Annotated in this window: 114 protein-coding genes, 2 tRNA genes and 1 riboswitch (2 of these 117 only partly in view); of the genes, 57 read left to right on the top strand and 59 right to left on the bottom strand. The window is 65.1% G+C overall.

Going from position 1 to position 110,616, the window contains the following annotated elements; all coding sequences use genetic code 11:
* Positions 1-313 carry the start of a PAN domain-containing protein gene (locus ACLBKT_RS11180; protein WP_410182994.1) on the bottom strand. Its footprint begins 506 nt before the window's first position, so only the first 313 of its 819 coding nucleotides appear in the window; it begins with the start codon at positions 311-313; its stop codon lies beyond the left edge, outside the window.
* 459 nt (positions 314-772) lie between these two features.
* On the opposite strand from ACLBKT_RS11180, the gene ACLBKT_RS11175 reads away from it, so the two are divergent.
* From ACLBKT_RS11175 to ACLBKT_RS11140, 8 genes are all read left to right on the top strand, one after another.
* Entirely contained in the window at positions 773-1,753 is a 981-nt protein-coding gene (locus tag ACLBKT_RS11175; protein ID WP_410182993.1) for a hypothetical protein, read from the top strand.
* Entirely contained in the window at positions 1,750-2,607 is an 858-nt protein-coding gene (locus tag ACLBKT_RS11170; RefSeq protein WP_410182992.1) for a sugar phosphate isomerase/epimerase family protein, read from the top strand. Before ACLBKT_RS11175 ends, ACLBKT_RS11170 begins: the two co-directional genes overlap by 4 nt.
* Entirely contained in the window at positions 2,600-3,622 is a 1,023-nt protein-coding gene (locus tag ACLBKT_RS11165; protein WP_410182991.1) for a hypothetical protein, read from the top strand. The genes ACLBKT_RS11170 and ACLBKT_RS11165 overlap by 8 nt, the downstream gene beginning before the upstream one ends.
* Positions 3,622-4,779: an NAD(P)/FAD-dependent oxidoreductase gene (locus tag ACLBKT_RS11160; RefSeq protein ID WP_410182990.1), complete on the top strand. Its 1,158-nt coding sequence runs from the start codon at positions 3,622-3,624 to the stop codon at positions 4,777-4,779. The genes ACLBKT_RS11165 and ACLBKT_RS11160 overlap by 1 nt, the downstream gene beginning before the upstream one ends.
* A complete protein-coding gene (locus ACLBKT_RS11155) occupies positions 4,772-6,847 on the top strand; it encodes a hypothetical protein (RefSeq protein ID WP_410182989.1) in 2,076 nt (691 codons plus the stop codon). Before ACLBKT_RS11160 ends, ACLBKT_RS11155 begins: the two co-directional genes overlap by 8 nt.
* On the top strand, positions 6,844-7,236 hold the full coding sequence (locus ACLBKT_RS11150; RefSeq protein ID WP_410182988.1) for a GtrA family protein: 393 nt from the start codon (positions 6,844-6,846) through the stop codon (positions 7,234-7,236). The genes ACLBKT_RS11155 and ACLBKT_RS11150 overlap by 4 nt, the downstream gene beginning before the upstream one ends.
* Positions 7,233-9,587 (top strand): glycosyltransferase family 2 protein, encoded by a 2,355-nt coding sequence (locus ACLBKT_RS11145; RefSeq protein WP_410182987.1) that lies wholly within the window; start codon positions 7,233-7,235, stop codon positions 9,585-9,587. The genes ACLBKT_RS11150 and ACLBKT_RS11145 overlap by 4 nt, the downstream gene beginning before the upstream one ends.
* A gap of 208 nt (positions 9,588-9,795) precedes the next feature.
* Entirely contained in the window at positions 9,796-11,544 is a 1,749-nt protein-coding gene (locus ACLBKT_RS11140; protein ID WP_410182986.1) for a hypothetical protein, read from the top strand.
* 106 nt (positions 11,545-11,650) lie between these two features.
* Here ACLBKT_RS11140 and ACLBKT_RS11135 read toward each other — a convergent pair.
* A tRNA-Gly gene (locus tag ACLBKT_RS11135) sits at positions 11,651-11,724 on the bottom strand.
* A gap of 633 nt (positions 11,725-12,357) precedes the next feature.
* A complete protein-coding gene (locus tag ACLBKT_RS11130) occupies positions 12,358-13,314 on the bottom strand; it encodes an alpha/beta hydrolase (protein WP_410182985.1) in 957 nt (318 codons plus the stop codon).
* A 173-nt stretch (positions 13,315-13,487) separates the two neighbouring features.
* On the opposite strand from ACLBKT_RS11130, the gene ACLBKT_RS11125 reads away from it, so the two are divergent.
* Positions 13,488-14,921, top strand: coding sequence for an NAD-dependent succinate-semialdehyde dehydrogenase (locus ACLBKT_RS11125; RefSeq protein WP_410182984.1), 1,434 nt, complete (start codon positions 13,488-13,490; stop codon positions 14,919-14,921).
* 22 nt (positions 14,922-14,943) lie between these two features.
* On the opposite strand, the gene ACLBKT_RS11120 is transcribed toward ACLBKT_RS11125, so the two are convergent.
* Together ACLBKT_RS11120 and ACLBKT_RS11115 are read right to left on the bottom strand one after the other, a co-directional pair.
* Entirely contained in the window at positions 14,944-15,471 is a 528-nt protein-coding gene (locus ACLBKT_RS11120; RefSeq protein WP_410182983.1) for a nuclear transport factor 2 family protein, read from the bottom strand.
* Positions 15,472-15,528: 57 nt separating this feature from the next.
* Positions 15,529-17,895 (bottom strand): TonB-dependent receptor, encoded by a 2,367-nt coding sequence (locus tag ACLBKT_RS11115; protein ID WP_410182982.1) that lies wholly within the window; start codon positions 17,893-17,895, stop codon positions 15,529-15,531.
* Between the two features lie 281 nt (positions 17,896-18,176).
* Here ACLBKT_RS11115 and ACLBKT_RS11110 point away from each other — a divergent pair, with 281 nt between their 5' ends.
* A complete protein-coding gene (locus ACLBKT_RS11110; RefSeq protein WP_410182981.1) occupies positions 18,177-19,670 on the top strand; it encodes a carotenoid oxygenase family protein in 1,494 nt (497 codons plus the stop codon).
* Positions 19,671-19,741: 71 nt separating this feature from the next.
* Positions 19,742-21,187 carry a carotenoid oxygenase family protein gene (locus ACLBKT_RS11105; RefSeq protein WP_410182980.1) on the top strand — a complete coding sequence of 482 codons (1,446 nt, stop codon included), beginning with the start codon at positions 19,742-19,744 and terminating at the stop codon, positions 21,185-21,187.
* A 3-nt stretch (positions 21,188-21,190) separates the two neighbouring features.
* On the opposite strand, the gene arsH is transcribed toward ACLBKT_RS11105, so the two are convergent.
* The 10 genes from arsH to ACLBKT_RS11055 form a co-directional block, all read right to left on the bottom strand.
* Entirely contained in the window at positions 21,191-21,940 is a 750-nt protein-coding gene (arsH, locus tag ACLBKT_RS11100) for an arsenical resistance protein ArsH (protein WP_410182979.1), read from the bottom strand.
* Positions 21,937-22,992, bottom strand: a complete 1,056-nt coding sequence (arsB, locus tag ACLBKT_RS11095) for an ACR3 family arsenite efflux transporter (protein WP_410182978.1) — start codon at positions 22,990-22,992, stop codon at positions 21,937-21,939. The genes arsH and arsB overlap by 4 nt, the downstream gene beginning before the upstream one ends.
* Entirely contained in the window at positions 22,989-23,498 is a 510-nt protein-coding gene (locus tag ACLBKT_RS11090) for an arsenate reductase ArsC (protein WP_410182977.1), read from the bottom strand. The genes arsB and ACLBKT_RS11090 overlap by 4 nt, the downstream gene beginning before the upstream one ends.
* A gap of 7 nt (positions 23,499-23,505) precedes the next feature.
* Positions 23,506-23,856 carry an ArsR/SmtB family transcription factor gene (locus tag ACLBKT_RS11085; RefSeq protein WP_410182976.1) on the bottom strand — a complete coding sequence of 117 codons (351 nt, stop codon included), beginning with the start codon at positions 23,854-23,856 and terminating at the stop codon, positions 23,506-23,508.
* 85 nt (positions 23,857-23,941) lie between these two features.
* A complete protein-coding gene (locus tag ACLBKT_RS11080; protein ID WP_410182975.1) occupies positions 23,942-24,667 on the bottom strand; it encodes a haloacid dehalogenase type II in 726 nt (241 codons plus the stop codon).
* An 11-nt stretch (positions 24,668-24,678) separates the two neighbouring features.
* Entirely contained in the window at positions 24,679-26,958 is a 2,280-nt protein-coding gene (locus tag ACLBKT_RS11075) for a penicillin acylase family protein (protein ID WP_410182974.1), read from the bottom strand.
* A 122-nt stretch (positions 26,959-27,080) separates the two neighbouring features.
* On the bottom strand, positions 27,081-28,028 hold the full coding sequence (locus tag ACLBKT_RS11070; RefSeq protein WP_410182973.1) for a TorF family putative porin: 948 nt from the start codon (positions 28,026-28,028) through the stop codon (positions 27,081-27,083).
* A 310-nt stretch (positions 28,029-28,338) separates the two neighbouring features.
* A complete protein-coding gene (locus ACLBKT_RS11065) occupies positions 28,339-29,304 on the bottom strand; it encodes a DUF6733 family protein (RefSeq protein WP_410182972.1) in 966 nt (321 codons plus the stop codon).
* 258 nt (positions 29,305-29,562) lie between these two features.
* Positions 29,563-30,633 carry an NAD(P)-dependent alcohol dehydrogenase gene (locus ACLBKT_RS11060; RefSeq protein WP_410182971.1) on the bottom strand — a complete coding sequence of 357 codons (1,071 nt, stop codon included), beginning with the start codon at positions 30,631-30,633 and terminating at the stop codon, positions 29,563-29,565.
* Positions 30,634-30,749: 116 nt separating this feature from the next.
* Entirely contained in the window at positions 30,750-31,544 is a 795-nt protein-coding gene (locus ACLBKT_RS11055; protein WP_410182970.1) for an SDR family oxidoreductase, read from the bottom strand.
* A 221-nt stretch (positions 31,545-31,765) separates the two neighbouring features.
* Between ACLBKT_RS11055 and ACLBKT_RS11050 the strand changes: the two genes are divergently transcribed.
* The 7 genes from ACLBKT_RS11050 (at position 31,766) to ACLBKT_RS11020 (ending at position 38,909) form a co-directional block, all read left to right on the top strand.
* Complete coding sequence (locus ACLBKT_RS11050; protein WP_410182969.1) at positions 31,766-34,159, top strand: TonB-dependent receptor plug domain-containing protein; 2,394 nt, start codon at positions 31,766-31,768, stop codon at positions 34,157-34,159.
* Positions 34,159-35,196, top strand: coding sequence for a phytase (locus ACLBKT_RS11045; RefSeq protein WP_410182968.1), 1,038 nt, complete (start codon positions 34,159-34,161; stop codon positions 35,194-35,196). Before ACLBKT_RS11050 ends, ACLBKT_RS11045 begins: the two co-directional genes overlap by 1 nt.
* A gap of 10 nt (positions 35,197-35,206) precedes the next feature.
* Positions 35,207-36,583 (top strand): alkaline phosphatase PhoX, encoded by a 1,377-nt coding sequence (locus ACLBKT_RS11040; RefSeq protein WP_410182967.1) that lies wholly within the window; start codon positions 35,207-35,209, stop codon positions 36,581-36,583.
* An 18-nt stretch (positions 36,584-36,601) separates the two neighbouring features.
* On the top strand, positions 36,602-37,165 hold the full coding sequence (locus ACLBKT_RS11035) for a hypothetical protein (RefSeq protein ID WP_410182966.1): 564 nt from the start codon (positions 36,602-36,604) through the stop codon (positions 37,163-37,165).
* 120 nt (positions 37,166-37,285) lie between these two features.
* Positions 37,286-37,747 (top strand): Dps family protein, encoded by a 462-nt coding sequence (locus ACLBKT_RS11030; protein ID WP_410182965.1) that lies wholly within the window; start codon positions 37,286-37,288, stop codon positions 37,745-37,747.
* A 74-nt stretch (positions 37,748-37,821) separates the two neighbouring features.
* Complete coding sequence (locus tag ACLBKT_RS11025) at positions 37,822-38,436, top strand: 6-phosphogluconolactonase (RefSeq protein WP_410182964.1); 615 nt, start codon at positions 37,822-37,824, stop codon at positions 38,434-38,436.
* Entirely contained in the window at positions 38,436-38,909 is a 474-nt protein-coding gene (locus tag ACLBKT_RS11020) for an NUDIX hydrolase (protein ID WP_410182963.1), read from the top strand. Before ACLBKT_RS11025 ends, ACLBKT_RS11020 begins: the two co-directional genes overlap by 1 nt.
* On the opposite strand, the gene ACLBKT_RS11015 is transcribed toward ACLBKT_RS11020, so the two are convergent.
* Both ACLBKT_RS11015 and dinB read right to left on the bottom strand, forming a co-directional pair.
* Positions 38,906-39,334: a hypothetical protein gene (locus ACLBKT_RS11015; RefSeq protein WP_410182962.1), complete on the bottom strand. Its 429-nt coding sequence runs from the start codon at positions 39,332-39,334 to the stop codon at positions 38,906-38,908. The genes ACLBKT_RS11020 and ACLBKT_RS11015 overlap by 4 nt on opposite strands.
* Positions 39,335-39,366: 32 nt before the next feature.
* A complete protein-coding gene (gene dinB, locus ACLBKT_RS11010) occupies positions 39,367-40,488 on the bottom strand; it encodes a DNA polymerase IV (protein WP_410182961.1) in 1,122 nt (373 codons plus the stop codon).
* A 128-nt stretch (positions 40,489-40,616) separates the two neighbouring features.
* Here dinB and ACLBKT_RS11005 point away from each other — a divergent pair, with 128 nt between their 5' ends.
* Positions 40,617-41,861, top strand: coding sequence for a multidrug effflux MFS transporter (locus ACLBKT_RS11005; RefSeq protein WP_410182960.1), 1,245 nt, complete (start codon positions 40,617-40,619; stop codon positions 41,859-41,861).
* 141 nt (positions 41,862-42,002) lie between these two features.
* On the opposite strand, the gene ACLBKT_RS11000 is transcribed toward ACLBKT_RS11005, so the two are convergent.
* The 8 genes from ACLBKT_RS11000 to crtY form a co-directional block, all read right to left on the bottom strand.
* Positions 42,003-43,553 (bottom strand): acyl-CoA carboxylase subunit beta, encoded by a 1,551-nt coding sequence (locus ACLBKT_RS11000; RefSeq protein WP_410182959.1) that lies wholly within the window; start codon positions 43,551-43,553, stop codon positions 42,003-42,005.
* 201 nt (positions 43,554-43,754) lie between these two features.
* Complete coding sequence (locus ACLBKT_RS10995; RefSeq protein ID WP_410182958.1) at positions 43,755-45,725, bottom strand: acetyl/propionyl/methylcrotonyl-CoA carboxylase subunit alpha; 1,971 nt, start codon at positions 45,723-45,725, stop codon at positions 43,755-43,757.
* Positions 45,722-46,213, bottom strand: coding sequence for a hypothetical protein (locus ACLBKT_RS10990; protein WP_410182957.1), 492 nt, complete (start codon positions 46,211-46,213; stop codon positions 45,722-45,724). The genes ACLBKT_RS10995 and ACLBKT_RS10990 overlap by 4 nt, the downstream gene beginning before the upstream one ends.
* Positions 46,214-46,308: 95 nt before the next feature.
* Positions 46,309-47,259, bottom strand: a complete 951-nt coding sequence (locus ACLBKT_RS10985; RefSeq protein ID WP_410182956.1) for a phytoene/squalene synthase family protein — start codon at positions 47,257-47,259, stop codon at positions 46,309-46,311.
* An 8-nt stretch (positions 47,260-47,267) separates the two neighbouring features.
* Positions 47,268-47,849 (bottom strand): TIGR00730 family Rossman fold protein, encoded by a 582-nt coding sequence (locus ACLBKT_RS10980; protein ID WP_410182955.1) that lies wholly within the window; start codon positions 47,847-47,849, stop codon positions 47,268-47,270.
* Positions 47,846-48,271: an endonuclease domain-containing protein gene (locus ACLBKT_RS10975; RefSeq protein ID WP_410182954.1), complete on the bottom strand. Its 426-nt coding sequence runs from the start codon at positions 48,269-48,271 to the stop codon at positions 47,846-47,848. Before ACLBKT_RS10975 ends, ACLBKT_RS10980 begins: the two co-directional genes overlap by 4 nt.
* 58 nt (positions 48,272-48,329) lie before the next feature.
* Positions 48,330-49,892 (bottom strand): phytoene desaturase, encoded by a 1,563-nt coding sequence (locus ACLBKT_RS10970; protein WP_410182953.1) that lies wholly within the window; start codon positions 49,890-49,892, stop codon positions 48,330-48,332.
* On the bottom strand, positions 49,889-51,136 hold the full coding sequence (gene crtY / locus ACLBKT_RS10965) for a lycopene beta-cyclase CrtY (RefSeq protein WP_410182952.1): 1,248 nt from the start codon (positions 51,134-51,136) through the stop codon (positions 49,889-49,891). Before crtY ends, ACLBKT_RS10970 begins: the two co-directional genes overlap by 4 nt.
* Before the next feature lie 133 nt (positions 51,137-51,269).
* Here crtY and ACLBKT_RS10960 point away from each other — a divergent pair, with 133 nt between their 5' ends.
* A complete protein-coding gene (locus ACLBKT_RS10960) occupies positions 51,270-52,259 on the top strand; it encodes a MipA/OmpV family protein (protein WP_410182951.1) in 990 nt (329 codons plus the stop codon).
* Positions 52,260-52,286: 27 nt separating this feature from the next.
* Here the strand turns inward: ACLBKT_RS10960 and ACLBKT_RS10955 are convergent, their stop codons facing one another.
* Positions 52,287-53,063, bottom strand: a complete 777-nt coding sequence (locus tag ACLBKT_RS10955; protein WP_410182950.1) for a hypothetical protein — start codon at positions 53,061-53,063, stop codon at positions 52,287-52,289.
* A 168-nt stretch (positions 53,064-53,231) separates the two neighbouring features.
* On the opposite strand from ACLBKT_RS10955, the gene ACLBKT_RS10950 reads away from it, so the two are divergent.
* Both ACLBKT_RS10950 and ACLBKT_RS10945 read left to right on the top strand, forming a co-directional pair.
* The gene (locus ACLBKT_RS10950; RefSeq protein WP_410182949.1) at positions 53,232-54,512 is read left to right on the top strand and encodes an amidohydrolase family protein; all 1,281 of its coding nucleotides are present in this window, start codon (positions 53,232-53,234) and stop codon (positions 54,510-54,512) included.
* A gap of 16 nt (positions 54,513-54,528) precedes the next feature.
* On the top strand, positions 54,529-55,125 hold the full coding sequence (locus tag ACLBKT_RS10945) for a DUF2585 family protein (RefSeq protein WP_410182948.1): 597 nt from the start codon (positions 54,529-54,531) through the stop codon (positions 55,123-55,125).
* A gap of 7 nt (positions 55,126-55,132) precedes the next feature.
* On the opposite strand, the gene ACLBKT_RS10940 is transcribed toward ACLBKT_RS10945, so the two are convergent.
* Positions 55,133-55,384, bottom strand: a complete 252-nt coding sequence (locus ACLBKT_RS10940) for a hypothetical protein (RefSeq protein ID WP_410182947.1) — start codon at positions 55,382-55,384, stop codon at positions 55,133-55,135.
* On the bottom strand, positions 55,385-55,516 hold the full coding sequence (locus ACLBKT_RS10935; RefSeq protein ID WP_410182946.1) for a hypothetical protein: 132 nt from the start codon (positions 55,514-55,516) through the stop codon (positions 55,385-55,387).
* A 72-nt stretch (positions 55,517-55,588) separates the two neighbouring features.
* Positions 55,589-55,698, top strand: a riboswitch (TPP riboswitch).
* Positions 55,699-55,739: 41 nt separating this feature from the next.
* On the opposite strand from ACLBKT_RS10935, the gene thiC reads away from it, so the two are divergent.
* The gene (gene thiC, locus ACLBKT_RS10930; protein WP_410182945.1) at positions 55,740-57,644 is read left to right on the top strand and encodes a phosphomethylpyrimidine synthase ThiC; all 1,905 of its coding nucleotides are present in this window, start codon (positions 55,740-55,742) and stop codon (positions 57,642-57,644) included.
* A gap of 46 nt (positions 57,645-57,690) precedes the next feature.
* Here the strand turns inward: thiC and ACLBKT_RS10925 are convergent, their stop codons facing one another.
* Positions 57,691-58,095, bottom strand: coding sequence for a hypothetical protein (locus tag ACLBKT_RS10925; RefSeq protein WP_410182944.1), 405 nt, complete (start codon positions 58,093-58,095; stop codon positions 57,691-57,693).
* Between the two features lie 744 nt (positions 58,096-58,839).
* Between ACLBKT_RS10925 and ACLBKT_RS10920 the strand changes: the two genes are divergently transcribed.
* The 3 genes from ACLBKT_RS10920 to ACLBKT_RS10910 all read left to right on the top strand — a co-directional run bounded on the left by ACLBKT_RS10920 (position 58,840) and on the right by ACLBKT_RS10910 (position 59,790).
* Positions 58,840-59,049 carry a cold-shock protein gene (locus ACLBKT_RS10920; RefSeq protein WP_410182943.1) on the top strand — a complete coding sequence of 70 codons (210 nt, stop codon included), beginning with the start codon at positions 58,840-58,842 and terminating at the stop codon, positions 59,047-59,049.
* A gap of 85 nt (positions 59,050-59,134) precedes the next feature.
* The gene (locus ACLBKT_RS10915) at positions 59,135-59,347 is read left to right on the top strand and encodes a hypothetical protein (protein ID WP_410182942.1); all 213 of its coding nucleotides are present in this window, start codon (positions 59,135-59,137) and stop codon (positions 59,345-59,347) included.
* 89 nt (positions 59,348-59,436) lie between these two features.
* Positions 59,437-59,790, top strand: coding sequence for an HPF/RaiA family ribosome-associated protein (locus tag ACLBKT_RS10910; RefSeq protein ID WP_234032070.1), 354 nt, complete (start codon positions 59,437-59,439; stop codon positions 59,788-59,790).
* 30 nt (positions 59,791-59,820) lie between these two features.
* Here the strand turns inward: ACLBKT_RS10910 and ACLBKT_RS10905 are convergent, their stop codons facing one another.
* Positions 59,821-61,038: a hypothetical protein gene (locus ACLBKT_RS10905; protein ID WP_410182941.1), complete on the bottom strand. Its 1,218-nt coding sequence runs from the start codon at positions 61,036-61,038 to the stop codon at positions 59,821-59,823.
* 74 nt (positions 61,039-61,112) lie between these two features.
* A complete protein-coding gene (locus tag ACLBKT_RS10900) occupies positions 61,113-62,348 on the bottom strand; it encodes an FAD-binding domain-containing protein (protein WP_410182940.1) in 1,236 nt (411 codons plus the stop codon).
* A 199-nt stretch (positions 62,349-62,547) separates the two neighbouring features.
* Here ACLBKT_RS10900 and ACLBKT_RS10895 point away from each other — a divergent pair, with 199 nt between their 5' ends.
* The 3 genes from ACLBKT_RS10895 to ACLBKT_RS10885 all read left to right on the top strand — a co-directional run bounded on the left by ACLBKT_RS10895 (position 62,548) and on the right by ACLBKT_RS10885 (position 64,100).
* Complete coding sequence (locus ACLBKT_RS10895; protein WP_410182939.1) at positions 62,548-63,117, top strand: fasciclin domain-containing protein; 570 nt, start codon at positions 62,548-62,550, stop codon at positions 63,115-63,117.
* 111 nt (positions 63,118-63,228) lie between these two features.
* Positions 63,229-63,663, top strand: coding sequence for a COG3650 family protein (locus ACLBKT_RS10890; protein ID WP_410182938.1), 435 nt, complete (start codon positions 63,229-63,231; stop codon positions 63,661-63,663).
* Between the two features lie 29 nt (positions 63,664-63,692).
* A complete protein-coding gene (locus ACLBKT_RS10885; protein WP_410182937.1) occupies positions 63,693-64,100 on the top strand; it encodes a GFA family protein in 408 nt (135 codons plus the stop codon).
* A gap of 7 nt (positions 64,101-64,107) precedes the next feature.
* Here the strand turns inward: ACLBKT_RS10885 and ACLBKT_RS10880 are convergent, their stop codons facing one another.
* Positions 64,108-65,586 (bottom strand): S41 family peptidase, encoded by a 1,479-nt coding sequence (locus ACLBKT_RS10880; protein WP_410182936.1) that lies wholly within the window; start codon positions 65,584-65,586, stop codon positions 64,108-64,110.
* 240 nt (positions 65,587-65,826) lie between these two features.
* Between ACLBKT_RS10880 and ACLBKT_RS10875 the strand changes: the two genes are divergently transcribed.
* Together ACLBKT_RS10875 and ACLBKT_RS10870 are read left to right on the top strand one after the other, a co-directional pair.
* Positions 65,827-66,414, top strand: coding sequence for a YbhB/YbcL family Raf kinase inhibitor-like protein (locus tag ACLBKT_RS10875; protein WP_410182935.1), 588 nt, complete (start codon positions 65,827-65,829; stop codon positions 66,412-66,414).
* A 31-nt stretch (positions 66,415-66,445) separates the two neighbouring features.
* On the top strand, positions 66,446-66,697 hold the full coding sequence (locus ACLBKT_RS10870) for an SWIB/MDM2 domain-containing protein (RefSeq protein WP_166548186.1): 252 nt from the start codon (positions 66,446-66,448) through the stop codon (positions 66,695-66,697).
* 40 nt (positions 66,698-66,737) lie between these two features.
* On the opposite strand, the gene ACLBKT_RS10865 is transcribed toward ACLBKT_RS10870, so the two are convergent.
* From ACLBKT_RS10865 to ACLBKT_RS10855, 3 genes are read right to left on the bottom strand one after another with little or no spacing between them, the layout of a single operon-like run.
* Positions 66,738-66,971, bottom strand: a complete 234-nt coding sequence (locus ACLBKT_RS10865) for a DUF3253 domain-containing protein (protein ID WP_410182934.1) — start codon at positions 66,969-66,971, stop codon at positions 66,738-66,740.
* Positions 66,968-67,363: a DoxX family protein gene (locus ACLBKT_RS10860; protein WP_410182933.1), complete on the bottom strand. Its 396-nt coding sequence runs from the start codon at positions 67,361-67,363 to the stop codon at positions 66,968-66,970. Before ACLBKT_RS10860 ends, ACLBKT_RS10865 begins: the two co-directional genes overlap by 4 nt.
* Complete coding sequence (locus ACLBKT_RS10855) at positions 67,360-67,827, bottom strand: cupin domain-containing protein (protein WP_410182932.1); 468 nt, start codon at positions 67,825-67,827, stop codon at positions 67,360-67,362. Before ACLBKT_RS10855 ends, ACLBKT_RS10860 begins: the two co-directional genes overlap by 4 nt.
* 64 nt (positions 67,828-67,891) lie before the next feature.
* Here ACLBKT_RS10855 and ACLBKT_RS10850 point away from each other — a divergent pair, with 64 nt between their 5' ends.
* Positions 67,892-69,190, top strand: a complete 1,299-nt coding sequence (locus ACLBKT_RS10850) for a dipeptidase (RefSeq protein ID WP_410182931.1) — start codon at positions 67,892-67,894, stop codon at positions 69,188-69,190.
* Here ACLBKT_RS10850 and ACLBKT_RS10845 read toward each other — a convergent pair whose 3' ends face one another.
* The 7 genes from ACLBKT_RS10845 to ACLBKT_RS10815 form a co-directional block, all read right to left on the bottom strand.
* A complete protein-coding gene (locus tag ACLBKT_RS10845; RefSeq protein ID WP_410182930.1) occupies positions 69,191-69,352 on the bottom strand; it encodes a hypothetical protein in 162 nt (53 codons plus the stop codon).
* A gap of 84 nt (positions 69,353-69,436) precedes the next feature.
* Positions 69,437-69,760 carry a hypothetical protein gene (locus tag ACLBKT_RS10840; protein WP_410182929.1) on the bottom strand — a complete coding sequence of 108 codons (324 nt, stop codon included), beginning with the start codon at positions 69,758-69,760 and terminating at the stop codon, positions 69,437-69,439.
* A 126-nt stretch (positions 69,761-69,886) separates the two neighbouring features.
* Positions 69,887-70,723: a 2,3,4,5-tetrahydropyridine-2,6-dicarboxylate N-succinyltransferase gene (dapD, locus tag ACLBKT_RS10835; RefSeq protein WP_410182928.1), complete on the bottom strand. Its 837-nt coding sequence runs from the start codon at positions 70,721-70,723 to the stop codon at positions 69,887-69,889.
* Between the two features lie 269 nt (positions 70,724-70,992).
* Entirely contained in the window at positions 70,993-72,063 is a 1,071-nt protein-coding gene (locus tag ACLBKT_RS10830) for a phosphotransferase family protein (RefSeq protein WP_410182927.1), read from the bottom strand.
* The gene (locus ACLBKT_RS10825; protein ID WP_410182926.1) at positions 72,063-73,151 is read right to left on the bottom strand and encodes a Zn-dependent alcohol dehydrogenase; all 1,089 of its coding nucleotides are present in this window, start codon (positions 73,149-73,151) and stop codon (positions 72,063-72,065) included. Before ACLBKT_RS10825 ends, ACLBKT_RS10830 begins: the two co-directional genes overlap by 1 nt.
* Positions 73,152-73,320: 169 nt before the next feature.
* Positions 73,321-74,658 (bottom strand): acyl-CoA dehydrogenase family protein, encoded by a 1,338-nt coding sequence (locus tag ACLBKT_RS10820; protein ID WP_410182925.1) that lies wholly within the window; start codon positions 74,656-74,658, stop codon positions 73,321-73,323.
* 76 nt (positions 74,659-74,734) lie between these two features.
* Positions 74,735-76,162, bottom strand: a complete 1,428-nt coding sequence (locus ACLBKT_RS10815; RefSeq protein WP_410182924.1) for an MFS transporter — start codon at positions 76,160-76,162, stop codon at positions 74,735-74,737.
* Positions 76,163-76,383: 221 nt separating this feature from the next.
* On the opposite strand from ACLBKT_RS10815, the gene ACLBKT_RS10810 reads away from it, so the two are divergent.
* From ACLBKT_RS10810 to ACLBKT_RS10795, 4 genes are all read left to right on the top strand, one after another.
* Positions 76,384-77,577, top strand: a complete 1,194-nt coding sequence (locus ACLBKT_RS10810) for an acyl-CoA dehydrogenase family protein (protein WP_410182923.1) — start codon at positions 76,384-76,386, stop codon at positions 77,575-77,577.
* Positions 77,578-77,703: 126 nt separating this feature from the next.
* A complete protein-coding gene (locus tag ACLBKT_RS10805) occupies positions 77,704-78,843 on the top strand; it encodes an acyl-CoA dehydrogenase family protein (protein ID WP_410182922.1) in 1,140 nt (379 codons plus the stop codon).
* Between the two features lie 105 nt (positions 78,844-78,948).
* Positions 78,949-79,758 (top strand): SDR family oxidoreductase, encoded by an 810-nt coding sequence (locus tag ACLBKT_RS10800; RefSeq protein WP_410182921.1) that lies wholly within the window; start codon positions 78,949-78,951, stop codon positions 79,756-79,758.
* 164 nt (positions 79,759-79,922) lie between these two features.
* Complete coding sequence (locus ACLBKT_RS10795) at positions 79,923-80,120, top strand: hypothetical protein (RefSeq protein ID WP_410182920.1); 198 nt, start codon at positions 79,923-79,925, stop codon at positions 80,118-80,120.
* 6 nt (positions 80,121-80,126) lie between these two features.
* On the opposite strand, the gene ACLBKT_RS10790 is transcribed toward ACLBKT_RS10795, so the two are convergent.
* The 5 genes from ACLBKT_RS10790 to ACLBKT_RS10770 all read right to left on the bottom strand — a co-directional run bounded on the left by ACLBKT_RS10790 (position 80,127) and on the right by ACLBKT_RS10770 (position 84,135).
* Complete coding sequence (locus ACLBKT_RS10790; protein ID WP_410183680.1) at positions 80,127-81,521, bottom strand: porin; 1,395 nt, start codon at positions 81,519-81,521, stop codon at positions 80,127-80,129.
* Positions 81,522-81,736: 215 nt separating this feature from the next.
* Positions 81,737-82,387 (bottom strand): guanylate kinase, encoded by a 651-nt coding sequence (gmk, locus tag ACLBKT_RS10785; protein WP_410182919.1) that lies wholly within the window; start codon positions 82,385-82,387, stop codon positions 81,737-81,739.
* Positions 82,388-82,445: 58 nt separating this feature from the next.
* Positions 82,446-82,874 (bottom strand): hypothetical protein, encoded by a 429-nt coding sequence (locus ACLBKT_RS10780; RefSeq protein ID WP_410182918.1) that lies wholly within the window; start codon positions 82,872-82,874, stop codon positions 82,446-82,448.
* 5 nt (positions 82,875-82,879) lie between these two features.
* Entirely contained in the window at positions 82,880-83,359 is a 480-nt protein-coding gene (locus ACLBKT_RS10775) for an SspB family protein (RefSeq protein ID WP_410183679.1), read from the bottom strand.
* A gap of 56 nt (positions 83,360-83,415) precedes the next feature.
* Positions 83,416-84,135, bottom strand: coding sequence for a hypothetical protein (locus tag ACLBKT_RS10770; protein WP_410182917.1), 720 nt, complete (start codon positions 84,133-84,135; stop codon positions 83,416-83,418).
* 113 nt (positions 84,136-84,248) lie between these two features.
* On the opposite strand from ACLBKT_RS10770, the gene hisB reads away from it, so the two are divergent.
* From hisB to pal, 14 genes are all read left to right on the top strand, one after another.
* Positions 84,249-84,842 (top strand): imidazoleglycerol-phosphate dehydratase HisB, encoded by a 594-nt coding sequence (gene hisB, locus ACLBKT_RS10765; RefSeq protein ID WP_410182916.1) that lies wholly within the window; start codon positions 84,249-84,251, stop codon positions 84,840-84,842.
* Positions 84,835-85,131, top strand: coding sequence for a YciI family protein (locus ACLBKT_RS10760; protein ID WP_410182915.1), 297 nt, complete (start codon positions 84,835-84,837; stop codon positions 85,129-85,131). The genes hisB and ACLBKT_RS10760 overlap by 8 nt, the downstream gene beginning before the upstream one ends.
* Positions 85,124-85,750, top strand: a complete 627-nt coding sequence (hisH, locus tag ACLBKT_RS10755) for an imidazole glycerol phosphate synthase subunit HisH (protein WP_410182914.1) — start codon at positions 85,124-85,126, stop codon at positions 85,748-85,750. The genes ACLBKT_RS10760 and hisH overlap by 8 nt, the downstream gene beginning before the upstream one ends.
* Positions 85,747-86,475 (top strand): 1-(5-phosphoribosyl)-5-[(5-phosphoribosylamino)methylideneamino]imidazole-4-carboxamide isomerase, encoded by a 729-nt coding sequence (hisA, locus tag ACLBKT_RS10750; RefSeq protein WP_410182913.1) that lies wholly within the window; start codon positions 85,747-85,749, stop codon positions 86,473-86,475. Before hisH ends, hisA begins: the two co-directional genes overlap by 4 nt.
* A gap of 88 nt (positions 86,476-86,563) precedes the next feature.
* Positions 86,564-86,845 carry a hypothetical protein gene (locus tag ACLBKT_RS10745; protein WP_410182912.1) on the top strand — a complete coding sequence of 94 codons (282 nt, stop codon included), beginning with the start codon at positions 86,564-86,566 and terminating at the stop codon, positions 86,843-86,845.
* Positions 86,842-87,603: an imidazole glycerol phosphate synthase subunit HisF gene (gene hisF / locus ACLBKT_RS10740; protein ID WP_410182911.1), complete on the top strand. Its 762-nt coding sequence runs from the start codon at positions 86,842-86,844 to the stop codon at positions 87,601-87,603. The genes ACLBKT_RS10745 and hisF overlap by 4 nt, the downstream gene beginning before the upstream one ends.
* A gap of 85 nt (positions 87,604-87,688) precedes the next feature.
* Positions 87,689-88,027 (top strand): phosphoribosyl-ATP diphosphatase, encoded by a 339-nt coding sequence (locus ACLBKT_RS10735; protein ID WP_410182910.1) that lies wholly within the window; start codon positions 87,689-87,691, stop codon positions 88,025-88,027.
* Entirely contained in the window at positions 88,027-88,407 is a 381-nt protein-coding gene (locus ACLBKT_RS10730; RefSeq protein ID WP_410182909.1) for a histidine triad nucleotide-binding protein, read from the top strand. Before ACLBKT_RS10735 ends, ACLBKT_RS10730 begins: the two co-directional genes overlap by 1 nt.
* Before the next feature lie 89 nt (positions 88,408-88,496).
* The gene (locus ACLBKT_RS10725; protein WP_410182908.1) at positions 88,497-88,955 is read left to right on the top strand and encodes a YbgC/FadM family acyl-CoA thioesterase; all 459 of its coding nucleotides are present in this window, start codon (positions 88,497-88,499) and stop codon (positions 88,953-88,955) included.
* Positions 88,952-89,659, top strand: a complete 708-nt coding sequence (tolQ, locus tag ACLBKT_RS10720) for a protein TolQ (RefSeq protein WP_410182907.1) — start codon at positions 88,952-88,954, stop codon at positions 89,657-89,659. Before ACLBKT_RS10725 ends, tolQ begins: the two co-directional genes overlap by 4 nt.
* 95 nt (positions 89,660-89,754) lie before the next feature.
* The gene (locus tag ACLBKT_RS10715; RefSeq protein WP_410182906.1) at positions 89,755-90,192 is read left to right on the top strand and encodes an ExbD/TolR family protein; all 438 of its coding nucleotides are present in this window, start codon (positions 89,755-89,757) and stop codon (positions 90,190-90,192) included.
* Between the two features lie 12 nt (positions 90,193-90,204).
* Positions 90,205-91,020 (top strand): energy transducer TonB, encoded by an 816-nt coding sequence (locus ACLBKT_RS10710; RefSeq protein ID WP_410182905.1) that lies wholly within the window; start codon positions 90,205-90,207, stop codon positions 91,018-91,020.
* Positions 91,017-92,426, top strand: a complete 1,410-nt coding sequence (tolB, locus tag ACLBKT_RS10705; RefSeq protein WP_410182904.1) for a Tol-Pal system beta propeller repeat protein TolB — start codon at positions 91,017-91,019, stop codon at positions 92,424-92,426. The genes ACLBKT_RS10710 and tolB overlap by 4 nt, the downstream gene beginning before the upstream one ends.
* Before the next feature lie 26 nt (positions 92,427-92,452).
* Positions 92,453-92,971, top strand: coding sequence for a peptidoglycan-associated lipoprotein Pal (gene pal / locus ACLBKT_RS10700; RefSeq protein WP_410182903.1), 519 nt, complete (start codon positions 92,453-92,455; stop codon positions 92,969-92,971).
* 44 nt (positions 92,972-93,015) lie between these two features.
* On the opposite strand, the gene ACLBKT_RS10695 is transcribed toward pal, so the two are convergent.
* Positions 93,016-93,165 carry a hypothetical protein gene (locus ACLBKT_RS10695; protein ID WP_410182902.1) on the bottom strand — a complete coding sequence of 50 codons (150 nt, stop codon included), beginning with the start codon at positions 93,163-93,165 and terminating at the stop codon, positions 93,016-93,018.
* A gap of 179 nt (positions 93,166-93,344) precedes the next feature.
* Here ACLBKT_RS10695 and ACLBKT_RS10690 point away from each other — a divergent pair, with 179 nt between their 5' ends.
* Complete coding sequence (locus ACLBKT_RS10690) at positions 93,345-93,878, top strand: J domain-containing protein (protein ID WP_410182901.1); 534 nt, start codon at positions 93,345-93,347, stop codon at positions 93,876-93,878.
* A 136-nt stretch (positions 93,879-94,014) separates the two neighbouring features.
* Here the strand turns inward: ACLBKT_RS10690 and ACLBKT_RS10685 are convergent, their stop codons facing one another.
* From ACLBKT_RS10685 to infC, 5 genes are all read right to left on the bottom strand, one after another.
* Positions 94,015-94,851 carry an SDR family NAD(P)-dependent oxidoreductase gene (locus ACLBKT_RS10685; RefSeq protein ID WP_410182900.1) on the bottom strand — a complete coding sequence of 279 codons (837 nt, stop codon included), beginning with the start codon at positions 94,849-94,851 and terminating at the stop codon, positions 94,015-94,017.
* Between the two features lie 28 nt (positions 94,852-94,879).
* Complete coding sequence (locus ACLBKT_RS10680; RefSeq protein ID WP_410182899.1) at positions 94,880-96,301, bottom strand: SLC13 family permease; 1,422 nt, start codon at positions 96,299-96,301, stop codon at positions 94,880-94,882.
* A 78-nt stretch (positions 96,302-96,379) separates the two neighbouring features.
* Positions 96,380-97,594, bottom strand: a complete 1,215-nt coding sequence (locus tag ACLBKT_RS10675) for a DUF547 domain-containing protein (protein ID WP_410182898.1) — start codon at positions 97,592-97,594, stop codon at positions 96,380-96,382.
* A gap of 168 nt (positions 97,595-97,762) precedes the next feature.
* Positions 97,763-98,893 (bottom strand): DUF547 domain-containing protein, encoded by a 1,131-nt coding sequence (locus ACLBKT_RS10670; protein ID WP_410182897.1) that lies wholly within the window; start codon positions 98,891-98,893, stop codon positions 97,763-97,765.
* Positions 98,894-99,155: 262 nt separating this feature from the next.
* The gene (gene infC, locus ACLBKT_RS10665) at positions 99,156-99,674 is read right to left on the bottom strand and encodes a translation initiation factor IF-3 (RefSeq protein WP_410182896.1); all 519 of its coding nucleotides are present in this window, start codon (positions 99,672-99,674) and stop codon (positions 99,156-99,158) included.
* 289 nt (positions 99,675-99,963) lie between these two features.
* Between infC and ACLBKT_RS10660 the strand changes: the two genes are divergently transcribed.
* Positions 99,964-100,677, top strand: coding sequence for a hypothetical protein (locus tag ACLBKT_RS10660; protein ID WP_410182895.1), 714 nt, complete (start codon positions 99,964-99,966; stop codon positions 100,675-100,677).
* On the opposite strand, the gene pdeM is transcribed toward ACLBKT_RS10660, so the two are convergent.
* Positions 100,674-101,369, bottom strand: a complete 696-nt coding sequence (gene pdeM / locus ACLBKT_RS10655) for a ligase-associated DNA damage response endonuclease PdeM (protein ID WP_410182894.1) — start codon at positions 101,367-101,369, stop codon at positions 100,674-100,676. The two genes, ACLBKT_RS10660 and pdeM, sit on opposite strands and share 4 nt — an antisense overlap.
* A 165-nt stretch (positions 101,370-101,534) precedes the next feature.
* On the opposite strand from pdeM, the gene hemF reads away from it, so the two are divergent.
* Positions 101,535-102,389 (top strand): oxygen-dependent coproporphyrinogen oxidase, encoded by an 855-nt coding sequence (hemF, locus tag ACLBKT_RS10650; protein WP_410182893.1) that lies wholly within the window; start codon positions 101,535-101,537, stop codon positions 102,387-102,389.
* A 7-nt stretch (positions 102,390-102,396) separates the two neighbouring features.
* On the opposite strand, the gene ACLBKT_RS10645 is transcribed toward hemF, so the two are convergent.
* Positions 102,397-102,786, bottom strand: a complete 390-nt coding sequence (locus tag ACLBKT_RS10645; protein ID WP_410182892.1) for a type II toxin-antitoxin system death-on-curing family toxin — start codon at positions 102,784-102,786, stop codon at positions 102,397-102,399.
* Positions 102,787-102,790: 4 nt separating this feature from the next.
* Complete coding sequence (locus ACLBKT_RS10640; RefSeq protein ID WP_410182891.1) at positions 102,791-103,036, bottom strand: AbrB/MazE/SpoVT family DNA-binding domain-containing protein; 246 nt, start codon at positions 103,034-103,036, stop codon at positions 102,791-102,793.
* Between the two features lie 80 nt (positions 103,037-103,116).
* On the opposite strand from ACLBKT_RS10640, the gene ACLBKT_RS10635 reads away from it, so the two are divergent.
* A complete protein-coding gene (locus ACLBKT_RS10635; protein WP_410182890.1) occupies positions 103,117-105,207 on the top strand; it encodes a RelA/SpoT family protein in 2,091 nt (696 codons plus the stop codon).
* Between the two features lie 153 nt (positions 105,208-105,360).
* On the opposite strand, the gene ACLBKT_RS10630 is transcribed toward ACLBKT_RS10635, so the two are convergent.
* Positions 105,361-106,413 carry a peptidylprolyl isomerase gene (locus tag ACLBKT_RS10630; protein ID WP_410182889.1) on the bottom strand — a complete coding sequence of 351 codons (1,053 nt, stop codon included), beginning with the start codon at positions 106,411-106,413 and terminating at the stop codon, positions 105,361-105,363.
* An 81-nt stretch (positions 106,414-106,494) separates the two neighbouring features.
* Here ACLBKT_RS10630 and ACLBKT_RS10625 point away from each other — a divergent pair.
* The 3 genes from ACLBKT_RS10625 to ACLBKT_RS10615 all read left to right on the top strand — a co-directional run bounded on the left by ACLBKT_RS10625 (position 106,495) and on the right by ACLBKT_RS10615 (position 108,630).
* Positions 106,495-106,585 (top strand) — tRNA-Ser (locus tag ACLBKT_RS10625).
* 316 nt (positions 106,586-106,901) lie between these two features.
* On the top strand, positions 106,902-107,405 hold the full coding sequence (locus ACLBKT_RS10620; protein WP_410182888.1) for a PilZ domain-containing protein: 504 nt from the start codon (positions 106,902-106,904) through the stop codon (positions 107,403-107,405).
* A gap of 259 nt (positions 107,406-107,664) precedes the next feature.
* The gene (locus ACLBKT_RS10615; protein WP_410182887.1) at positions 107,665-108,630 is read left to right on the top strand and encodes an amidohydrolase family protein; all 966 of its coding nucleotides are present in this window, start codon (positions 107,665-107,667) and stop codon (positions 108,628-108,630) included.
* A 295-nt stretch (positions 108,631-108,925) separates the two neighbouring features.
* On the opposite strand, the gene ACLBKT_RS10610 is transcribed toward ACLBKT_RS10615, so the two are convergent.
* Together ACLBKT_RS10610 and ACLBKT_RS10605 are read right to left on the bottom strand one after the other, a co-directional pair.
* Positions 108,926-110,572 carry a PepSY domain-containing protein gene (locus ACLBKT_RS10610; protein WP_410182886.1) on the bottom strand — a complete coding sequence of 549 codons (1,647 nt, stop codon included), beginning with the start codon at positions 110,570-110,572 and terminating at the stop codon, positions 108,926-108,928.
* 11 nt (positions 110,573-110,583) lie between these two features.
* Positions 110,584-110,616 carry the 3' portion of a TonB-dependent receptor family protein gene (locus tag ACLBKT_RS10605; protein WP_410182885.1) on the bottom strand. The gene runs 2,088 nt beyond the window's last position, so 33 of the gene's 2,121 nt are visible here — the last part of the coding sequence; the start codon falls outside the window, past its right edge — the gene reads right to left on this strand; it ends in the stop codon at positions 110,584-110,586.

The raw sequence follows: 110,616 nt of genomic DNA, 5'->3' as shown, positions 1-110,616 counted from the left end.
CCAGCGAAGCGATCTCGCCATCGACGATCATGCAGTTGGTCTTGTATCCAGCATCCATGCACACCTGCCACTGGCCTTCGGTACGCAGCGAATAGGCATAGTCGTTGGCGGTGGAATCGAAGCCCTCCTCCGCCGAAACCTCTTGAAGGTTGCCTATATCCTGCGTGATTTTCACGCCCGTGCCGCCCATGTCCTCGGCATTGTAGAGCGTAATCGAGCGCGGCGGCTCGGCCTGCGCAGCGATGGCGGTGGCGAGGAAGGGTGAGGCGGCAAGTGCCCCCGCCGCCAGAGTCAAAGCGATCTTGCGAAACATTCGGTGGTCTCCCCAATCACAGGTCTCGCGGCGCAAGGGTGGCGCCGCCATGGGGTGAAAACAGCAAGCATCGGAAAAACCGGACAGCGCCCACCGCAGAAATTTTTCTGCGCGCGGGCGGTGCTGCCGCTGGCACCAGCACCTCGCCGGGCTTCGGGTCGCAGTGCACCACCAGCATTGGTTCTCTCCCACCATAAGGGGGAACTCTGTTTCCGCCCAAACCGGCCATGCAGATTTTGGGATCGGGCCCCGACCCCGCTGATGTCCGCTTCTGGGGGGACGGCGAAGTTCTGCTTGGCCGGGCGCATCCCGAGCTCACAGAAGTTTGGTTAACCTTCTGGATATCAATCTGAGTTATCAGCAAAGGCACGCGGCCGTGACGATAGCAGCCGCCTTGCCTCCGTGTGATCGAAAAGACCAATGCCGCAAGCCTATCAGCAGCTTCGGGAACAAGACGCGATGGAACGTTCTCGAAGTGGTCACCATGAAACCGGCCTGATAGGCTACACCGGCTTTGTCGGCGGCGCGCTGCTGCGGCAGGCCCGCTTTGATGCTTACTACAACAGCGCCAATATTGCCGATATCGGAGGGCAGGCATTTGGCACGCTGGTCTGCGCCGCCGCGCCGGGTTCGATGCTCGAAGCCAACCGTTCGCCAGAGCGTGACGCCGCGCAGATCGACGGATTGATCGCGCGCCTGACCACGATCCGGGCCGAACGGTTCGTGCTGATTTCCTCCATTGCCGTGCTGGCGGACTTTGCCGGCGGCAATGACGAAGGCACGCAGGCCTTCCAGCAGGACCTCGCCTATGGGCGCCATCGCCGCGCGCTGGAGGCCTTTGTCGAAGACCATTTCGCCAGCAGCCTGATAGTCCGCCTGCCCGCATTGTTCGGGCACGGCTTGCGCAAGAATTTCCTGTTCGATCTCATGAACCCGGTCCCATCGCTGCTGACCGAGGCAAAGCGCGATGCGCTGCTGACCGCGCTCGATCCCGCGCTGGCTGCGTGGGCGGCGTCGCTGTATGCGCCCGATGCGGTCACGGGGTTGCTGAAGCTTGACCGCGCGGCGCTCAATGCCGACCGGCGGCGTGCGGCGCTGGAGGATGCGGTGGAAGCGCTGGGCGCATCGGCCACCCAGTTCCATCATCCGGACACGACCTACCAGTATTATTCCATCGATAGGCTGTGGCAGGACATCGGCATCGCGCTGGATGCCGGGCTGTCGCACCTGCACCTGGTGGCAGAGCCGCTGACTGCCGCCGCGATCCATGCGCGACTGACCGGGCGGCCCATGCCGGACACGCCCGCACGCCTGCACCGGGAAGATATGCGCACCCGCCATTCCGCCCTGTGGGGGGCTGAAGGGCCGTATCAGTTCAGCGCCGCCGCGACACTTGATCGGCTCACCGCCTTCTTCGCCAGCGAAAGGGCAGCGGCGTGAGGCTGGCCGTGTCGAACATCGCGTGGCTCGTTGAGGAGCGGCTGGAGGCCTATGCGATCCTCGCCGAAGCGGGGATCACAGGTCTCGAAATCGCGCCGGGTATCTTCTTTCACGCGGCCGACGATCCCTTTGTGCCCGACAACGCAAGCGCCCGCGAGGCTTTGCGCGAAGCGGCGGATGCGGGGCTATCGGTGGTGTCGATGCAATCACTGCTGTTCGGCGTGACCGGCGCGGGCCTGTTCGACGGAGCCGAGGCGCGCGCCGTGTTCGAGGCCGGGATGCACCGCGCCATCGCGCTGGCGGGGCAGTTCGGCATTCCCAATCTGGTGTTCGGTTCCCCCGCCCAGCGCCGCGTGCCGGACGAAATGGCGATGGAGGCTGCCATGACGGAGGCCGCCGACGTGTTTCACCGCTTGGGCGATGCTGCTGCCGCCGCAGGGACCCGCATCACGATCGAAGCCAATCCGGCAGCCTATGGCACCAACTTCCTCACCACGCTGGAGCAGGCAGAGGCGTTTGTCGCTCTGGTCGATCACCCCGCCATTGCGCTGATCCTTGATCTGGGAGCGATGCACATGAACGCCAGCTTCGCCAGCGTGCCCGCGCGCCTGCCGGCCCTCGCGCCCCGGCTCAATCATGTCCATGTCAGCGAGCCTGATCTGGCTCCGGCCCCGGCCGATCCTGCGGCGCTCGTGCCGGTGCTCACAGGCTTGCGCGCAGCAGGTTATACCAAGGCGGTGTCGATCGAGATGAAGCGCCCGCCACAGGGCCTTGCCGACGTTCGCCGCGCCGTCTCGCGGTTGGTTGAGGCCTATCGGGGTGCCCATCAGGTTGAGGGGGCGCTCCATGCGTGAACCTGACGCCAGCCAGTTCCAGAAACCGCGCGAGGACATGGTCGTGTCGGTGTGCTTCTCGGAGCTGGCGGCGAGTCCCACCACCTTCGCAGCCTTGCGCGAGGTCGCCGCGACGCTCGACCGCGCGTTCCGTTTCCGCGAGATCATCCTGGTCGTCGACGATACCCAGCGCGAGGCCTTCCTCCCGCTGATTGCCGAGGTGCCCAATTGCCGCCTGTTCGTGGTGCGCCGGGGAACCGAATACTACGACCGCCGGGTGATCGGCGCCGAGGAAGCGATTGGCGATCTGGTGGTGATCGGCAATCTCGACGAGATCGTGCACATTGATCTGATTGCCTTCCTGGCCCATGCCGAGCGCGAGAATACCGTGACGATGGCGTTTCGCGCGGTCCGCCGTCCGGTGAAGCGGTTGCTGGCATGGCCATTCATCGCGCTGGGCAAGCTGGCGGGCTTCAATGTCGATCCGAGCGATTTTCAATCCATCGCCGTTCCGCGCACGCTGCTCAACCTGCTGCTTGCGCATGACGAGCCGCGCCTTGCGCTGCGCTTTCCCCCGCGCGATCCGCGGCTGGCGCTGGACTGGTTCCGCACGACGCGCAACGTGCCGGGGCGCACAGCCTTTATGGGACTGGCGCGCCGGGCGCAGCTGCTGCAGACGCTGCTGGTCTATCTGACGCCCACGATCCTTTCGGTGGTGGCGCTGTCATCGACCATCCTGACGCTGCTGGGCTTGGCCTATGCCGCTTACATCGTCGGCGCGCTGATCGTTGTGGACACGCTGGCACCCGGCTGGCTGACGACCAATGCGATGCTGGCGGTCAGCGCGGTGTTCATGGGGATGTCAACGCTAGGCCTCAGCCTTGGTCTGCAACACTTGCTGAAACAGCAGCGGCGGCTGAAGGGCGGGATCGTGCCAGAGGAGGTCAACCGCATCGATCTGTTCCAGCAGGTGGCCTTTGATCTCAATGTCGAAGTGGAAAGCGATGTCCGCGCTGGCCCGGCAGGAGCGGACTGATGCCGCAGGCCCCCGCCACCCAATATGACTATGTCGTGATCGGCGGCGGCTTTTATGGCTGCTGCCTCGCGCTCTATTTGCGCTCGATCTCGGCGCGGGTGCTGGTGGTGGAAGCGGGACCACGGCTGATGGACCGGGCCTCCAGGGTCAATCAGGCGCGGGTGCATACCGGGTTTCACTATCCCCGATCCGCCGCCACGGCGGTCAAATCCATGCTGCTGCACCGGCGGTTCCTCGCCGATTTCCCGGAAGCTGTGGTGGGCGATTTCCAGATGCTCTACGCCATCGCCCGGCGCCGCTCGAAGGTCACCGCCAAGAAGTTCCACCGCATGTTTCGCGACATGGGCGCCCCGATCGAACCGGCGATGCCGAGCCACCGGGCGTTGTTCAATCCCGACATGGTCGAAGACGTGTTCGCCTGTTTCGAAGTCGCTTTCGATCACGCGATCCTCGGCAAGCAGGTCGCCGCGCGCATGGCCGATGCCGGGATCGAGGTCCGCTTGGAAACCGAGCTGGTCGGCCTTGCTGACCATCGCAGCAGCGTGGTGGTCGCGTTGTCGGATGGCAGCGAAGTGACCGCGCGCTATGCCTTCAACATCACCTATGCCCAGATCAATGCGGTGCTGGCCAAGGCCGGTCTGCCCGGTGCGCGGCTGAAGCACGAAATCGCCGAACTGGCGCTGATCGAGCCCCCGCGCGAGCTGGACAAGATCGGCGTCACGGTGATGGATGGGCCGTTCTTCTCGACGATGCCCTACCCATCGGAGAGCCTCTATTCGCTCACCCATGTGCGCTATACCCCGCATGAAAGCTGGGCTGATGACCCGGTGCGGCGCGATCCCTATCGCCATCTTGCCAGTCTGGACCCCGAAACGCGCTTTGCCTTCATGCAGCGCGATGCCCAGCGCTATCTGCCCTGCCTCGCCGGGGCGACCTATCGCCGGTCGATCTATGAAGTGAAGACCATCCTGATCAAGAACGAGGCGGACGATGGCCGTCCGATCCTTTACCACCAGAAGCCGGATGATAGCCGGGTGATCTCGATCCTCGGTGGCAAGATCGACAATATTTATGACCTGTTTGAAGCGGTGAAGGATACAGCGCCCGAATTCGCATCCCTCAATTCGGGTTTCGTCTTCGGGCTGGCCTATGCCTGATCGGTTGCGGGCAAAGGCGGATGGGCGCGGATGGTGGGTGCTGGCGGGGCTGGCGGCGCTGATCTGCGCCTTGCGCGGCGGTGTGCTGCTGTATGACCACAGCCTCAATTCGATCGACGGGGCGCTGCAGACGTGGTTTGCGCTGGATCACTTTGCTGACGGGGATCAGCTGGGGACGGCGTTCCAGTCCTATCTCGGGATCACAATGGTGCTGGCCTTGCTGCCGGTGTTTGTTGCCTTCGGCCAGACGCTGTTCGCCTCGACGCTGGCGGCGCATGTCGCGGTTGTGGCGAGCGCCTTTGGCTCCGCTTATGCCACCATCTGGCTGATCCGGGCGGTGCCCCCGCGCGCGCGGTGGCAGGCGGCCGTGGTGCTGGTTTGCGTGTTCTACTACGCCGCACCGCTGGTGGCCGAGGCCATCGGCCTGCGCTGGCCTGCGACCTTCGATCCCGGTGTGTCGCTGCGGCCCTTGCGGGGCTTTTTGCCATTCATCGTCCTGCCGTTCTTTGTCGTGCTGGTGCGCCGGGTGCTGTTGCGGGGCCGGGCGCTGGAGGGTGGCCTGGCGCTGGGGCTGGTCGCAGGGGCGGGGCTGCTGTGGTCGAATGACGCGGGTATTCCGCTGGTCATTGCGCTGGCCTTGGGGCTGGTGACGGCGTTGTGTCGGCGGCTCGGATTGCTGATGCGGACGCTGGCGGCATTCGGGGTTGGTGTCACGGTGTCGGCAGGCGCCATTCTGATGGCGGTGACGCACGCTGCGCCGGGGCCTTGGCTGCAATACAATTTCCGCGATGTCGCGGGTGATCAGTTCTGGTTCTTCGCCCCGTGGGAGCGCAGCACGAGGATCCTTGGGCTTGGCGACCTCACCAATATCCTGCGCCATGGGGAGTTGCTCTCGACCGCCAGCCTTATTGTCCTGACTCTGTGTGTGCTGTGGGCCATGATCGAGCGCCTGCGTAACCGCAGCGCGCCGGTGCGGGGGAGCGCCTTCATTGTCGTCGGCGCAAGCGTGATCGGCACCGCGCTGATCCCGCAGATCGGCGGACACATCGGGGCCGAATACACCGCCATAACCTTCGTGCTGGGCCTCTGCGCCCCGCTGATCGTCGGCCAGCGCGTGTTGCTCGGGCTTGCCAAGCCAGTGTTGCGAAGCACCTCACCGGCTTTGGTCGGCGTGGCGATTGGTGTGGCGGCGCTGGCGATGGTCGGAACCGAAGCGGCGCGCTTTGCGACGATCCGTGCCAACACGGACCGCACCACGTATGACGCAGCGCTCGGTTTCCATGTGACGCCCGATTATGCCGCGGATCTGGCAGCGATGCGGCAACTGGCGCAGACCTGGGACGCACAAGGCATCGCGCAGGATCGGCGCTTGCTGTCGGTCTATACCTCGCCGCTGGATATCGCCGCCGGGGTGGAAAGCCCTGCGTCTGTCGGATCGCTGATCCACGCACTGGGCGCAGCCAACCGGGCAAACTTCACCGCTCTGGTGGGTGAGCGCAAGGTCGCCGCCGTCACCACCATCGCGCCGGATTACAGCGGATGGGAAGGGTGGATACGCCGCGCCAATTGGCCATTTTTTCGGGCGCTGCACGAAAACTACACGCCCATTGCCCGCAATGATCAGCAGGTCTTGTGGGTGCGCGCCGAGACGGCCATGCCGCCCACCGCCGCCGCGAACTGCCGGGTTTCCGCCCCGTCGCGCAGCACCCTTGTACTCGACATCTCAGCGCCCGACGCCGGGCTGGCCTCTGTCCGCGTTACCCGCCAACCGCCGTTTGCTTCCGGGCGCGGCGCGATGCTGACCGTGACCGAAGCTTCGCCCGATACCGCCGCCAAGACCGATCGCTGGGCCGATTTCCCCCGCTATGGCATCGGCAACACCGCACTTGTGTCGCTGGTGGCCCCTGTCACCGCGGGCGCCACAACCCGGCTGACGCTTGAGGTGCTGGACGGATCGGATATCGGCACCGCCACCTGCACCGCGCAGGTCTATGCTCCGGTCGATACGGCCGCCTTGCCCCGACTGCCCGCAGGCATCGCCCGCTATCTGGCACAAGGTGCACCATGACCGAACTGCTGCGCTTCCTCACCGTGACAGTGCTGGGGGTGGTGATCGACCTCGCCATCGCCTTTGGCCTGCACACCGGGCTTGGCGTGCCGCTGTGGCTGGCCGCTGCCATCGGCTTCACGCTGGCGGCGAGTGCGAATTACGTCATCCATCAGACCTGGAGCTTCCAGACCGGCCCGCGCACCCTTTCGGCCCGGCGTGCGGGGCTCTATGCATTGGTCGCGTTCGCCACGCTGGCGGTGCGGGTGGCGATTGTCGCGCTGCTCGACCGTGCGCTGGCCGGGGCCTATCCGCTGGCGATCCTGATGGCCGGTGCGGGCGGATCATTTTTCGTGAACTTCGCTCTGAGCAAATTCGTTGTCTTCGCCGCCGAACTGGAAACGCCATGACCCTGCGTCTCCCGCCAATTCTCGACGATAGCGATTGGGCGGTGCCCGCTCACGAAGCCGCGGTCTATGCCGAGCGGCAGCACCTCTATGCACTGGTCATTCCGGTCATCAACGAGGGGGACAGGATCCGCGGCCAATTGCTGCGCATTCAGGCGGCGCGTCTGCCGGTGGATGTGGTCATCGCCGATGGCGGGTCGACCGATGGTTCGCTTGATGCCGACTTCGTGACCGGTGCAGGCGTGCGCGCGGTGCTGACCAAGACCGGACCGGGCAAGCTCTCAGCGCAGCTGCGCATGGCCTATGCCTGGTGCCTGCGGCAGGGTTACGCCGGGATCGTCACCATCGACGGCAATGGCAAGGACGGGGTGGAGGCGGTGGCCGCAATGGTCGCCAAGCTGGAGGACGGCTGCGATTATGTTCAGGGATCACGCTATCTTCCTGGCGGTGCGGCGGAGAACACCCCGCTGGAACGCACCATCGCCAACCGACTGATCCACGCGCCGGTGCTCAGCCTTGCGGGGCGACATTGGTTTACCGACACCACCAATGGCTTCCGCGCCTATTCCGCGCACTATCTCACGCACCCCGATGTGCGCCCGTTCCGCGACGAATTTCAGGTCTATAACCTGTTGTTCTACCTGACCGTGCGCGCCGGACAGCTGGGGCTGAAGGTCGCCCATGTGCCGGTGGTGCGGCGCTATCCCGATGATGGCAAGGTGCCGACCAAGATCGGCGGCTTTGCATCCAAACTTGCGCTGCTGAAGGAAACCGTGATCGCCGCGACCGGCGGCTACACGCCCGACGATGCGGTACGCGGGCAGCCTGCGCTGGTTTGGCCGTTGCTGGCCCTGCTGCTTGTGCTGGCACCGCTGTTGGCGAGCATGATCGTCTTCCCGCCCTATTCCCCCGATTCCTGGGCGCTGTACGAATTGTCGCAGACGGTGTTCGGCGATTTCTACCGCTTCAACCACTGGCGCAGCTATGCCAGCGCGTCGGAGTATTCTGCCAGCTTCCCGCCACTCTATCCCGCCCTGCTCGCCCTTGCCGATGCGCTGTTTGGTACTGGTCCACGGACCGCGCTGTACCTGTCGTTTGCCTGTTTTGCCGGGTTTGCCCTGGTGTCGGAACGGATTGGGCGGTCTGTCAGCGGCGCGGCGTGGATCGGGCTGGGGGCGGCCCTGATCGGGCTGCTTGGGCCCAGCATGCTTCTCGCCGAACTGGGGGCGGGCCGCACAATTCCCCTCCAATTGCTGCTGTTTGCGTTGATCCTGAGCGGCCTGCTGCAAGGATCACGGATCAGTCTGGCTGGCGCGGCGCGGATCGGGTTCCTTGCTGGCCTTGCCGTGCTCAACCGGTTTGATGCGGTGCTGCTACCGCTGCTTGCCACGGCGATGATCCTGTGGCTGACGCGCAGTCCCAAACGTGCCTTGACAGCCATGGCAGCGGCGGCGGTCGCTGTGTCGCCGTGGGTGGCCTATTCACTCACGACCTTCGGCACGGTGTTTGCGACCGACAATAGCGCGATTGCGACCACTCTGGACCCGGCCGCCTTTGTGACCGATTGGTGGCCATCGCCGCAACCGGGGCTGGCCGATGATCCTGCGGCATGGGCTGCGAAGTTAGCGGCCAATGTGTGGGGGTATGTCTATACACTTGCGGCGTTGCTGGCGACAGTCATGGGGCTTACTGCCGCGGCGTTTCTGGCGCCCCCTACGGCACTTGCGGTCCTTGCGGGCGACCGACCGCGCGGGGATGATGGCCTTACAGTGCTCACCTTGTTTACGGTGATCACCGCGCTGCTGTTGGCGCCGCAGGTGCTGACGGGCTATCTCGAATACCGCTATTTCGCAGCGCTGATCTGGGCCGGGCTGCTGACAGCAGGATGCTGGGGCCTTGCGCAGGCGCGCTCGCTTTATCAGCGCATGCTTGTCGCGCGGTTGGCTTTTGGAAGCGTGGCTTTGGCGCTGGCCGCATTGATAACCATGGAAATCGTCCACGCCGTGGGCGCGGGTCAGATGGATAGCGCGGGATGGGCGGGCTTCGATGCAACCGACGATCTGCGCGCGCTGCAAGCCTGCGTGAAGGATACCCCGCGGGCGCGAATTTTGGTGCTGGGCGATGACGCCTTTGCCGCCCGCGCCGGGGCTCTCGGCGGATTTGCGACCATGATGGAACCGCGCAACATGGCAGACGGGCGGCTAGACCCATCCGGCAGCCGCGCGTTTGTTGCCGCGTGGCGCGTCAATTACGTGCTTCCAAGAGACCGCGCACGAGCGCAATGGGCCGAGGCGAACCTTCCCGTGGTCAAAGTGCCAAGCTGCCCGTTCCCGCTCTATCAGGTCGCAAGGTGATGCGATCGTGCTTCAGAGGCAGCCCGAACTTTGCGGTGACACGCCCCAGTCGGCGGCTGCCCAATGGCCAACAGGGCCGTCAGATTGAGTGCCATGCGAACCCTGTCCGTTTCTGGGTCAGATAGTCTGGTTCGGTAGCAAGACCATCAGCGGTGATGTAGCGTGCCGTATCGGAACGGAGCCGGGCGCTCTACGGGGGAAACCTAGCATGATGTCTCGCCGATTGATGATGGCCAGCGGAGCGGCAGCAGTGCTTGCACCCGGCCTTCTCTCGTCCGGCCCCGCGTCCCTGCCATTGCGCGCGCAAGTCCAGACCCGGGGCGGAGCCATCCCGCGTGATCCCGCCATCGCTGCTGGCGCGCCGCCCGTCCGCCTTGGCGACACAATCTTCACCGCCGATGATCCCGATGCCTTGTGGCAACAGGCGGGGCTGCACACCGTGCGGGTGTTCCTGCGCAAGGGGCCATGGGCGCTGATCTGGTATCTGCAACCGGCATCTCCGGTGGATGGCAAGCCCTTTGATGTGGTGGTGGTGGAGCGGCAACGCTGGACCAATCTGGCGGCCGAGACCCCGGCGGTCACCTATCCGGCGAGCGTGTTTGGCCGCAGCTTTCCGCTCTACGGCCATGGCGACTTCCAACGCTGGGTCGTCGCATCGCGCGCCTGGCCGGTATCCGATCGTGAATTGAACCGCTGGCAAGCCCAGGGTTTGTTGTTGCCGTGGGGCATCGGACCAAGGCTGCAAGCCCCATCGGAATGGTCCTATATGGACCCGGTCCCGGACTATACCCCGCTCGACAAGGGCGGGCTCACGCCGGCGATGGGAACCACAGGATTGCGCGACGAAGTGGGGCCGATTGTCCACCGGCAGGCGCGCTACCTCATTGAACGCAGCGCAGCGATGCGCCGCGTTACCATGAATTACGGGCTGACCGCGGCATCAATCCCTTGGCATGTGCGCGGGCCCGATGGCTTGCCGCTGCTGCTCGATAAGCCCAATTTGCCGCTGAAAGTTCAACAATATTATCAGAACTATCCCGAGGAAAGGATCATCAGCGTAAGCCCCGGGATGCGGTTCGAATGGGAGATCGACAACGCACACCGCCCGTGCCCGTCATTCATTCCGGCTTTGCTATCCGAATTGCACCCGTTTTTCATTGAGGAGCAGGTGTTTTCCGCGTGCACCGTGCTGAATACCGTGACCCCCGATTATCGCGGGCCCAGCGGCAAGCTGATAGATCAGGATCAGGGCCGCGACTGGGCGTGGTCCATGCGCGATCTGGTGCTGGCCTATGCCTTGCTCCGCTCCGTGCCGGGGCTCGACTGGTTGCCATCGGCAGACCGTTTCGACGCAATTCTATCTGCCAATCTCGACCGCGCGGTCAAGGCACTCGCGGTGCCGGGGATGGGGCAATTGGGGATGTTCTGGGAAGCCAATGCCTACGACAGCGAACCCAACCCGACATTCTGGCCATCGATCCGAACCGGGCAGCGACCCGGCGTCTACACGGGATCGATCGTCAATTACATTGCCTACACGCTGGATTGGGGGCGGCGATTGCATCCCGATCCGCGCTGGTCGCAGTTGCAAATCGCCTTTGCCGAACGGTTCCAGGCGCGGCGCTTTCTGGCAAGCGGTCCGTTCTGCTTCCTCAATCTGCCAGCGCGCCTTGAAGGGCGCTGGTTCAGTGATTGGCGGCAGATGGCGCAGGTTCTTGGCCTGCCCGCCGATATCGCGCGGCAACCATGGTATAGCTTCGATCTGCCGGTCAACGATCCCCGGGTCTATGAATATACGACCGAGTATCCCGCGACGTTCTATCATGGTCTGAAGTTGGCGCAGGCAACGGGGAACACCAACGCCGATGTGGATGCTGCGATTGCGCTGTTGGAAGCGCAGATCCGCCGCGGCGATGAAGACAGCTTCCCCGCCTTTGCCATGCGTCATGCGCGATAAGGTGGTGCTGGAGATCGACTGGCATCTCGGCCGCCCTTCGGGTCAGCACGGCATAGTCCAGCATCGTCTCGGCCAGCAGCTAAATCAGCTGGGGCGGTCAGGGCGATGGAGCGGGTAAGGGGAATCGAACCCCTCTAGCCAGCTTGGGAAGCTGGTGCATTACCACTATGCTATACCCGCAAATCGCCGATGCGGAATCGCTGCCCGGCGCTTTCTAACATCCCACAGCGCTCGTCAATACTCGGACCACCGCTTGAGCCCGCGTGCGGTAGGATTTGTCTCCTGCGCGCAAGAAACACGAGCCTGCCTTCTGATTTTCCTGTTCGCCGATCTGAGCTCTCTCAGACCGAATGACACAATCGAAAGTCGGCCGAGACGGAAAGGATACTGCAAAAAGCTCACCAAGAATTGTTGTGCTTCGGAAATCAAGCATATGATTTAATGCAGATACATATGCGACGGACTGGCGCGTGGGCCATGCCCGCCCGCTCGTCATAGAGGTGCAGGATACCGGCCCCGGCACCCCACCCCACCGGGTGCCCGATCGTTTCGACGCCTCCGGGCTGAGACCGGACGAGGTTGGCGCTCATCCGGTCTCCGACATCGGCCTTGACGGTCTGGGCGAGGGCCGCCAACGAAAGCCTCTGGGGAGGTAGCGGTCCAGAACCCAGGTGCTTAGGAAAGGCCAATAAGCTAGCATCGGAAGGACCCCCTTCGCTCGTGCTCGCTGTCAAGCGTTCAGATGGCGAAGGTAGCCTTTACCCGCGCCAGCGCTGCCGCTCCCCATTCTCCGAAATATTGCACCAAAGCCGGTCAGGCCACGTGCTGCCGCGCAAAGTCCATCTGCAAGGCGGTGAAGGCGCTCGCTAGCGGGTTGGCGTCCATGTCGAACGCGTGGATCCCGCCTGCGACTTCCTCGTATGACACCGCCACGCCGGATTCCGCGAGGCGCCGCGCATAGTCCCGCACCTCGTCGAGGAAGAGGTCGCAGCTGCCAACGCCCACCCACGCCGGGGGCAGGCCGGAGAGGTCCGCGCGCCGCGCGGCGGCGGCGTAAGGCAGGGCCTGCGCATCGCGCTCGCCGCCGAGATAGGCGGGCCAGGCGAAGCGGTTGTTGGCGTTGCTCCAGATGCTGTGGCGCGGGGTATCGAGTTCGCGGCGCTGCGTGGTGCGATCATCCAGCATCGGGTAGATCAGCAGTTGTGCAGCGGGCTGCGGGCCGCCCTCATCGTGCAATCGGTGCACCAGATTGGCCGCAAGGCCGCCGCCCGCGCTGTAGCCGCCGATCACGATCTTGGCCGGGTCGATCCCCAACGCCTCGGCGCGGGCGAGGACGCGGTGCCAGGCGGCGTGGCCATCATCGAGCGCGGCGGGGAAGGGGGCCTGGGGCGCGAGGCGGTAGGCGGGGCAGATCACCGGCACGCCGAGCGTCTTGGCGAACAGGGCCGCCTTGGGGAAAATGTCCTCCGGCCGCCCGAACACGAAGCCGCCGCCGTGAAACAGGATCAGCGCGCCATCGCCGCTGCGTGTTTCGGGCGTGATGATCGCGATGCGCTCACCCCCGGATCGGTCATATGCAAGGCTGACCCCGGCTGGATCGAACGGCGGGCGGATAAACCGTCCCACCAGCCGCAGCAGCCGGTAGGTGAAGCGGTTGACCACCAGTTTGCCGAGCTTCTTGTCGAGCGCTGCCAGCTCGGGCGCAATGGGCGGCGGATTGGCGGAGCTGTGCGACTGCGAGTTAGGGTCCGTCTGTGCGCTGACTGTCATCGGAAGCCCCTCTGCCACTGATGCCGCACCGTAGCCCCGCCGCCGCCGGGCGTGCAAGCTATCCTCTCTGACAGGTGCCCGCCGGATCGCCTGTGCAAAATGCACAGGTCTCCTGGCTCCGTTCATCGGCTAGGCCGAGGATGATCGCAGTGCCCCAACCAACAGGACCGGCCATGACCCAGGAATATGCTTCGGATCTTGCGCTCTTTATCAATGGCCACTGGCGCAGTGGGGAAGGGCGGGAGACCCTGCGCGTGCTCAACCCGGCGTTCGGGTCAGGCATTGCCGATCTGCCGGTCGCGACTGCGGCTGATCTTGAAGAGGCCCTCGCCGCCGCCGAGCAGGGCTTCAGCGCGTGGCGCATGGTCGATGTCGACACGCGAGCGGCGATCTTGCGCAAGGCGGCGACGCTTATCCGTGAACGTGCCGATACCATCGCGGTGCTGCTCACCACAGAACAGGGCAAGCCGAAGGCCGAAGCGCTGGGCGAGATCATGGGCGCGGCCTCGTTCTTCGACTTCTACGCCGAAGAGGCCAAGCGCGCCTATGGCCGGGTGCTGGTGCGTCCCACCGGTCAGCGGGCGATGGTGCTGAAGCAGCCGGTCGGCCCGGTGGCGGTGTTTACGCCGTGGAATTTCCCCGTTTACATGCTCGCCAAGAAGCTCGCACCCGCTCTGGCGGCGGGCTGTTCGGTGATTGCCAAGCCTGCGGAGGAATGCCCGGCCTCATCCTCGGCGCTGATGCGCTGCCTGCTGGACGCCGGGGTTCCGGCCGATGCGGCGCAGCTGGTGTTCGGCGTGCCCGACATGATCAGCCGTACGCTGATCGCTTCTCCCGTGATCCGCAAGGTCAGCTTCACCGGCTCGGCCGCGGTGGGCAAGCAGTTGATGCGGCTGGCGGCGGACGGGTTGAAACGGATCACGATGGAGCTGGGCGGCCACGCGCCGGTGCTGGTGTTCGACGATGTCGATCTTCCCAAGGTGCTCGATGTGCTGGTCGCGCAGAAGTTTCGCAACGCCGGGCAGGTCTGCGTCGCACCGACACGATTCTATGTGCAGGAGCGGATTTACGAGGCCTTCCTCACCGGCTTTGCCGAGCGGGCGGCGGGGCTCAAGGTCGGCAACGGGCTGGAGGAGGGGGTGCAGATGGGTCCGCTCGCCAACCCGCGCCGCCCGGCGGCGCTCACCAGCCTGATCGGCAATGCGACCGCGCATGGCAGCCGGTTGCTGACGGGCGGTGCGGCCTTTGGTGAGGGGTTCTTCTTCCAGCCGACCCTGCTCGCCGATGTGCCCAACGACGCTGCGATCATGAACACCGAGCCGTTTGGTCCGGTCGCCGTCACCCGGAGCTTTGCCACGCTCGACGCGGCGATTGCCGAAGCCAATCGCGGGCCGTTCGGGCTGGCCGCCTTCGCCTTCACCAATGATCTGCGCACCGCCAATCTGGTGGGTGACGCGCTGGAGGCAGGGATGGTCGGGATCAACAGCTTTGCGATCTCGGTCGCGGATGCGCCGTTTGGCGGGGTGAAGGAATCCGGCTTCGGCAGCGAGGGCGGGCCCGAAGGGCTCGACAGCTACATGGTGGTCAAGGCGATCCACCAGGCCTGACGGCCGACATGCGGCGCCGGGGCTAAGCTGCGCCGATGGCCTGAAAATAGGCGTAGGACAGGTCTTCGCCGTCGGCCCGGCCAAACGCCATCGGGCCGGGATCGGCGCGGTCGAAATTGTCGGTGGAGGGGCCGGTGCGGTTCCAGTCATAGACCGCGTGACGGCGCAGCACCTTCCACACGCCGTCGCGGCGCTCGAAGGTATCGAGGTACCGTCCGGCCGCGACCATGAACAGATCGCCATCCGGGCCGGCCAGCGTGTGGTGGGCGATGAAGTAGCTTTCCCCCACCGCGCGCTCGCCCTCGACCGCGATCAGGCTTTGGCCGATGACGTGCTGGGTCTGCTTCATCGTCGCGAGCAAGGGCATGACCCACGCGACAAATTCTGTCGCGGTGCCGCTGAACAGGCCGTGATCGTCGGTCGCGTCGGGGTGGAACAGGCTGGCCAGCAAGGCCGCATCGCGCCGGTCAATCGCCCGCGCCATGCGGGCCACCAGTTCGGCGCATTCGAGCTTGTCCGCCGCCAGCGCCATTCGGGATTGCGTGTCCATCTGCCGCCTTCCGGTGCGCAAGGCGGGCCCGGACGCGAACGTCCGGGCCGCGTTGCATTAGAACTCGATGCTCAACTCCACGCCGCCTTCGCGGTTGGCGCTGACCACGCCGAAGTAGAACACCCCGGCATCGAGCGTGTTGGTGATGCGGTTGCCCTTGTTGAGCAGATCGCGGCCATAGACGGCGATCCGCAGCCGCTTGAAGCTGTCGCCCGAGTGGATGAACGCGAGCGAGGCATCGAGCGTGGTATGCGCCGCGATGGTATCGCGGTTGCGCCCGGTCGGGTCACGCCGCGGCGAGGTGAAGAAGTCATCGAGGTAGGCAAGGTTGGTGTTGAAGTTGATGCTGTTGCGATCATCCAATGCCTTGTCGTAATCGAGACCGACATTGCCCGTCCATTTCGGCGCCCGCCGGAAATTCGCTACATTGGTGATGTCGACGAATTGGCCGGGGTTGGCGAGATCGGGGATCAGGAAGTCGTCATACTTGGCTGAGAGGTAAGCCCCTGCGGCCCGGAACGTCAGTTCAGGCGTGGCCCTGGCGATCAGTTCGAGCTCGACCCCCTTGGTCTCCGCGCTGGCAGCGTTATCGACGATGGTTTCGGTCCCGCCACCAGCGGCCGGACGGATGATTTCTTCCTGCTTGTCGTTGTACTTCACGATGAAAGCGGCGGCATTGAGCTGAATCTTGCCATCGGCAAATTCGGTCTTGGCGCCCACTTCGAAGCTGTCGACGGTTTCCGGCTCATAGGGTCCGATCGCAGCGGCGGTGGTGGCGCGGCCGTTCCAGCCGCCGGAGCGGAAGCCCCGTGACCAGCTGCCGTAGATCAGCGTATCGTCGGTCGGCTTCCAGTCGAGGATCACGCGCCAGGTCGGATCGCGCCAGGTCTTCTTGCCATCCGCGCTGAACGGCACCGCGAGGGTCTGATTGAGCTCGAACTCCTTGGTTTCGATCGTGTAGCGCCCGCCTGCGGTCAGGCGGATAGTGTCGCTCAGCTTGAAGATCGATTCCGCGAACACCGCGAAAGACCTGAGATCCTGCGCTGCCGTCGCGCTCTGGATCGGCACATTGATCAAGGTCGGTGCGGGTACCGCGGGCGGGAACAACGGCACGGCGAGATAGGCAAGCCCTCCGCGCGTTCCGTTGAACAGGTTCGGCTGGATCGAATAGCTGGTGTTGAGGTAATAGACCCCGGCCACGATATCCATCCAGTCGGTGAGATCGCCGGCGATACGGATTTCCTGGCTGAACTGCTTGTAGTCCTGATCGCGCGCGGCCACGAACAGCGGCACGCCCGCTCCCGGCACCCCGGTATAGGAGACGGGCGGTGTCCCGGTGTTTTCTTCGAGCAGCTGATCGTTGGATTTGCGGAAGCCGGTGATCGCCGTCAGATTGAAATTGCCGAGCTTGGCGTTCATTTCAAGGCTGGTGGCCCAGCCTTCGAAGAAGCTTTCGAACGGGATGCTGGTGTTGGCGAGGCGGAAGTTCTCCGTCGCTTGCCGGACCGCGCCTTGCGTGTCGCAGCCCAGATCGCCAAGGCCGATCGCATTGGTGTAATCGCAAATGTTCCCGCCAGCACCGAAGGGAAGACCGGAGGCGCGGGTCAGGTTGATCGCGGTCGGAAACCTTGAACGGTCCTTGTTATAGGCCACGCTCGCCAGAGCGGTGAAGTCGCCGAGTTCGAGCAGCGCCGTGGCGCTGAGGTTGTAGATGTCGCGACCGTCTTCCCGTTCGTTGGTGTAGCGATTGATCGTCGGCGAATCCGATGTGCGACGCAGGCCCGCCAGCTTGATCGACAGGGCATCGCCGATCTGGGGCAGGTTGAGCACGCCTTCGAGATCGAGCGCGTTGAAGCTGCCGTAGCGCGCTTTGAACTTGCCACCGAGCTCGCCCGTGGGGCGGGTGTGGCGCACGCTGATCGTGCCGCCGATGGTGTTGCGCCCGAACAAGGTGCCCTGCGGCCCGCGCAGTACTTCAATCGACTCCAGATCGTCGAAGTCGATATTGGCACCGGTGTTGGTGCCGAGGAACACGCCGTCGATCACCACGCCGATGGCGGGGTCGAAGGTCTTTTCCAGGTCGGCGAAGCTGATCCCGCGGATTGACGCGCCAAGCGCCTGACCGCTGAAGTTGATGCGGCTCAGCTGCACGTTGGGCAGCAGGCGTTGCAGGCTGTTGACGTCGGTGATGACGACCTGTTCGATCGACTGGGCCGAAACCGCGCTGATCGCAATCGGGGTGTCTTGCAGCGTTTCCGTGCGGAACCGCGCGGTAACGACGATTTCCTTGATCGAATCGTCATCCGGGGCTGCTTCCTGCGCGGCGGTATCCGCCGTCTGCGCAAAAGCCGTGGTCGCTGACAGCGCTGTGCTCAGCAGGGCCGCCCGAAGGAATGTCCGTCGCGCTCTGGTCGTCAATGTCATCCTACTCTCCCCAAGATGAAACTCTCTTGCGCCTTTGTCTTGCAGCGCAGAGCGCGCTGCCGCGGCTTTAATTGCAAGAATTGCATAGTATCACGCCGCCAGCGGCAACTGTCCAAATTGAGCGGGTCACCTTGCTATTCCGCTTGCCGCTACGTTTCGAAGGTTTTGGGCCGACTATTGGGGGCATGCACCTGATATTTCTGGGGGCAGAGGGCGCTGGCAATATTGCTATAACTGCAATGAAATCGACTTAGCGCGTCTTCGAAAAAGAGGCTCCAGCCATGAATGCACCCGGCACAATCCTCCCGCCCAACGGGGCCGATCCTTATGGGCATCCGGGGTTTGACCCGGTGCACACCGAGCTGCGCGGTGTGCCGCTGGCGATCGAGGGGGACTTGCCCCCGGAACTGGACGGCGTGTTCCTGCGCAACGGCACCAATGCGCGCTTTCCCCCGCGCCGCCGCCGCCACATGTTCGACGGCGAGGCGATGCTCCACATGATCGAATTGCGTGGCGGAGAGGCGCGCTATTCCAACACCTATGTCCGCACCCCGCGCTCGGCCTGGATCGAGCAGGCGGGGCGCAACCCCTTCATGGGGATCGCCGATCTGACCAGTGGCGGCAAGGGCGCGCTGGCCGGGCTGATGGTCGAGCGGCTCAAGGTCCGGTTCGGCCTGCTGCCGCGCCTCAGCGCGATCGAAGCGGGCAGCAATGGCACGGCGGTGCTGCACCATGACGACCGGCTGTATTGCTTGCAGGAGACGGCCCTTCCGTTCCGCCTCGATGTGGCGCGCGATGCGCAAGGCTGGCTGACGCTGGACGGGCGCGGCGCGAATGCAACCTTCGGCGGCGCGCTCACCTGTCCCTTCAGTGCCCACCCCAAGACCGATGCGGCGACCGGCACGGTCTATTCGATCGGGCAGGACTTCACGTCAGGCACGACCCATCTGACCCGTCTGGAACCCGGCGGAGCGATCCAGACAAGCACAGTGATGCAGGCCAAGCCCGCCGCCTTCTTCGTGCATGATTACATCCTGACAGAGACGCACATCATCTTCCCCGACAGCTCGCTGCGCTTCAATCCCGGCGGGCTCGCGGGGCCCAATGCCAGCGTGGCGCAGTTCGATGCCAAGCAGCCGCTGCGCTTCGGCGTGATCGCGCGCGATCACCGCGACGGCGATCCGGTGCGCTGGTTCGAGACCGCCTTGCCCGGTCATATCTGGCACATCGCCAATGGCTGGGAAGCGGACGGCGCGCTGCATGTCTACGCTCCGGTGTTCCGCGACTATCCGCCGTTCATGCCGATCCACACCCCGGCCGAGCCCCACACGCAATTCGTCCACTGGCGGCTTGATCTGGGGAGCGGCGACGTGACCGAGCGTGTGCTGCTCGATCACCATTACGAACGCCCCGGCATCGATTGGCGCCACCACGGCACGCCGGCGCGCTACACCTGGCTGCTCGATGAAGCGGGCGGCGTGATGGGGCAGGGCGTGCTCAAGTACGACCTCTTCGAGGAGCGCGAGGCCGGGTATCTCGATTACGACTGGCTGCTCGGCGGCGAGCCCGTCTTCGTGCCGCGCGGAGAGGGCAAGGGCGAGGATGAAGGCTGGCTGGTCGATCTCCTCGCCGATGGCACGCGCGCGGTGCTGATCGTCGCCGACGCCGCGACCATGACCGAGCAATGCCGCATCCCGCTGCCGCAGCCTGTGCCATTCGGGGTCCACGCCCTGTGGCTGGACCGCGCCGCGACCGATGCCCTCATCACGGGGTGAGTTGCCCCTCATAATGCTAGCAGAAGGCTGCCCCTCGCTGTGGCAGCTTCCCCCAAACCGGAGCAGGAACCATGACTCAGCCGTTCTTCAACCACCCCTATCTGTCGGGCCATCACGAGCCGGTGCGGTTTGAAGCGACCGCGCCCGATTTGATTGTCGATGGTGATCTCCCGGCGGATCTTGCCGGTGTGTTCTACCGCAACGGGCCGGAGCCGCTCTATCCCACGCGTGAAGGGGATTATCACTGGTTTGACGGCGACGGCATGGTTTACGCGATGCACTTTCAGGACGGGCGCGTCAGCTTGCGCAACCGCTGGGTGCGCACCGAGAAGTTCGAACTGGAGAAGGCCGCGGGTCGCCGGTTGTTCGGCATGTTCGGCAATCCGATGACCTCCGACCCCTCCGTGCAGGGCAAGCATTACAACACCGGCAACACCAACATCATTCTGCACGGCGGCAAGCTGCTCGCGTTGATGGAAGGTTCGCAGCCGGTGGCGCTGGACCCGTTCGAGCTGACCACGCTGGGCGTGCATGATTACGACGGCACTATCGCCTCAACCTTCTCGGCCCACCCCAAGATCGATTACGCCACCGGCGAGCTGGTCAATATCGGGGCGAACATCAATGGCTGGACGGGCGAAGCTGCGCTGCAATACACCATCACCACCGCCGAGGGGGTGGTGCGCCATGCGGTGACGATCCCGATCCCGCACTTCGCGCTGATCCACACCTTCTTCCTGACCGAAAACTGGGTGGTGATCCCGGTGGTGCCGCTCGACACGGATATCCAGCGCGGGATGCGCGGCGGGCCGATGACGGCGTGGAACACCGGCCGTCCGACCAAGCTCGCGATCCTTCCGCGCGAAGGCACCGCCCATGACGTGCGCTGGTTCGAATTCGACCCGCGCCACATGTTCCACGAATGCAATGCCTGGGAGGAAAACGGCCAGATCATCGCCGATGTCGCCGCCGCCAACGGCACGGCGCTGTTCCCCGATCAGGATGGCAACTGGCTGACCCATGCCGAAACCACGATGTCGCTGCGCCGCTGGACCATCGACATTGCCGGGGCGAGCATGAAGGAGGAAATCCTCAACGATCGCGACATCCAGTTCCCGCGTCCCGACGACCGGATGATGGCGCGCAAGACCCGCCATGCCTATGGCAATATGAACCTCTATTCGGTTGATGGCCGGGTCGACGGGATGGACGCCGTCCTGCATTTCGACACGGCGAGCGGCAAAGAGGATTTCTACCACTTCGGGCCCGGCTCGGCCGCAGGCGAGCTGGTCGTCGCCCCGCGCGTCGGCGCGACGCATGAGTCCGATGGCTATGCGATGACGCTGGTACACCGCGCCAATTCGCCGACCAGCGAACTCGCGATCTTCGCTGCCACCGATATTGCCGCCGGGCCGATTGCAACCGTGCGCATCCCGTTCCGGGTGCCGTCGGGCTTCCATTGCAATTACTATTCGGCGGACAATCCGTTTTACAAAGCCGTGGCGAACGCGGCGTAGCGGTCAGGCCGTGGCAATCCCGGCCGCATCGGCCGGGGTTGCGACCGGCGTGCCTTGATCCTTGCGCTCGGAATAGCGATCCACCAACTGCGCGGCATGGGGCCGCAGCAGGACGGTGAAGCGCACCAGTTCTTCCACCACGTCGACGATCCGGTCGTAATAGCTCGACGGTTTCATCCGCCCCGCCTCGTCAAATTCCAGATAGGCCTTGGCGACCGAGGACTGGTTGGGGATGGTGAACATCCGCATCCAGCGCCCGAGGATGCGCAGGGTGTTGACGCTGTTGAAGCTCTGCGATCCGGCGCAGACCTGCATCACCGCCAGCGTGCGCCCCTGTGTCGGGCGCAGGCCCTGATAGGCGAGCGGCAGGTGGTCGATCTGGGTCTTCATGATCCCGGTGATCTGGCCGTGGCGTTCGGGGCTGCACCAGACTTGCCCTTCGGACCACAGCGAATGTTCGCGCAATTCGCGCACCGCCGGATGATCGTCGCCCGCGATGGCATCCGGCATCGGTAGATCGCGCGGATCGAAGATACGGGTCTCGCACCCGTAGAATTGCAGCAGTCGCGCCGCCTCCTCCACCACGAGCCGCGAGAAGGAGCGTTCGCGCAGCGAGCCGTAGAGCAGCAGGATGCGCGGCGGCGGATCAAGCGGGCCAAGACCCAGCGCCGGGCGGCGATGCGCAAATTCCGGCTTCAGCGCCGGCAGATGCGCGGGATCGGGCAAGGGTCTGAGCCACTGATATTCGGTCATGCTGGGGTTCCCGGAAAGCGTGCACGGGTGCGGTTGGCGAAGGCGACCAGCGAGAGCATCACCGGCACTTCGACCAGCACGCCCACCACCGTCGCCAGCGCCGCGCCGCTCGAAAGGCCGAACAGCCCGATGGCGACCGCGACGGCGAGCTCGAAGAAATTGGACGTGCCGATCAAGGCGCAGGGCGCCGCGATATTGTGCGGCACCTTCCATACAAAGGCCCAGGCATAGGCGATTGCGAAGATGCCATAGGACTGGATCAGGATCGGGATCGCGATCAGCACGATCAACAGCGGATTGGCAACAATCGTGCCCGCCTGGAAGGCGAACAACAGCACCACGGTTGCCAGCAGGCCGATCACCGACCACGGCTTCAGTCTGGCCGTAAAGGCCTCAACCGCCGCTTCGTCGCCGCCATGCGCCGCAATAACGCGGCTGCGGGTCAAGGCGCCAGCGACGAGCGGGATCACCACATAGAGCGCCACCGACAGCAGCAGCGTCTCCCACGGCACGGCGATATCGGTCACCCCGAGCAGCAGCGCCACGATCGGCGCAAAGGCGATGATCATGACGAGATCGTTCACCGACACCTGCACCAGCGTATAGGCGGGATCGCCCCGCGTCATCTGCGCCCAAACGAAGACCATCGCGGTGCAGGGCGCAGCGCCCAGCAGGATCAGCCCGGCGATGTATTCCTGCGCATCGCCGCGCGGCAGGATCCCGGCATAGAGATAATCGAAGAACATCACTGCGAGCGCCGCCATGGTGAAGGGCTTGACCAGCCAATTGATCACCAGCGTGATGACCAGACCCTTGGGCTTGCGGCCAATATCGCGAATGCTGCCGAAATCGACCCCGACCATCATCGGGAAAATCATCGCCCAGATCAGCACCGCGACCACCAGATTGACCGAGGCATATTCGAGCCCGGCAAGGATGCCGACCGTGTCTGGCGCCACCATGCCCAAGCCAAGCCCCGCGAGAATGGCGAGCAGCACCCAGACCGAAAGGTAACGCTCGAACAGGCCGAGCGGGGCTGCGGTTTCAGTCACGCAGCGGCCCCTTCCAGCGCGCCAATTTCGGCAAGCGCAGCCTGCAACGCGGGTGTGCTGAGCGCAGCTCTGTCGAGCGCAAGGAAGGCCCGCACCCGTAGTTCCAGCAAGCGCCACGTTTCCTCAAAGGCGGCATCCACTTCGGCTTCGGTGCCGGTCACGTCAGCCGGATCGGGCAGGCCCCAATGGGCTTTGAGCGGGCTGCCGAGAAAAACCGGACAGGTCTCGCCCGCGGCATTGCCGCACACGGTGATCGCCAGATCGATCCTCGGCGCGGCGGGGGCGGTGAACTCGTCCCAGCTTTTCGACCGGAAGGCGGCGGTGTCGATCCCGCGCCGCGCGAGCAGTCTGAGCGCGCCCGGATGCGGCACGCCCTTGGGCTTGCTCCCGGCGCTGAAGGCCTGCACCCGGCCTTGACCGAGATGGTTAAACAGGGCTTCGCCGAGGATCGAGCGGGCCGAATTGCCGGTGCACAACACCAGCACAGTGAAAGGGGTGTCGGTCATGGAGCCCTCAGCCATGGGGTTCGCAGGTCAGTCCGGCCATCAAGTCGGAGCACATTTCGGGCGCGCCCTGGCAGCAGTCCTGCATCAGGAACGTGAGCAGGCGGCGCATGCCGGGATAGTCGGCGCGGTAATGGATCAGGCGGCTTTCACGCTCGGACTGCACCAGCCCGGCGCGTTCGAGGGTCGCCAGATGGTGCGACATGGTCGAGGGCGGCACGCCCTGATGTTCGGCAATGGCGCCGGCGATCATGCCGTCGGGGCCAGCCTTGACCAGCATCCGAAACACCGCGAGCCGCGTTTCATGGGCGAGCGCGCCCAGAGCATCCACCGCCCAGACCTGCGTGCCAAGATCGTCCATCGCACCACCTTTCGAGAATGATCGAAATAACGTGGGGCGCGCCCGAGTCAATCGTCATTTCGAAAATCGTCGAATTAACGGCGGTTCAGCAGCCCAGCTGATCGGCAAGGTCGGTCAGGCTCGTCGCGGACCATTCCCAGGTCTGGATGTAAGCGGCGTCGGGTGCGGGCGCGCCGCCATATTCGTCCGGGCGGTCGACATAGGCGGTCAGCAAGCCGCAGGCGCGGGCCGCGGCCAGATCGCCGTGGTGCGCCGCGACGAGGCTCAGCTCGCCCGGCGCAATGCCCAGCAATTCGGCGGTGCGCAGGTAGGCTCTTGGGTCCGGCTTGTAAAAGCCGCTGACCTCCGCGCCAAGGATCGCGTCCCATGGCAAGCCACCATGCCGCGCCATCGCCACCAGCAGTGCAACATTGCCGTTCGATAGCGTGACAATCGGAAACCGCGTCTTGAGCCGGCTCAGCCCCGCCACCGCGTCGGGCCACGGGTCGAGCCGATGCCACGCCCGGTTCCAGTCGGCCAGCAGCGCCGCGTCGACCTGTCCGGGATCCACGCTCCAGTCGCGCAAGGTCGCCTCAAGCATCTCGCGGTGCAGCACGTCGAGCGGGACGAAGGCCCGGCCCGATTTCTTCATCCCGATCATCGCCGCGATGTATTGTCGGCGCCAGGCATCGGCGAAGGCCGCGGCGGTGCCGGGGTCCTGCCCCACCCGCTCCAGAAAACCAGCAGATTCGCGCGCGACGCTCGTGCGCCAGTCGACCACCGTGCCGAACACATCAAAGGCGAGTGCTTTGGGCAGGGTGGGTTCTGGCATAGCGGCGCGGCTTACTCGGCGATGCGCTTCGGCTTGCTGATCGCGGCGGCGGCGATCTCGGCCTTGGCGAAGGGCAGGCGATGCCACTGCTTGGCGGCATAGGCGCGAGTCTGGTCGGCGGCGTGGGGGGAGGCGGGGTTGGTCGATTGCGAATAGCTCAGGATCGCATCGGCCACCGGGCCCTTGTCGTCGAAACCGACAATCTGGATATAGCTCGTTCCATGCACCGGCATCAGCCCGCCATAGGGGGCGGGGCGGGATTCCTGCATGTTGAGAATGCCGAGCGTGCCGGGCCCGCCGTGGATCGCGATGGCATCATTGCCCGCCATGACCCGCTGCACCTCGCCCCACGGCGCATCGAGCGGGATGCCGGCCTTTTCGAGTTCCTCGACCGCTTCGCCGAGGGCTGCGAGCAGCTTGTCGCCCTTGGCCCCGTCGGTCGCGATATCGCGCGGGGTGTTCACTGGATCGGCAGGATCAAACGGCACCGCCCACAGGCCGGGCAGGCGAGCCACCTTGGGCCAGAAGGCGCGGAACAGCGCCGCACCGCGGCTGTCCGCCTCGAAGCGGCGGTCCCAGCGGTCCAGCACCGAACAGCCGAGCCCGGTCGTCTGCGGCAGGATCACCGCGCTGGCGCACAGCTTGATGATCGGCGCGACCGCCAAATCGGCAGCGAGGCTCTTGTTCGCAAAGGCGTGGGCTTGCGCGCGGGCATGATCCACCTTGCCGCCCGCCAGCAGCGCCGCCGTTTCGGTGAAGTTCGAACGGGTGCGAAGGCTACGCGCGGTGCCGTATTCGCCGAGGATCGGCGACAGCTGGCGATGCGGCATCGCCGGGTTGCTGATCCAGTAGGAATCATTCGAATTGGTGAGGTAGCTGCGCACAATCGTGGCCGCCTGATCACTCGCGGGCAACAGGCCGGGGGTGGGCGTGCCCGCCGCCACGTCCCAATCACAGGCCGCGCGGGTCCCATCGAGCAGCACGGCGAGTTCGGCAAACAGCCCCGAAATCGGCGTCGAGCAGGTCTTGATCTTCTCGGCCGAGACATTCGGCACCGCGGTCACATCGGCGTGAAGCGCATCGCCGTAACGGTCAGACGCGATGGTGTTGACCCACGGAATGCCGAGCGTTTCGGTCACCGCAGCCTTCACTTCGCCGACATTCTTGGCTTCGCCAATGCGCAGCCAGGTTTCGATTCCGCGCTGGTTGCTGCGATTGGCATCGCGCACGGCAAAGGCCGTCGCCGCGCTCCAGGTGACGCCGCGCGCGGGGATCACGAAGACCGGGCCGAAGCGGGTGTTGTATAGCGTCCGGGTGACGGCGGGGGTGCCTTCGGGCATCGGCACGGTGACGGTCTGGCGCGTCATCGGCGTGCTGGTCCCATCGACCATGTAGCGGGTCGGGTCCGCCGGATCGAGCGTCAGCTGGAACAGCGTGAAATGCTTGGCCTGTGTCACGGTATGGGTCCAGGCGACATCCTTGTTGAAGCCCAGCGTCGGCAGCGGTGTGCCCGCCAGGCCGACGCCCATCACGTCATAGCCGTCCGGCCCGGTCACATGCATCTGCCAGAAGCGGCTGGGGCCTTTCCACGGGAAGTGCGGATTGCCGATCAGCAGCCCGCGCCCGTCCGCGGTCACATCCCCGCCAAAGGCCCAGCCGTTGCTGCCGATGCCCAGTTCGTCAGGCTTGGGCATATTGATTGAAACCTTGGGGGCAGGGCTGCCGGGAGGTGCCGCATTGGCGATCGCAGGCGCGAGGTTCAGAGAGCTCGCCAGCAGCATCTGCTTTTCATTCAGCCGCAGCATATCGTCGCGGGTGATCGGTCGGACCCACGCCTTGCCGCGGCATTCGGCCGGGATGCCCTCAGCCCCCGCATCCTTGAGGAAGCGGTTGTAGCCCGCGACATAACCATCCAGCAGGCCGATGACGCGCGGGGTCAGCGACTTGGCCCCCTCACGCAGCGTCGGCAGATCGATAATCGCGCGGAAGAACACGTCAGACGAAAGGTTGTCGACCTGCTCGAACCCGAGCGTGGCGGTGGCTTGCGGCCCGAAATGGAGCGAGCGTTCGCCCGCCACGGTGGCGAATTCCTCGGCCAGCAAGCACAGATTGTCCTCGGCATAGGCATAGGCGACGCCGTAGCCGACACCGCGCCAGTCGCGCGCCTCGATATGGGGTATGCCGTAGGTGGTGCGGGTGATGGTCGCTTCGTAGCGCTTGCCCGCCAGAGCCTCGCTCGCCGGAACTGCCAGAAGGGCGGCCGTCGTCGCCGCCAAAATCGCCTTGCGCATCGTCAATCCTCTCGCTCGCCCGTTATCGGGTCTCGTCGAGCAACCTATCGGCAAGGGGCTGCGCAAAGTAAAGGGGCGCCCCGCCGCGATGGCAGAGCGCCCTTTGTGTCATGCCGATGCGATCAGAACGAAGCGGTGACCGAGAACACCACGGTCGCGTCCGAGATCGAATTGCCCGCCAGCGTGGCGAAGTTCGGGCGGATAAGATTGGCTTCAGCCTCGGTGATGTCGGTATCGACATAGGCCACCGACAGCGTCAGGCCCGAAATCGGCACGATGTCCGCGCCAATCAGCCAGTCGAGATAGGTGCCGGTCGGGGCGACGCTGGTGCCGTTGGGGCCGAGGCCGGGGTTACCGTCCGAATAGCCGATGTGCGCCTTCAGCGTGATCGGGGCGCCGCTGACGCCATAGGTCGCGTCGCCCGAAAGGTAGAGGTTGTCTTCCTTGTCGCCCGGGTTGGGCGGACCGCCGACCGGGAAGGCATTGCCCAGCGCTTCTTGCGACGGGGCATAGGCGACCCCGGCGGTCAGCCCGATCGGACCGACGCTGCCGGAAAGCTTGGCATAGAGTTCGGCAAAGTCGGTGGTGTCAGCGCCCGAGGGGTACATGTACCAGGTGCCGCCAAGGTCCAGCGTGCCTTCGCCGACAGGCAGCTTGTAGCCCGCATAGATATCGAGCTCCATATTGGCGCCGCCGAAGGTGCCCCAGCCCGCGAGGTTCGAGCCCCAGGTGCCGACATAGAAGCCGCTTGAATGCGAAATGGTGAAGCCGCCCTGCACGGCCATGCCTTCATCCGACTGCGACACGCCGCGGAAGCGGTAGTCGCTGGTGAGGGTGGCCGAGCCCGAAATGGTGATGGCGGACTCTTCGTCCTGCCCCGTCGCGGTGGCAAGGTCGATGGGTTCGATAGCGCGCGAAGCAACGGCGGCCGGATCGGCTTCGATCACGGCGATTTCGGTTTCATCAGCCGGGCCAGCAAGAGCGGCTTGCGTTTCACCTGCAAAGGCAGGGGTGGCAAAGCAGGCGATGAGAGCAACGGCCGAAGCAGCCGAGGCAAAACGAATGGACATAAGGAACGCTCCATAGAGAGGTTTGGATCGTTCCACCTGCGGGCCGTGCAGGAGATTTTATCCGATGAATCGGGTTCCCGTCACGTCCGCGTCATATTCCCCCAACCGGCCATCGCGCACAAAGGTTATGTGAGATGGGGGTTTCACATTATCTTCTTGCGTGTCTTTCCTGCCACAGTTTGCAGATAGATATATTCGTATCTCATCAGCCGAATCGATACGTCATGTCGCCACCTGTCGTCAGAGCAAAAAAGAGGCGTTGCGACCATTTGCCGTCGCAACGCCCCTCGGATGTCTGGTTGTCAGAAGATCAGAACGACATGCCGACCGCCAGCTTGTAAAAATCGCCGTCGCCACCTTCCTCGATATCGGCCCCGGCGGTGAAGCGGGCGAAGAAGCCCTTGCTCAGCGAGAACTGCACATAGGGCCCGAGCCATTGGTAGACGACCGCGGTGCTGCCGCCCGGGAAGGTGTTGCGGGTGTTGCTGAGCAATTCGTAATGCGCGCCGGCCGAGACGTTGCTGGTGAACTTGTAACCGGCATTGACCCAGGTGTGCAGGAAGTCGAGCGCGGCGTTCTCGTTGCGGTTGCGCAGCGCGGCGTAGTAGCCACCGTAATATTCGGCCTCGAATGTGTCGTCCGAATAGTTGATCGTCAGGCTCGGGACGATGCCGTCGGCGAAATTGCCGCCGGTGCCGGTCGGATCGCCGTCTTCGTCGACCACGCCCCCTGAAAGCAGCGCACCGTTGGTGAGGCCGACCTGCGGTTTGATCTGGAGCTTGCCGTCGGCAAGGATGAAGTTCGCGCCAATGCCGAACTCGGTCCACAGGTCGGAGCCGAGGCCGGTGCCGAAGGCGTCGGTGGTCCACATGATGCCGTAGAAGCTGAGATCGACATTCTCGCCAACCGGGATCAGCCCGTTGAAGGTGGGGTAGAAGCCGAAGAACGCGTCCTGGTTCAGCACCACGCTGAAGCGCTCGCTGCGCGGGGCGGGCGTGCCTTGCGCTGCAGCTGCGGCGGCGGCGATGGCGGCGCTCGACACGGCGATGTCGCCATTGCCGGTGCCGACGGGAATGGCGGGCGTAGCGGGCGCGGCAGCGGCGGCCAGATCAAAGCTGGCGATCTCGTCCTCGGTGCTCTTGCCAGCGGTGGTGACAACGACCGTGGCCGCTGCGGCATCAACGGCCACGCTGTCCGGACCTTGCGCGAAAGCCGGTGCCGACAGGGCAGACGCCAAGGTCAGTGCCGAGACGGCGCAAGCAAAACGAACTGTCATAAGGAACGCTCCTGATTGAGAGGTGGGATCGTTCCGCCTGCGTGCTGCGCTTTAGCCTTCTTTTGTTACGAACGTGCCTCGTCCGCAGCAAGAAATCCCAATAGCTATTAGGATCAGCCGCACAATTCGCATCGTTATGTCACTTGTCAGTTTGTCATTGCTGTGTTGCAACATTGAAACAAATTACAATTCTATATTTTTATCTTATTCACGCATTAAAGTATTCATTGCTTCAACACTCTGCATATTCAAGAATCATCAAGCAGCGCGCAGGCTCTCCATGTCGATGACGAAGCGGTACTTGATGTCGCTGGCCTCCATCCGGTCGTAGGCGGTCTGGATGTCCTGCATCGCGATCACTTCGATATCGGGCAGGATGTTATGCGCGGCGCAGAAATCGAGCATCTCCTGCGTCTCGGCCAGCCCGCCGATCCCGCTGCCGGTGAGCACCTTGCGGCCCAGCAGCACCCCGGTGTGAAGTTCGGGCATCATCCCGATCAGCCCGACCAGCACCTGCACCCCGTCAATCCTGAGCAGGTGGAGGTAAGGCACCACATCATGGCGCACCGGGATGGTGTTGAGCACCATGTCGAAATAGCCGCGCTTGGCCTTCATCGCGGCGGCATCGTCGGTGTTGAGGAAGGCATGGGCGCCGAGCTTTTCGGCATCGGCGCGCTTGCTCTCGGAACGGCTGAGCACGGTGACTTCCGCGCCCATCGCGGCGGCCAGCTTCACACCCATATGCCCCAGACCGCCGAGCCCCGCGACCGCGACCTTGCTGCCCGGCCCGACCTTCCATGTGCGCAGCGGCGAGTATGAGGTGATCCCGGCGCACAGCAGCGGCGCGGCTTCGGCCATCGGCATCCCCTCGGGCACCTTCAGCACAAATTCCTCGCGGCACACGATCCGTTCGGAATAGCCGCCGAAGGTGAGGCTGCCGTCGCGCCGGTCCGTGCCATTATAGGTGCCGGTCATCCCGCCATCGAGGCAGTATTGTTCGAAATCGGCATCACAATGCGAACACGCCATGCACGAATCGACCATGCAGCCAATCGCCACCCGGTCCCCGACCTTGTGGCGGGTGACGCCGCTCCCGACCGCGCTGACCGTGCCGACGATCTCGTGACCTGGCACGATCGGATAGGTGGTGAAGCCCCAATCATTGCGCGCCGAGTGCAGATCGGAATGGCAGATGCCGCAATGGCTGATCTCGATCAGCACGTCATCGTCGCGCAGGCCCCGCCGGGTGATCTGCATCGGCCGGACCCCGCTATCGGGCGCGGTCGCTCCATAGGCCTTGGTGGGGTATTCGTTGGTCTGGGTAGCCATTTTGCGTTTCTCCTCGTCATTGCGAGCGGAGCGAAGCAATCCAGAGCGGATTGCGAGACGCTCTGGATTGCCACGTCGCCTGCGGCTCCTCGCAATGACGACGCGGAAAAAGCACCTTACTTCGGCGGCATCCGGATCGCCCCATCCAGCCGGAACTGGTGGCCGTTGATGTAGCTGTTGCGGGCGATCTCCAGCACCAGCGAGGCAAATTCTTCCGGTTCGCCAAGGCGTTTGGGGAAGGGGACAGAGGCGTTCAATTGCGCCCACATCGGCGGGTTGCGGTCCTTCATCCCCAGCATCAGCGGGGTGGCGAAGATGCCGGGCATGACCGAATTCACCCGGATGCCCATGTCCATCAGGTCGCGCGCCATCGGCAGCACCAGCCCGTTCACCCCGGCCTTGCAGGAGCCGTAGATCACCTGCCCGATCTGCCCGTCCTGCGCCGCGACGCTGGCGGTGAGGATGATCGCGCCGCGCTCGCCATCCTCATTCACCGGATCGGCATTGGCCATGCCCAGCGCCGAGATGCTGGCGACGCGGTAAGAGGCGACGAGGATGCCCTCGGCACCGAAGGCATAATCCTCGGTGGAGAGACGCTTGTACTGGCCGCTTTCCTTGTCCCAGCCCAGCGTCTTGCCGCGCCGGCTGGCCATGGCGCAATGGAGCGTCACGCGCTCCTGCCCGTGGGCGGCGCGGGCGGCGGCGAAACCGGCCTCCACCGAGGCCTCGTCCATGATGTCGACATGGTGGAACGTCCCGCCGATGTCGCGCGCATGGGCCTCTCCCGCTTCGTCGTTGATGTCGAAGATGGCGACCTTCATGCCCGCATCGGCAAAGGCCTTCGCGCTGGCCTTGCCCAGACCGCTCGCGCCGCCGGTGACCACCGCGGCCATACCCGGTTCGATTTTCATGGGTTTCCTCTCCTGTGCGTCTTTTGTCTCTGGCTAGGCGCATAGCAGGTGCGGCGCTAGCTCTCCAATTGAGACATTTGCGCCACAGCTTCGCCAAATTTGCTTTGGCGCGCAGCTGTCACAGCTTCGTCACCGTGCGGTCGCCCGTGTGTCACTGTCCCTGATTATCGGCCCCCCTCAACACGGCCCCGATTCCCGGGAGGCCGCGAGGGGGAATACCGATGCTCCGCACCCAACTGCTTGTCGGCAGCGCCGTCACCGCGCTTGCCACCGTTTTTGCCGCACCCGCGCAGGCCGCCGAGGCTGACCCGCAGACGCTCGCCACCGCTGTCCAATCGGGCGGGCAGATTGCCGAAACCGAAGAGAGCGAAGACGACAAGGTCCAGACCGCCAAGGAAATCGTCGTGCAGGGCAGCATCGGCTTCCGCAACCGCTCCGACTCCGCCGAGCCGGTGCTGGTCTATGACGAGGAATATTTCCAACGCTTCGAACCGCTGACCGCAGGCGACGCGCTGAAGCGCGTGCCGGGTGTGACGTTCCTGTCCGACGTGCTCGAAAGCGACGGCGCGCGGCTGCGCGGTCTCGATCCGGGCTACACCCAGATCCTCATCAACGGCGAGCGCGTGCCCGGCGGCCAGTCCGACCGGTCGTTCTTCCTCGACCGCATCCCGGCCGAACTCATCGAGCAGGTCGAGATCGTCCGTTCCTCCTCCGCGCGTCGCACCGGCGATGCGGTCGCAGGCTCGCTCAACATCAAGCTGCGCGATGGTTTCGCGCTCGATGGCGGCTACCTGCGGGCGGGCGGGCTGTTCTTCGATGATGGCGAGTTCAAGCCTTCGGGCGGCTTCTACTACGGCGGCGCGCTGGCCGGTGGCCGCGTGCTGGTGGGCGCCAACGTGCAGGGCCGCTACAACCCCAAGGAAAAGTCGAGCCTGCGCTACGGCGATAGCCCCGAGAACAACCCCAACTTCGCCACCGATGATTTCGACAATCGCGAAGATCAGACCGACGTGCGCAACGGCACCGACTATGCCTTCAACGCCAGCTGGGGGATCGAGAGCGAAACCACCGAGTTCGAATTGCTCGGCAATTTCGTCCGCACCGAGCGCACCGAGACCGAGCGCTCGTTCGAGTATAATGATCCCACCGCAATCAACGGCCCGGTTCGTGCCACGCCCGCGGGCAACCTGCTCACCGACAACGCCAACGTTTCGGACATCACGCAGGAAAGCTTCGCGATTATCGGCAAGCTCGATCACGAATGGGGCTTTGGTGAAACCCAGCTTCGGGTCGGCTATTCCAGCTTTGACGAACAGCGCGACGAGTTCGAATACGAAGTCGATTTCGACCGCAGCGCCCCGCGCTTCACCGGCGATCTGCTGAATCAGGCGATCAAGGACACCGAGCTGTTCGTGAATCTCGAGCATGAGTTCGAGCTGAACGACAATCTCGAATTCGCGATCGGCGGCTTTGTGCAGAACAAGGATCGCGACACCGATCTCCAGTCGGTGCGCAGCCGCTTCAACCTGACCGCCGCCAATCGACAGGGCTATGACCAGTTCACCCGCAATCCGGCTGAATTTGCCCCGGCGACCTTCCCGCCGCTGGAGCCGACCACCACCCGCATCGAAGAAGACCGCCGCGATCTCTACGCGCTGGTCGAAGGCGAATATGACAACCTCACTTTCGAGGTCGGGATTCGCTGGGAAAACACCGATGTGACGATCACCGATCTGGTGGCCGCCGGCACCCCGGCGATCAGCACCGACTATGACGAATTCCTGCCCTCGGCCTCGATCAAGATCGAACTGGGTGATGGGCGCGTCACACTGTCGGGTGCGCGCACCTTGCGCCGCCCGAATTTCAACTTCCTCACCCCCGGCACGCTGGAAGCCGAGTTTGGCGATAACGACTTCCTCGGCAACCCGCTGCTGCTGCCGGAAACCGCATGGGGCGGCGATGTTGGTTATGAACACAAGATCGGTCGCACCGGCGTGGTCGGCGTCAACGTGTTCTACCGCGACGTCAGCAATCTCACCGAACTCTCGACCCTGCTGAATGCCAACGGCACGCCGGTTGAAGGTTCGGAAGGGCCGGGCACCTTTGTCTACACCCCGCGCAACACCGGCAGCGGCGAGGTTTACGGCATCGAATTCGACGCCTCGTTCAGCCTCGCCTTCCTCGGCCTGCCCGATACCGGCGTGTTCGGGAACCTCGCAGTGCTTGACAGCAAGATCACCGATGAGTTCGGTGAGCGGCGCTTCAACGACCAGTCGAAGTTCGTCTACAACTTCGGTGCGATCCAGAACATTCCGCAATTTGGCGCGGCGTTCGGCGCGACCTATCGCAAGCAGGGTTCGGCCTTCGGGCGTCTGGTGGGCGAGGAAGTGACCACGCGCTATGGCGCGGACCTCGAAGTCTTCATCGAAAAGCGGTTCGGCGACAGCTTCACCATCCGCGCGGTGGGTTCGAACCTGCTCGACAGCACCAAGGACGAAGTGTTCAACAAGTTCGCCACCACCGGCGATCAGGTGAGCCGCGATTTCGACGAGTACGAGATCGAAAGCGAGCGCGCCGGCCCTGTATTCCAGGTTGTTGCGAGGTATGCGTTCTGATGCTGCGTCCCTTCCATGGCTTCGCTTTGCTGTCTCTCGGGTTCGCAGGGGCATGCGCCACCGTGCCGCCGATCACCGGCGATCCGGCTGTGACCGTGACCGCGCGGGCGGAAACCCCGCCGGTCGGCACGGCGCGCGAGGATGCGGCGGATGATCCGGCGATCTGGCGCAATCCGGCCAATCCTTCCGCCAGCCTGATCGTAGGCACGGACAAGAAGGGCGGGCTTTACGTCTATGACCTCAAGGGCGCGCAGAAGAGCTTTCTCGCCGCCCCCGGCCTCAACAATGTCGACCTGATCGACATCAGCGGAGGCCGCGTGCTGGTGATTGCCAGTGACCGCAGCGACCTGACGACCGTGAACCTGTTCATGGCGCTGCTCGACACGGCCACCGGAACGTTGACCCCGGCAGGCAAGATCGCCGTGGGGCCGGGCGAGGGCTATGGCATCTGCATGGTCAAGCCGGCCGGGCAAGCCGGGATCATCGCCTTCAGCGCGCCCAAGAGCGGCACGATCTACAAGACCGTCATCACCGAAGTGGCCGGGGGCTTCACCGGCACCACCACCACCCTCGCACAGGTGCCGACTCAGACCGAAGGCTGCATCGCCGATCCGCGCACCGGCATGCTGTTCATCGGTGAGGAAGACGCCGGGATCTGGGCGATCGACATGACCACCGGGGCCAAGCGCATGGTCGCGGCGATCGACAACAAGCTGCTGGTCGCCGATGTCGAAGGCCTCGCGATAGCGCCCGAAGGCGCGGACGGCGGCTACCTCGTCGCGTCATCGCAAGGGGACAACGCCTATGCGGTGTTCCGCCTGCCCGACGTGACCCCGGTCGGCCGCTTCCGCATCGCCCAAGGCGCGTTCGGCTCGGTCGAGGAAACCGACGGGATTGAACTCGACAATCGCGATTTCGGCCCCGATTTCCCCAAGGGCATGTTCATCGCGCAGGACGGGGTGAACGCGCCCTCGGCCCAGAACTTCAAGTACGTGCGCTGGGACGAAGTGCTTGCGGCGCTGGGGGCGGACCGGTAATCCGGCGGGCATGACCCAGACCCCCGCTTTCGAAGCCAATCGCCGCCGTTTCCTCGGCGCGACCGCCACCGCTTTTGCCGCGCTGACCGCCAGCGGCTGCATGACGCGCGGCGCGCCCGCTGCCTCCGCCGCAGCGCGCCCATCTGCCAAGGCCAGCGGCTTTGCGGGCTATGGCGCGCTGGTGCCGGACCCGGCGGGCTTGCTCGATCTGCCGGAAGGGTTCTCCTACCGGGTTATCTCGCGCCTTGGCGATGCCATGGATGATGGCGGCACCGTGCCCGATCGCGCGGACGGGATGGGCTGCTTCGACCTCGGCAACGGCGAGATCGCCTTGGTGCGCAACCACGAGCTTCAACCGCGCCACGATGCGGGCGGGCCGATTGCCAAGGGCTTTGGCAAGCGCAATGGGGCCTTCGTCCCCGGCGGGACCACCACCATCGTGCTCGACGCCGCGACGTTGCAGGTGAAGCGCCAGTTCCGCAGTCTCGGCGGCACGATCCGCAATTGTTCGGGCGGGGTGACGCCGTGGGGCAGCTGGCTCACCTGCGAGGAAGCGCCGACCGGCCCCGGCCAACCCTATGGCGACGGGCTGGAGCGCGATCACGGCTGGGTGTTCGAAGTCCCCGCTGCGGCGCGCGGGCTGGTCGATCCGGTGCCGCTGACCGCTATGGGGCGCTTCAATCACGAAGCTGCCGCGGTCGATCCGGCGACCGGCTATGTTTACATGACAGAGGACCGCGATGACGGGGTGCTCTATCGTTTCATTCCCAAGACCCCCGGCAAGCTCGCCGAGGGCGGGCGCTTGCAGGCCATGTCGATCGAAGGCCTGCCCGATTCGCGCAACTGGGCAACGGCGCTGATGCCACTGCGCAAGCCCTATCCCGTCACCTGGATCGACCTTGATGAACCCGAAGCGCCCAAGGACGACCTGCGTCTGCGCGCCGCCGCCAAGGGCGCGACACTGATCGCCCGGGGGGAAGGCCTGCACATGGGGGTCAATCGCGGCCAGTCCGAGGTGTTTGCCTGCTGCACCAGCGGCGGGGCGAAAGAATTGGGCCAGATCCTCAAGCTCAGCCCGGGCAATGCCGGCGCGCCTGACATGATCGAGCTGTATTTTGAAAGCGAGAACACCGATCAGTTCAACTTCGGCGATAACCTCACCGTGGCGCCGAACGGCCATCTGATTGTGTGCGAGGATCAATACACCCCGATCGTCGACAATCACATCCGTGGGATTTCGCCCGATGGTCAGGCCTATACGATCGCGCGGCTCACAGCGCAGACCGAGCTGGCGGGCGGGTGCTTCTCGCCCGATGGCAAGGTGCTGTTCGTCAACGCCTATGATCCGACCGCGACCCTGGCGATCACCGGGCCCTGGGCGGCCTGATCCACAGCCAGACCCCGCGTGGACGGCTTCCTGATCGCTGTGGTGCTGGTCTTCGCGCTGGCGATGGGCGGGCGCGATCAATGGCTGGTGGCGCATTGGGCCGATGCGCTGGAACGCAGCACCGCGCTGCTTGCGGTCGCGGTGCTGTGCGCCTGCCTTAGCTCCGGCGCAATGGCGTGGATCGGGGCGGAGTTTGCCGAGCTTCTGCCGCGCCGGGCGGCGCAGATGCTGGTCGCCTTTGCGCTGGCGGTTGCTGCGGCCGAACTGGCGTTGCCGGTGCAGATCCAGCGGCCGCAGGAGCCGACCCGCTCGCTGGGGGCAATCGCGATTGTGCTGTTGGCCCGTCAGATCGGGGACGGCGCGCGCTTTGCCGTCTTCGCGCTCGCCGCATGGACGGCTGTGCCTCTGACGGCGGGACTGGGCGGCGCGCTGGGCGGAGCGGCGGCGGTGGCAATCGGGTGGTCGATTGGCAGCGAGGCCTTGGCCCGCTGGCCGCTGCGGCTCGCCCGGCTGACGCTGGCCGGATGCCTTGCACTGGCCGCGCTGTTCATCGGACTGAACGCTCGCTTCGCCGCCTTCTAATCGCCTTGTGCGATCACTGCGAATACATTTTCCCGAAACCCAATCTATGTTCGTGCGTTCATATAGTCACCATATAGGCGACATCGCTAGATCGCACGAAACAGAATAATGGAGAACATCATGGCCGACAAGAAAGCCAATTCGAAAGCAGCTTTGGTCGATGAACTCAACGGATTGCTCGCTGACCACTTTGCCTTGTTTATCAAGACCAAGAATTTCCACTGGCATGTCAAAGGCCCGCGCTTCCACGACCTGCACCTGTTGTTCGACACGCAGGCGCTCGAAGTGCGCGACCAGATCGATCTGATTGCCGAGCGCGTGCGCAAGCTGGACGCCGATACGCTCACCTCGATCGGAACGATGGGCAAGCACACGCAGATCAAGGATCAGGACAGCACCAAGCTGTCGGCCGAAGACATGGTCGCCGAACTGCTCGCCGACAACGAAAGCGTGATCAAGCGGCTCAAGGGCATGAAGGATCTGGCCGAAGAATCGGGTGACAACGCCACCGACGGGCTGCTCGACGACTGGACCGACATGGCCGAACAGCGCGCGTGGTTCCTGCGTTCGATCCTCGCCTGATCGCAGCCGCAATAGCTATTCACAAGCGGGCCGTCCCCATTGCCGGGGGCGGCCCGTTTGCTATTGACGTCGCCATGCATGAGGTGACGATTATCGAAGGCGCGGATCAAGCCGCGATTGCTGGCTGGCTGGCGTCACGCCTTGGCGGGAGCGGCGCGATCACGCTGCCGGGTGGTTGGACCCCCTTTCCCATCCTCGCTGCCCTGATCGAACAGGGCGGCATCGACTGGCGCGGGTGGGACATCTGGCCCAATGACGACCGGATCGTGCCCGAGGATCACGAGGCGTCCAACACCGGCAAGATGCGCGCGCTGCTGGAGCCTGCGGGCGCGCGGATTGTCCCGTTGCACGAAGATGCCGTGCCGCCGCACTTCGCGTTGACATGGCTGGGCATGGGGCCGGATGGGCACATCGCCTCGCTGTTCCCGAACACCGACCCCCGGATTGATGATCCGTTGACGGTCCGCCGCCTCACGCCCGATCCGCTCCCGGCCCACGCGCCGTTTGACCGCATCACGCTGACGATCCCGGCGCTGATGAACACCGATGCGCTGGTGTTCGCGCTCGGCGGCGCGGCAGACAAGCGCGCGGTGTTCGATGCGGCGCTGGCGGACGAGACCGACCTGCCCGTCGCCCGCCTGCTGCGCACCGCCCGGACGCAGGGCATTCCGGTGACTGTCTTCACGTGATGCAACGCTTGGTTCCCGCCGTGCTCCACCGCGCGCTCATGCCGCTGGCGCATGGGGTGCGGCATCGCTGGCGGCGCTGGCGCAAGACGCCGATTGCGGGGGTGAGCGTCGTCATCACCAACCTCACCGGCGATGTGCTGCTCCTGAAACATTCCTATGGCCCCGACGTGTGGAGTCTGCCCGGCGGCGGGCTCACCCCCGGCGAAGACCCCGAGGCGGCGGCGCGGCGTGAGGTGCGGGAGGAACTGGGCGTGGAACTGGCACGGATCGAACCGGTGGGCACGCTGGAAGAGGTGCTGTCCGGCTCGCCCCACACCGCCCATGTCTTCGCCGCGGTGTGCGATCAGCGGCCCACGCCGGACGGGCGCGAAGTAAAAGAGGCGCGGTTCTTCCCCTCGCATTCGCTGCCCGAACCGCTGGGCCAGAGCACCCGGCGACGCATCGCGGTGTGGCGCGGGCGAGGGGTCGGTTAAAGGTCCTTGTAGCTGTTGCCGAAGACTTCCCGCTCGGCCTTCTCGCAGCCGGTGAGATCATTGGTCATCGCTTCACGCACGGCTGCCGGTTCCATCGTGCCGGTCAAACGCTCCTTGTAGAGCGCATCCGAATGGTAGGAATAGCGGTCCAGAACCAGCACCCTGCCCTTCGGTGTGCTCTGGTCGACGGCGGCGTTGGCGTGTTTCAGCCAGCGCATAGAGGATCTCTTGAGCTGTTCCTGAAGCGCGGGGTTGGGCTTCGAAGACGCGCTCAGAAGCGCAGCCAGAACGGTCTGGACCGCCGCGCAGTAGGATGCCTGCTCGATCTCCGGCGTGCTGTCTGACGCGGTGGCACGGGGTGTATCGGCTGCGACCGGCGCCGCCAGCAATGCCAGGGCTGTAATGGCAGACAATCCTGCATTCATTCCTGTGGTTCTCCGACCGGTTGCGCCATCGACTATAGGAGCTGCAACTGCGCTGTGTCACGCGCCGGTTGCGCATCTCCAGCCCCCTCCAGCCCCGAGAGCGTCAGCCCCATCAGCCGGATCGGACCGCGCAGGGGCAATTCCGCTTCGAGCAGCGCGCGGGCGATCCTGCCGAATTCGGCCTTGCCGCTGACGAAATCGGGGAGCGAGGTTGCGCGGGTCATGATCTGGAAATCGGTGAATTTCAGCTTGAGCGTCACCGTGCGGCCCTTCGCGCCCGCCGCCTCGATCCGTTCCCACACGATGTCGATGATCGTCTCGAGTGTATCGCGCAAGGCACCGCCGCTGCCGATATCTTCCGAGAACGTGCGCTCCCCGCCGACCGATTTGCGCACCCGGTGCGCCGCAACGGGGCGCAGGTCGATGCCACGGGCCGCGCGGAACAGGTAATCGGCCATGCTGCCGAAGTGCTGGCGCAGGAAGGCGATGTCCTTGGCCGCAAGGTCCGCACCGGTCAGAATGCCGAGCTTCTGCATTCGCTCCTCGGCCTTGGGCCCGACCCCGTGGAACCGCCGGATCGGCAGGCCCGCGACAAATTGCGCCCCTTCGCCCGGGCGGATCACGCACATCCCGTCAGGCTTGTTCTGATCGCTCGCGAGCTTGGCGAGGAACTTGTTGTAGCTCACCCCCGCACTCGCGGTCAGCCGGGTCTTGGCGCGGATTTCCTGGCGGATCAGCGTCGCGATGCGGGTGGCGCTGCCAATGCCGAGGCGGTCGTCGGTGACATCGAGATAGGCCTCGTCGAGGCTGAGTGGTTCGATGATCGGGGTGTAATGCTCGAACACCCTGCGGATCTGGCGGCTGGCTTCCTTGTAGGCATCAAACCGCGGGCGCACGAAGATAAGATCGGGGCACAGCCTTTGCGCCGTGACCGAGGGCATGGCGCTGCGCACCCCGAACTGGCGCGCTTCGTAGCTGGCGGCGGCCACAACCCCGCGCCCGCCCGCCCCGCCCACCGCGACCGGCTTGCCCTTCAGCGACGAATCATCGCGCTGTTCGACGCTCGCGAAGAAGGCATCCATGTCGACATGGATGATCTTCCTGAGACCGGGCGCGGTCTCGGCGTCGGCGGGCAAGGGCAGCGGGTCGGCCATCCCTTCGCAAATAGAACCTTGGGGCCGGGGAAGGAACTGTTGCTGGAACAATTCACCTTACAGGTCATTTTGTGCACATGCGAAAAGAACAGTGGTCTTCGGGCGAACCCCTCGGCAAAGGCCCCGCCATGGCCACCGCAATTGCTCCCTCAACGCCCCTGCGCAAGGCGCTCGGAGAGACCGAGCTGTTGTGGATGATGGCGATGCTGATGGCCTTGAATGCCTTCGGGATCGACGCGATTCTGCCCGCGCTCGATGCGCTGGCGGCCGATCTTTCGGTTGCGGGCAATGACCGGCAATTCGTGATTGGCGTGTATCTGCTCGCGGGCGGGCTGGGCTCGCTGGTGCCGGGCGCGCTGGCTGACCGCTTCGGGCGGCGACCGATCCTGCTGGGCGCCGTCGCGGTCTATATCGTGCTCTCGATCTTCTCCGCCCTGGCGCCAAGCTATGATGCGTTGATCGCGGTGCGCGCGGCGCAGGGCTTCTTTGCCGCCGGCATCGTCGCGCTCCCTCCCGCGATCATCCGTGACCGTGTGGGCGGGGACAAGATGGCGCGCATGATGAGCATGATCTTCGTGATCTTCCTGATGGTCCCCGCGATCGCGCCGACCATTGGCGAGGGCATGCTGCAACTCGGCAGCTGGCGTGCGATCTTCGGCGCGATGGCGGTGCTGGGCGTGGTGATGGGCGCGTGGGTCTATATTCGCCTGCCGGAAAGCCTGACCGACGAAAACCGCCAGCCCATCCACCTGCGCACCATCGGCGCGAACATGGGCCGCGCGCTCGCCCTGCCGAGTACCTTTGGCTATGTCATCGGCTCGGCGCTGGTGTTCGGCGCGCTGTTCGGCTTCATCAATTCCTCGCAGCAGCTGATCACCGAGACCTTCGGGGCGGGTGATATCTTCCCGCTGATCTTCGCGATCTGCGCCGGGTCAATGGCGCTTGCGAGCTGGTCGAACTCGCGCATTGTCGAGCGGTTCGGTGCCCGCCGCGTGAGCCACACCGCGCTGTTCGCCTTCATTGCGGTCAGCGCCGCGCAGGTGATGTTCGCCTTTCAGCCGGACGAGAGCCTCTGGCAGTTCGTGCCGCTGATGGCGATCAACATGGCGCTGCTCGGCTTCATCGGCAGCAATTTCGGCGCGATTGCGATGAACCCCTTCTTCGCCATCGCGGGCGCGGCGAGTTCGGCCCACGGATTTGTGCGCATGACCATGGCCTCGCTGCTGGGCGGGGCGATTGGTTACGCCTTTGACGGCACGGCGCGGCCACTGGCGCTGGCACTGCTGGCGAGTGGTTTGGCCTGTCTGGTACTGGTGCTGCTGAGCGAGAAGGGCAAGCTGTTCGGGCCGAGTGACGCGGAGCTGGGGGGCTGATCCTCCCCCTTGGGGGAGGGGGACCATGCGCAGCATGGTGGAGGGGCAGGTGCCGTTGTTCCGAACCCCTCACCCTCTTGAGCCGCCCGAGCGTGCCCCTCCACCACCCTGTGGGTGGTCCCCCTCCCCTGAAGGGGAGGATTATTCCGCCCCCAGCCTTCTCCACGCCAGCCCGGCGAATTCGCACAGCAACGGGCGCGTGTCGCGCGGGTCGATGATGTCCTCGACGTTGAAGCGCTCGGCGCTGCGGAAGGGCGAGGTGACTTTCGCCAGCCTTGCGCGGATGTCCTCGAGCAGCGCCTCGGGGTCGTCGGCGGCTTCCAGCTCCGACTTGTAGGCGACCTCCAGCCCGCCCGCGATGGGGAGCGAGCCCCAGTCGCCCGACGGCCAGCAATAGCGGTACTGGTAGCGGTCGGCATTGCTCATCGCGCTGCCCGCGATGCCATAGGCGCGGCGCAGGACGACGCTCGCGAGCGGCACCGTCGCGCGGTAGATCGCGTTCATCGCGTTGACGCCATAACGGATCGTCCCCGCCATCTCCGCCTCGCGCCCGATCATGAAGCCGGGGTTGTCGACCAAGTGGACGATCGGCAGCCGGAACTGGTCGGCAAGGCGCACGAAGCGCTCCACCTTCTCGGACGTCTTGGCCTCCCACGATCCGCCGAGATAGCTTGGGTCGGAGGCGATGACGAAGACCGGCCAGCCATCCAGCCGCGCCAAGGCGGTGATCGCGGCGCGGCCCCAATGCCTGCCGATCTCGAACACGGTGCCGTGATCGAACACCATCTCGAGGCAGCGGCGCATCGAATAGACCTGTTTCTCCTCACGCGGCACCAGCGAGAGCAGCGCTTCCTCGCGCCGGTCGGCAGGGTCGCCGGTTTCCACGCGGCGCGCAGGCTGACCGACATATTCGGGCATGAACGAGAGGAAATGCCGCGCGCGGGCGAAGGCCTCGGCCTCGCTTGCCACCTCGTCATCCACCACGCCGTTGCGGGTGTGGATCGCGCTGCCGCCGAGGGCTTCCTTGGCCTCCTCGTGATTGGCCGCGCCGCCCTTGTAGGCGTCCCCCAGCCCGTCGACCACCGCAGGGCCAGCGGCGAAAATCTGCGAGAGGCCCTTCACCATGATCGAATAGTGGCTCGCCACGGTCCGCGCCGCGCCGAGGCCCGCCGTCGGCCCCAGCGCCAGCGCCACCACCGGCACGGTGTCGAGATTGGTCACCACATCGCCCCAGCCGGGCACGGCGGGGATGTAGGTCGCGCCGATCTGTTCGAGCGTTTTTACGGAGCCGCCGCCGCCCGTCCCGTCGATCATGCGGATGATCGGGAGCTTGAGCTGGTGCGCCATCATCTCGGCCTGCACCATCTTGCGCGCGATCCCCGCATCCGCCGCGCCGCCGCGAATGGTGAAGTCGTCGGCGGTGGCCACAACCGGCCGGCCATTGATCAGCGCCTTGCCGAAGAGGAAGGGGGCGGGGGTGACGCTTTGAAGGTCGCCGTTCGCGTCATACTTGGCCGAGCCCGCAATCTTGCCGATCTCGCGGAAGGAGCCCTCGTCGCACAGCGCCGCCAGCCGCGCGCGGGCGTCCATCTTCCCGCGCCCGAGCTGCCGCGCAACCTTGTCCGTGCCGCCCATCTGCTCCGCGAGTGCTTCTCGGCGGCGCAGTTCTTCGAGTTCCTTTTGCCAGCTCAACGCCCACTCCCGTCATGCTGAACTCGGTTGTGCAAGCACAGCTTCGCTTCCAGCATCCATCCCTCGGCTTCGAGCCAAGGTGTTTGGGGCGAAATGGACCCTGAAACAAGTTCAGGGTGACGGAGATGGAGCGCGAAATCCCCCTTTCGTCATCCCAGCGCAAGCTGGGACCCAGGGCCTCATAGTGCAGTGCTTGCCGCCCTAGGCCCCAGCTTTCGCTGGGGTGACGGATTTTTCCGAAGCAGGCACCACCCTGCACAGCACCGCCTCGACCTGCACCTGCCCGCTCGCGCTCACGCTGAGCCCCTCGACCACCCCGTCGAAAGGCGCGCTGAGGGCGTGCTCCATCTTCATCGCCTCGAGCACCATGAGCCGCTGCCCGGCGGTGACCGCCTGCCCCTCGGCAACATCGACCGCGATGACCTTGCCCGGCATCGGCGCGATGATCGCGCCATCGGCGGCGGAGGCTTGGCCGGTGCCATCGTGGCGGGTGCGAACTAGCATCGCCTCGCCATCATCGAAGACGACGATCCCGCCTTCGGTCTGTTCGCAGGAGACATAGCGGTCGAGCCAATCGCGCGATTGCTCCACAACCTCGGTAGGCTCGCCATCGAACGAAAAAGCTACAGCTGTCTTAGGGTCTCTATTCAAACGCAAACCGATTGCAGTCTGCCAGACGCTGTCTTGCGGAAACTTCAGTTCGTTCCTTAAGGTGCCATAGCTGCCGCCAATGCCTGAAAGTTCGCGAGTGATGAGAGCAACGGCTGCATCAGCCTTCAGCGAATGCCGAAGGGCCGAGGTGTCAAGAAGCGCAGTTTCGTGTTCCCCGATGAAGCTGGTGGTCACTTTCCCAGCGACAAAGTCGGCTTGATCCAAAGCGCGCTTCAGAAATCCAGCGTTGCTCCGCACGGGCCAGATTTCGACGCCTGCGCAGACCTCGGCGAGGTCGGCGATAGCCTGTTCGCGGTTCTCCGCCTGGACGACAAGCTTGGCTATCATGGGGTCATAGAAGGCGCTTATCTCGGAGCCCTCGACAACGCCGGTTTCAACCCGAACTTTGGTACTAGGCGGTTCAGGCAGGATAAGGTGCTCCAACCGCCCCGTACTCGGCAGAAACCCCTTCGCCGGGTCTTCTGCATAGAGCCGCGCTTCGATCGCATGACCGTTGATCGACAGCTCATCCTGCCGCTTCGGCAACGCCTCCCCGCTCGCGACGCGCAGCTGCCATTCGACCAGATCGACCCCGGTGATTTCCTCGGTGACGGGGTGTTCCACCTGAAGGCGGGTGTTCATCTCCATGAAGAAGATGCGGTCGGCGCGCAGGCCTTCCGAGGCATCGGCGATGAATTCGATCGTGCCTGCGCCCTCGTAATCGACCGCTTTCGCCGCGCGCACGGCGGCGGCGCAGATGGCCTCGCGGGTGGCCGCGTCCATGCCGGGGGCGGGGGCTTCCTCGATCACCTTTTGGTGGCGGCGCTGGAGCGAGCAGTCGCGCTCGAACAGATGGACGACGTTGCCGTGGGCATCGCCGAACACCTGCACCTCGATATGGCGGGGCGAGGTGATCCACTTCTCCAGCAGCACCTCATCATTGCCAAATGACGCCTTGGCCTCACGGCGGCAGCTTTCGAGCGCAGCGGCGAAATCGGCGGGGACATCGACCTTGCGCATCCCCTTGCCGCCGCCGCCTGCGACGGCCTTGATGAGGACGGGGTAGCCGATGGCCTCGGCCTCCTGCGTCAGCCGCTCGACCGACTGGTCCGACCCGTCATAGCCCGGCGTCACCGGCACACCCGCCGCGCGCATCAATTGCTTGGCCGCGTCCTTCAACCCCATCGCGCGGATGCTCGCGGGCTTGGGGCCGACCCAGATCAGGCCCGCGTCGATCACGGCCTGCGCGAAGTCGGCGTTCTCCGAGAGGAAGCCGTAGCCGGGATGGATCGCGTCCGCCCCGGTCTGCTTGGCGGCGGCGATGATCTTCGCGCCCACTAGATAGCTCTCGGCCGCGGGCGAGGGGCCGATATGCACCGCCTCGTCGGCGGAGCGGACATGCAGCGCCTTGGCATCGGCATCGGAATAGACCGCAACCGTCGCGATCCCCATTGCCCGGGCGGTGCGCATGATCCGGCAGGCGATCTCGCCGCGATTGGCGATCAGGAGTTTGCGGATCATGGCGCGGGTGCCTCCGGCGCGCCGAGCGCGGCGCAGCGTTCGGGCAGCTCCATCGTGAAGCTGGCGTTGGCGACCTTCCACGCGCCCCCCTCGGTCTTGACCAGGCTCAGCGAATTGATCCCGCAATGCGTGGTCTTGCCCTCGGCGATGAAGCGATAGGGGCCCCACACCAAGGCCATGTCGCCATCGACCAGGACGGTATCGTAGCGCATCACCTCGTCGACCTTGCGCGTGCCCTTGGCCCAGCGCGCGAGGTGATCGGCGACCGGCACGGCATCGACGCGCGGGAGATCGGGCGTCATTCGGCTATGGATGAAGATCATGCCCTCGGGGAGCATCTGGCCAGCGAGCGCGGTGCCATCCTCGCTGCGCAAGGCGGCGAAGAAGGCGTCGGCAGCGGCGATCGCTTCGGCCTGTTCGGGGGTCGGCTCCTGCGCGGCGAGCGGCGCGGCGGCGAGGAGGGCGGCGAGTGCGGGAATGGCTTTCATGGGGGTGGGATTAGCCCCCACCTCCGTTCGTGTCGAGCGCAGTCGAGACACCCGTGCAAGGCCTCTCGACTTCGCTCGAGGCGAACGGATCTGGGTCAGCGCGGCCGATAATCCGCAATCCCCCAATGGATCCCGCCCTCGGGCATCTTCTCGCGGTTGAGCACCGCCGAAAGGAATGCGCGCACACCGTAGAGTGCCTTCTCGCCCCTTGGCACATAGGTGCGCGAGTTCCATGCCTCGGCCCCGCGCTTCCTCACCTTGCGGCCGATCGCGCCATAGATGCGCGCGGCGGAGAGCACCGCCCAGCGGCTGCGGAAGGGGAGCTTCGCCGCCCCCACGCGCGCCGCCGCCTCGTGCTTTTCCACCAGCGCCACCAGCCTTGCGGCCATGGCGGCCAGTTCCTTGCGGTGGTGCGGCTTTGTGTGCTGGCCGGGCTCGATATCCTGTTCGACCAGCCACTCGATGGGCAGGTAACACCGCCCCGCTGCGTCATCCTCGACGATGTCGCGCGCGATGTTGGAGAGCTGGAAGGCGAGGCCGAGGTCGTTCGCCCGGTCGAGCGTCTCCTGATCCTGCGCCGAGACCCCCATCACCACCGCCATCATCACGCCCACCGCGCCCGCCACGTGATAGCAATAGCGCAGCATGTCGGCCTCGGTGCGCGGGCGCCAGTCCTCGGCGTCCAATTGGAAGCCCGCAATTACGTCCTCGGCCATCTGCGGGGTGAGGCCGACTTCGGCGGCGACCACGCCCAACGCATCGAAGGCCGGGTCGCCGGTCGGCTGGCCTGCGAAGGCCAGCGCGGTCAGACGGCGGATCAGGGCGAGGCGGTCGGCGAGGTCGGTCTGGTCGCCCAGTTCGCCGCCCATCTCCTGATTGTCGGCAATGTCGTCGGCCCGGCGGCACCAGGCATAAAGCAGCCACGCCCGCTCACGCGTCTCGCGGTCGAACAGGCGCGCGGCCGCGGAAAAGCTCTGCGAGCCGCGCTTGATCGACAGCCGGGCGTGCTCGACCAGCGCGGCGCGGGTGGCGGCATCGACCGACATGGCGAGGCTTACAGCTCCTCGGCCTTCATGCGGAAGATCGGGGTGTGCGGCTGATAGGCTTCCATCTTGGCGAGCAGTTCGTGGATCGAGGTCGCCGCGATCAGGATGTTCTGATGCGCGGGCCGGACGAAGCCGACTTCGGCCATCTTGGCGTTGAAGGCGAGCAGGTGATCGTAGAAGCCGAAAGCGTTGAGCAGGCCGACGGGTTTGGTGTGATAGCCCAGCTGCGACCAGCTGATCGCTTCCCACAATTCGTCCATCGTGCCGACCCCGCCGGGGATGGTGACGAAGCCGTCAGAGAGGTCGGTAAAGCGCTGCTTGCGCTCGTGCATCCCGCTGACGGTGACGAGTTCGTCGCAATCATGATTGGCGACCTCGGCCTTGACCAGCGCTTCGGGGATGATGCCGATGACATGGCCGCCGTTCTCCTTCGCCCCCTTGGCCACTGCGCCCATGAGGCCGAGCTTGCCCCCGCCATAAACGAGGCCAATGCCGCGCGCGGCGAGTTCTGCGCCGACATCATAGGCGAGCTGGAGATAACGCGGGTCTTCGGGCGAGGCCGAGCCGCAATAGACTGCGAGGCGTTTCACGCGCGATCCTCCCCGGAACGGGGAGGGGGACCATCCGCAGGATGGGGGAGGGGCACCATCAGTTTCTCAATCCGTTCGTCACAAATCACGACAATCCGCCTAACGACCGCTTCCAAGTCTTCGAGCACCCTTTGTGCCGGGATACGCGTTGTCGCAATCCCCTGAGAGCGCAAAAAGTGGGACCGGCTCTGATCCCTCTCTGCGCGCGCCGGATTGTCGTGAACCCAGCCATCCACCTCGATACCGAGCCGCGCCTTGGCGCAGTAGAAATCAAGCACGAACACGCCTGCCGGGTGCTGCCGTCTGAACTTGTGACCCCCAGGCCGCTTGCGCAATTCCCGCCAGAGGATCGTTTCGGGCATCGACATCTCGCTGCGCAGCTTGCGCGCACGTTTCACCGTGTCGCGCGGGCCGGAAATCACGCGGGGTGCCCCTCCACCATGCTGCGCATGGTCCCCCTCCCCGTTCCGGGGAGGACCCTCACGCGCCCACCTTCGCCAGGTCCTCCAGCATCAGCCCGGCGGTCGCCTTGGCGCTGCCGACCACGCCCGGAATGCCTGCGCCCGGATGGGTGCCTGCGCCGACGAGGTAGTAGTTGTCGATCACGTCATCGCGGTTGTGGCCGCGCAGCCAGGCGCTCTGCCACAGCACCGGTTCAAGGCTGAAGGCGCTGCCCATGTGGGCGTTCAAGTCCTGCTTGAAGTCCTTGGGCGCATAGCTGAACTTGGTGACGATCCGCGAATGGATGTCCGGGATCAACCGCCGCTCCAGCTCGTCGAGGATCATTTTTTCCAGCTTTGGCCCGACCTCGTCCCAGTCGAGCGGCATCTTGCCCATGTGGCTCACCGGCACGAGCGCGTAGAAGGTGCTCTTGCCCGCAGGCGCCATGCTCGGGTCGGTCACGGTCGGGTGGTGGAGGTAGATCGCGAAATCTTCGGGCACCACGCCGTTCTTGTAGATGTCGTCGAGCAGGCCTTTGTAGCGCTTGGCGAACAGGATCATGTGATGCGGGATGCCGGGCCAGGTGCCCTCGAGCCCGAAATGCACCACGAAGAGGCTGGGCGAATAGCTCTTGCGATTGAGGCTCTTGGCCATCTGCTTGCCCCGCTCCGAACCGGACAGCAGATCCTTGTAGGAATGCATGATGTCCGCATTGGAAGCGACCGCATCGAAGCGCTGGCGGAAGCCGCTCTTGGTCTCGACTTCGCTCGCCTTGGTACCCAGCGTGTGCACCTGCACCACCGGATCGCCGACGATCATCGTGCCACCGAGGCGCTCGAAGTGGCGCACCATCCCGGCGATCAGCCGGTTGGTGCCGCCGCGCGCCCACCACACGCCGCCGTCCTTCTCCAGCTTGTGGATAAGGGCGTAGATCGACGAGGTGTTCATCGGGTTGCCGCCGACCAGCAGCGTGTGGAACGAGAGCGCCTCGCGCAGCTTCTCGTTCTGGACGTAGCTCGACACCATCGAATAAACCGACCGCCACGCCTGTTCCTTGATCAGCGCGGGCGCGGCCTTCAGCATCGATTTGAAATCGAGGAACGGCACGGTGCCGAGCTTCAGGTAGCCTTCCTTGTAGACCCGCTCGGAATATTCGAGGAAGCGCGCATAGCCCGCGACGTCGGCGGGATTGAGCTTGGCGATCTCGGCGTTGAGCTGTTCTTCGTCGTTCGAATAGTCGAAATTCGTGCCGTCGGGCCAGTTGAGGCGGTAGAAGGGCATGACCTTCATCAGCTCGACATCATCGGCGATGTCGTGGCCGGTGAGGCCCCACAGTTCCTTGAGGCAATCGGGATCGGTGATGACGGTGGGGCCGGCGTCGAAGGTGAAGCCCTCACGCTCCCAGAAATAGGCGCGCCCGCCGGGCTTGTCGCGGCTCTCGATCACGGTGGTGGCGATGCCCGCCGATTGCAGGCGGAGGGCGAGCGCCATGCCGCCAAAGCCCGCGCCGATCACGCAGGCAGTCTTGCCCGCATAGCGTTCGGCCAGAGCGGGGTTCACCCCCTTCGCGCCGGGGATGTTGATCTTCACATCGGCGTTCATGCCGGGGTCTCCATGTTGAGAGGCTTGCCTGAGGAAAACAGTGCGCGAATGGCGCGCGGGATAGCTACGGGCGGCTTGCCCGTCAGGATGCGAAGCCGGTCAGGCCAAGTGGAACGACCGGCGTAGAAACGCTCGACCAGCTTGCCTTGCAGGGCGTAGAAATGTTCGAACACCACCACGCGCTTGTCCGGGTCGGCCGCTTCGAACAGCATCCGGCTGAGCATCCGGTAATAGGCGGTGGTGCGCCAGTGACGCTTGGACCGGCGCTTGCAGAAATCGGCGAGCTCCGCGCCCGTCAGCGTCGGACGGCTGGCGATGAGGTGCGCGATCGCGAGCGCATTTTCGACCGCAAACGGCAAGGTGTAGCTGGTGAGCGGATGCGAAAAGCCGCCGCGCGCGCCCGCCAGGGCGACGCCGGGGATCGCGACTTCGGCGAGGGCTGCATTGAGATCGCCGCCCGAAATCACCGGCAGGATACCCGCCTCCTGATCGACGACTTCGCCCTTCCACCCGTGCCGGTGGGCATAGTCGGCCACCCGGCCTTTCAGCACGGCAGCGTCCATCTTGGGCTGATCGGCATAATAGGTGTCCTCGATGAAGACATCGGTGGGGGAGAGCGGGAGGACATAGACGAAACGATAGGCCGCGCCGTTGCCGTGCGGGGCGAGCTGATCGACGCTCGCATCCATGATCACAGGGCGGGTGAGGCCGTGCGGCGTCTCGCAGCAGAACTGCTGGCCAAGAAACACCTGCCAGCCGCCCGACAGCGCCTTTGAGGGCTTGAAGGGACGGCAATCGATCACGCGCTTGGCCGGCAGCCGCGTGCCATCCGTCAGCGTCACGCCGCTGGCGTCGAGCGTAGCGGCCCTGGTGTCCAGCATCACGCGCTCTGCCGGGAGTTCGGCGACCAGCTTGGCATGAAACTCGGCGCTGGCGAGCGAGCGGTAGGCTGTCGGCAGGCTGCGGCCAAGGGTGGGGAAGGTGATGTCATAGCCTTCGTCCCAGCCATTCAGATCGAAACCCGCCATCAGTGCGCGCGCCTTGGGGCGAATGTCGGTCTCGAACCAGCTCCAGCGGTGGTGCCCGCCGAAGCTGTGTCCGGCCTCGATCACGAGGAAGCGGCAATCGGGTGCATGGCGGTGCAGGGCCAGCGCGATCAGCCCACCCGCGAGCCCGCCCCCGACGATGATCACGTCATGGGAATCGGCCCCCTGAGTGCCTGAAGCTTGCGGTGAATCGACCATGCCTCAGTGCCCTAGGCTAGGGCGAGGCGAACGGCAATGTTGCAGCGCACATAGGATGTTGCAACGTCACACAAAATTTATAGGATGCGAAAAAAATGTGCTTTCGAATCACACCTATAAGGATCGCACCCTCATGGCACTTCGCACCGCTTTCGGCCCCTTCGGGCCTGCCGCTTCTGTGGCCGCTTTCTGCGCCGTCTTTGCCGCCGCACCGTCCCTCGCCGCCGAAGCGGAGGCTGGCGAAGAGGCAGTCGTCGCCGCAGTTGAAGCGGAGGTCGAGCCTGCCGCTGTCTCCGTCCAGACCGCCCAACCGACCTCGCCTGCCGGTGCGCCGCCGTCCGCCTACAGCAAGCCGGTGTTTGACGAGACCTGGGCGACCATCGGCCTCGGCGTGGGGATGGTGCCCAGCTATGCGGGTTCCGATGATTACATCGCCTTCCCGCTGCCGCTGATCGTGGGTCGCGTTGGTGGCGTGGGAATCAGCCCCAATGGCGCGGGCCTCGTGTTCGATGTCAATTCGCCCAAGCCCGCCGCCGGCCCGCGCAAGGGCGCACGGATCGCCTTTGGGCCGACGATCAGCTTCCGCAATGATCGCAACAACCGCATCAAGGATGACGTGGTCGCGCGCGCAGGCAAGCTGGACGCGGCGCTCGAAGTGGGCGGCAATGTCGAGGTGGCCTTGCCCAATGTGTTCAAGAACTTCGACCAGCTGAGCTTCGGCGTGCAGGCGCGCTGGGACGTGCTGGGCGCGCATGACGGCATGATCGTCGAACCGCAGATCACCTACCGCGCGCCGGTGGGGCGCAGCTTCGCCTTGCAGGTGCAGGCGAGCGCCGAGTTCGTCGATGACAGCTTTGCCGATTACTACTTCACCGTCAGCCCCGCGCAGGCGCTGGCCACCGGCCTGCCGCAGTTCCGCGCGGATGGCGGGTTGAACCGGATCGGCACCGTCGCGATCCTGACCTATGACCTCGACGGCAAGCCACTGAGCGGCGGCTGGGCAATCACCGGGCTGGGCGGCATGTCGCGGCTGGTGGGGGACAGCGCCGACACGCCCTTCACGGCGCAGCGCGGCGATGCCAACCAGTTCATCGTCGGGCTGGGCATGGCCTACACATTCTGAGGCCCGTCCCCCGCGGGGTCCCTGCCGTTATTGCGGGAAGCGCTTGGCAAAGGTCGCCTCGACCACCCGGGCAATCTCGGCATCCTCGGCGGGGGTGAGCGGCTCGTTCTCCATCTGCGCGCGCAGCCGCTGGATCTGCGGATTGACGTTCTGGAGCTTCAGCAGCGCCGGATTGGTGAGCGCCTGCCTGCCCATCTCGGCCAGATCGGCAGCGTCCATCTGGCTGATCCCTTGGGACACCGCACTGTTGATGTCCGCGCGCACATCCGCCTCGGTGATGTCCTTTTCCGCAACGGCGCTCGACAGCGTCTGCTCCATGTCGAAATTCGCCACCACGTTGCCCATCAATCGGCGGCCGATGTCGGAGCGGTAGAACACGGACACGCTGCGCGCCTCTTCCGGGGTGAGGTAGCTCGCCATCGCCGCGATCATCTTCGGGCGGTAGAGCGCCGTGACGCGCAAGTTCTGGCTGTTGAGCACCGGGCGCATCCCGGCCAGAATTTCGTCGATCAGGCCCGGACTGGCCTGCTCAGCCGCTCCCAGATCGGCGTTGGCGAGCATCTCGCGCTTGACCGCTTCCAGCCCTTTGTCGAGCAGCACCTCGCGGTTCACCGTGCTGTCGATTGCGTCGATCAGATCAGCATAGGCCGGGTGGCCGGGTTGGGGATTGGCGATTTTCGCAGGTGCAGGCGCTGGCGCGGGCGCAGGCGCAGGCGGGGCGCTGTTCTGCGCCATCGCAGCCGGTGCAGCCAGTAGCATCGCCAGCATCAGGCCAGGCCGGCGCAACGCGGAAAGTCGGATCATGGAACAGGCCTCTCAACGCAAAAAGTGCTGGTTCCCCGCATAGAGGCCCGCGTGCTCACGCCCAAGCGAATAGTCTGATCCGCCGCGATTTTCACCGCTGCGCTTGCCTTGGCGGCGCGGGCGGGCCATCAACCGGGCGGGACATATGCGGCAAGGGGAGAGACAATCATGCAGGCATTCCGCAACCGTTTGCTGGCGGGGCTGACGCTGGCGGGCACGCTGATGGCAGCGCCGCTCGCGGCCGAGACCGTCGCGATCCGCGCTGGTGCGGTCATCACCGATGCCGCTGCCGAGCCGACCGGGGCTGCGACCATTCTCGTCACTGATGGCAGGATCGTGTCGATCACCGCGGGCCACGGTGCCGTGACCGCCGACCGCGAGATCGACCTCAAGACCAAGACCGTGCTGCCCGGCCTGATTGACCTCCACACCCACCTGACCGGCGATCCCGGCGGTGATTTCTGGAAGGAAGCGACCGAGCCTGACGAATGGGGCGTGGTCGTGGGTGCCAAGAACGCGCGCCTCACCGCGCTGGCAGGCTTCACTACGGTGCGCGAAGCGGGCAGCGGGCGCGATACCGCCTTCTCGCTGCGGCGCGGCACGGCGGAAGGGCTGGTGCCGGGGCCGCGCATCGTCGCCGCTGGCCCGGCGCTGTCGATCATCGGCGGGCATGGCGACGTCAACGGCTTCCGTTCGGATGTGAACGAGTTGCTCGATTCCGGCTTCACGTGCACCGGCGCGGTCGAATGCGCCGCCAAGGTGCGGCTCGCCAGCCAGAACGGCGCGGATGTGATCAAGATCACCGCAACCGGCGGCGTCCTCAGCCAGCAGGGCCGGGGCCTCGAAGCGCACTTCACCCCCGCCGAAATGAAGGCGATTGCCGACACCGCGCACAGCCTTGGCCTCAAGGTCATGGCCCATGCCCACGGCGCACGCGGCATCCAGCAGGCGGCCGAGGCCGGGATCGATTCGATCGAGCACGGCACCTATCTCGATGAAGCTGCGGCACGCGCGATGAAGGCCAATGGCACCGTGCTCGTCCCCACGCTTATGGCGCTGGAAGGCGTCAGCGAAGGGCTGGGCAAGGGCGTCTATACCCCCGTGGTCGAGGACAAGATCCGCGCCGTGCAGCCGCTGATGGCCTCGCTGGTCAGCCGCGCCCGCCAATACGGTGTCACCGTGGCCTTCGGCACCGACGCGGGCGTGTATCAGCACGGCCGCAATGGCGAGGAACTGGGCCTGATGAAGAAGCAGGGCATGACCGACCGCGAAGTGCTCGCCAGCGCCACCACCGTCGCGGCGAAGGTGCTGGGGATGGACAACCAGATCGGCAAGCTCGCGCCCGGCTATTCGGCGGATATCATCGCGGTCGATGGCAACCCGCTCACGGATGTGACCGTGCTGGAAGAGGTCGACTTCGTAATGGTGCGCGGGCGGGTGATCGAGTGAGCGGACCCAAGGACTGATGGGCGCGCTCATCCCGAACCGCCGCACGGTCATCGTCTCGCTCGCCATTGCGGCGGTCACCATCGTCATCCTGCTCGCGATGGGCCGCACGCCGATCTGCGAGTGCGGCTACATCAAGCTGTGGCACGGGCAGATCAACGATGCGGGCAACAGCCAGCACATCACCGATTGGTACACGCCAAGCCACATCATCCACGGCATGATCTTCTACGCCTTCGGGTGGTGGATGTTCGTGAAGCGCGGCTGGGGCGGGGCTGACGCGTTCCGCTGGGGCCTGCCGCTTGCCGTGCTGCTGGAGGGCGCGTGGGAGGTGCTGGAAAACACCCCCATGGTGATCAATCGCTTCCGCTCAGTCACGGCCAATTTCGGCTACACCGGCGACTCCGTGCTCAATTCGGGCGCTGACCTGATGTGGATGAGCTTCGGCTTCTGGCTGGCGCTGCGCCTTCCGGTGAAGGTGACGGTGGCGCTGGCGATCATCGGAGAGCTGGTGGCGGGCTATGTCGTGCGCGACAATTTGACCTTCAACGTCATCATGCTGGTTTATCCGATCGAAGCGATCGCCGAATGGCAGGCGGCGGGCGTGGTGGCCTGACGCCGCATCAGAGCGGCTGCATCGCCCACTCGGGCGCGGCGAGGCTGGCGGCAAGCGCGAGTGCGATGGCACCGAAGAAGGGCGCGCCGAACCGGGCGAGCCGGACATGGCCATCCACCAGCAGCAGCAGCGCCGCTCCGCCGTTTGAGACGAGGCCCATGATCGCGATCCCTTGCGGGAACTCCGGCCCGCGCCACCACGAGAAGGCGGAGGCATAGCCTACCAGCAGCGCCGCCAGCGCCAGCGCATAGAGCCGCATCTAGCGCATCTGGGGCGGCGCGAGATCCAGCAGCGGTGCGCTGATGCGCGGCGGCAGGACGAGGATCGGCACGACCACGCCGAGCGCGGTGACCACGATCTTGACGGCGAGGATCAGGTCGAACAGTTGCATATTGCAACTGGTATCACAGGGCGTCTCGCGGTTCAAGACCGCTGGCATTGGCCGGGCTTTCGCGCTAGACCGGCCCTATCCCCGGGGAGCCTGCTGAGGCTGAGAGGTGGGCATAAGCACCCCACGACCCGTCGAACCTGAACCGATTAGCATCGGCGGAGGGAGTGGGCTGGTCGCTGTGCCACGGTTCCCGCTCGCTTTCCGCCTTGTGGAGAGAGCAGATATGGCCGACATCAACAGCCCCGTCGAAATTGGCGTCACCACCGGGCCGATCCGTGGCAGCCGCAAGATTTACGTCGGCGCGCGCACCGGCTCCGGCATTCGCGTCGCGATGCGCGAGATCGACCTTGAAGGCGGGGAACCGAGCGTGCGGGTGTATGACACCTCGGGGCCCTACACCGACCCCAGCGCCCATATCGACATCAACGCCGGGTTGCCGCAGCTGCGGCGGGACTGGATCATGGCGCGCGGCGATGTCGAGGATTATCAGGGCCGCGAGGTCAAGCCCGAAGACAATGGCCAGCTCGGCCCCGACCGCTCGGGCGGTGTTCCGCAGTTCCCCAATGCGGTGAAGCGCCCTCTGCGCGCCAAGGCGGGGATGAACGTCAGCCAGATGCACTACGCCCGCAAGGGCATCATCACGCCCGAAATGGAATATGTCGCCGAGCGCGAGAACCTCGGCCGCGAAATCGCCGCCGACATGGTGCGCGACGGGCAGAGCTGGGGCGCGAACATCCCGACCATCATCACGCCCGAATTCGTGCGCGACGAGATTGCGCGCGGCCGCGCGATCATCCCCAACAACATCAACCACCCCGAAAGCGAGCCAATGGCGATCGGGCGCAACTTCCTCGTCAAGATCAACGCCAATATCGGCAACTCCGCCGTCGCCTCGAATGTGGCGAGCGAAGTCGACAAGATGGTGTGGGCGACCCGCTGGGGCGCGGACACGATCATGGACCTCTCCACGGGCCGCAACATTCACGACACCCGCGAATGGATCATCCGCAACTCCGCCGTCCCGGTCGGCACCGTGCCGATCTATCAGGCGCTGGAAAAGGTCGGCGGGATCGCCGAGGAGCTGACGTGGGAGATCTTCCGCGACACGCTGATCGAGCAGGCCGAGCAGGGCGTCGACTACTTCACGATCCATGCGGGCGTGCGACTCGCCTATGTCCCGATGGCGGCCAAGCGCGTCACCGGGATCGTCAGCCGCGGCGGCTCGATCATGGCGAAGTGGTGCCTCGCCCACCACAAGGAGAGCTTCCTCTACGAGCACTTCGACGAGATCACCGAGATCATGAAGGCCTATGACATCGCCTACAGCCTCGGCGATGGCCTGCGCCCCGGCTCGATCGCGGATGCCAATGACGAAGCGCAATTCTCCGAACTCTACACCCTGGGCGAGCTGACCCACCGCGCCTGGGCGCAGGATGTGCAGGTGATGATCGAAGGGCCGGGCCACGTGCCCATGCACAAGATCAAGGAGAACATGGAAAAGCAGCTGCAGGTCTGCGGTGAGGCGCCGTTCTACACCCTCGGCCCGCTCGTGACCGACATCGCGCCGGGCTATGACCACATCACCAGCGGCATCGGTGCCGCGCAGATCGGGTGGTATGGCACCGCGATGCTCTGCTACGTCACCCCCAAGGAGCATCTCGGCCTGCCCGACCGGGACGATGTGAAGGTCGGCGTGATCACCTACAAGCTGGCCGCCCACGCCGCGGACCTCGCCAAGGGCCACCCGGCCGCGCAGGTGCGCGACAATGCGCTCTCCAAGGCCCGCTTCGAATTCCGCTGGCGCGACCAATTCAACCTCAGCTTGGACCCCGAAACCGCCGAGCAATATCACGACCAGACGCTCCCGGCGGAAGGCGCGAAGTCGGCGCATTTCTGCTCGATGTGCGGGCCGAAGTTCTGCTCGATGCAGATCAGCCAGGACGTGCGCGACTTTGCGGCGAAGCAGAACTCCAGCCCCGAAAGCTTCCTCGCCTCGGAAAAGCTGGGCGCTGACACCGCCGAGGCCAGCCGTCAGGCCGCGCTCAAAGGCATGGAGGAAATGAGCCGCCGCTATAACGAAGGCGGCCGCGAACTCTACGTCGGCGCAGGCGGGCGCGAGCACGATTGATCCGGCCCCGCCCCTCCTTCTCGCCGGGGGAGGGGCGGCGCGGCCCTCAGCGCTGCGCCTCAGCGCGCGCGCCGCGCCAGATCAGCAGCACCAGCGCAGTGATGATGAACAGCGCGAAGCCCGACAGCATCCACGGGTTGATGAACCACCGCTCCCCCCATTCGAACGTGCCGCCCGAAATCTTCGCCCAGCCCATGAAGTGCTGCGCGCCCGCGACCTGCAAGCCGAACACCGCCAGCACCGCCGCCCCATAGCGCGCCAGCCAATGCCCATACCACGGCAGCAGCAGGATCAGCCCGAGCAGCCCGATCACACTGCGCTGCACCCGGCAATAGGGGCACTGATAGACAATCTCCGCCAGATCCACCCCCCAGGTCACCCCGCTCAGCACAATGGCCGCAAGGCCGACAAGCACGCGGTAACGCAGCAACAGATCAGGCAGGTGAGCCATGACGCGGGATCCCTTCACGCAAATGATGCCCGCGGTGTTAGCGGCACAGGCGCGCGCGGCAAAGGGGGAGAGGGAGCGTATTCCTCCCCTGCAAGGGGAGGGGGACCACCGAAGGTGGTGGAGGGGCGGGCGAGGCTGAGCCGAAGGGGTCGCGCGTCGCGGCACCGGGTCAGGGTTTCACGCAGAGGCGCGGAGGGAAGGGAGGCGCGGAGGGGGCGTGCCGAGCTTTGTCAGTCGTCCTGGGCCATTTTCTCGCCAAGCCGCAGCGCCGCGTCGCGCCCTTCTTCTCCCCTCCCCAAGGGGAGGGGGCAGGGGGTGGGGGCACCACGGCGCGCGGGCAACGCAAGGGATCTGCCGCCGAACCCCCATCCCCAACCCGTTGACGCTGCGCGTCAGCTTCGCTTCCCCCAAGGGGAAGGGGCTTTCCGATCCTCCCCGCGACGTTGCGCTTGTTCTTCCCGCAGGAGCGATCCCGCAGGGATCGAAACGCACCGGGGATGGCCGCGCGGAGGGGTGGTCGCACCACAAGGAACGCCTCGATTAGGAGAAACCCCCTTTGTGTGCTACACCCTCCCCGCTGACGTCGAAATTTGCGACGGACTTCGAAATTTGCGCTCCGCCGCCTGGCCCTTTGGCCCCCGGCGTAAACCAGACGACGACTTCCTTTCATCGGACGATACGACGCACGACCCTGCGCGCATGTTGCGGGCAGGCACTTGACTTTGTTCTTGAAAGGAACACCCCATGAGCAAGACCGGAACCGTGAAGTTCTTCAACACCGACAAGGGCTATGGCTTCATCCAGCCCGACGATGGTTCGTCGGACAGCTTCGTCCACATCACGGCCGTGCAGGCTGCCGGCATGCACACCCTCGAAAAGGATCAGCGTCTGAGCTTCGATCTCGAGCGCGGGCGTAACGGCAAGGAAAGCGCCGTGAACCTGGCGGCAGCCTGATCTGACGACCGGCGGCAGGGCGCTGTGTGCGCCCTGCCTGCCACCACAGAGTCCCGCCTACCCCCTCCCATGGCAGGAGCGCCTGATGGCCCAGACCTACGAATTCTACTGCGAACGTGCCGATGAAGCCGCTGCCCTTGCCGGCAAGGCCACGCTGGACAACGTGCGTGAGCGCGAGTTGCGGTCGGAGAAGACCTGGCGCGGCCTCGCGGAACAGGCGCGCAAGACCGCCGAAGAGCGCGTCAAGGCTGACCGCGTCCGGGCTGAAAAGCGCGCGAGCGATCATCTCCTGTCCTGAACACTTCGCCTGATTCCGCTGGAAAGCCGGATCGGCGCTTCCCATATTCTTTTTGGGCAACAGGACACTGAAGCCAAGGAGAGACAGCCATGACCACCATGCAGTTCCAGTTCAATACCGACAGTTCGGTGATGGGCACGCAGAACGTCGCCGAACGGATCGAGGCGCAAGTGCGCAAGCGGCTGGAACGCTTTGCTGACAGGCTGACGCGGATCGAGGTCCATGTCTCGGACGTCAATGGCCGCAAGCATGGCGCGGATGACAAGCATTGCACCATCGAAGCGCGGCCGCGCGGCAGTCGCCCGATTGGCGTGACCGGCAAGGCGTCCGATGTCGACGCGGCAGCCCGGATCGCGGCCAACACGATGGCGGAGCGGCTGGAGCGCGTGCTCGGCCGGGCGCAGCGTCACCGCCACGATCCTTCACCCGACAAGATGATCTGATCCTGCGCAGATTTGGGCGCAGGCGCGGGGTTAACCCTCCTTGCGCCCGAACACCCGTGATCGCAGACCGCGTCCGGTCAGCCCGGGAAGACCCGGCTGGCTGGGCGTCGGCGCGATGACCCGCGTGGGCGTCGGCGGTTGCGGCGGGGGAGGCGCCTCGCCTTCGCCCGCCTTGCGCACTTCAAAGCGGCCGCCAATCCCCTCGGCCAGCTTGCGCTTCTCGAACCACGCATTGGCAAGCGCCATGCGTTCGTCCTGCCCTTCCGGCATGATGTCGACCGGGAAGGCGCGGTCATCGAAGGCATTGGCGTCCGGCACGTGTTCGGGTGCGACGAAGCCATACTCGCGGTGCTTCAATGGTACGAGTTCGTAGAACGGCACATCGGCAGGCTCCGGCGAAGCATAGCCGATATTCGCGCCCGCATCATGGTGCAGGACGCGATAGGACAGGCTGCGATCCTCGGGCCCGAAGGTGTCGCCATCGGGGATGACATAGCCGTTCGGCATGGTCGCAACCCGCAGGAAGGCGAAGACCGTTTCGAGATTGGCGGCCCAGGGCAGGACATTGGGCTGAACAATAACCTCGCGCCCCAGCCAATGGCGAGCGCCGAAGGTGCGGATGCCGACCCTTGCGCTCTCGCCCGGCGCGGCGGTCGGGCCGAACAGGTAGGGGTGGATGTGAAGCGGCCCCGGCGCGTCATTGCCCGCCGCGATCCGATCAAACAGTTCGCCACTGAGCAGGGTGTCGGATTGGGTCCAGTGCACGGCCAGCGGCATCGCATGATCAACCGCGATCCGGGTGATCAGCGCGAGGACGGCGAGCCGCCGCTCGAATTGCGACTGGCTTGCGCCCGATCGCTGCCGGCCAATTGCCTCGAACATCGCGGCAATCTCGGGGTTTTCCTCGACGCCGCCCATCACCCCGTGAGAGACCTCAAGCAGGATGTGGCTGTCACAGCGCGCGATCCGTTCGCGAATGTCGGGGGTGAGGATGCCGGTGTAGAAGGATGACAGCGCCGGTTGGAACACCTGCGCATTGGCAGGGCGGTCGCAATATTCGAAGGTCACCATCAGCTCTTCGGTGGCATCGAACAGGCGGTAGAACAGGCCCGGATTGTTCTCCGACAGATGGAAGCTGACGCTGGAACGAATCCCCTCGATCCGCACGAAATCGCGCATGATCGCTTCCAGATCGTGGATTCTCCGGTCGAACAGCAGCGCGGCTTGGAGGCGGTTGGGATAGAGCATGGCGCGTGGAGGCCCCGGCGTGGACAAAGACCCGCAAACCCTATCCCTGCAAGGTTAATTCCACGTTGAAGCCGCTATGCGCCGCCCGTGATCCCGCATTCGGCGAGCACATTATCGATCGCCTTGGCCACGCCGAAGAACCCGGCCTTGGCCAGGGGCCAGGTCGCGCGGTCGAGATCGCCGAGGATGGTGACGACCCGGCCCTGTCCGGCCAGCGGTGCGATGTCAGGCATCAGCGCGTCGCGCGTCCAGCCGGTGGGGAGATAAGAGACGGCGATGCGCGCCACACCGGCTTCGGCCAGCAGCGGCGCCAGCGGATCACCCGCGCGCCATTCGGTCGCAGGGCAGCCGAAGGCGGTGGCCGCTTCGGCCATGCCGCTTGCCACCGCGCCATCGGCAAAGTCCGATGCCAGCTCCCCGACTGCGCCGGGGGAGCGGGCAGCGGGACGCGCCGCGCCGATCACCAGCGCGGGCACGGCGGGCAGGGCCAGCGGGGCGTGATGCGCCGCCTCGTCATGCAGCAGCAGCGCGAAGGGTGCGCCAAGGTCGCCTGCGCTGACAGGCGCGGGCAGATCGAGCTTTTGCCGCCCGTAGTCCTGCGGTTCGGACAGCGGCTCGGCATCCGCGGCCAACCCATCGGCTGCCAGCGCGCCGCCGGGCCGACCGCTGGTGTAGCGCGCGATATTGTCCGCCCGCGCGAGATAATGCTTGCCCTTGGTGTGCAACCCCGCGACCCAGCGCCACGAAAGCGTGTTCGACGCCGCATCGCCATCCATAAGGTGCCTAAGGAAGAAGTCCGCGCCCAGCCGCCAATCGAGCTTCAGCGTGAAAATCCAGATGCTGGCGAACCACATTCGCGCGTGGTTATGGAGGTAGCCGGTCGTGACCAGCTCCTGCGCCCAGGCATCGAAGGCTGCGATCCCGGTGCGGCCCTCGGTCGCCTCGGCATAGGCGCGTTGCAGCCCGGCATTGCGTGCCACCGCGGCAAGAGCACCATCGCGGCCCGTGCAATAATCGTCCCAGATCGCCGGGCGCTGCTCGAGATAGCCTTTGAAGTAGATCCGCCAGAACACTTCGGCGATGAATTTCTCGGCCGCGCGCGGGCTGTGCTGGCCGAGGACCGCTGCGAGCACTTCGGCCTCGCCCAGCACCCCGGCGTGCAGCCAGGGCGACAATTCGCTTACATTGCTGCGCCCGCCGCTTGCGGGGCCATCATCGGCATTGCGGGTTTCGGCGTAGCGTCGGCCGGCAGCGGGAAGGAACTCGGTGAGGCGGGCAAGGGCGGCCGCACGGGTAGGGTTTGGTGTCATCGAGGGGGCAACCCGGTGATCCGGTCATGGTTCCAGACGAGCGGAGCCCGAACGCCCCGGAGCATGGAACATCCGCCCCATCGCCGGACTCGTAGATCCATCAGGCCACGTCGCTTTCGCACCGCGCCTGTTTGCCTCGGATCCCCTCCTATATCCGGGCACCCCCCCTGGCCGTTTGGCCCCAATTGAGGAATGCCTTATGAAGATCATCAATATGACGTTCGCTTCGGTTGCCGCGCTGGCGCTGGTCGCCTGTGCCAGCGAAGCCCCTGCCGAAGATACCGCCGCCGATACGACCGCTGTTGCCGATGACGCCACGGGTGTCGGCACGATTGTCGAAGTGGCGCAGGGCGATAACGCCTTCTCGACGCTGGTGACCGCTGTGACCGCAGCCGATCTGGGCGCGACCCTTTCCGGCACCGGGCCGTTCACCGTGTTCGCACCGACCAATGATGCCTTTGCCAAGCTGCCCGCCGGCACCGTGGAAAAGCTGACGACGGATGACAAGGAAACGCTGAAGTCGATCCTCACCTACCACGTCGTCCCGGGCACAATTGATGCGGCGACGCTGACCAATGCCATCACCCAGGCGGGCGATGAAGGCTACACCATCACCACCGTCCAGGGCGCCACGCTCAATGCCAAGGTCGTCGATGGCGGCGTGGTGCTGACCGATGCGGCTGGCAACACCGCCAAGGTCACGGCGACCGACGTGGCGGCGTCCAACGGTGTGATCCATGTGATCGATACCGTGCTGATGCCGAAGTAAGCCTGACCGCTTGCATCGCAGCCTGAAAGAGGGCGGGCACCGTGCGAGCGGCGCCCGCCCTTTGCTTGTGCCCTCGCCGCAGTTAAGCTGCCGCCCGAAAGGAGCCCTGCCATGCTCGCCACCCATTCCCGCACGGCGCTGTGCCTGCTGCTCGCTGCTGCTGCCGCCTGCACCCCTGCCGCTGACGGGATCGACCCTCAGGGCAAGACCTTCGATGCCGTGACGCCCGAGGACGCCGTGACCCTCACCGGGACCGAGCCGTTCTGGACGCTCGCGATTGCCGCAGGCGAGGGCGTCTGGACCACCCCCGACAATCAGCCCGGCACCCGGTTTGCGGTGCAGCGCTTTGCCGGGAACAACGGCCTCGGCTTTTCCGGCGAGCTCGATGGCAAGCCGCTAACCGCCACACTCACGCCGGGCGCATGCAGCGATGGGATGAGCGATCGGCGCTTCCCCTTCGTTGCCACTATCGCTTTGGGCGGGGAGACATTCAAAGGCTGCGGCTATACCACCCGTCAGCCATTCACCGGCGAGGAAGCGCCCTAAGCGCTCAGAGATAGGGGGAGAGACACGCCATGACCATCACCGGAGGCTGCCTGTGCGGCGCGGTGCGCTACACCTGCGAGAGCGATCCGCTGCTCTGCGTCACCTGCCATTGCAAGAACTGCCAGCGGCAGGCGGGCAGCGCGCTGTCGGTGATCATCGGCGTGCCCGAAGGCGCGGTGGCGTTCGAGGGCGAGCTCACCACCTACAACGATACCGGCGACAGCGGCGCGACCGTCCGGCGGCAGTTCTGCGGCACTTGCGGATCGCCCGTGTTTACCCGGGTCGATAGCCCGCCGGGGATGATGTTCATCAAGGCCGGCACGCTGGATGATACCAGCATCCTCAAGCCTGCCTTCCATTGCTATGCCAAGAGCAAGCAGGACTGGGTCGATCTGGGCGAAATTCCCAGCTTCGAAACCGTGCCTCAGGGGCTCTAGGCTGACGTCAATATAGCCCCGGCAATTCGCGCTGCGCGGCGTTGGGGCGATGCGGCTGAAGCATCTCGCGCTCGGGCAGGCCCAGGCCCTGACGGGCGCTCTGCCCCTGTTGCAACCCGCTGGTCGTGGCACTGGAGGTGATCGGGGTGCAGGCCCGCCCGCCGAGGAAATCGAGCGCGGCCGCGATCGAGGCTTCGCGCGGGTCGCCCAAGGGGCGGGTGATATCATCCCCTGCGCGGCAGGTATTGGGCATCACGCTGGCAAGGCCGCTGTAATACTCGCCCTGATTGTTTGCGTTGACCGTCTGGAAGGCCACCGCCCGCACCCGCAGGTCGCAGGCCGCCAGATCAAACCCGAACTGACCGACCGGCTTGCCGAAGGAATTGGCCCCCACCAGCGCCGAGTTGTTGCCGAGGTAGGGGATCAGCGAATTGGCGACGATCTCGCTCGCCGAAGCGCTCGCCCCGGTGGTGATGATCGCAATCCGGGTGGGCGCAATGGCGGTGGCTTCCGTGCGGAAGGTGCGGGTCTCGTTTTCGGCAGCCTTGGAAGGGCGCAGCACCGTGCGGCTCCAGACCTGCCCGACCCGGCCGCCCCCCATCAGATCGCCCATCGTATCCGCCACATCGACCAACCCGCCGCCATTGTAGCGGAAGTCGAGAATCAGCTCGGTCACACCTTGGGCCGCGAATTGGCCGTAAGCGGCACGCAGCTGGTTGGATGCGTCGGCGATGATGAATGTGCGCAGGTTGAGATAGCCAACCTTCTTGCCCCCATCATTCAGGATCACCGCGCCATACCGGTTGGACACGGGATCAAGCGCAAAGTCGGTTTTCGTGATGCTGCGCTCGATCACCGTGCCATCGGGCTGGGTGAAGCGCAGCACGCGGGTGGTGCCCTGCGTTGACGGGCCGAGCGCATTGGCAACATTTTGCGCACCCCCGCTGGCGAACAGGCTGGAGACGGTTTGGAGGGTGGCGCTGCTGGTGCCGATCGCGGTGATTTCGGAGCCCCGGTCAAGCCCGGCGGCAAGCCCGCTGGCGCCTTCATAGGCTTCGACCACGAACAGGCGGCGATTGGCCGTGTCGTAGGACAGACGGATACCGAAGCCCGCGGATGATCCCGAATTGATCAGGGCGTTTTCCTCGGCAATCGAGGTCGCGAAGGTAAAGAAGCGGTCACGGTTCTGCGCCCGGGCCGGGGCCACGCGGGCGTCGAGATAGTCATCGAGATTGTTGAATGCAGCCGGGTTGGCGTTCGCGAGAAGATCGGGGAACAGGTACCATTCGTTGAGCACCTGATCGGCGAAATCCTGCTGCGCGCGCAGGCCGCAAGCCGATGGCGTGGGTGTCGGGGAAGGGGATGGGGTGGGCGTGCCGCCGCCCCCGCCGCCGGTTGCAGGTGGGGTGGATGATCCACCGCCGCCTCCGCAGGCGACCAGACTGACGGAAAGCAAAAGGCTGAGTGCGGTGCGACCGAACGTCATAAGGCTTTGCAACTCCACAAGGAAATTCGGAACGAGGGGCATGCCCGACACGCGGAGGATGCATTGGCGCGGCGCGGAGAGCAAGAACCACAGGCGCAAAAAAGCGCCAACGTGGGAAAAACCGTGACCTTTTTGCCTGCATTCGCACGGTTTTCCTCAGAAACCGGCAAAAACTGACTTGCGCAGTCTCGTATCGCGCATCCGAACGGACTAGCACGTGGGCAAGGAACTGACAGAATCATGACGGAATTTCCCGCCTGGCTTGCACCCCATGTGCCCGCATCTGCGCGTCATCCCGGCCTCGCCATCGCGAAGCTGGGTTCGGCGCAGGCTTTTGCGCGCGGCGGGTTTGCACTCACCAGCCCCGCGTTCAACGCAGGCGAGCCGCTCGACCCGAGCTTCACCGCAACCGAGGAAGATGCCGTAGCTCCGCCGCTGGAATGGAGCGCGCCGCCGCCGGGTTCGCAGGAACTGGTGCTGGTGGTCGAAGAAGCGTCAACCACCAATGCGGAACCGACCTGCCACTGGCTGGTCTGGGGGTTGAAAGGCCAGCGCGGCAAGCTGCTGGAAGGCGAAACCCCGCCGCGCACGGGCAAGAACGCCGTCGGCAATTCCGAATGGCTGCTGCCCGACCCGCCCGAGGGCGAGACGCGCCAATACGTGTTTCAACTGTTCGCGACCGACTTGCCGCTGGTGCTGATGCCCGGCGCAGGACGAGCGGAACTGCTTGCATCACTGCAAGGGTCGATTACGGCCTGCGCAGTGCTCCATGCCACCTTTACCGGCGGCGGGGACGATGATGCAGGCTGGGATGATGATGATATCTGATTAACCTGCCACTTACATAAGGGAGTAGATGATGGCTGGATCGACCAATGCATTGCAGAAGCCGGTGACGCTTTCGGGTGATCTCGAAGCGGTGATCGGCAAGGGCCCGATGACCCGCGCCCAGGTGACTTCGAAGGTGTGGGAATACATCAAGGCCAATGGCCTGCAGGACACCACCGACAAGCGTCAGATCAATCCCGACGCCAAGCTTGGCGCGGTGATCGGCAAGGACCAGATCTCGATGTTCAAGATGACCGCTGCGGTCAGCAAGCACCTGAGCTAAGCGGCGCAGCGCCCTCGCGGCGCCTTGCCTCTGGCACAAATCAGCGGCGCGCGATCCGATAGGGTCCGCGCCGCTTTTGCATGGGAGCGCCCTTCCATGAGAGGGAGACCGCGCCCGCCTCGGCCAGCTGGTCGGTGGCGGCATGGACAGCGGCCAGCTCGGCGCGCCAGTCTCCCTGCGGCCCGGCGAGGCGGCGCGCGGCTTCGCTCGGACAGATGGTCGCGCCGTCGGCCCGCTCGGCGAGCAGGGTGAGGATCGCGTCCGCGGGCGTCATGGCTTGCGGCGCAGCGGCCAGCACTCGCCGACCCACAGCGCGAGCCAGATGATGACCGGCTGCGCGAACATGCGCGGCACGTGATAGGCGAGGCCGAGCCCGCCATCGGGGCGGGCCATGTCCATCGCGAAGTGGTTGATGTTGGCCGGCCACACGCACAGCGCATAGAGCGCCAGTCCCCATCCCGCCGCCTGCCGCAGTCTGCGCGAGAATGGCTGCACCAACCCGATCGCGCCGAGGATCTCCGCCACGCCGGTCCACAGCACCACGGCTTCGGGTAAAGGCACCCAGGCCGGGGTGATGGTGAGGAAGGGCGCGGGATTGGTGAGATGGATCACGCCGGCAAAGGCGTAAAACGTGGCGAGCAGCCAGCGCAGGACGACGCGGATCAAGCGCCCGGCTCCCAGCCCGGTGGAGCCAGCGCGAAGCCCGCAAAGTCGAACCCCGGCACCACCACGCAGGAGACGAGGCTATAGCCAAAGCGCGGCTCACCAGTGGAGCGTGCCGCTTGCCATTCGCCCGGAGCGACGAGCCCCTGCAACTGCTGCCCCGCGCTGATATCACTGCCGAGGATCACGGAACGCACCGGCCCCGCTTCATCGGCGGCGAGGCGCAGCTCGAGCGGATCGCCCGCCTGCCACAGCCACAGCTCGGTGGCATCGACCGTGTGCCAGTGTGATGCCTCGCCAGCGCGCAGCAGGAAGATGATCGCGGTGCCGCTGGCGCGTGTGTCCGGCCCCGGTTCGCCACGCCCCGCGGCGGAGGCCGCACCACGCCACGTTTCGCGATACCACCCGCCTTCGAGGTGAGCGGTCAGGCCCAATTGTTCGATCAGTTCTGCCGCGCTATCACTCATGCCGATGTCCTTGCCTGCCCCCATCTCCGGTGGTGCAGGCGCTCTAGCTTCGGGAGCCTGCCCCATGCAACGTTTCGCGCCTTCTCGCCTCGCCCTTGCGGCGGCGCTCCTGCTGGCAGCGCCTGCCACGGCGCAAAAGGTCAGCGAGGAACAGGCGGTGGCGACCGCCACCGCGGCGCTGGAGGCCGCGCCGGTGTTCGACGGGCACAATGACGCCCCCGGTCAGCTGCGTTCGCGCCAGAACAACCAGATCAACGCTTTCGATTTCGCCGATACCATGGACGAACATGATCACGTGGGCGGTGACGATGGCGCGATGCACACCGATCTCAACCGGCTGAAGCAGGGCAAGGTCGGCGCGCAGTTCTGGTCGGTCTATGTGCCGCACAACACCAACGAGGCGGCGGCGGTGCAGCAGACCATCGAGCAGATCGATGTCACCAAGCGCCTTATCGCCAAGAACCCCGATACCATGCGCTACGCCCTCACCGCCGATGAGGTCGAAACCGCGATGCGCGATGGCAAGATCGCCTCACTGCTGGGGATGGAAGGCGGCTATTCGATCGGATCGAACCTCGGTGTGCTGCGCCAGTTCCATGCGATGGGCGCGCGCTACATGACGCTGACCCACAATTTCAACATCCCCTGGGCGGATGCGGCGACCGATGCGCCCAAGCATGACGGGCTGACCGATTTCGGCAAGGATGTGGTGCGCGAGATGAACCGGCTGGGGATGCTGGTCGATCTCAGCCATGTCAGCGAAGCGACCATGATGGACGCGCTCGACGTGGCGCGGGCGCCGGTGATCTTCAGCCACTCGGGCGCTCGGGCGGTCACGCCGCACCCGCGCAACGTGCCCGATACCGTGCTCGCCCGCCTGCCCGAAAACGGCGGGGTGGTAATGGTGGTTGCACTGCCGCGCTTCATCAATGAAAAGGTGCGCCAGTGGGACGCCCGGCGCGCGGGCGTGATCGCTCAGGCGCGGGTCGAGCATCTCGGCAACCCCGCGGCAGCGGCCATGGCGGTGGAGGCGTGGGTGGCCGCCAATCCCGAGCCCAAGGCCCGGATCGCCGATGTCGCCGACCATATCGACCACATCCGCGCCGTGGCGGGCGTCGAGCATATCGGGATCGGCGGCGATTATGACGGCATGCCGATCGGGCCGGAGGGCATGGAGGATGTCAGCGGCTACCCCGCGCTGTTCACCGAACTCGCGCGGCGCGGCTATTCGCAGGCGGAGCTGGAGATGATCGCCAGCCGCAACGCCTTGCGGGTGATGCGCGCCGCCGAAGCCTATGCGGCGCAGGTGGCGAGCGAGCCGCCGATCGAAACGCTGATCAACCCGCCCGCCAAACCGGAATGATCAATGCGCCATGCGGGCGAGGGCGGGGATGATCCAGACCAGGCTCATCGCGATCACCGCAAAGCCGAGGCTGAAGCCCAGCACATAGCGCAGGCCCGTGTTGCTGACCGCGCCGCGCGCGGCCTCGTCATTGATACGGATGCCTTCATTTGAATCGGCCATCATTGCTCTCCCCGTGCTTGATTGACGCTAGGGAAACATCTTCCGTAGCGTCAATCAAGTCAAGCGGAGGCAATTGGTTCCCGGTCAGTCCGCGTTGGGCGCAATCCCCTGAGCGCCGGGACCGGGGGTTTGCGTGCGCTCGTTGGTACCGGGCGCGACCAGATCGGCCTGTTCTGCCAGGTCTTGGCTCGCTTCGGGTTGAGCCTCGGACTGCGCTTCGATCCGGCCCGTGGTGGTGCCCTGGCTTTCGACATCGTCCTGCGTCAGCGCGCCGGTCACCCAGATCAGGGTCAGCGCGATGATGGCGAGGCTGAGGCTGATGAGCAGCACCCAGCGCACCACGCCTTCGTTGCTGCCGCCCTTGGCATCGGTTTCGTCAATCCGCTCGTCGCGGTCGTGCTGCGGCATGGGGTATCTCCTACATGATGTGTAGGCGTGCACTATCGCGTAAGACCCCTGATTGTTTCATCGCCGAGGGGTCGCATCATCAAGAAAGGCGGCGGCAGGGCGCGCCGCGCCGCCCGCCCACCGCGATCAATCGCGCAGCAATTCGTTGATGCCGGTCTTGGAGCGGGTCTGCGCGTCCACGGTCTTGACGATCACCGCGCAGTAGAGGCTCGGGCCCATCGTGCCATCGGGCAGGGGCTTCCCGGGCATCGAGCCGGGGACGACCACCGCATAGGGCGGCACTTCGCCCATGTAGACCTTGCCGGTCGCACGGTCGACGATCTTGGTCGAGGCGCCGAGATAGACGCCCATCGACAGCACCGCGCCTTCGCCCACGCGCACGCCTTCGGCCACTTCGGCCCGGGCACCGATAAAGGCGTTGTCGCCAATGATCACGGGTTCAGCCTGAAGCGGCTCAAGCACGCCGCCGATCCCGGCCCCGCCCGAAATGTGGACATTGGCCCCGATTTGCGCGCAGGAGCCGACGGTCGCCCAGGTGTCGATCATCGTGTTCTCGCCAACGTAAGCGCCGATGTTGACGAAGCTCGGCATCAGCACCACGCCCTTGGAGATGTGCGCGCCGCGCCGCACCACCGCGCCGGGCACCACGCGGAAGCCCGCCTCACGGAAGCGCTTTTCACCCCAACCGGCAAACTTCAATGGCACCTTGTCGAACGCCGCTTCGCCCGCCGCGCCGCCTTCCATCACGCGGTTGTCGTTGAGGCGGAAGCTGAGAAGCACTGCCTTTTTGAGCCACTGGTTGACCTGCCAGCCGCCCTTGCCATCGGGCTCAGCCACGCGGGCTTCGCCGCTATCGAGCAGGGCCAGCGCATCGGCGACCGCATGGCGTACGTCATGTCCTGGCGTGATGTCGGCCCGGTTTTCCCAAGCGGCTTCGATGGCGGCGATCAGGTCAGCACTCATGCACGGGTCTCCAAGAAACAGCCCCAACCCCGTTCGTCCTGAGCTCGTCGAAGGACTGTCCTGTTCAGGACCGGCGCCGGAAGGCAAGTGCAGCCCTTCGTCAAGCTCAGGGCGAACGGAAGTGGATCGGAAATCGGCCTCGCCGTAGCCGCGCCGCGCGCTGGCGGCAAGCGCCCGCTGCACGCGAATTGGGCACGCATACGTAACTCACACAGGCCTGCCCAGTTTTTCAGCACGCCGGCCCGCAAGCGACTGCGCGTGGGAACAGCTCAGGGATCCATTCCCGCAGCAATGGCGAACTCGTAAGCCCGCTCTGCCAGCGGGCGTACCCGTTCGCTCATCGCCTGCGCATGGGCGCTGGAAGCAGTGCCGTCGATCACGCGCTTCTTGATGCCCTGCATGATCCCGGCGAGGCGGAACAGGTTATAGGCGAAATACCAATCCATCGGCGGCACGGGGAAGCCGGTGCGCGCCACATAACGCTCCACCGCTTCATCTTGCGAGGGAATGCCGAGCGCCTCGATATCCAGCCCCAGCAGCCCCGCGCGGCCATCGGCGGGGTTATGCCAGTTGAGCATCAGGTAGCTGAAATCGGCAATCGGATCGCCCAGCGTCGACAGCTCCCAATCGAGCACCGCGATGATCTTCGGCTCGGTTTTGTGGAAGATCACATTGTCGAGCCGGTAGTCGCCATGCACCACGGACGAGCCATGCTGCGGCGGAATGGTCTGCGGCAGCCATTCGATGAGGCGCTCCATTTCCGGCATCAGCTCGGTTTCGGACAGCTTGTACTGCTTGGTCCAGCGGGCGATCTGGCGCGCGCAATAATCGGTCGGCTTGCCATAGTCGCCCATGCCGATCTTGTCGGGTTCGCGCAGGTGCAGCTCGGCCATGGTGTCGATCAGCGCGTGGTAATGCGCGCGGCGCTCCTCCGGCGAAAGGCCGGGCAGCGCGCCGTTCCACAGCGAGCGGCCATCGGCCATGCTCATCACGAAGAACTTGGAGCCGATCACCTCGGGGTCTTCGCACAGGCCATAGGTGCGCGGCACGGGGAAGCCGGTGGGATAGAGGCCCGTCATCGCCGCATATTCGCGGCCGACCGCATGGGCCGACGGGAGCAGCTTGCCGAAGGGCTGGCGGCGCAAAACGTAGGAGGCGCCGGGGGTGTCGATCCGGTAGGTCGGGTTCGACTGGCCGCCCTTGAACTTGGTGTAGCTGATCGGGCCTGCGAAGCCTTCGACATGGGCTTCGAACCATGCGGTGAGGCTGGCAAGGTCGAGCGCGTCCTTCTCGGTCACTTCGACCGTGCCGACCATTTCCGTGTCGAAATCAATATCCATCAGTCAAACACCACCACCGTGCGCGCAGAGTGCCCGGCGCGCATCGTGTTGAAGCCTTCGTTCACCTGATCGAGCGTGATCCGCTCGGCGATGATCGTGTCGAGATCGAGCAACCCGCGCAGGTAGAAGTCGACAAGGCGCGGCAGATCGACCGGGAAGTGGTTCATCCCCATGATCGCGCCCATCAGCTTCTTGCCGCCGAGCAGATCCATCGCGCCGAGGCCGACCTTGCAGTCGAGTGGCATCATGCCGAGGATCACCGCCGTGCCACCGCGCTTGAGCGAAGCGACCGCCAGATCGGCGGAAGCCTGACGGCCCACCGCCTCGATCCCCCAATCGACCCCGCCGCCCGCAATCGCGATGATCTGCTTGGCGGCATCGTCGGCCAGCGCGTCGACCGTGTGGGTCGCGCCCAGCACCTTCGCCAGTTCGCGCTTTTCGGGGAGCGGGTCGGCGGCGATGATCTTGCTGGCCCCTGCGATCTTGGCAGCGTTGATCACCGCGAGGCCTACCCCGCCGCAGCCGACCACCAGCACGGTTTCGCCCGGGGTGACCTTGCAGGCGTTGAAGATCGTCCCCGCGCCGGTCGTCACCGCACAGCCGAGCAGAGCGGCGCGGTCGAACGGCATGTCCTTGTCGATGGAAACGCAGGCGTGTTCATGGATCAGCATCTGCTCGGACAGGGCCGAGAGGTTGAGCATCTGGTTCACCGGGGCGCCGTCGATGAAGCTGATGCGTGCGCCGTCGCCCTTCTGGCGGCGGGTGTCCCCGCCAAGGCACAGCGCCATGCGGCCCGTGACGCAGAACTCGCAATGCCCGCAGAAGGCCGAAAGGCAGGAGACCACATGATCGCCGGGCTTCACGGTGCGCACCTCGCTCCCCACCGCGCGCACGATCCCCGCCGCCTCATGCCCCGGAATCGCGGGCAGGGCGTGGGGGTAATGCCCGTCGATGAAATGCAGGTCCGAATGGCACAGCCCGCAGGCCTTGGTGTCGATCAGGACCTCGTGCGGGCCGGGCTCGGCATAGGTGACGTCGGCGATGCGAAGGCCCTGGCCGGGGGCTTCGAGAATGGCGGCTTTTGCCAATGATGTTCTCCCTGTTCCGCCCTCCTCGTGAGAGGAGGGCCGCGAGACTAGGCCCGGACTTGATCCGGGCCTAGTCGCAGCGGGGTGGTGCCTTGCGGCACGCGCGAGTGCCTTCGGCCCGCGCCACCACCCCCCGACCCCCTCCTCTGAAGAGGAGGGGGAGGTTCGCTTAACGCGCCACGCCCATGTCGCCCGAGCTGAAGCTCTGGCCGTCATTGGCCGCGCGCCCGTGGTTGCCGCGCAAGGCATTCGCCGTCGGGCCGGGGACCGGCGCGTGCTTGGCGAACTCCATGTGCGCGATCGAGCGGGCGTGGACCTCGTCCGGTCCATCCGCCAGACGCAGGGTGCGCTGGTGGGCATAGGCCTCGGCAAGGCCGTAATCCGCCGAAACCCCGCCGCCGCCGTGCGCCTGGATCGCATCGTCGATGATCTTGAGCGCCATGTTCGGCGCCTGCACCTTGATCATCGCGATTTCCTGCTTCGCCGCCTTGTTGCCGACCTTGTCCATCATGTCGGCCGCCTTGAGGCAGAGCAGGCGGGTCATGTCGATATCGATGCGGGCGCGCGCCACGCGCTCTTCCCAGACCGAGTGCTTGTAGACCGGCTTGCCGAACGCCTCGCGCTCCTGCAAGCGGCGGCACATCTTGGCGAGCGCCTCTTCGGCGACGCCGATGGTGCGCATGCAGTGGTGGATGCGGCCCGGCCCGAGGCGGCCCTGCGCGATCTCAAACCCGCGCCCTTCGCCGAGCAGCATGTTCGAGACGGGGACGCGCACGTTGACCATCTCGACTTCCATGTGCCCGTGCGGGGCATCGTCATAGCCGAAGACGGGCAGGTGCCGGATGATGTTCACGCCGGGGCTGTCGATCGGCATCAGCACCATCGATTGCTGCGCGTGACGCTGGGCCGAGAAATCGGTCTTGCCCATCACGATCGCGACCTTGCAGCGCGGATCGCCGAGGCCGCTCGACCACCACTTGCGCCCGTTGATCACGTAATGATCGCCGTCGCGCTCGATCCGGGTCTCGATGTTCGTGGCGTCGGAGGAGGCGGTGTAGGGCTCGGTCATCAGGAAGGCCGAACGGATCTCGCCGTTCATCAGCGGGCGGAGCCACTCTTCCTTCTGCTCGCGCGTGCCGTAGCGGTGGAACACCTCCATATTGCCGGTATCGGGCGCGGAGCAGTTGAACACCTCGCTCGCCCAGCCGATGCGGCCCATTTCCTCGGCGCACAGCGCATATTCGAGGTTGGTGAGGCCCGGACCCTCGAAATCGAAGGTGTCGTCGACATGGTGGTGGCTGTCATTGCGCGGCGGCATGAACAGGTTCCAGATGCCCGCCGCCTTGGCCTTGGCCTTGGTCTCCTCGACGATCGGGATCACCTTCCAGCGATCACCCTCGGCGTCCTGCGCCTTGTAGACATGATGATTGGGGCGCACGTGCGTCTCGATGAAATCGCGCACGCGGTCACGCCAATAGGCCTGCCTTTCGGTGGGTTCGAAATCCATGGGGGGTTCCTCTCGTCCTTGTTCGAAATCGACTCTTGGGTTGACCGTGGCAGAGCCTTGTCCGCCAGCCAAGCTCTCATTTGTGCGGCGGAGCCCCTGTGGCAAGGGCACGCTCACCCGATATCCGCGCGGCGATGCGCGCTTCGTGATCGGCGCGGGTGATCGGGAAGCGGGCGAGCCAGAACGCCGCTGTCAGCGCCAGCACAGCGGTCACCAACAGGTAGGCCAACGCCAGATTGGCGACCACATCGGGGGCGACGGCGGCCTGTGCGGTGCCGGGTTCAAGCCCGATGGTTTCGACAATCAGACTGGTGAGCAGAATGCCCCCGCCCGTCGCTGACTTCTGGATCAGCCAGTTGCCGGCGTAGAAGGTGCCTTCCGCGCGCTTTCCGGTGCGCTCCTCGAAGGCCTCGACAATCTCGGCCACCATCGACGTTGCCGAAATGATCGACACAACCCCCGCCGTATTGGCGGTCACCATGAAGGCCATGAACAGGATGGTCGAAAGCGCTCCGCCGGTCTCCGGCCAGAAGCCGACAAGGTAGAGGACATAGGGCGTCCCGGCGATGGCAAGCGCAGCCAAAGCGCCGCCCGCGCCGCTCAACGGCTTGCCAAAGCGGCGGTGCAGCGGGCCGACCAGCAGGAACATCGCCACCACCGACAGGCCCAGTGCCAGCGGGTAGAGCTTGAACGCCAGCTCGCTGAACTGCCACACATAACGGATGACATAGAGCGTGATCGAGAGCGTCACGCCCTGACTGATATAGGCGGCCAGAGCACCGAACGCGAAGATCACGAAGGCACGCTCGCGGAAGGCGTCGAAGATGTCGGCAAAGGCCAGCCGCAGCGAGAACGGCGGCGGGGCCGTGTCGGGCAGGCGCGCGACATAGGGGTGTTGTCCGGCAGCCGATCCGATCACCGAAACCAGCATCACCACCGCGCCGACCATGCCGAACACGGCATAGCCATCAGGTTGCAATTGCGATTCCGGGGTCGGCAGGAACACGGTGAAGGCCAGCACGGACATTGTCAGCCCGCCAACCCAGCCTGACAGGAAACGGTAGCGGAACAGCGTGGTGCGCTCGACATAATCGGCAGTGATTTCGGGCACCATGCTGATCGAGGGCACCTCGCAGGCTGACAGCAGCAGCCGCACGCCAACCGCCAGCATGACGATCTCCCAATAGGTCGGAACGCCCGTGAAAGGCGGCGACCACAGCAGCGCCCACATCAGCGCCAGCGGGATGGGGGCGAGATAGAGCCACGGCAGGCGGCGGCCCCAGCGGGTATAGGTGCGGTCGGACAAGTGCCCGATCAGCGGATCGGCCAGCGCATCGACCACCAGCGCCGTCGCCAGCGCCGCGCCGACGATCCCGGCATCCACCCCCAGAACAAGGTTGTAGAACGGCAAAAGGAAGAACGAAAAGCCGCCGTCCTTCACGCCGAAGGCGACCGCGCCGAACCCGTGCATCAGTTTGAGCCGCCACGGCAGCGGCCCTGTCATCGTGCTCATCCGTGCCTGTCCCAAGGGTCAGGCAAACCGCCGAATCCGGCCAATTTCTCTCTCCTACTTCGGTTTCGAACCTAGACCGATTGCGCCGGTCGTCAATCGCGTCCGGTCTGACGCTACGGCATGGCGGACCCTGCGATGAGCCCTTGCGAGGGCCCTTCAAATGCCACTAACGTAAGCGTCAAGTGAGAGACACGAGAGAGGAGACTCGGCCGATGGCTGATCTGGAGACATTCCGCAGCGAAACCCGCGCATGGCTGGAGGCGAACTGTCCGGCGGAGATGCGCGAGCCCGTGCGTGACGAAAGCGATATCTATTGGGGCGGCCGCCGGGCCACCTTCAAGAACGATGCGCAGAAGGCGTGGCTCGAGGCCTGCGTCGCCAAGGGCTACACCGTGCCGGCATGGCCCAAGGAATATGGCGGCGCGGGGCTTTCCCCGGCCGAAGCCAAGGTGCTGCGCGAGGAAATGGGCCGCATCAACGCGCGCCCGCCGCTCTCGTCCTTCGGCATCTGGATGCTCGGCCCGGCGCTGCTGCATTTCGGCACCGAGGGCCAGAAGCAGCGCTTCCTCAATGAAATCGCGCGCGGGGAAATCCGCTGGTGCCAGGGCTATTCGGAGCCGGGCTCGGGCAGCGACCTCGTGAGCCTTCAGACCTTCGGCGAGGACAAGGGCGATCACTGGATCGTCAACGGCCAGAAGATCTGGACGAGTTACGCCGATCAGGCCGACTGGATCTTCTGCCTCGTCCGCACCGACAAGAACGACAAGTACAAGGGCATCACCTTCATGCTCTACGACATGGCGAGCGAAGGGGTGTCGACCAAGCCGATCCTGCTGATCAGCGGCTCTTCGCCCTTCTGCGAAACCTTCTTCGACAACGTGAAGGTGCCCAAGTCCTATGGCGAGGATTGCCCGGCCTATGTGGGGCAGATCAACCGCGGCTGGGATGTCGCCAAGTACCTGCTCGGCCATGAGCGCGAGATGATCTCGGGCGCGGATGGCGGCGAGCGGCAGGCGGCAATCGGCGCGGCGATGAAGCGACATTCGGCCAAGCTCGGCGATGAGCTTGACCCGGTGCTGCGCGCCGAGCTGGCGATGTTCGATGTCGACGCGCTGGCCTATGCCGCGATGGGTGAGAAGTTCCTCGACGAGATCAAGGTCGGCAAGGCGCACCCCGCGCAGCCCAACATGATGAAATATGCCGGGACCGAGCTCAACAAGCGCCGGCATGAGCTGATGATGGCGGTCGGCGGTTCGCGCAGCCTGGAATGGGACAGCGAGGAAACCGAAGGCGGCAAGCCGTCGCGCAGCTGGCTGCGGACCAAGGCGAACTCGATCGAGGGCGGCACGAGCGAGGTGATGCTCAACGTAATCGCCAAGCGCATCCTCGATCTGCCGGGGGCGTGATTTAGAACGAGAACCACCCCGTCCCGGGCTTGACCCGGGACCCCGCTGCCTTTGCTCCATCGGCGAGATAGCGGGGCCCCGGGTCAAGCCCGGAGCGGGGGTGACGAATTTGGAGAGGGAAAACCAATGCCCCTGTATCACAACGAAGATCAGGCGATGCTCGCCGACACCGCGCGCGGGTTCATCGCCGAGGAAGGCAATATCGCCAAGCAGCTGCGCCACTGGCGCGACCGCAACTGTAAGGACGGCTTCGGCCATGGCCTGTGGAAGCAGATGGCCGAAATGGGCTTCACCGGGATGCTGGTGGACGAGGCCAACGGCGGGCTCGGCATGGGCCATGTCGAAGCGGGGATCGTGCTCGAGGAAATCGGCCGCAATCTGACGCCCTCGCCGTTCCTGACCTCATCCGTGCTGGCCGCGACCGCGCTGAAGCACGGCTCGGACGATATGAAGGGCCGCTACCTGCCGGGCTTGATCGCGGGCGACAGTGTCTTCGCGGTCGCCATCGACGAGACGGCCAAGCACCGCCCCAGCCGTATCACGACCCGCGCCGAAAGGTCGGGGAACGGGTTCAAGCTGTCGGGCGCCAAGAGCTTTGTCATTCATGGCGGTAGCGCCGACATGATCGTGGTCGCTGCGCGCACGTCGGGATCGGACGAGGACACCGACGGGATCACCCTCTTCGCGGTGCCCAAGGATGCTGCCGGGTTGTCGCATGATCATGTGCGCCTGGTTGACAGTTCGATGGCGACTCATACGCGTCTCGATAGTGTCGAATTGGACGGCGATGCGGTGATCGGCGAGATCGACGGCGGGCGCGCTGTGCTCGATGCGATGCTGATGGCAGGCCGGGTCGGCGCGGCGGCGGAAGGCGTCGGCGTCGCCCGGGGCGCGATGGACATGACCGTTGATTACCTCAAGCAGCGCAAGCAGTTCGGGAAGCTGATCGGCGAGTTCCAGGCGCTCCAGCACCGCGCCAGCCACCTCTATTCCGAAGTCGAAATCGCCCGCGCCGCGACCATCAAGGCGCAGCAATTGCTCGATGCAGGGGCCCCGAGCGCCGATCTGATGGCCAGCGTCGCCAAGGCCAAGGTTGCGAAGACCGCGCGACTTGCGGTGCAGGAAGGCGTCCAGATGCACGGCGGCATCGGCATGACCGACGAATACGACATCGGCCTCTACATGAAGCGCGACCGCGCTTTGGCGGAGTTCCTCGGCGATGCCTATTTCCACGCCAACCGCGTGGCGGAATTGAGCGGGTATTGATCATGCCCCCGCCCCGGGCTTGACCCGGGGCCCCGCTATTCTACCGCGGCGGGCAAGAAGTGAGCGGGATCCCGGGTCAAGCCCGGGAAGACGGAGAGATTCGAAATGGACATTCAATCACTTTTCAGCCTCGAAGGCCGCGTCGCCCTTGTCACCGGCGGGAGTCGCGGGATCGGCAAAATGTTCGTCGAGGGCCTGCTCGCGGCGGGCTGCGCGCGGGTCTATATCTCGGCGCGCAAGCGTGACCAGATGCAGGACACCATCGACCAGTTTGGCGCGGACCGGGTGATCGGTATCCCCGCCGATCTCAGCCAGATGGACGGCATGGTCAGCCTCGCCAATGAACTGAAGGCGCGCGAGAGCCATCTCGACATCCTCATCAACAATGCGGGCGCGGCGTGGGGTCAGCCTTATCTCGAATTTTCGGAAGCCGGCTGGCACCGCACGATGGATTTGAACGTCAAGACCCCGTTCTTCCTGACCCAAAAGCTGCACGATCTGCTGGTCGCTGGCGGCAAGCAGGGCCATCCGGCCAAGGTGATCCACGTCTCCTCGATCGACGGGCAGCGGATCAACCCGTGGGAGACCTATGCCTATCAGGCGTCGAAGGCGGCGGTGATCCAGCTTACCCGGCGCATGGCGGCGCGGCTGATCCAGGACAATATCGTGGTGTCCTCCATCGCGCCCGGCGCTTTCCCGTCGGAGATGAACAAGGCCGCCAAGGACGCGCCCGACGCCAGCGCTTCGGGTATCCCGGCCAAGCGCATCGGCACCGCCGAAGACATGGCCGCCGCCGCGATCTACCTGTGCAGCCGCGCGGGCGATTATGTGGTGGGCGAAACGCTGACGGTCGATGGCGGCGTCGTCAACGCCCACCTCCCAAGCCACTTCGCCGATCCTTCGGGCGGACACTGAGCCACCCTTCAGCGCCGGGCACGGGGGCCGGGGGAGCGATCCTCCGGCCCTTCTAATTCGGCGTCGGCTATACTAGAATAGAGCGGGCCGCGCTGCGTGACGGCACGGTTGGTATTCGGGACCGTGGATGCAGTGTGCACAGTCCGACTGAGCGGAGACCACCCATGGCCACAGTACCCACGCCCACGCCTGATACGGTCGAACCCACCGCGCCGCCGGTGGAAACGCCGCCGCAGCCCAGCGAGCCATTTCCGCCCACGCCCGACGAAACCGAACCCACGCCGCCCGATATCGACGAGCCCGGTCGCGGTCCCGACGAAGTTCCGCCGGAATCTCCCGGCGTCAGCGACCCGGATCAGTAGGCCTGCTCAGTAGTTCCACTGCGCCTGCACGCGCAGGATCTGCCCTTCGGCCTGCCCGAAGCGCCGCTCATCGGCCTCCTTGCGTGACGCCCAGCCATAGGTGGTGGTGATCTCGAGCGCCGGGTCGATCTGGAATTCGAGGCCGAGTTCCAACTCCTCGGTCTCCAGACGCGGCGCGTTGATCGCCGCCTTGAAACCGCCGCGGTAATATTGCCAGCGGGCGAAGGGGTGGATCGTGCCGATCGGCGTTTCGTCGATCTTGGCCATCACCTGCACATAGCCGCCGTCTATCGGGCGCTCTTCGATCCGGCCGGTGGCGGGAACGAATTCCGGCCCCGTGCCCCAGTTCCATTCCGCCTGAACGCCGAAGGGCTGGGGGTAGAGGATCGCGTGCAGGTTGACGCGGTTGTCCTTGAAACCCACCGGGCTCACCCCGCCGGTGCGGATTTCCGGGCGGATGGTGTTGCGCATCACCGATCCGCCGATCTCGAACACCTGACCATTCAGGCCCAGACCGTCGAGCTCGAACGGCCAGGTCGCCAGTGCGACCGCCATCAGGTCATTATCGGTCTCGGTGCGATTGAGGCCTTGCCCGTTGAACACGCCGAACCCGAAGGCGCCGTAATTGCCGAAGAGCTTCTGCCCGTCATCGGCCAGCCGGTCCCAGATCGCCTGCACCCGCGGCGGGGTGTAATAGGCGACGATCCCGAGATCACGCTCGCCAGCAGCCGCCGAGTTGATCGCATCGGTGCGGTCCAGCGCAAGGCGGTTGGAGGAGGACTGCATGTTCTCCCATCCATAGGGCACCTTTGACTGGCCGAGGCGGATGCGGAACGATTTGTCGCCGGTCGGGAAGACATCGGCATACATATCGCGCAGGGACACCGTGCCCTCCCGCCGTTCGCCGACCGACTGGTTGGAGACGGCGGCGGCAAAGTCGGGCTGGAAGTAGAGCGAGACGTGCTCGTTGAGGTCGCCTTGCAGCACCAGTCGCATCCGGCGGAAGGTGAAATTGCTGTCGCCGTTCACCGCGCTATCGTGGATCGAGCGCAGGCGGGAAACCCCGGCGGGCGCGTCGGCATCGCCCGAGACGATCTGGTTGAACCGCATCTGGGTGTAGCCGCGCAGGCGCAGTTTTTCGTACCACGCTTCGCGCTTGGGCTTGGGCGTGGCCGCGGCGAGCGGGATCGCTTCCGGCGCGGGCGGGGCGCTGACCGGCGCGGGCTGGGCAGGTGCGGGCGCGGCCGCTGCAATCGGTGCCGGGCCAGGCGAAGGCGCGGGCTGAGTCGCTTGCAGCGCGCTGACCATCGCCTTCAATTCATCAATCTGACGTTGAAGATCGGCGATGGTGGCCGCCTGATCGGGCGCTTGCGAGCCGGCGGGCGAATCGGTCTGCGCCATTGCCGGGACGCAAGTGCTGGCGAGCAGACTGGCAGTGATCAGGCGGGCGGCGAGGCCGAAGGAAGGGCGGGACATGAACTACCGCTTTCGCAATGTGCCCGCTCACAATAAGCTGGCTGCGAGGCGCGGATATGTCGGTTGAGTGTCAGATATATGACATTTGCGACCGCTTTATCACAATTGCGACAAACGGCGCTGCAGCCTGCGGTCAGCAGTCAGCCCATCAAGCCGCGCACAAACGGGATAAGCCCGGTCTGACGCGCGCGCTTCATGCGTTCGGCTTCGAGGATGGCGTGGACCTTGTCGAAGCACAGGTTCACATCATCATTGATGATCACGTAATCATAACCGTCCCAGTGGCTGATCTCGGCGCGGGCGCGCTCCATGCGGGCGTTGATGACCTCGGTACTGTCGGTCGCGCGGCCTTTGAGCCGGCGGTGCAGCTCATCGATCGAGGGTGGCAGGATGAACACCCGCACCACGTCCTGCTGATCTTTCTGGTAGAGCTGCTGGGTGCCCTGCCAATCGATATCGAACAGGAAGTCCTGCCCTTCCTTCAACGCGGCGCGAATCTTGCCCTTGGGCGTGCCATAGCGGTGACCGAAGACGTGGGCCCATTCGTAGAAATCGTCTTCTTCGACCATCCGGTCGAATTCGGCCTCTGAGACGAAGTGGTAATGCACCCCATCGACCTCGTTCGGGCGCGGCGCGCGGGTGGTGGCCGAGACCGAGAGCTTGATCTCGGCATCCTTGGCCAGCAGCATCCGCGACAGCGTCGTCTTGCCTGCGCCTGACGGCGAGGAGAGGATGAACATCAGGCCCCGGCGATGGAGCGTGTCGTCTGCGTGGTGTGAGGTTTCGCCCATAGGCCCCGTTGCACCAACACGCCCCCGATAATCAAGAGGCGTGCAAATCAGGCGGGGATCAGGATCCGCCGGTGGGCGCCTTGCGCGCCTTGCGCTTTGCTTCGAGCCGCTTGCCCCGGTCGTAGAACACCTTGGCCGCCAACCCGCCTGCCACCACCGCAAGCCCGAGGGGCGAGCGGCGCGCCAGGTGGCTTGCCCCCCACAGGGCGACACTGGTGGCCAATCCGCGCCCGTCGACCAGCTTGTCGGCCTTGGCCTTGTCATAGCTCTTCACCAGCAGCCCGCGCTCCATCCGGTTGCGCAGCATTCCGCCAGCGGCGCGCAAGACGATGTCAGCGATCACGAGATTGGTGCTGGCCACCGGACTGGGCAGCGGCAGGCCACCGGGCCCGGTCGCAGCAGGCTTGTTCGTGGCGACAGGATCAGCGGATCGCGCAGCTGCGGGTTTGCCGCGCCTGCCCTTGATCGCCCCCTTGCTCCGCGCCATCGGGCCTACTTCTTGCGCCCGAAATCAATGCTGACCACGTTCGAGCCATCGGGATCGGTGTCCGGTCCGTCATTTTCGGCGTCTTCGTGGGCTTCGGGCTCAAGCTCCTCCACCGCGGCCTGGAACTGGAGGCCGAAATCAACCGCCGGATCGACGAAAGCTGTGATCGCCGCAAAGGGGATCTGCAACTTCGCCGGCACCTGATTGAAGGTGAGGCTGACCGTGAAACTGTGCGGGAAGACCTCAAGGTCCCAGAATTTGTTCTGGAGCACGATGGTCATCTCGTCGGGGAAGCGTTCGCGCAGGTGCGGCGGGATCGATACCCCCGGCGCTCCGGTCTTGAAGGTGATGTAGAAGTGATGCGTGCCCGGCAGCATCCCGCCGCCACTCACGATCGAGCCAAGGACTCGGCCAACCACAGCGCGCAGGGCTTCCTGCACGATCTCGTCATAGGGGATCAGGCTGTCGGGTGTGTCGCTGGTCATCACGTGCGGATTGGTGACGCTGCGCGCGGGCTTGGTCAAGCGCAGAATTGCTCAGCTTATCCACCGATCAGGACGGGAACGATGGTCTGGTTCCAGACTTCGGACCGGGCAATCGGCATCCGCACTGCGACAAAGGCGAGGTATCCACCGCCCGCCAACAGCGTCACCGGATGCAGTCGGCCAAGGGTGCGCCAGTCATGCCACGCCAGCGCAGCGATGAACACACTGGCGGCATAGGCGGAATCAAACGGCGGCGGTCCACCATCGCGGAACAATCGGGAAATGCGCGCAAAGACCGGCGCCATCATGGCGATCGTCGCCATCGCGATCAGGCGCTTGTGATAATCGGGCCGCCGCGTGTTGCGCCATGCGAGCAGCACCAGCCCCGAAAACCAGCTGACCGAGCCGATCTGGAGGAACATCCCGACCGATTCCGGCAACCCGCTGGTTGTCTTGACCCCGTCGGTCGCGGTGGTGACGATAATCGCGACCGCCGACAGCGCGACGGTCAGTGCCACCAGCCAGCCCCATGTCCCCACTGTGCGGTGCAAGCCGATCTGTCCGCGCCGCGCCAGCACTGCCTGCGCGGTCAGCGTGGCGAACCACGCCGTCGCGGCCACGCCATGCACGATCAGCAGTGTGGTGAGCGGCGGTGCGTCGAACAGCGGCTGAAGATAGAAGCTGCGGGCAAAGCCCACCAGCGCGGTAACCGTCAGCGCACCCGCCAAGCCGAGGAAAAACGCGCTTCGCCCTCGCCGCCGCGATGCCGTTTCCATCACCGAACCCCCGTTCCCGTGCTCTGCCGAGACCCGACGCTATCTTGCGTGCCATGTGCGGGCAAGCGGCATGTGGACTTGTCGCCGGGGCCAGTGTGCCTATAGGGAGCCTCATGCGAACCGGCACGATAGAGCGCAACACCACTGAAACCGCAATCGCCATCCACGTCAATCTCGACGGGACGGGCGCCTATGATGTGTCGACCGGGATCGGGTTCCTCGATCACATGGTCGAACAGTTCAGCCGCCATTCGCTGATCGATGTGACGATGAAGGTGCGGGGCGACCTGCATGTCGATCAGCACCACACCACCGAAGATTCGGCGATTGCGCTGGGGCAGGCGATTGCGCAGGCCCTCGGCGACAAGGCCGGGATCGGCCGATATGGTGCGGCCTATTCGCCGATGGACGAGACGCTGAGCCGTGTCGCGCTGGACATTTCCGGGCGGCCTTTCCTGGTGTGGAAAGCGAAGTTCACGCAGGAAAAGCTCGGCGAATGGGATACCGAGCTGATCGAGCACTGGTTCCATTCGGTCAGTCAGAGCGCGGGCATCACGCTGCACATGGAACTGCTTTACGGCAGCAACAATCACCACATCTGCGAGAGCCTGTACAAGGGCTTTGCCCGCGCCATGCGGCAGGCGGTGGAACGCGACCCGCGCAAGGGCAGCGCGATCCCGAGCACCAAGGGGCAGCTGGGTGGCTAGCATCTTCATCGCGTCGCTGACCTACACTGTCCCGATCGAACAGATCGACGCCGTGCTGGCCGATCACCTCGCATGGCTCAAGGCTGGGCACGAGGCAGGGCATTTCCTCGCCTGGGGCCCGCGCGAGCCGCGCGATGGCGGGCTGATCTTCGTCAAGGCTGCGAGCCGCGCCGAGGCCGAGGCGCTGTTGATGAGCGACCCGTTCATGCTCCACAAATTGGCTGACCTCGCCATCATCCAGTGGACCCCGCGCTTTGTCGGGCCGGGGCTGGAGGCGTTTGGTGGTTGAGGTGGTCGCGCTCGTGGATTACGGCGCGGGCAATCTTCACTCGGTGCACAATGCCTTGAAGGCGGCCGGGGCGGAGGTGACGGTGACCGCCGATCCCTATGTCGTGCGCGCGGCGGACCGGATTGTCCTGCCCGGCGTTGGCAGCTTCAAGGCCTGCGCGGAAGGGCTGCGCGCCATCCCGCACATGGTCGAAGCCATGACCGAGCGGGTTCACGTCGGCGGCGCGCCGTTCCTTGGCATCTGTGTGGGCATGCAATTGCTGGCCGATCGTGGGCTGGAGCATGGCGAAACCCCCGGCCTCGGCTGGGTGCCCGGCGAGGTGCGGCTGATCCAGCCGTCCGATGCGGCGATCAAGGTGCCGCACATGGGCTGGAACGATGTCGCGCTGCTGCCTCATGCGCGAGGCTCTGCGGTGATCGAGGAGGGAGAGGCCTATTTCCTCCACTCCTACCACTTCGCGGCGGACAACCCGCATGATGTCGCCGCAATGACCGACCACGGCGAGGGGCTGGTCGCCGCCGTCGCCCGCGACAATATCGTCGGTGTGCAGTTTCACCCGGAAAAGAGCCAGGCCTATGGCCTCGCCACGCTCCGGCGCTTTCTGGAGTGGTTCCCTTGATCATCTTCCCCGCCATCGACCTCAAAGGCGGTCAGGTCGTCCGCCTGTCCGAAGGCGACATGGACCGCGCCACGATCTACGGCGATAATCCCGCCGCGCAGGCGATGATCTTCGCCGATGCCGGGGCAGAGCACCTCCATGTGGTCGACCTCGATGGCAGCTTCGCGGGCGAAAGCCGCAACCGCGCCGCGGTGGAAGCGATCATCGAAGCCTTCCCCGGCTATGTCCAACTGGGCGGTGGCATCCGCGATGCAGCGGCGGTGGAGGGCTGGTTCAATCTCGGCGTCGCGCGGGTGGTAATGGGGTCCGCCGCGCTCAAGAACCCCGAATTCGTCAAGGACATGGCGCGCGAATGGGAAGGCGGCATCGTGGTCGCGGTGGACGCGAAGGACGGGATGGTCGCGACCGAAGGCTGGGCGGAGGTCTCCGACGTTCCCGTCACCGATCTTGCCCGCCGGTTCGAGGATGCAGGCGTCGCTTCGCTGCTGTTCACCGATATTGGGCGCGACGGCCTCTTGAAGGGCGTGAACATCGAAGCCACGGTCGACCTTGCTCGCCGCGTCGACATTCCGGTGATCGCCAGCGGCGGGGTGAAGGGGCTGGACGACATCCATATCCTGTCGCTCCACGCGCATGAGGGGATCGAGGGCGTCATCACCGGACGCGCGCTGTATGAAGGGCGGCTCGATCTGGCTGCGGCAATCGCGATGGGCGCGCGGGCATGAAGCGTGCTGCCGCACAAATTCCGGTCGCCTTAGCGACCGCAAGCGCGACCGGGCGCCCGCAGGCCGCTTCACTCCGAGGATAACCAGAATGCGCCTGATGGGCTTTCTCTTCCTGTGCCTCACCTTCCTTGCGGGGGTGACCATTGGGACGGTCGAGATCGCGCTGATCAACATCATCGTCTTTATGGGACTGGCGCTCGCCGCCGAGCACTTTCTTGCACCGCGCTATGGCAAGAACGGTCTGGTCTACGGCATGGCTGCAGCCTTTTTTGTGAGCTGCATGTGGCCCGCCGCGATCCATGCCGCCCGCGATGCCCCCGTCCCGCCCAAGGAGCCTGAAATGACCGTCACTCTGAGCCCCGCCCGATGACCGTCCGCGTCCGCGTGATCCCCTGCCTCGACGTCGCCAATGGCCGCGTGGTGAAGGGCGTGAACTTCGTCGACCTGAAGGACGCAGGCGATCCGGTCGAGCAGGCGCGCGCCTATGATGCGGCGGGGGCGGATGAGCTGTGCTTTCTCGACATCTCCGCCAGCCACGAAGGGCGCGGGACGCTGCTCGATATGGTGCGGCGGACGGCGGAGGTGTGCTTCATGCCGCTGACCGTCGGCGGCGGGGTGCGCAGCGTCGAGGATGCACGCGCGCTGCTGCTGGCGGGCGCGGACAAGGTCGCGGTGAACAGCGCGGCTGTCGCCCGGCCGGAGCTGGTGGGCGAGATTGCCGCGAAGTTCGGGAGCCAGTGCGTGGTCGCCAGCGTCGATGCACGCCGCACGCCGCGCGGGAACTGGGAAATCTTCACCCACGGCGGGCGCAAGCCGACGGGGATCGACGCGGTGGAATATGCCCTGAAGGTTGCCGATCTGGGCGCGGGCGAATTGCTCGTCACATCGATGGATGGCGACGGCACGCAGCGCGGATACGATCTCGCGCTGACCCGCGAGATTGCCGATGCCGTCAGCGTGCCGGTGATCGCGAGCGGCGGCGTGGGGAGCCTCGATCATCTGGTGGAAGGCGTAACCAAGGGCCACGCCAGCGCGGTGCTGGCGGCGAGCATCTTCCACTTCGGCACCCACACCATCGCCGAAGCGCACGCGGCCCTGCGAGCAGCGGGCTTGCCCGCGCGCGGTTGAATTATCGTCATTGCGAGCGTAGCGAAGCAATCCAGAGTGGCTCGCAAGACGCTCTGGATTGCCGCGTCGCCTGCGGCTCCTCGCAATGACGAGAAAGCGCCAAGTGTCCGATACCCTTACCCGCCTCGAAGCGACCATCGCCCAGCGCCTCACCGCCTCACCAGAGGACAGCTATGTGGCGAAACTCCATCACAAGGGGCTCAAGACCATCGCCCAGAAAGTGGGTGAGGAGGCGACCGAGACCGTGATCGCGGCGCTCGCCGGGGACGCACAGGAACTGGTGGGCGAGGCGGCCGACCTCCTCTTCCACCTCATGGTGCTGCTCGCCGCAAAGGGCGTGCCGCTGGAGGCAGTCCTCGCCGAACTCGAGCGCCGCGAGGGACTGTCCGGCCTCGCCGAGAAAGCCGCACGGAGCCAAGACTGATGCCGATCGACCCGACCCTGCCCTATGACGACAACAACATCTTCGCCCGCATTCTGCGCGGGGAAATCCCTTCGAAGAAGGTCTATGAGGATGACTGGGCCTTCGCCTTCGAGGACATCAACCCGCAGGCCGAGATCCACACGCTGGTGATCCCCAAGGGCCGTTATGTCAGCTGGGACGATTTCAGCGCCAAGGCGTCGGACGCCGAAATCGGCGGTTTCGTGCGCGCCGTGGGCGAAGTGGCGCGCATGAAGGGCCTGGTCGAACCCGGCTACCGTCTGCTGGCCAATATCGGCGCGCATGGCGGGCAGGAAGTGCCGCACCTGCACGTCCATATCTTCGGCGGTCAGCCTCTGGGACCGATGATCGCGCGGCGGTAAAGGCGATCGGCCTCCGTTCCACTGCTGTTCATCCACAAAACGCAAACAGCGGCCTTTGCAGCGATTCCCCGCTCGGCTAGGTGGCAGCTATGATCTCTCCTAACCCTTCTGGCGGCATCCTTGACGGTGCGCGGCATCTTTACGCCGTGCGGGTCTATTATGAGGACACCGATTTGTCGGGGATCACCTATCATGCCAATTACCTGCGGTGGTTCGAACGGGCGCGCAGCGATCTGCTGCGGCTGCTCGGGATCGACCAGCGGGCGGCGATCGAAGGCGGCGAGGGCGCCTATGCGCTATCCGAGGTGAACCTCAAGTATTGGCGCCCGGCCAAGCTCGATGACGATGTGGTGATCGAAACCCGCTGCACCGAACTGGGTGCCGCGTCGTGCCGGATGCACCAGATCGCCCGGCGCGGGGACGAGATGCTGTGCGAGGCGCAGCTGCGCGTCGGCTTCATCACCCTCGACGGTCGCCCCCGCCGCCAGCCTGCCGCATGGCGCGCGGCATTTGCTCATTTCATGAACCAAGGAAACCCGAACCCGTGACGTTTGCCCTGCTCAGCGCTGCTGCTGCTGCCACTGCCCCGACCCGGCTCGATCCGGTCGAACTGTTCCTCCAGGCCGATATCATCGTGCAGGCGGTGATGGTCGGCCTGCTGCTGGCGAGCGTGTGGGTGTGGACGATCATCGTCTCCTTCTCGCTGCGGATCGGCGCGCTCGGCAAGAAATCGCGCGCCTATGAGGCTGAATTCTGGGAACTGCGTGACCGTGAGGCACTGCTCACCAAGCAGGTGCGCAGCGAAGTCCCCGCCGCCCGGGTCGCCGCCGCCGGACTCGACGAATGGCGCAAGTCGACCGCGAAGCAGCCGGTCGACCGTGACGCCACCCGCCAGCGGATCGCTGCCGCGATGGACAGCCAGATCGCCGAGGAAGCGGACGCGCTGGCCGGACGGCTGAATTTCCTCGCCACGGTCGGTTCCGTGGCCCCGTTCGTGGGCCTGTTCGGCACGGTATGGGGGATCATGAACAGCTTCTTCCAGATCGGCGCGCAGCAGAGCGCCAGCCTTGCGGTGGTCGCCCCCGGTATCGCCGAGGCGCTGTTCGCGACCGCCATCGGCCTGTTCGCCGCGATCCCTGCGGTGATCGCCTATAACCGCTTTGGCGGGGCGGTGGACCAGTATGAGGCGGTGCTCCAGCGCTTCGCCGACAAGCTCCACACCGGGCTGAGCCGGGAATTGGATCGCGTATGATGGGCAACCAAAGCGTCCGTTCGCCTCGAGCGAAGTCGAGAGGCCGTCGAGCAAGTGGCTCGACGACGCTCGACACGAACGGGAAGAAGTGAACGATGGCAATGAACCTCTCCTCCCGCCGCAAAGGCAAGCGTTCGCGCCGCGCGGCGATGGCCGAGATCAACGTCACGCCGCTGGTCGACGTGATGTTGGTGCTGCTGATCATCTTCATGGTCACGGTCACGCTCCCCGCCGTGGGCGTGCCGATCGAACTTCCCGAAAGCCGCGCCGCGCCGGTGGAGGAAAAGCCCGACCAGATCACCATCTCGATCGACGCAGGTGGCATCATCTATGTCGAGAACGAAGCCGTGGCCGCAGGGCGCTTTCCCGAAGCGCTGGAGGCGCTGGATCGCGGGGAAGAGCAGCCGCTGATCGTGCTGCGCGGTGATCGTAGCCTTGATTACGGCAGAGTGATGCAGGTTATGGGTGAGTTGGGCCGTGCAGGCTTCACTTCGATCTCGTTAGTCACTGACGGTTCAGTTTCGGCCCCATAGCGGTAAGACAGGATGGCAGACACCGCGCTCAGGAATGACGAAAAGGTCGGCCTTGCCGCTGCCGTCGTGCTGCACGGCGCGCTGGTGGCTGTGCTGCTGATGCAGACCGTGCGCAGCGAAGTCTCGGTCTTCCCCGAACGGATGACAGTGAGCCTGACGCCCGCAGTCGGGCTTGAAGCATCGTCGCCCGATCCGGTACCCGAAAGCCGCGCTGCGATCGCGCCCACGCTGTCGGACGACCCCGCGCCCGCGCCCGAAGCGGCCAGACCAGAGCCTGCCGCGCGGCCCGTGCCGACCCCGCCCAAGCCGACGGCCCGCACCGCCACCACCCAGCCCGCGCCGACCCGCGACCGTTCCCGCCCCGACCGCACCCCGGCCAAGCCCGCAACCACGGCGGCCAAACCGGCGACCAGGAGCGGCGGCGGCAGCCGGATCGGTGACGACTTCCTTGAAGGCAAGGGCAGCTCGACCACCACCACCGAAACCCGCGCGCCCGCCGCGCAGATTGGCGCTGCGGCCAAGGCATCGATCGGCCAGGCGCTCGCCCGGCAGGTCAAGCCGCACTGGACCGCGCCGCAGGGGGTGGATGTCGACCTGTTGGTGACCCTGGTCGATTTCGACCTCAACCCCGATGGTACGCTCAAAGGCCGCCCGCGGGTGCGCAGCCAAAGCGGCGTCAACGATTCCAACCGCGCACAGGCCGCGCGCCATGCCGAAAACGCGATCCGCGCCGTCCAGCTTGCCGCGCCGTTCAATCTGCCCGAAGAGTATTACGAGGCCTGGAAGACTGTCCGGGGCGCTCGCTTTGACAGGAATACATCACGATGAAACCCGCTCTGCTTGCCGCCCTGCTTATCACTGCCGCCTTCCCCGCGTCCGTCATGGCGCAGGATTTGGGCGCGCCCATCGGTGAGGATGGCCCGGTCGAACGCGCCGCTACCGATGCCTCTGAGGCGCAGGCGGAAGAGGGGATTTCCTTCACCGTCACCGATGAAAGCGCATGGCAGGATATCGGCATCGCCATCCCCGCCTTCGCCACGGACCGTGAGCGCGCCACGCCCGCCAACGAGGCCGGGACCGGCGCGCTGGGGCGCGAGGTGGCGCGCGTGATCACCGCCAACCTGCGCAACAACGGCCTGTTCAAGCCGGTCGGCCCCGACAGCCTGCCCCAGCCGGGCTTCACCCAGATCACCGCCCCGGCCTTCGACACCTGGGGCGGGCGCGGGGCGGAGATGCTGGTGCACGGCTATGTCCGCGCGCGCGATGACGGGAAGCTGGTGGTCGGCTGCTACCTCTATGATGTCGCGCTCAAGAATGAACTGGTGCGTGAGGGCTGGGTGGTCGCCGCCGCCGATTGGCGACGCGCGGCGCATAAGTGTTCGGACCTCATCTTCAGCCGCCTCACCGGCGAGAGCCCGTTCTTCGACAGCCGCATCGCTTATATCGCCGAAACCGGCCCCAAGGATCGCCGCGTGAAGCGCCTTGCGGTGATGGACAGCGACGGGGCCAACCACCGCTTCCTGACGCTGGGCAGCGCCACCGCGCTCACCCCGCGCTATTCGCCCGACTATTCGAAGATCCTCTATCTCAGCTATGTCGACGGCAATCCGCGCATCTATGTCTATGACATCGGCACCGGCAAGCAGACGCTGGTGAGCGAGAACAAGAACCCCACCATCGCCCCGCGCTGGTCACCCGATGGCAAGTACATCCTCTATTCCATGGGCGTGGCCGGGAATACCGACATCTACCGCGTGCCCGCCACGGGCGGAGCCAGCATCAAGCTGACCGACAATCCGGGGATCGACGTGGGCGGCAGCTACTCGCCCGATGGCTCCAAGATCGTGTTCGAAAGCGACCGTTCCGGCAGCCAGCAATGCTATGTCATGGATGCGGATGGCAAGAACCAGAAGCGCATCAGCTTCTTCGGCGGGCGCTGCGCCACGCCGGAATGGAGCCCGCGCGGGGATCAGATCGCCTTCACGCGGATCGCGGGCGATTTCAACGTCGCGGTGATGAACACCAACGGCGGCGGGATGCGCGTGCTGACCCGCGGCTGGCAGGATGAAGCCCCGACCTGGGCCCCCAATGGCCGCATCATCCAGTTCTTCCGCACCGAAAGGAACACCGGGCGCTCGGGCATCTGGCAGGTCGATCTGACCGGCCAGAACGAACGTCGCCTGCCGACCCCCGTTGATGCTTCAGACCCTGCCTGGGGCCCGATCCGCCCCTGATTGTTACCATGAAAGGAACACAAGCGATGAACACCAAGATTGCGACGATCCTGCTGCTGGCGTCTGCCACTGGCCTCGCTGCCTGTGCCAAGAAGGCGCCGAATACCCTTCCGCCCGCTCCTGTCGACAACACCGGCACCGACACCCAGCCCACCACCCCGCCGACCACGGGCGCAGCCGTCGGGACGCAGGCGCATTTCGCCGCGGCGGTCGGTTCCTCGACCACGATCTATTTCGACACTGATCGCTACAACGTCGATTCGCAGGATGCCGCCGCCTTGCAGGCGCAGGCGCAGTATTTCGCCCGCTATCCGCAGATCACCTTCACCATCGAAGGCCATGCCGACGAGCGTGGGACACGCGAATACAACCTGGCGCTGGGTGAACGCCGGGCCGATGCGGCCAAGGCCTATCTCGTCAGCCTCGGCGTGGCACCGAACCGCATTTCGGTGGTGAGCTACGGCAAGGAGCGCCCGGTGGCGCTGGCTTCGAATGAAAGCGCATGGGCGCAGAACCGCCGCGCTGCCAGCGTGATCATTAACTGATGTCGCTTTAGCCCCTCCCCTTCAGGGGAGGGGAGATTCTGGCGTCAGCCCTGAAGGCGCGACGTGGAAAGCGCCGCCTGCTCGGTGCCCGCAGGTGCCCTGATCCCCGCCAAATCGCGCGCGCCGGTGACCACGCACAGCCCTGCGAGCGCAAGCACGCAGAACAGGCTGGAGAGGGTCAATTGCTGGCTCATCATGCGGTCTTTCAGGTGCGGCTATTATGCGCCGCTGGCAGTTCTATTGCGATGCAACATTTCACATTGCAACCGGTTCCCGGTGTCTCACGCCTTCCCATTAGGGGCTACCTCGCCTAGATTGAGCGCGTGAGACAATCGACCAACGACATTCTGCCCCGCGCGCTCCGGTTTCGCGCATGACTCGCGCCCGCCGATCCATGGATTGGGGCTTCCCGCGCTGGAGGCCCTATGGTTCCTCGCAAGAGGCCACCAATGTGCGCATCTGCGACCGCCATGGTTGTGACGAACCCGGCAATTGCCCCGCACCCAAAGCCCCCAACAGCCCTGAACGGTGGTATTTTTGTCAGAAGCATGCGGCGGAATACAATTCCAAGTGGGATTACTTCGAAGGTCTCGACAAGGCTGAGAAGGAAGAGCGCGCCAAGGCGGAGCGGCAGGAATCGTCCGGCTATACCGAATCGGCGCATTACGGCTGGGCCGGATCGGGCGACGGATCGCGCTCGGCAGACGAGATGCGCGCGCTGGAGGTGCTGGGGCTGGAGGCTGATGCCGAATTCAGCGCGGTGAAGAAAGCCTATCGCAACCGCGCCAAGGAAGTGCACCCGGACGTGAAGCCCGGCGATGCCGACGCAGCCAAGCAGTTCCAGCTGATCCAGACCAGCTACGAAGTCCTGCGCGCGGCCGAAGAACGCCGCGAGTGGCGGGGGTAGGGGCTGAAGAAAGCCCGTTCGCGCTGTTCAGCCCCCTCCCCTTGAAGGGAGGGTGGGGGATGGGTGTTCAACCTATCTGAAGGCAGACCCCCACACCCTACCCCTCCTCCAACGGGAGGGGAGGCATCTGGCTAGGCTACTCCGTCTTCGGCCCCGCGAACCCCTTGCCCTTCGAGTCGATCTGGGGATCAGGGTTGTCGTTCCACCACGGCGTGTCGGTCCACGGGCGCACATCGACTTCGTGGCTCCAGCAATTGCGCGGCTGGTGGGCGAGGTGCCAATAGGTCTCGGCCAAGGCGGCGGGGTCGATGACCCCATCGTGGCCTTTGCCCTGCTTGAAGGCGTCAAACTTGTCGCCCAGCAGCTTGCCGAGGGTGTCGGGCGCATCGACCGGGCCGTCGACGATGACGTGGGCGACATGCACGCCTTGCCGTGCGAACTCGGCGTTGAGGGTCTGGCACAGCATCCGCCGCCCGCCCATCGCTGCGGCATGGCTATGCTGCCCGGCATTGCCGCGCACCGCCGCCGTCGCCGAGGTGACCAGCAGCGTGCCATGCGTTCCGGCCTTGGCACGCTCAACCATCGCCGGGAACAGCGCATGGGCCAGGCGGAAGACGCCGTAGGTGCCGAGCCGCCAGCCGAGCTCGAAGATGCGGTGCGGGGTCTGATCCAGCGCACGGTTCCCGATCTGCGCGCCGAGGTTGTAGAGCGCGGTATGGATCGGGCCGATATCGGCCTCAACCCGGGCGACCAGCTCCTCGATGCTGCCATCCTCTGCGGCATTGAGCAGTGTGCCGCTGGCCGAGCCACCCGCCGCTTCGATCTGGCCGACCATCCGCGCGAGGCCCTCCTCGTCTGACCGGCGCGCCAGCACCGCGTGATAGCCCCCGGCGGCAAAGCGCATCGCCGCGTTACCGCCGATCCCGGCGCCGGCTCCGATCACGAGGAACACCGGCTTGCGGCTGTCGGTCATCATTTGTCTCCCTTAAGCGAGCGCCGCGTTACGTCAGCGCCGAAATCCCCCATACCACGCCGACGATCAGCGCAACGCCTGCCACATCCAGCAGCGCGCCCGCCTTGACCATCGCGGCGATGCGGATGCGCCCGGTTGCCCAGGCAATGGCGTTCGGGCCGGTGCCCGCGGGGAGCATGAAGCCCCAGCTGGCCGCCAGCGCGGCGGGCAGGGCGAGCAGCACCGGATCAGCCCCCAGCGTCACCACCAGCGCGGCGATAACGGGCATGATCCCGGTGGCGGTCGCGACATTGCTCGCAAACTCGGTCACCACAATCACCAGCGCCACCACCGTGAGCGCGACGAGGATCAGCGGCCAGCCGGCGAGCGGCAACAGCGCTTGCCCGATCCAGCTCGCAAGGCCCGAAGCCTGCATCCCGCCCGCCAGCGCGAGGCCTCCGCCGAACATGAAGATCACGCTCCACGGCGCGCGCTCGGCTTCCTTCCACACGAGCAGTGGACGGCCCGTGCCATCGGGCAGAAGAAACAGGGCCAGCGCCGCGATCACCGCGATCGTCCCGTCCGTCCAGGACCCGGACGGCAGCAAGGGCGCGACCAGCGGCTGCGTGACCCAGGCGGTGAAGGTGAGCGCGAACAGCGGTACCAGCCGCTTCTCGGGCAGGGTCCACGCTGTGTGGCTATCAATCGCCGCGCGCGCAGAGGCAAGGTCGAAGGGGTGATCGGCCACCCGCAGAACCCGCGCCACGATCCCGGCGGCGAGCGGGATGCTCAGCAGCACCAGCGGCACCCCGTAGAGCGCCCATTGCGCAAAGGTGATCCGCACGCCCGCGATCTCGTCGAGCAGGCCTACGGCAATGGCATTGGTAGGCGAGCCGACGATCGTGCCCAGCCCGCCAATGCTGGCGGCAAAGGCGATCCCCATCGGCAAGGCGCCCGCGATGCCGTCTTGTGGGAGCCGATCCCCGTCGCGCACGCTCCCGCCGCCTTCCAGCACCGCGAGGGCCATCGGCATCATGATCAGCGCGGTCGAGGTGTTGGAGATGAACATCGACAGCAGCGCTGCGGCCATCATGAAGGCCAGCAGCAGGCGACCGGCCCCGCCCTTGGTGCCGACCATCCGCAGGATCGCGAGGCTCAGGCGGCGGTGGAGGCCGGTGCGCTCGATTGCCAGCGCGATGAAGGCACCGCCCAGCAGCAGAAACAGGATTGGGGAGTAATAGGTGCTCGCAGTCGCTTCCGCATTGGACACCCCGGCGAGCGGCAGCACCACGAACGGCAGCAGCGCTGTCACGCTGAGCGGCATGGCCTCGGTCATCCACCAGGCGGCCATCCACACAACCAGACCTGCGACCAGCCACGCCCCGGACGGCATTCCGCCGGGCGGGGCGATCACAGCGGTCAAGCCAAACGCCAGCGGGCCGAGGAAAAGGCCGATCCGGCGCGCTGTCATGCTTGGCGATCTCCCCTGACCTTGCCGCAGGGGCCTATCAGCAAGGCGCCGGTCGCGGCAAGCCTCAGGTGCGCCGCGTCACTCCACCGCGTTCTTGTTCGGCGGATCGCCCGGCAGATCGATGTTCGAGAAGAACACGCGAGACGTCGGCTGATCGCGGCGCTGCATCCGTTGCAGCTTGAGCGACCGGGCAAACAGCACATCACACGCGGCCTGACCCATGCGCTCGGTGCAGATCGGTCGATCACTGGCAGGTCCCGGCTCGGACATGACCGGCTGATAGCTCGTCGGGCGAGCCCCTCCGTGGAGATCGGCAATATCAGCCTCGCGGATGCTGGCGACAGTCTGATCGGTCTTCGCCAGCAGTTCCACCACCGGCTCCTCGGCATAGGCGGCCAGATGCGCGCGCAGATCGTTTTCGAAATCGGGGAAGTAGAACGGCGCGACTTCGGCATAGAGCTCCGACACCGCCAGCGTGTCGGCACTCTTCTGCGTGCCGCGCAGGGAGTTGACGAAATCGGCAGCGGCAACATCCAGCAGCGAGCTGACATTGGCCCCGGTGAAGGCATAGGATTGCAGGTGCGGCATCCCGATCTCGCCGCGCCAGAAGCCGTAGATCACCTTGGGATCTTTCCAGTGGCGGAAGACGATATTCTCGCGGATGTCGCGCAACGATACCGGGATGCCGCGCAGAGTGATGAACTTCGCCTCATCGAGCGGCTGGCCGCCGATCATGATATCGCGCGGTTCGCGCACCGGCCATTCCTTGGCGATCTGCTCCATCATCGCGACGTTGTGGAGGTTGAACCAGAAGGCCAGCTGTTCATTGCGCGGCAGGGCCGAGATGTCCTGGGCTTCGACCACCCGTTCCAGATCTTGGCGGTACTCGGTGAAGCTATCGATCACCTGCTTGTCGAAGAATCGGAACATCACGAGCGATCCTTCGAGCCGAAAGCGCGACTGCGGCCCGCTTTTCAGTCGTGAGCCGATCACGGGGTCAGGCCTCGGCGCGCCCTGGCGGGTCGAAGGGCCCATTGAAACGAGAATGTTCTTGAGCGCGTAATCCCAGATTTCGTAATCGATCCGGTGACGAATGGGATTGGTCGTGGGGGTGAAGATCGCGAGCCGCTCGTCCGCGCGCGAGGTTACGGCGTCCGGGGATGCGATGCCACGGACGAAGTGCCGTTCGTCTCGCTCAGACCGTTGATGTGTTTCCGGGCTCTCCGCCGCGGCAAGGTTCGGCATGGCCAGCGCTGAGCCGGCCAGCATTGCGAACATGGATTTCGGCAGCATATCGTCTCTCCCACCAGAGGATTAGAGCCCGTCCGAAACCGAAACTATATCATGGGGATAAATTGGAGATGAATGCAAATTCATGAAGGTTGGCATATCGCATTCCCCCGCCGCGCACATCGCGCGGCAAGGTTATGCTCATGACGGTTACTCTGCCGAGGCGCGCGCTTATTCGACTTCGGCCGGTTCGCCAGCCTCGCCGGGCAGGTCGATGTTGCTGAAGGTCACGGTGCCGGTGCGGCCCTGACGGATGATCTCCTGGAACTTGGCCTCACGCTCGCGCAGCAGCGCGGTCATGCTCTGGGGGATGCGGAAGCTGATCGACTGGCCGTTCGAGGTGATGTTCGAATAAGTCGGCTCGCGCACGCCGCCTTCCAGATCGGCGATGTCCCGCTCGTTCACGACCGGATCGGCGCCGCTGGCACTGGCGAGAAGGGCGGCGGTCTTTTCATCAGCGAAGCGGGTGAGGTGCGCGCGCAGGTCTTTCTCGAAATCGGGGAAGAAGAACGGGGCCGCCTCGCGGTAATGTTCAGAGACTTGCAGCCTGCCGCCGCCTTCCTGTGTGCCGCGCAGCGAATTGACGAAATCGGTAGCGCCGCGCACCAGCAGGCGCGCCACGTTGTCGGCATTGAAGGCTTCTTTCTGGAGCGAAGGCCCGCCAATCTCACCGCGCCAGAAGCCGTACATCACCACCGGGTCCTTCCAGTGGCGATAGACGATCTGCTCGCGAATATCGCGCGGGGACAGCTTGATGCCTTCCACGGTGATGAACCGCGCTTCATCGAGCGGGACGCCGTCCACCTTGATTTCGCGCGGCTGGCGGATCGGCCAGGCATTGGCGATCTGTTCGACCATCGCGACATTGTGGAGGTTGATCCAGAAGGCCAGCTGCTCGTTGCGCGAAAGCGATTGGATATCGACGATATCGGCGGTCTTCTCCAGATCCTTGCGATATTCGGTGAAGCTGGCGATCACATCGGCATCGAGGAAGCTGAACATCACCCGCGTGCCTTCAAGCCGGTAGCGCGAGACATGGCCATATTGGCGGCGGGTGCCGAAGCTCGGGTCAGGGCGACCGGCGCCTTCGCGCAAGGACGGCCCCATGGAGATGACGATGTTCTTCATCGCCTCGTCCCAGATCGAATAGTCGATCTTGTCATTGTTCGGGTTCTGCGAAGGCGCGAAGGTCGCCAGCGCGTCGTTGCTCAGCGGAGTCTGGGCATGGGCCGGAACGGCAAGTGCCAAAGCAAGGCCAGCAAGCAGGGCAGGGCGGGCAAGACGCATGGGCAGGAACGGCATGGGCGTGAAGTGTCCTGTCAGTGCAGGCGTCCCGGCGGGCGCCTGGCGGGGGTCAAAGGCGGCTCGAGGGGGTTGGGGCTGGGCCGCCGCATGCCTGCCCCCTGCCAAGGCTTTGTAGCACCGATCGTGCGGCCCGTGTTGCCCGCAGTCGGTTGGCGTCAGCATTTTGTCGACGCGTCAAGGTGTTGGTCGGTGCGCCCGAACGACAAAGGGGCGAACCGTGCCGATCCGCCCCCTTTTGTCCCTGCCTGCTTCCGCACGCTTACTTGGGTGCGAGCACCATCAGCATCTGGCGGCCTTCCAGCCGCGGGAAGGCTTCGACCTTGGCAATCTCGGCGACGTCGTCCTGCACCTTTTTGAGCAGGTCCATCCCGAGGTGCTGGTGCGCCATTTCGCGGCCACGGAACCGCAAGGTGATCTTCACCTTGTCGCCATGATCGATGAACTTGGCGACGTTGCGCATCTTCACGTCATAATCATGCGTGTCGATGTTGGGCCGCATCTTCACTTCCTTGATGTCCTGGGTCTTCTGCGTCTTGCGCGCCAGGTTGGCCTTCTTCTGCGCTTCAAAGCGGTACTTGCCGACATCAAGGAACTTGCACACCGGCGGGTCCGCATTGGGGGACACTTCGACGAGGTTCAGGCCCTTTTCATTGGCCTGCTCAATCGCTTCGCGGGTGAACATGACGCCAAGGTTTTCGCCTTCGTCATCAATGACGCGGACCTTGGGGACATTGATCATGTTATCAAACCGAGGGCCGCTTTTTACGGGCGGGGCCATCGAGCGCCGGGGTGGACGTGATATGGGGTGTTCTCCTGTGGTGGCTTACATGCTGCGCGCTCCTTAGTCCGAAATGCGGGCGAGCGCTAGGGAGAGTCTTTCGGGGGCGTGGTTCGGCTGACGGGCCATGCAAGTTCGTTGGGCGGCTCTAAGTAGCAACACTTATCCACACAGTTTCAATCAGTTCGGGGAACCGACCTCAGGCTTCTACGTTAAATGACTAGGGTGACGCAGGGATCGCTTCCACCCTGTCAAGCCAGCTCCGGCTGGCAGCATTGGGGGAGGCGCCATGGGTTTTTTCCACGCCACGGGTCGCGAGAATCAGCGAGAGACTGCGCCCGCATCGACAAATTGTCCTGAAGCCAAACGGATCATTCCCAGCGCCAGTATTCGGCCTGGTCTCGGAGCCAATGATGGTCCGGCTGACGATTTCATTGCCCAGGCCGAAGGCTGGGAATGCGAGAACGGCGAAACCGTCTTTACGCAAAGCTTGGTGGACGGGCCTGATCTGACCATCGGTGCCCTCGCGCAGCGGTTTTCTCCCGAACAGATGCGCAAGCTCGGCAGCAGCCTTGTGAAGCTTGCCGATATGCTTGACGACAAATCGGAGCCGGCCGGGGTGCGTTCCAACTATCACTGCCCGACCGAGGCCGGGACGATCGAGCGCAAGTCGCTTCACCTTGCGCAGGTCGCGGTCGGGATGAGGGCTGTGGCGCGCCGCCGGTGCCGCCATCTTGCAAGCGAATGGTTTGGCGAACCGGCATGGGAAATGCTGCTGGAACTCTTCATCCAGTTTGCCGCAGGGGCGCGGGTTTCGACCAAGAGCCTCGTGATCGCCTCGGGCGCGCCCTGCACCACCGCTTTGCGGATCATGGACCGACTGGAGGCAGCCTCGCTGATCGAGCGTTCGCCGTCGCAGATGGACAAGCGGGTCACGCTGGTCAGTCTGACCCGCGAGGGCGTGGTCGCAGTGGGATCGGTGTTGATGGAGGCTGAGAGCTAGGCCGCCGCCTGCCACAGCGGGAAGCGCGCGATCCGGCCCGATGCGGGCATCAGCGCCTCGATCCTTGCTGCCGGTTGCAGCGCGCCGAGGATCTCGGGATGGCCTGCGTCGAGCCCACCGGTGAGCGTGCCAAAGGCGGGGAGGATCATCCGCTCGGCCCCGCTCTTGCTGCGGCCCATCACGGCGCAAGGTCGCGCAATGTGGCGGTTGCGGACATTCACGCGCAGCTTGGGGTGATAGTGTCCCGACAGCTCCGGCGCGGTTTCTCCGGCACGGGCTTCGTGGCGCAGCGTGATCCCACCGACTTGCAGCTCGGACAGGATCGTCCCGCCGAAGCCCTTGGGCAGTTGTTCGTCGTGGTTGCCGGTGATCCACACCCAGTCGAGCGTCCGGGTCAGCGCTTCCAGCATTCCGGTCGAATGCGCGTCCAGCCGCAAAGCGCCCGCGTCATCATGGAAATTATCACCCAGCGTGATGACCCGCCGAGCGCCTGTTACCCGCACAGCATCCGCCAACCGTTCGAGCGTGTCGCGGCTGTCATAGGGCGGGAGCATCTGACCCCGCGCGGCAAACCAGCTCGCCTTTTCAAGGTGCAGGTCAGCCACAAGCAGCGCGCGCTCGGCCGGCCAGTAGAGCGCGCGCCCTTGGCCAAGCGCAAGCTCGTGTCCGGCGAAGGGGAAGGGGGCGAACATAGCAGGAACCATGGAGACCGTCTGGCGCAAGCGCAATCAATTCACAACAGCAAAGAATCCGTTCAGCCTGAGCTTGTCGAACGCCTGCACTTTCTTCTATCGCGGTGGCCTGGAAGAAATGCGGCCCTTCGACAAGCTCAGGGCGAACGGGAGGGTACTTTTGTCATGGATTGGTCCGACAAGACTGCACAGGCGAAGGTGTGGTTCGAAAGCCTGCGCGACAATATCTGCGCCGAATTCGAGGCGATCGAACGCGAGGCGGGCTCGGATGCCGTCTTTCAATACACCCCTTGGCAGCGCGAAGAAGAAGGCAATCCCGATCCCGGCGGCGGCGTGCAGGGATTGATGAAGGGCAAGGTGTTCGAAAAGGTCGGGGTCAATGTCTCGACCGTGCGCGGCAGCTTCGCCAAGGAATTTGCCGGCAGCATCAACGGGGCGAGCGCCGAGGCGCCGGGGTTCGTGGCGACCGGCATCAGCCTTGTGGCACACATGACCAATCCGCACGTGCCCGCCGTCCACATGAACACCCGCTTTCTGACCACGACCAAGGCGTGGTTCGGCGGCGGCGCGGACCTGAACCCGCCAATCCCCTACGCCGAAGACACGGCCGACTTCCACGCCGCGATGCAGGCCGCCTGCGATCCGCACGGCGCCGATTATTATGAGCGCTTCTCGAAGTGGGCGGAGGAGTATTTCTACATCCCCCACCGGCAAGTGGGCCGGGGCGTCGGCGGGATTTTTGCTGACCATCTCGAATGCGCCGACGAGGCAGGCTGGGCAGCGAATTTCGCGTTCATCAAGGATATCGGGACGCAGTTCCTCGAAGTGTACCCGATGATCGTGCGCAAGCGGATGCACACGCCGTTCGATGCCGCCGACGAAGCGCAGATGTTCGAATATCGCGGCCGCTACGCCGAATTCAATCTGGTCTACGACCGTGGCACGATCTTCGGCTTGAAGACCGGCGGCAATATCGACGCGATCCTGATGAGCCTGCCGCCACGGGCGACGTGGAGCTGACGTCCGCCTAACCGACCGGGACGACCCGCTGCCGGAACCAGTCGGCGAGCTCGTCCTCGGAGAGTTCTCCGGCGGCGAGGGCGATGAAGGCCACCGTCATGTCGGCGTCATCTGCCTCCACGCGCCATCCATTCTTTAGCAGGAACAGCAAACTGACGACGTTGGCGGTACGCTTGTTGCCGTCCACGAAGGGGTGGTTTCTTGCCAAGCCGAAAGCGTAGGCCGCCGCCAGAGCTGCCGCATCCGGCGCGCCATAGGCCTCCAATTGCTGCGGGCGCGCCATCGCGCTTTCAAATAGGCCCATGTCGCGGACGCCGGTGCCGCCGCCATGTTCGGCAATCTGTTCGGCGTGAGCCGTTAGCGCCGCCCGATGGCTGACCCACCTCCACCCCGCCATGCGCTTACTTCGCCAGTTCGCGCAGCACCTTCACGCGCTCCCGCATGATCTGCCGCGCGAGGCGCATTTCTTCCTCGAACTCAGGGTCCACCGGGGTTAACGTTACGCCATCATCGGTCATTGTGAGGCTGATTTCATCGCCGATATTGGCGTTAAGCGTAGCCAACAGTTCCTTGCTCAGGATAATCCCAGCGGAATTCCCGATCTTGGTGATCTTGAGGCTGCGCGTGCGGGGGATGGGCTTGTTCATACGCCCGTTATAACACCTCCTGTGCCGCACCGCAACAATCGCGCTTGCCCGCCCGCAGCGCCGCCCCCATACTCATCAGGATGCTGCGCCAATACGAACTCGTCGAGAAAGTCCTCGAATACGATCCCGACGCCGATGAGGCGATGCTCAACCGCGCCTATGTCTACACCGTACAGAAGCATGGCAGCCAGAAGCGCGCCTCGGGCGATCCCTATTTCTCGCACCCCGTCGAAGTGGCGGGGTTGATGACCGACCTGAAGCTCGACCAGGCGACCATCATCACCGCGCTGCTCCACGATACCGTGGAAGACACCCTGGCCACGATCGAGGATGTCGAGCTGCATTTCGGCCCCGAGGTCGCGCGGCTGGTGGACGGGGTGACCAAGCTCTCGAAGATCGAGGCCATGCCCGAGAACGAGCGCGCGGCGGAGAACCTGCGCAAGTTCCTGCTCGCCATGTCGGAAGACATCCGCGTGCTGCTGGTGAAACTGGCTGACCGGCTGCACAACATGCGCACGCTGCATTTCATCAAGAACCCGGAAAAGCGCCAGCGCATCGCGCGCGAGACGATGGATATCTACGCCCCGCTGGCGGAGCGCGTGGGCATGTACGAATACATGCATGAAATGCAGGCGCTGGCCTTCCGCGAGCTGGAGCCCGAGGCCCACGCCACCATCGCCAACCGGCTAGATCAGCTGCGCTCGCAAGACGGCGGGCAGGTCGATGCGATTGCTCTCACGATGAAGCAACGCCTTGCCGAAGCGGGCCTCAAGGTCGAGGTCTACGGGCGCGAGAAGCACCCCTATTCGATCTGGCACAAGATGGCCGAACGCCATGTCAGCTTCGAGCAGGTGACCGACATCATGGCCTTCCGCGTCCTCACCGACACCGAGGAGGATTGCTACCGCGCATTGGGTATCCTCCACACCACCTGGCAGTTCCTGCCCGGACGGTTCAAGGACTACATCTCGACGCCCAAGTCGAACGGTTACCGGTCCCTCCACACCTCGCTGATGTACGAAAACTCGATGCGCGTCGAAGTGCAGATCCGCACGCGCGAGATGCACCGCACCAATGAATATGGCCTCGCCGCGCACTGGGCCTACAAGCAGGGGGATCGGCCCGATGGCGAGGTGGGCTGGCTGCGCGATCTGATCGAGATCGTCGATGCCAGCCACGATGCCGAGGAACTGCTCGAGCATACGCGGATGGCGATCTATCAGGATCGGATCTTCGCCTTTACCCCCAAAGGCGCGCTGTTCCAGCTGCCCAAGGGCGCGACCGCGGTGGACTTTGCCTTCGCGGTCCACACCAATCTCGGCACGCAGACGGCAGGCGTGAAGATCAACGGGCGGCACATGCCGCTGCGCACGCCGCTGGCCAATGGGGATGTGGTGGAGATCATCAAGAACCCCCATGCCTCGCCGCAGCTGTCGTGGCTGGCTTTCGTCGTCACTGGCAAGGCGCGCGCCGCGATCCGCCGCGCGGTGCGGATGAAGGAACGTGCCGAAGTGGCCGAGATCGGCTCCAAGCTGTTCGACGAGATCGCTGCGCGCGTGCCCGCGCGGATCGGGAAGAAGGCGATCCGGGCCGCGGTCGAACGGCTCGGCATGGAGGAGCCTGACGACCTGATGTACGCCATCGGCGCCGCCAAGATTGCTGACCGCGAGGTGATGGAAGCGCTCGTCCCCGGTTGCACGGCGGGCATCGAGGAGGATGAACACTGGGAACGCCGCGAACGCGCGATCTCGATCCGCGGGCTGACGCCCGGCGTTGCCTTCGACCTCGCCCCGTGCTGCCACCCCGTCCCCGGCGACCGCATCGTCGGCATCCGCCGCAAGGGCGAGCCGGTGCTGGTCCACGCGATCGACTGCATGGAACTGGCGAGCGGGGTGGACAGCGACTGGATCGATCTGGCCTGGGGCAACCAGTCGAGCGGCGCGACGGGCCAGCTGTCGGTGACGATCTACGACCGGCTCGGCACGCTCGCAGAAATGGCGGGCATCTTCGCGCAGAACAAGGCCAACATCATCACCCTGATGCAGGCCCATATCGACCACCCCTTCGTGACCTACGACATTGAGGTCGAGGTGGAGGACGTGGCGCACCTCAATCGCATCGTTTCGGCCCTGCGCGCCAGCGACGCAGTGGCGCAGGCGGAGCGGCAGTAGGCCTCGCGTGCCTCCCCGTTGCACAGGAATGGGGAGGGGACCGTCCGCGTCAGCGGGTGGAGGAGGGGTCATTTATCGCCGCCATTACCCCTCCGGCAGCCCTGCGGGCTGCCACCTCCCCATCCCGTCCAGGACGGGGAGGGACTCGCAGCGCTATTCAGCCGCCCGCCGCATCGGCACGCGGATGTTGCAGATGTCTGCGCCGCCAGCGGGGGTGATGAAGAAGGGATCGCGGCGATTGGCGATAGCCTCGGCATAGGCGGCGAAGGTGGCGCTTTCGGTCGAGAGGTATTCGAAGCGTGGTTGTTCATTCGTCGGCAAGTCGTTGACGACTCGTACCGATGTGATGGCGGTGCGCTTGCTCGCTTCCTCGGCGGTGTAGAACCCCAGCGCGCCCGAGCCGCGGGGCAGGGAGGAGAGGTGCTCCATCCCCTCGATCACCCGCCCGACCAGCGCGATGTTGCGATCCAAGTGACGCGGCGCATGGCCGATCACGGTATAAAGCTCCGCGCCCGAGCCGGTGTCGGGGGAATAATTCCGGCCCACGCCGACCATGCCGTAGCAGTGGGTGGGCCAAACGCTTTTTATCTCCAGTTGCGGATCTCGGCGCAGGTCACGATTGGAAAACTTGCCGCGGTCGAGATTGGCCCCAACCGGCCATCCCGAAACAAAGCCGGTCGCAGGCGCGTAACGGTCTCCTCGCGTCAGATGGCTGACCTCCGGGTCATGTCCGACCGGATTAGGATCATAGCGATTGCCCCCGACAAGCATCGTGTGCTCGACGCGCGCGCTGTACTCCGCCTCCCCCATCACCTTGAGCCCCTCGGGCAGCGGCTTGGGCTTCCCCGTCGCCTCGGGGTTGTCGTAATTGGGATCGCCCCACTGAGTGACGTAATTGTCCTGCACCCGGTTGACCGAGATGCCGTCATACCACTTGGCGCGGGCGAACAGGCGGATGTTGTGGACCCAGCCTTGCGAGAAGGGCGCGGGCATCAGCTGGATCACCACCTGCCGCGGCTTGCCCTCGGCATCGGGCGCAAGGGTCATCATCAGCAGGTCCTCCGCCGGGATCGCGACCCAGTCGGCCTTGGGCGCGGCGGCGACGATTTCGGACGGAGCGAGGGCTGCGGGCTTCGCCGCCTCCTGCGCAGCAAGCGGCAAGGCCAGGGCGAGCGCAGCCGAAGCCGCCAGAAGCAAAGTTCTCATACGCATATTCGTGCCACCGCGCGCCTTGCGAAGCAATCCATTCGCGGCTAGTGGCGCGTGCTCTTGTCCTGACCGGGCAATGGAGCAGTGGCCGAGTGGTCGAAGGCGCACGCCTGGAAAGTGTGTATACGTCAAAAGCGTATCGAGGGTTCGAATCCCTCCTGCTCCGCCAGTCCCTTGAGACAGACCTTTCACGGCCCCTGCGCACCATTGCGCAAACCGCGCCATGCGAATCCGAACCCCTGCCAAGCAACGAATGCGAACGAGACGCGTGATTACAAGCGCGAGTCGGAAAAAAGCCTGAAAAGGCAAGGTAATGTTGCAGATTGGTGTTCAGTTCGACTCGCACGTGGTCGACATGGCCAATGCTGACCCGCCTTTCGTCTTAAGCGAGCTAAGTTACGGTAGTTAATGCCGTAATTATGACCATTTGCTGTCATACCTAGATTAATGTTATCTATGCTCTGTTTCGTCTAGCGTGGATTATCATGTCAAATGACCACGACAGTCTGTTCTTTGTGATCCGCAAGGGAGACGTCTGGGCTTGTTGGCTGGACGCAAGGCCTCCGTTCAAGCTTGGTGCAGCGGGTGTGGTGATGCCAGCCATGCAAGAGCTGCTGTCAGAACAGGCGTCCTCTGCGACCAGTCAGGCGGATGAAACGATACCCGCACCTCCCCAAGCGGAGGCGGAGCGGCCCATCATCGAACGATCGGCCGAGCGGCATGACGTATCGGTCATAGGCCGACTTCGGACCGCCAAGGGCGCCAGCACCGTGACAATCCATGACCTTTCCAAGGACGGGTGCCAGATATACGACGAGCTCGGCCTGCATTCGGAAGGGGACCGCGTGACGATCCGCATTGGATCGATCGGCCCGATCGGTGCAACCGTTATGTGGAGCAGAAAGAAGCGCTTGGGCGTACGCTTCGAGCATGCCCTGCACGCCTACGTGGTTGATCATATCCGGGCATCCATGGACATCCGAAGTTAGGCCAGCGGCAGTTTTGACAGCCTTCGCGCACGGCCCCGCTTTCCGCGATGCGATTATTCATTTGCCATTTTCGCTTCGCACCGGACAAGGAGCGGGACGGTATCATGATCCAGAGCCAAGGACGCGATGGGTGGTAAACGGGGCAGTATCGGCGTGCGCCACGAGCGGGCGCGGGTGTCGAGCTTTGGGGGGCAATATGCAGGCAGGCGTTCTTGTTATCAGGTTGATCGGTTGTCTGGCCTTGCCGCTGACGATCATGATGTCCTCAGCCTTGTCGGCGCGCGAGCCGATCATCGACATGCATGTCCATGCGCTCGCTGCTGACGATCAGGGGCCGCCGCCCATGGCGATGTGCGTTCCCATCGACCCGATGCCGACCTGGGATACCGGCCTCCCGACGATCGCCAACTTCATCACTCCCTTCAAAAACCCGTCTTGCGCTGACCCGATCTGGTCGCCCGAAACCACCGATGCGGTCATGCGCCGATCACTTGAGGTGATGGAGCGCAACAACGTGATCGGCGTAGTGAGCGGGCGGGTCAAAATTCTGTCGGCCTGGGCCGCCGCCGCGCCTGATCGTGTGATGCCGAGCCTCACCCCCGATCTTCCCTTGCCGGATAGCTTCGCGACCGAACTTGGCCAGCTCAAGAAGGACGGGCGAATCGCGGTGCTGGGGGAGCTCGGGTTCCAATATGAAGGGATCTCTCCCGACGACCCGCGGCTTGAGCCGCTATGGGCTGCCGCCGAAGCCAACGACATTCCGGTGGCTCTCCACATGGGGCCGGGGCCTCCGGGCATCGCCTACATGCCCGGATTGGGCTACCGCGCGCGGCTGTCGAGCCCGCTGCTGCTCGAAGATGTGTTGGTGCGTCACCCTCGCCTCAGGGTGAATGTCATGCACGCCGGTTTCCCGATGCTCGATGACACGCTGGCGCTGCTGTACGCGCATCCACAGGTCTATCTCGACACCGGCGTGATCGTTTACACGCAGCCGCGCCCCGCGTTTTACCGTTACCTTGGCGCGCTGGTCGATGCAGGCTTTGGCAAGCGCATCATGTTCGGCTCTGACCAAATGGTTTGGCCGGAAACCATGGAGCGCGGCATCGCTGTGATCAAGGATGCGCCGTTCCTCACGGCTGAACAGAAACGCGACATCCTCTACAACAATGCAGCACGGTTCCTGAAACTCGATGAAGCGACCATCGCCCGCCATCACGCGATGTAGGTGCCAAGCTCTGGGCGGCCTCTCTCCGGGTGCTGAGCGGTGCGCGCTCAGCCCCTATTGCGCTTGAACATCGCGTTGTGTCTGACCCGGGCCCACATAGGTTCTAGCGTCGCCATGTCACGCGGGTCGGCAATTTTCCCGCCACTTGCGGGTATGGGTGGCAGTCCGGGATGATCCTGGAAGCGGCTTGTCGGCTTGAGCGGTCTGGCCGCTGAAAGCGGAAATTCTCAAACCGGCCCCAATGCCGCCATTCGCACAAGACCGTTGCGAATGGCGGCAGACCGGGTGGGGCGTCTCAGTCGTGGGTGAATGCACTGCCTGATGGTTCTTCCCGCCTCTGACCATCACGGCGGGCGCGAAGGCGGCGGACCAGATCCATCCGCAGCCCCAGCACCGCCATGAAGCCGATCAGAGCGATGGCAAACAGGCCGACCACCACATTCTGCGCCAGCCGTCCGACCGGGAACAGGAAGTTCCACTTGTGGATGAAGCTGAACACGAGGCGTTCGGGCTTCTCGCCGTCGGCCACCCGGTCGACCAGCACGCCTGCACCAGTGTCGACAAACAGGCTGGCCTTGACCGGCGCGCCGTAATCGACCCGCCAGACCGGCAGGCGCTTGTTGCGGAAGTCGTATTCGTGGCTGAAGCGGGTCACCAATTCCACCCCCGTCACCGCGCTGTCGGGCGCGCCGGTGAAGCGGCGGGCGATGGCGCGGGCGAGGTCCCTGTCGCCTGACGTCACGACATTGCCGGTGGCTGCGTCGAGGTAGATCGCCGGGCCATCGGGTTTGATACCGGCAAAGCGCGCCTCGCGGATTTCCGCGTCGGTGGTGGGGGCCTTGGCTTGCGCCGCCATCATCGCGGCGTGGTCGTGCCCTGCCATGCCATGATCCGCCGCCCCTGCCTTGGCAGGGCCGTGGTCATGCTCGCCGCCGCCCATCGGGCCTTTCGGGGCAAGGCCGATGCGATAGAGCGGCTGGACCTCAGCCCCTTCAACCAGCGCAACTGAGGCAATATCGCGGTCCTTGGCGATCAGCGCCCAGTCTGCCTCGATCGGCCATTGGCCGCTCGCGACATTCACCGGTCTGCCCATCGCGAGATTACTCTGCGGCGGAACCATGGCAGACTGGATCAGATGATAGATTCCCGAAGCCGCAAACATGATCAGCGGCAGCGCCAGCACATAGCCCGCGATCCGGTGCCAGCCGCGCGCGCCCGGCAGCCGCTTCTTGCGCCGCACCGTCACCAGCATCGCGATCCCGGTGAGGCCGAGCGCCAGCAGGCTCCCGACCATCAGCGCGATCACCACCACCCGCAGCCAGTCCATCCCCGGCGGCACCCATTCCCAGGTGTGCAGCGCCCGGAACACGCTTTGCAGGCGGGTTTTGGTGGTGTTGTTGACGCCTGCAAGGCTGGAGGTTTCGGTATGGACATAGGCGGTGAGGCCGTCGTCGCCTGCAAATTCCAGCTTCCACACCGGCAGCAGGCGATTGACCCAGGGGTAGTCCGCATCGAACTCCGTTTGCAGCTTGGCCGAGGTGATGGGCCGGTCTGTGGCGAGATAGTGGCGGGCGAGAAATTCGGCCTGTGCCCGGTCGCCGTTCGCCACCTCGCTGCCGTCGGCGGGGCGGAAGTAGCGCCGCTCGCCGTCCGCCGCCGGGGTCACCTGCCACAGCACCCCGCCGCCGGGGGCGGGGACGGTTTTCACCGCCACCGCTTGGCCGATGCCCTGTTCGGCGAGGGTTGCGGCAATCGGCCGCGCCCCTTCCAGTGAGACCGACGCAGCAGGCGGCATGAATTGCGCCTGCTGCGGGCCGAACAGCACCATCGCGATATGGGTGAGGCCGGAGAGGCCCCACACCAGCAGACTGATCCCGCCGATCAGCCCCAGCCACTGGTGCTTGGAGTATGACCAGCGTGCGGTCTTGTTCTTTGCGCTCATCACCCGCCTCCTCAGAACTTCGCCCGCAGGCCGCCGAACACGGC

This window comes from Erythrobacter sp. W302b (genome assembly GCF_046452395.1).
Lineage (GTDB): Bacteria > Pseudomonadota > Alphaproteobacteria > Sphingomonadales > Sphingomonadaceae > Erythrobacter.
The sequence above is the reverse complement of the archived record's forward strand: the minus strand, read 5'-3'. Positions and strand labels throughout refer to the sequence as shown.

Coding starts and splice junctions, on each gene's coding strand:
- ACLBKT_RS10910 (WP_234032070.1), top strand. CDS start 59,437: ATGACCACCATGCAGTTCCAGTTCAATACCGACAGTTCGGTGATGGGC.
- ACLBKT_RS10685 (WP_410182900.1), bottom strand. CDS start 94,851: ATGACCGACAGCCGCAAGCCGGTGTTCCTCGTGATCGGAGCCGGCGCC.
- ACLBKT_RS10815 (WP_410182924.1), bottom strand. CDS start 76,162: ATGACAGGGCCGCTGCCGTGGCGGCTCAAACTGATGCACGGGTTCGGC.
- ACLBKT_RS10905 (WP_410182941.1), bottom strand. CDS start 61,038: ATGCTCTATCCCAACCGCCTCCAAGCCGCGCTGCTGTTCGACCGGAGA.
- ACLBKT_RS11145 (WP_410182987.1), top strand. CDS start 7,233: ATGACCCTGCGTCTCCCGCCAATTCTCGACGATAGCGATTGGGCGGTG.
- ACLBKT_RS10610 (WP_410182886.1), bottom strand. CDS start 110,572: ATGAGCGCAAAGAACAAGACCGCACGCTGGTCATACTCCAAGCACCAG.
- ACLBKT_RS10875 (WP_410182935.1), top strand. CDS start 65,827: ATGACGGAATTTCCCGCCTGGCTTGCACCCCATGTGCCCGCATCTGCG.
- ACLBKT_RS11075 (WP_410182974.1), bottom strand. CDS start 26,958: ATGCGCAAGGCGATTTTGGCGGCGACGACGGCCGCCCTTCTGGCAGTT.
- ACLBKT_RS10810 (WP_410182923.1), top strand. CDS start 76,384: ATGGCTGATCTGGAGACATTCCGCAGCGAAACCCGCGCATGGCTGGAG.
- ACLBKT_RS11030 (WP_410182965.1), top strand. CDS start 37,286: ATGGCCGACAAGAAAGCCAATTCGAAAGCAGCTTTGGTCGATGAACTC.
- ACLBKT_RS10885 (WP_410182937.1), top strand. CDS start 63,693: ATGACCATCACCGGAGGCTGCCTGTGCGGCGCGGTGCGCTACACCTGC.
- ACLBKT_RS10790 (WP_410183680.1), bottom strand. CDS start 81,521: ATGGCGCAGACCGATTCGCCCGCCGGCTCGCAAGCGCCCGATCAGGCG.
- ACLBKT_RS11025 (WP_410182964.1), top strand. CDS start 37,822: ATGCATGAGGTGACGATTATCGAAGGCGCGGATCAAGCCGCGATTGCT.
- ACLBKT_RS10915 (WP_410182942.1), top strand. CDS start 59,135: ATGGCCCAGACCTACGAATTCTACTGCGAACGTGCCGATGAAGCCGCT.
- ACLBKT_RS10630 (WP_410182889.1), bottom strand. CDS start 106,413: ATGAGAACTTTGCTTCTGGCGGCTTCGGCTGCGCTCGCCCTGGCCTTG.
- ACLBKT_RS10920 (WP_410182943.1), top strand. CDS start 58,840: ATGAGCAAGACCGGAACCGTGAAGTTCTTCAACACCGACAAGGGCTAT.
- arsH (WP_410182979.1), bottom strand. CDS start 21,940: ATGACCGAATATCAGTGGCTCAGACCCTTGCCCGATCCCGCGCATCTG.
- ACLBKT_RS10635 (WP_410182890.1), top strand. CDS start 103,117: ATGCTGCGCCAATACGAACTCGTCGAGAAAGTCCTCGAATACGATCCC.
- ACLBKT_RS11085 (WP_410182976.1), bottom strand. CDS start 23,856: ATGGACGATCTTGGCACGCAGGTCTGGGCGGTGGATGCTCTGGGCGCG.
- ACLBKT_RS10855 (WP_410182932.1), bottom strand. CDS start 67,827: ATGAGTGATAGCGCGGCAGAACTGATCGAACAATTGGGCCTGACCGCT.
- ACLBKT_RS10670 (WP_410182897.1), bottom strand. CDS start 98,893: ATGCCGTTCCTGCCCATGCGTCTTGCCCGCCCTGCCCTGCTTGCTGGC.
- ACLBKT_RS11065 (WP_410182972.1), bottom strand. CDS start 29,304: ATGACAGTTCGTTTTGCTTGCGCCGTCTCGGCACTGACCTTGGCGTCT.
- tolB (WP_410182904.1), top strand. CDS start 91,017: ATGAAACCCGCTCTGCTTGCCGCCCTGCTTATCACTGCCGCCTTCCCC.
- hisF (WP_410182911.1), top strand. CDS start 86,842: ATGACCGTCCGCGTCCGCGTGATCCCCTGCCTCGACGTCGCCAATGGC.
- hemF (WP_410182893.1), top strand. CDS start 101,535: ATGGATTGGTCCGACAAGACTGCACAGGCGAAGGTGTGGTTCGAAAGC.
- dinB (WP_410182961.1), bottom strand. CDS start 40,488: ATGGCCGACCCGCTGCCCTTGCCCGCCGACGCCGAGACCGCGCCCGGT.
- ACLBKT_RS10850 (WP_410182931.1), top strand. CDS start 67,892: ATGCAACGTTTCGCGCCTTCTCGCCTCGCCCTTGCGGCGGCGCTCCTG.
- ACLBKT_RS10795 (WP_410182920.1), top strand. CDS start 79,923: ATGGCCACAGTACCCACGCCCACGCCTGATACGGTCGAACCCACCGCG.
- ACLBKT_RS11130 (WP_410182985.1), bottom strand. CDS start 13,314: ATGACAGTCAGCGCACAGACGGACCCTAACTCGCAGTCGCACAGCTCC.
- ACLBKT_RS11160 (WP_410182990.1), top strand. CDS start 3,622: ATGCCGCAGGCCCCCGCCACCCAATATGACTATGTCGTGATCGGCGGC.
- ACLBKT_RS10645 (WP_410182892.1), bottom strand. CDS start 102,786: ATGGCGGGGTGGAGGTGGGTCAGCCATCGGGCGGCGCTAACGGCTCAC.
- ACLBKT_RS11015 (WP_410182962.1), bottom strand. CDS start 39,334: ATGAATGCAGGATTGTCTGCCATTACAGCCCTGGCATTGCTGGCGGCG.
- ACLBKT_RS11020 (WP_410182963.1), top strand. CDS start 38,436: ATGCAACGCTTGGTTCCCGCCGTGCTCCACCGCGCGCTCATGCCGCTG.
- ACLBKT_RS10745 (WP_410182912.1), top strand. CDS start 86,564: ATGCGCCTGATGGGCTTTCTCTTCCTGTGCCTCACCTTCCTTGCGGGG.
- ACLBKT_RS10890 (WP_410182938.1), top strand. CDS start 63,229: ATGCTCGCCACCCATTCCCGCACGGCGCTGTGCCTGCTGCTCGCTGCT.
- thiC (WP_410182945.1), top strand. CDS start 55,740: ATGGCCGACATCAACAGCCCCGTCGAAATTGGCGTCACCACCGGGCCG.
- gmk (WP_410182919.1), bottom strand. CDS start 82,387: ATGGGCGAAACCTCACACCACGCAGACGACACGCTCCATCGCCGGGGC.
- ACLBKT_RS10775 (WP_410183679.1), bottom strand. CDS start 83,359: ATGACCAGCGACACACCCGACAGCCTGATCCCCTATGACGAGATCGTG.
- ACLBKT_RS10865 (WP_410182934.1), bottom strand. CDS start 66,971: ATGACGCCCGCGGACGCGATCCTCACCCTGCTCGCCGAGCGGGCCGAC.
- ACLBKT_RS10800 (WP_410182921.1), top strand. CDS start 78,949: ATGGACATTCAATCACTTTTCAGCCTCGAAGGCCGCGTCGCCCTTGTC.
- ACLBKT_RS10870 (WP_166548186.1), top strand. CDS start 66,446: ATGGCTGGATCGACCAATGCATTGCAGAAGCCGGTGACGCTTTCGGGT.
- ACLBKT_RS10675 (WP_410182898.1), bottom strand. CDS start 97,594: ATGCTGCCGAAATCCATGTTCGCAATGCTGGCCGGCTCAGCGCTGGCC.
- ACLBKT_RS11045 (WP_410182968.1), top strand. CDS start 34,159: ATGCTGCGTCCCTTCCATGGCTTCGCTTTGCTGTCTCTCGGGTTCGCA.
- ACLBKT_RS10990 (WP_410182957.1), bottom strand. CDS start 46,213: ATGAAAGCCATTCCCGCACTCGCCGCCCTCCTCGCCGCCGCGCCGCTC.
- ACLBKT_RS10640 (WP_410182891.1), bottom strand. CDS start 103,036: ATGAACAAGCCCATCCCCCGCACGCGCAGCCTCAAGATCACCAAGATC.
- ACLBKT_RS10830 (WP_410182927.1), bottom strand. CDS start 72,063: ATGGATATTGATTTCGACACGGAAATGGTCGGCACGGTCGAAGTGACC.
- pdeM (WP_410182894.1), bottom strand. CDS start 101,369: ATGTTCGCCCCCTTCCCCTTCGCCGGACACGAGCTTGCGCTTGGCCAA.
- ACLBKT_RS10730 (WP_410182909.1), top strand. CDS start 88,027: ATGCCGATCGACCCGACCCTGCCCTATGACGACAACAACATCTTCGCC.
- infC (WP_410182896.1), bottom strand. CDS start 99,674: ATGGCCCCGCCCGTAAAAAGCGGCCCTCGGTTTGATAACATGATCAAT.
- ACLBKT_RS10895 (WP_410182939.1), top strand. CDS start 62,548: ATGAAGATCATCAATATGACGTTCGCTTCGGTTGCCGCGCTGGCGCTG.
- ACLBKT_RS10710 (WP_410182905.1), top strand. CDS start 90,205: ATGGCAGACACCGCGCTCAGGAATGACGAAAAGGTCGGCCTTGCCGCT.
- ACLBKT_RS10780 (WP_410182918.1), bottom strand. CDS start 82,874: ATGGCGCGGAGCAAGGGGGCGATCAAGGGCAGGCGCGGCAAACCCGCA.
- ACLBKT_RS11050 (WP_410182969.1), top strand. CDS start 31,766: ATGCTCCGCACCCAACTGCTTGTCGGCAGCGCCGTCACCGCGCTTGCC.
- ACLBKT_RS10695 (WP_410182902.1), bottom strand. CDS start 93,165: ATGAGCCAGCAATTGACCCTCTCCAGCCTGTTCTGCGTGCTTGCGCTC.
- ACLBKT_RS11120 (WP_410182983.1), bottom strand. CDS start 15,471: ATGGACACGCAATCCCGAATGGCGCTGGCGGCGGACAAGCTCGAATGC.
- ACLBKT_RS10955 (WP_410182950.1), bottom strand. CDS start 53,063: ATGATCCGACTTTCCGCGTTGCGCCGGCCTGGCCTGATGCTGGCGATG.
- ACLBKT_RS10880 (WP_410182936.1), bottom strand. CDS start 65,586: ATGACGTTCGGTCGCACCGCACTCAGCCTTTTGCTTTCCGTCAGTCTG.
- pal (WP_410182903.1), top strand. CDS start 92,453: ATGAACACCAAGATTGCGACGATCCTGCTGCTGGCGTCTGCCACTGGC.
- ACLBKT_RS10995 (WP_410182958.1), bottom strand. CDS start 45,725: ATGATCCGCAAACTCCTGATCGCCAATCGCGGCGAGATCGCCTGCCGG.
- ACLBKT_RS11070 (WP_410182973.1), bottom strand. CDS start 28,028: ATGTCCATTCGTTTTGCCTCGGCTGCTTCGGCCGTTGCTCTCATCGCC.
- ACLBKT_RS11125 (WP_410182984.1), top strand. CDS start 13,488: ATGACCCAGGAATATGCTTCGGATCTTGCGCTCTTTATCAATGGCCAC.
- ACLBKT_RS11110 (WP_410182981.1), top strand. CDS start 18,177: ATGAATGCACCCGGCACAATCCTCCCGCCCAACGGGGCCGATCCTTAT.
- ACLBKT_RS10960 (WP_410182951.1), top strand. CDS start 51,270: ATGGCACTTCGCACCGCTTTCGGCCCCTTCGGGCCTGCCGCTTCTGTG.
- ACLBKT_RS11090 (WP_410182977.1), bottom strand. CDS start 23,498: ATGACCGACACCCCTTTCACTGTGCTGGTGTTGTGCACCGGCAATTCG.
- ACLBKT_RS11060 (WP_410182971.1), bottom strand. CDS start 30,633: ATGGCTACCCAGACCAACGAATACCCCACCAAGGCCTATGGAGCGACC.
- ACLBKT_RS11040 (WP_410182967.1), top strand. CDS start 35,207: ATGACCCAGACCCCCGCTTTCGAAGCCAATCGCCGCCGTTTCCTCGGC.
- ACLBKT_RS11150 (WP_410182988.1), top strand. CDS start 6,844: ATGACCGAACTGCTGCGCTTCCTCACCGTGACAGTGCTGGGGGTGGTG.
- ACLBKT_RS10845 (WP_410182930.1), bottom strand. CDS start 69,352: ATGGCCGATTCAAATGAAGGCATCCGTATCAATGACGAGGCCGCGCGC.
- ACLBKT_RS11080 (WP_410182975.1), bottom strand. CDS start 24,667: ATGCCAGAACCCACCCTGCCCAAAGCACTCGCCTTTGATGTGTTCGGC.
- ACLBKT_RS11105 (WP_410182980.1), top strand. CDS start 19,742: ATGACTCAGCCGTTCTTCAACCACCCCTATCTGTCGGGCCATCACGAG.
- ACLBKT_RS10805 (WP_410182922.1), top strand. CDS start 77,704: ATGCCCCTGTATCACAACGAAGATCAGGCGATGCTCGCCGACACCGCG.
- ACLBKT_RS10970 (WP_410182953.1), bottom strand. CDS start 49,892: ATGAACGCCGATGTGAAGATCAACATCCCCGGCGCGAAGGGGGTGAAC.
- ACLBKT_RS10770 (WP_410182917.1), bottom strand. CDS start 84,135: ATGGAAACGGCATCGCGGCGGCGAGGGCGAAGCGCGTTTTTCCTCGGC.
- ACLBKT_RS10615 (WP_410182887.1), top strand. CDS start 107,665: ATGTCCTCAGCCTTGTCGGCGCGCGAGCCGATCATCGACATGCATGTC.
- ACLBKT_RS11055 (WP_410182970.1), bottom strand. CDS start 31,544: ATGAAAATCGAACCGGGTATGGCCGCGGTGGTCACCGGCGGCGCGAGC.
- crtY (WP_410182952.1), bottom strand. CDS start 51,136: ATGGTCGATTCACCGCAAGCTTCAGGCACTCAGGGGGCCGATTCCCAT.
- ACLBKT_RS10725 (WP_410182908.1), top strand. CDS start 88,497: ATGATCTCTCCTAACCCTTCTGGCGGCATCCTTGACGGTGCGCGGCAT.
- ACLBKT_RS10935 (WP_410182946.1), bottom strand. CDS start 55,516: ATGCAACTGTTCGACCTGATCCTCGCCGTCAAGATCGTGGTCACCGCG.
- ACLBKT_RS10660 (WP_410182895.1), top strand. CDS start 99,964: ATGGGTTTTTTCCACGCCACGGGTCGCGAGAATCAGCGAGAGACTGCG.
- ACLBKT_RS10945 (WP_410182948.1), top strand. CDS start 54,529: ATGGGCGCGCTCATCCCGAACCGCCGCACGGTCATCGTCTCGCTCGCC.
- ACLBKT_RS11165 (WP_410182991.1), top strand. CDS start 2,600: ATGCGTGAACCTGACGCCAGCCAGTTCCAGAAACCGCGCGAGGACATG.
- ACLBKT_RS10620 (WP_410182888.1), top strand. CDS start 106,902: ATGTCAAATGACCACGACAGTCTGTTCTTTGTGATCCGCAAGGGAGAC.
- ACLBKT_RS11005 (WP_410182960.1), top strand. CDS start 40,617: ATGGCCACCGCAATTGCTCCCTCAACGCCCCTGCGCAAGGCGCTCGGA.
- hisB (WP_410182916.1), top strand. CDS start 84,249: ATGCGAACCGGCACGATAGAGCGCAACACCACTGAAACCGCAATCGCC.
- ACLBKT_RS10735 (WP_410182910.1), top strand. CDS start 87,689: ATGACGAGAAAGCGCCAAGTGTCCGATACCCTTACCCGCCTCGAAGCG.
- ACLBKT_RS10985 (WP_410182956.1), bottom strand. CDS start 47,259: ATGTCGGTCGATGCCGCCACCCGCGCCGCGCTGGTCGAGCACGCCCGG.
- ACLBKT_RS10940 (WP_410182947.1), bottom strand. CDS start 55,384: ATGCGGCTCTATGCGCTGGCGCTGGCGGCGCTGCTGGTAGGCTATGCC.
- ACLBKT_RS10820 (WP_410182925.1), bottom strand. CDS start 74,658: ATGGATTTCGAACCCACCGAAAGGCAGGCCTATTGGCGTGACCGCGTG.
- ACLBKT_RS11140 (WP_410182986.1), top strand. CDS start 9,796: ATGATGTCTCGCCGATTGATGATGGCCAGCGGAGCGGCAGCAGTGCTT.
- ACLBKT_RS10840 (WP_410182929.1), bottom strand. CDS start 69,760: ATGCCGCAGCACGACCGCGACGAGCGGATTGACGAAACCGATGCCAAG.
- ACLBKT_RS11155 (WP_410182989.1), top strand. CDS start 4,772: ATGCCTGATCGGTTGCGGGCAAAGGCGGATGGGCGCGGATGGTGGGTG.
- ACLBKT_RS10680 (WP_410182899.1), bottom strand. CDS start 96,301: ATGACAGCGCGCCGGATCGGCCTTTTCCTCGGCCCGCTGGCGTTTGGC.
- ACLBKT_RS10950 (WP_410182949.1), top strand. CDS start 53,232: ATGCAGGCATTCCGCAACCGTTTGCTGGCGGGGCTGACGCTGGCGGGC.
- ACLBKT_RS11115 (WP_410182982.1), bottom strand. CDS start 17,895: ATGACATTGACGACCAGAGCGCGACGGACATTCCTTCGGGCGGCCCTG.
- ACLBKT_RS10715 (WP_410182906.1), top strand. CDS start 89,755: ATGGCAATGAACCTCTCCTCCCGCCGCAAAGGCAAGCGTTCGCGCCGC.
- dapD (WP_410182928.1), bottom strand. CDS start 70,723: ATGAGTGCTGACCTGATCGCCGCCATCGAAGCCGCTTGGGAAAACCGG.
- ACLBKT_RS10900 (WP_410182940.1), bottom strand. CDS start 62,348: ATGACACCAAACCCTACCCGTGCGGCCGCCCTTGCCCGCCTCACCGAG.
- ACLBKT_RS10925 (WP_410182944.1), bottom strand. CDS start 58,095: ATGGCTCACCTGCCTGATCTGTTGCTGCGTTACCGCGTGCTTGTCGGC.
- ACLBKT_RS10690 (WP_410182901.1), top strand. CDS start 93,345: ATGACTCGCGCCCGCCGATCCATGGATTGGGGCTTCCCGCGCTGGAGG.
- ACLBKT_RS11175 (WP_410182993.1), top strand. CDS start 773: ATGGAACGTTCTCGAAGTGGTCACCATGAAACCGGCCTGATAGGCTAC.